This is a genomic window from Lentzea sp. NPDC054927 (assembly GCF_053610285.1).
In genome coordinates, this window is record NZ_JBSGXZ010000005.1 from 1 (window position 1) to 111,521 (window position 111,521).

The window sequence follows — 111,521 nt, forward strand, 5'->3', positions numbered from 1 at the left end:
GGGAAACACCCGGTCCCATTCCGAACCCGGTAGTTAAGCCCTTCTGCGCCGATGGTACTGCACTGGTTACGGTGTGGGAGAGTAGGTCGCCGCCGGACAATCTTTCAGAAGACCCCTGAGGGTCGAGCACTTCGGTGCTCCCCTCAGGGGTCTTTTGCATGCCCAGATTTTCCGCTTGCCAGCCCTGATCTGATAGGACCCATGGACGCGGTCGTGCACACCAGCTTGGAGTCGTTCGACGCCACCACCCACGATCGGCTCGCGGCCGATCCGGTGCGGAACACCATCGCACTGACGTCACTCGACCGCATACGCCGCCTGCCGGCCACCGACCACCCGCCAACCCTGATCACCTTCCACCAGAACGGCGAAGTGATCGGCTCGCTGATCCGCACCCCGCCCTGGCCCTTCCAAGCGGCCGATCTCCCCCTCGACGCGGTGGACCTGGCAGTGCGCACGATCAACAAGGTCGACCCGGACTCCCCAGGCGTGACCGGCCCGCGGGAAAGGTCTGAGGCCTTCGCCACAGCGACAGGCCAGACCTTCACCGAATCCCTGGCCACCAGGCTGTACCGCCTAGGCACCCTGGCCCCGCCAACCGTAAATGGTTCCGGCCGCATGGCCACCGAAGACGACGCGGATCTCCTAGGCACCTGGCGCAAGGAGTTCCTACAGGAAGCCGTGCCCGAAGCCCCAAACGAGGGAGCGCCCGACGCCATGCGCAGCTCCCTGCGCCTAGGCAACGGCCACGCACTCTGGGAGGTCAACAACACCCCCGTCGCCTGGGCCGTGGCAAGCCTCCCGCAGGCCGGCATGACCCGAATCGGCCCGGTCTACACCCCGCCCGAACACCGCAAGCACGGCTACGGCGCCGCCATCAGCGCGATGGTCAGCCAGTGGGCACTGGACCAGGGCGCCACCGACGTCCTGCTCTTCGCGGACCTGACCAACCCGACCTCGAACTCCATCTACCAACGCATCGGCTACCAACCGCTCGACGACTGGGCGGAGTTCTGGTGGAAGCGCTGAACCACAACAACATCCAGGACTTCCAGGCCACAGCCAGCGCCTTCCCGCAACCGATCCGGCCAACCACAGTGCGCAACTAACCGCGGCGACCGCGGCCTGCGCGGCGCACGCGTCCCCGCGCGGCGAACGCCAGGCCATCACGCTGATCTCGTGGCACGACAACGGAACCATTCTGGCCCAGTGACCTAAATGGAGGGGCCGTCCACACCCCACCCGATCACCGCCGTCCCGGTCGCATCCCCCGCGCTTCCGTATATGCGGGAGAAACAAAACGTCGTTTCAGGACACTCGCCACCCGATCAGGTTGTGGACAACGTGCCGGCCAGCGCCAGCCCTACTGAACGAGACGAACCAGGGCCAGAATCCGGACAACCATCACCCGATCTGATGACGTGACACGTGAGGTCAGTCGAACAGCTCGGGCGACAGCGGGCGGTTGCGGACGTGTGAGGAGAACACGAGCGAGGTCGTGGTGTCGCCGTATCGTTGCATGACCTCGACGAGTTCCTCGAGTTCGATCATCGACCGGCAGACCACGCGCAGCAGCCAGCAGTCGTCGCCGGTCACGTGGTCCGCGTCCAGGATCTGCGGCAGCACCAGGACGTGCGACCGGAATCGCGGCGTGTCCAGCGATCGCACCCGCACGCGCACGATCGACTCGATCGGCAGGCCCAGCCGGGCGGGGGAGACCACCGCGACGAAGCCGGTGAGCACGCCCATCGACTCCAGGCGTCGCACCCGTTCGGTCACCGCCGGCGCGGACAGCGACACCTCGCGGCCCAGCGCGGTGAACGACATCCGCCCGTCCTGCTGCAGCAGGGTGAGGATCTTCCAGTCCACGGCGTCGAGTTCCACCTGGAAATCATAAGGAGAACATCCCGAACGCCTGGACTTCCGCATGTCGAAACCGGAGAGGTCCCAGCAGGATCAAGGCATGACGAACGCACTGCGCTTCCCCGCCGCCGCCCCGCACGCCGCCGCCGAGTTCTTCGCCGCCGAGCTCGCGTTCGAGGCCGATCCCGACGACGTCCACCGCGACATGGAGGCCGGCGACACCACGGGTTACGTCCTCGTGGAGACGCGCGCACCGGAGGCGTTCGCCCAGGCCCGCATTCCCGGCGCGATCAACCTGCCCTACCGCGACCTGCTCGACCGCGACCTGCCTGACCGCGACCTGTCCGACCGCGACCTGTCCGACCAGCTCGATCTCGATCCCGGCCTGGTCTACATCTGCTACTGCGAGAGCTTCCAGTGCAACGCCGCCACCAAGGGCGCTCTCGCACTGGCACAGAGGGGCTTCCGGGTGAAGCGCCTGTCCGGCGGCATCACGGCGTGGCGGGAGGCGGGCTATCCGGTCGAGTCGGATGAGCTCGTTGGCGCAGGTGTATCCAAGGTCGCGTGTCATTGCTGAGTGAGGCCGACATAGGCTCGTGTGCGTGACCGCACCGCGTTTGCTCGTCCTTCAGCCTTCGCAGTCCGACCCGCTGGCCAAGCTGGGCGAGTGGTTGGAGGCCGAGGGTGTCGAGCTGCACCTCGTGCCGTTGAAGGACGAGCCCGCGCCCGCGAGCCTCGACGGCTACCAGGGTGTGATCTGCCTTGGCGGCGAGATGGGGGCGCTCGACGACCTGGAGCACCCGTGGCTCGCCGATGCCCGGCGCCTGCTCTCGAACGCGGTGTCGCAGAGCCTCCCGACCCTGGCGATCTGCCTCGGTGCGCAGCTGCTCGCGGCCGCGACCGGCGGACAGGTGCGCCGCGGGCCCCAGGGGCCCGAGGTCGGTGTGCTGCTGGTGGCGAAGCGCGACGCTGCCGGGATGGACCCGTTGTTCGCGGATCTGCCGTTCACGCCCGACGTGCTGCAGTTCCACAGTGACGAGGTGCACGTGCTGCCGCCGAGCGCGGAACACCTCGCGGCCTCGCCGAAATACCCGAATCAGGCGTTTCGGGTCGGAACGAGTGCTTACGGTCTGCAGTTCCACATCGAGACGACCCCGGAAATCGTCTTGAACTGGGCCGCGAAAGATCCTGAATCGGCGGCCTGCGCGCGGCCCACCCACTTCGACCAGGACTTCCTCGCGGAGGCTCATCGCGACTTCGAAGAGGTGTGGCAGCCGTTCGTGGCCAGATTCGCGAAGCTGGTACGGGGAGAACTGTCGCCCGCGGGGTGTTTGGGCACACAACTTCCGTTGGTGTGACGTTACTTTCGTAGGTTATAGGGCACCCTGAGTTCCCGGTACCGTCATCTCTCGGACACCTTGTTCGATCCAGCCGGAGGATCAGTGTGGATCCCGCACTTGTAGTGATCATCGTCGTTGTCACTGCTCTCATCTTCGATTTCACCAACGGGTTCCACGACACGGCCAACGCCATGGCCACCTCCATCGCCACCGGTGCCCTGAAGCCCCGCACGGCGGTCGCGTTGTCGGCGGTCCTCAACCTCGTCGGCGCATTCCTGTCCGTCGAGGTGGCCAAAACCATCTCCGGCGGGATCGTGGACGACGCCAAGATCACTCCCGCGATCATCTTCGGCGGGCTGGTCGGCGCGATCATGTGGAACCTCGTCACGTGGTACGCCGGACTGCCCTCGAGCTCGTCGCACGCGCTGTTCGGCGGCCTGATCGGTGCCGCCTGGGTCGCGTCCGGAGTGGACGCCATCCACTTCGCCAAGGTCGTCGACAAGGTGCTGGTGCCCGCGGTCGTCGCGCCGCTGGTGGCCGGCCTGGTCGCGGCGATCGCGACGATCATCGTCTACCGCCTCAAGAAGGCCGCGGACCCGCGCGTCTCGCACACCGGGTTCAAGATCGGCCAGGTCGCGTCCGCCTCGCTGGTCTCGCTCGCGCACGGCACGAACGACGCGCAGAAGACCATGGGCATCATCACGCTCGCGCTGATCACGTCCGGCTCGCTCGCGCCCGGCTCGGCGCCGCCCACCTGGGTGATCGTCAGCGCCGGTCTCGCGATCGCGCTCGGCACCTACCTCGGCGGCTGGCGCATCACGCACACCCTCGGCCGCGGCCTGACGACCATCGAGCCCGCCCAGGGCTTCGCGGCGCAGACCTCGACCGCCACGGCGATCCTCGCGTCGTCGCACCTCGGCTTCGCGCTGTCGACCACGCACGTCGCGTCCGGCGGCATCATGGGCTCCGGTCTCGGCCGTGATCGTCACGGCGTCAAGTGGGGCACCATGGGCAAGATGGCCGCCGGGTGGCTGCTCACCCTGCCCGCCGCCGGCTTCGTCGGTGCGATCGCGGGCAAGTGGGCGTCCAGCGGCACCACCGGGGTCATCGGCGTCGCCGTGATCGGTGCGATCGTCGCCGGCGTCATCTGGATCCTGTCGCGGCGCGAGCCGGTGCGGCCCGAACACATCGTCGACGAGGTGGCCGCGCAGGCCGAGCTGCACAAGGTGGCGGCATGACGATCAAGTGGGAAGCGCTGCTCCAGGTCTTCAGTGCCACGCTGCTGGTGACGCTGGTCCTGGTCACCCTGTTCGTGCTGGGCATCCGGGCGTTGTCGAACGACAAGAAGGTTCCCGCCGTGGCGAGCTTCGCCGGGTGCGTCGCCGTCGTGCTTTATGGACTCTCTCTGATCGTCTTCTAGCCGTGTGAGGGCATTAGGGTTGGCTCTTGATGAGCGAACCAGTCCGTCATTCGTCACCGGCAAGATTCGGGCTCACCGAGCCGCGCAGCGAGTCAGTGCTGCGCGGCCTCGGCCTGTGGGCTGACCGCCGCCCGGCCGACGGCGCCGAGCCGATCCTCTCCGCGCTCTCCCGCTGCCCCGATCCCGACCTCGCGCTGCGCGGGCTTGAACGCCTGCAGCCGGCCGCCGACTGGGACGCGCTGTCGGCCGCGTTGCGCGAGGACGTCGTCGTGCGCGGCCGGCTGCTCGCCGTGCTCGGGTCGTCGACCGCGTTGTCCGACTTCCTCGTCGTGAACCCCGACCGGTGGCGATCGCTCACCGGCGAGGTCGACGTGTCGCTGGAGCTGCCGGACGATGGTGTGCTGCGCACGGAGTACCGGGCGAAGCTGCTGCTCGTTGCGGCCAATGACCTGGCGCATGTCGTCGAGTCCTCACTGCCGTTCGTCCCGTACGACACCGTGGCCGCACAGCTGTCCGATCTCGCCGTGTCGGCGCTACGGGCGTCGCTGAAGCTCGCGTCGGAACGCGTCAAAGGCGCGGACCGCTGCCAGCTCGCGGTGATCGCCATGGGCAAGTGCGGCGCGAACGAGCTGAACTACGTGAGCGACGTCGACGTCGTGTTCGTCGCCGAGGGCGATCTGAGCGTGGCGACCCGGCTGGCCAGCACGATGATGCAGATCGCGGGCCAGTCGTGCTTCGAGGTGGACGCGGCGCTGCGGCCGGAGGGCAAGGCCGGGGCGCTGGTTCGCACTTTGGACGGGCACGCGTCCTACTACAAGAAGTGGGCGCGGACCTGGGAGTTCCAGGCGTTGCTGAAGGCGCGGCCGGTCGCGGGTGATGCCGAGCTGGGGCAGGCGTACCTCGAGGTCGTGCGGCCGTACGTGTGGACGGCGGCCGAGCGCGAGAATTTCGTCGAGGACGTGCAGGCGATGCGTCGGCGCGTTGAGGACCATGTGCCTTCCGGCCTCGCCGACCGTGAGTTGAAGCTCGGCCGCGGTGGTCTGCGTGACGTCGAGTTCGCGGTGCAGCTGCTGCAGCTCGTGCACGGCCGTTCCGACGAGGACCTGCGCATTCAGGCGACGACCGCCGCGTTGGCCGTGCTGGGCACGGGTGGATATGTCGGGCGTGAGGACGCGGCGGACTTCGGGCGCTCGTACCGGTTCCTGCGCACGTTGGAGCACAGGCTGCAGCTGCAGCGTTTACTGCGCACGCACCTCTTCCCCGCAGACGACGACGCCGTGGCGTTGCGCTGGCTGGCGCGCTCTGTCGGGGTGGCGGCGGACGGGCAGAAGTCGGAGGGGCAGGTGCTGCTCGCGGAGTTCCGCAAGCACGCCAACCAGGTCCGGCGGCTGCACGAGAAGCTGTTCTACCGGCCGCTGCTGCAGTCCGTGGCGGGCGTGCCGACCGAGGCGTTGCGGCTCACCACCAAGGAGGCCGTGGCCCGGCTCGCGGCGTTGGGTTACACCTCGCCCGACGGCGCGTTGCGGCACATCCAGGCGTTGACGCACGGCATGTCCCGGCGTGCTCGCATCCAGGGTGCGTTGCTGCCGGTGCTGCTGGACCTGTTCGCCGGCACGCCTGACCCGGACGGCGGGCTCCTGGCGTACCGCAAGGTGTCCGAGGCACTCGCGGAAACCCCTTGGTACCTGCGGCTTTTGCGGGACGAGGGCGCTGTCGTCGAACGGCTCGCGGTGCTGCTCGGCACCTCCAAGTTCGTTCCCGATCTGCTCGTGCGGGCGCCCGAGGTGTTGCGGCTGCTCGCGGACACCGACGCGTTGGTCGGCCGCGACCCGCACTCCATCGGAAACCCGTTGCGCAGTGCGGTTTCCCGGTACGACGACCTGGCGCGCGCGGTCGCGGCCGCGCGGTCGATGCGGCGCCACGAGATGTTGCGGATCGCCGCCGCGGACCTGCTGGGGTTCATGCCGATCGAGACGGTGTGCATCTCGCTGTCCGAGGTGTGGGGAGCGGTGCTGCAGAGCGCGCTGGACGCGGCGGTGCGCGCGGCCGGCGAACCCGTTGCGGTGCTGGCCGTGATCGGCATGGGGCGGCTCGGCGGGCATGAACTCGGGTACAGCTCGGACGCGGACGTGCTGTTCGTGTGCCGGCCACTTGAGGGCGTGTCCGACTCCGAGGCGGCGAAGTGGGCGAGCGGTGTCGTGGAGAACATCCGGCGGCTGCTCGGCGCGCCGTCGCAGGACCCGCCGCTGCAGGTCGACGCGGACCTGCGGCCGGAGGGACGGCAGGGGCCGTTGGTGCGGACGCTCGACTCGTACCGCGCGTACTACCGGCAGTGGGCGGAGATCTGGGAGAAGCAGGCGCTGCTGCGGGCCCGGTTCATCGCGGGCGACGCGACGCTCGGCGCCGACTTCGAGGCGTTGATCGAGCCGCTGCGGTATCCGGCGGAAGGCTTGGACGCGGCGTCGGTGCGGGAGGTCCGGCGGATCAAGGCGCGGGTCGAAACGGAACGGCTGCCGCGCGGTGCCGACCCGAGCACGCACACCAAGCTCGGGCGGGGCGGGCTCGCGGACGTCGAGTGGACCGTGCAGTTGTTGCAGCTCCAGCACTCCGGCGCTGTTCCCAGCCTGCGCACACCGTCCACAATGGCCGCGATGGCGGCCGCTGTCGAAGCGGGCCTGCTGGCCGAGGACGACGCCGCCGCGCTGACGGCCGCGTGGAATCTCGCCACGCACGCGCGCAACGCCGTGACGTTGGTGCGCGGCAAGGCGTCCGATCAGCTGCCGACGTCCGGCCGCGACCTCGTCGCCGTCGCGTCCGTGATGGGGTACCAGCCCAACGGCGATCCGGGGGTGTTCCTGGAGGAATATCGCCGGACTACTCGCCGTGCACGTGCGGTCGCGGAGCGAGTCTTCTACGGTGAGGGACTGTGAAAGCGATCGCGTTTACCCAGTTCGGCGACGCCGACGTCATGTCGTGGCAGGAGCTGCCCGATCCGCTGCTCGGGCCTGACCAGGTCCTGGTGGAGGTCAAGGCGGCCGGGGTGAACCCGGTGGACTTCAAGATCAGAGCCGGTTACCTGCAGGGCCTGCTGCCGCACCACCTGCCGTTGATCCCGGGCTGGGACGTGTCCGGCGTCGTGCGGGCGGTCGGCATCGGCGTGCAGGACTGGAAGCCGGGCGACGAGGTGCTCGCCTACGCGCGCAAGGACCACGTCCAGTTCGGCACCTATGCCGAGCTGGTCGCGCTACCGGACCGGATGATCGCGCGCAAACCATCCAACGTGGACTTCGTGACGGCCGCCGCACTGCCGCTGGCAGGGCTGACGGCGTTGCAGGCCCTGAAAGCCGTCGGCACCGGGTCTGGCGACGTCGTGCTGGTGCACGCGGCCGCGGGCGGTGTCGGGCATCTTCAGGTGCAGATCGCGCGTGAGCTCGGTGCCGCGCGGGTCCTCGGCACGGCCTCGCCGCGCAACCACGAGTTCGTGCGGTCGCTCGGAGCCGAACCGGTCGCCTACGGTGACGCGCTGGTCGACGCGGTGGCGGAGCTGATCGGCGGTGACGGCCTGGTCGACGTGGTGGTCGACAACGTCGGCGGGCTCGCGTTCGACCAGTCGTTGCAGCTGGTGCGCGACCGGGCGCGGATGACGTCCATTGTGGACGGGCCGCGGGCGATGGAGCACGGCGTGATCAACACCTGGGCGCGCCCGAACGCGGAACAGACGCAGTGGCTGGTGGATCTGGTCGCGGCGGGTTCGCTGCGCGTCGAGGTGCAGCAGACGTTTCCGTTGACCGAGGCCGTGAAGGCGCACAAGTTGCTCGAAGGCGGGCACGTGCGCGGGAAAGTCGTACTAACGGCCTGAAAGCTTCAGGTTTGTTTTCAGGTTTGGGGGCACTCCTGGTGGGGTGCCCCCATTTCTGGACTGCTCAGTCCTCGTCCTGATCAGGGTCGACAGCAGGCGCGCTGGTGTAAACCTCGATCACCCACTCCTCCTCCAACGACTCTGCGTCGTCGGCGTCGGGAACGAGACGGTTGTAGACGCGGACGCCGAGGTCGAGCACGTCAGCGGCCTGAACCGCTTCGAGCGCATCGACTACCGACTCGACGATGTGGGTGGTGAGCAGCTGCGGAGCCGTGAATTCGGCGACTTCTTGAGACACGCGCGGACCCTAGCGCATTGACGTTTCACTCAATCGAGATGAGACTAGGCGCGCCCAGCGGGGGAGCTGTGGGCAAAGCACGGGGGTCGAACAGAGGAAGACATGCAGCATCGTCGGGTCACGCGCGGAGCAAAGACTGCGATCACCATCGCGGGCGTGGCTGCTGGGGTGCTCGCACTACTCGGTGTGATTCAGTTTGCACTGAGCGGTAGCAACTCCACCGCCCAGCCCAACGCCACAGCGACGACGACTACGTCGAACGGCGTCGAAACCCCTGATGGGGCACTGGAAACCACGGAGCCTTCCGCGGACGTGAAGGTGCAGACGGGTTCCTTCAAGCAACAACGCGGCATGCTGACGATAGAAGTCACGCGCGTAGAAGCCGCGAACGGCCGTGTGAAGCTCTTCGTGACGGCCACAAACGCCTCCCAGGCCAGAATGACCCTCCCCGTGGACGGCATCGCGGTCCTGGACGATCTGAAGCGCACTTACACGGCGTCCAGCAGCAAGTGGGACAGCCTCGTGACCCAGGGCACCACGACCTCGGGCACCGTCGTGCTCGACGAGAAGCTCGGCACGGGTGTGAACTCGCTCACTCTGACGTTCTCGTCGATCTCCGGCCAGTTCGCCCCGACCGGCGCCGCGATCACCGTGACGGGCATCCCGATCCCGAAGTGATTAGGTCGTGCAGAGTGGGTACGCCTCCCGTGAGTTCAACACTTGGGAGGCACCTGTGGCACAGCGCGGAAGTGATCAGCACGGACCCGCCCGCGACGACGAGCTGAAGCGCGAACTCGCGAACGAGCTGCGCGCGGGCGGCCCGACGAGGTCCCAGACCTGGCGCGAACCGGAGATGCCGGAACCTGACGAAAACCCGTCGGACGATCGCTCGTAGACGACCTACTGTGGTCGTGTGAAGTTCCTGTTCTTCTGGGGGCACCAGCCCGAACACGACGGCAGCATCGGCAAGGGCTGCCTGTCGCAGTGGTGGCCGTGCTCCTTTGTCGTTGAGGGACAACAGTTCGCGTCAGCCGAGCACTACATGATGTGGCGCAAGGCGTTGCTGTTCAACGACCTCTCCTCGGCCTCGCGCGTGCTGGCCGCCCGCACGCCGGCCGAAGCCAAGGCGCTGGGCCGCACGGTCTCCGGTTTTTCCTCGCCTGCCTGGGAGTCCCAGCGCCTGCCGATCGTGGTCGAAGGGAACCTGGCGAAGTTCGGCCAGGACCCCGCACTGCGTTCCTACCTGCTGGACACGGGTTCCCGGGTGCTGGTGGAAGCCAGCCCCGAGGACCGCGTGTGGGGCATCGGCCTGGTCGCCTCAGATCCACGCGCCTCGGACCCGTCAGCGTGGCTGGGCCTCAACCTGCTCGGCGAGGCCCTGATGGAGGTCCGCTCTAGGCTGTCCGCAGCGTGAGATAGGTGGTGAGCGCCGCCAACGTGATGCCGCACGGGATCTGTCCTTTTCGGATCAGCGCGGGAATCTCGTTGAGCGGCACCCACTCGACCCGCGCGGCCTCAGCCGGATCGTGCTCACCGGTCTTGACCGCGCCGGTACCCACGAAGACGTGCGTGACGTGCGAGCTGATGCCGTTCAACGGATTCATCGTGATCAACGGCTCGACGCTCACCCTGTAACCAGTCTCTTCCTCGGTCTCGCGAACAGCCGCGGTCTCGGCGGTCTCGCCTTCTTCCAGCCGGCCGGCCGGGATCTCCCAGCCCCAGACGCCCGTGGTGAAGCGGTGACGCCACATGAGGAGAACGTTTTCATCCTCGACGACGACCACACCGGTCGACGGGTACGGCAACCGCAGCACGTGGTGCTCGAACCGCTCGCCCTGCGGGATCTCCACGTCGTCGAGGTCGACGCTCATCCACTCCGACTCGTAGATCCTGCGGGTGCCGTGCACCGTCCACTCAGTCACGTGCAACCAGTACCACGTGAACCTCGCGCCCGCGCCACGCGTGTGTCATGGCGTAGGGGAAGCAGGGAGGCGAGATGTTCAGCTACTCAGGACCAGCATGGCTCATCTACCTGGATGGCAGAACGGTCGCGCTGGACCGTGCGGATCTGATCGAGACGGTGAACGGCGGCCAGTGGCAGTGGTCTGGCGCGGGTACGTCCTCGGAACCCCTCATCGACGGTGACGCCCTGATGAGACTGCCGACCGGCACTGAGGCCGACGTCGTGGTGTCCAACGTCCGGGTCGTCACGGGTGGGCGAGGCGTGTCCTGCAGCGCGACGTTGCTCGGCGTCCAAATGAACTGAGGGCCGGGCGACTTGTCAGTCGCCCGGCCCTCAGCAGCTGGAGAGTGTCGATCACACGTCGTAGTAGAGCGCGAACTCGTAGGGGTTCGGGCGCAGACGCAGCGGGTCGATCTCCTGCTCACGCTTGAACGAGATCCAGGTGTCGATCACGTCCGGGGTGAACACGCCGCCCTCGAGCAGGAACTCGTGGTCGGCCTCCAGGTTGTCCAGCACCGCGTCGAGCGTGGCCGGGACCTGCTTGACGTCGCGGGCCTCCTCGGGCGGGAGCTCGTAGAGGTCCTTGTCGATCGGGGCCGGAGGCTCGATCTTGTTCTTCACGCCGTCGAGGCCGGCCATGACCATCGCCGAGAAGGCGAGGTACGGGTTGCCGGACGAGTCGGGGCAGCGGAACTCGATGCGCTTGGCCTTCGGGTTGTTGCCCGTGATCGGGATGCGGACGCACGCCGAGCGGTTGCGCTGGGAGTAGACCAGCGAGACCGGGGCCTCGTAGCCGGGGACCAGGCGGTGGTAGCTGTTCACCGTCGGGTTGGTGAAGGCCAGCAGCGACGGCGCGTGGTGCAGGATGCCGCCGATGTAGTGGCGGGCGGTGTCGGACAGGCCCGCGTAGCCGCTCTCGTCGTGGAACAGCGGCGCGCCGTCCTTCCACAGCGACTGGTGCGTGTGCATGCCCGAGCCGTTGTCGCCGAAGAGGGGCTTCGGCATGAAGGTGACGGTCTTGCCGGCCTGCCACGCCGTGTTCTTGATGATGTACTTGAACAGCATCAAGTCGTCCGCGGCGTGCAGCAGCGTGTTGAACTTGTAGTTGATCTCCGCCTGGCCCGCGGTGCCGACCTCGTGGTGGGCGCGCTCGACGGTGAAGCCCTGGGCCTGCATGTTGAGGACCATCTGGTCGCGGAGGTCCGCGTAGTGGTCCGTCGGCGTGACGGGGAAGTAGCCGCCCTTGTACTTCACCTTGTAGCCGAGGTTGCCGCCCTCTTCCTCGCGGCCGGTGTTCCACCAGCCGGATTCGGAGTCGATCTTGTGGAAGGACCCGTTCGCGGTGGTGTCGAACTGGATCGAGTCGAAGATGTAGAACTCCGCCTCGGCACCGAAGTAGGCGGTGTCGGCGATGCCCGAGTCGGTGATGTACTGCTCGGCCTTGCGCGCGATGTTGCGCGGGTCGCGGCTGTACGCCTCACGCGTGAACGGGTCGTGCACGAAGAAGTTGACGATCAGCGTCTTCTCGATCCGGAACGGGTCGAGGCGCGCGGTGTACAGGTCGGGCAGCAGCAGCATGTCCGACTCGTGGATCGACTGGAAACCGCGCACGGAGGAGCCGTCGAAGGCCAAACCCTCTTCGATCGCGTCGGCGTCGAACGCCTGGGCCGGCAGCGTGAAGTGCTGCATCACGCCGGGCAGGTCGCTGAACCGCACGTCGACGAACTTGACGCCCTCGTCGGTGATGAACTTCAGCACCTCGTCGGAATTCTTGAACACCCTCGTCGACTCCTTGACTATGGACAACGGCTGGTCATCGCGAGTGACCGTATGTCGGCGGTGTTGCCCGTCCGTCACTCCGATGTTTCGCCAGTGTTAACGGGGCGGTCCGAAGGGGCAAGGCGACCTGCTGGTCCTCACCCGTTGAGCACGGCTTTACTCTGGTGGGGTGAGCAAGTGGACCGGTTCGTGGCTGTCGGGACCCAACTCCGTGCTGGAGCCGGGCGAGGGGTCGAACGACGGCACCCAGCAGCGCTGGCGTGGTGAGCGCCACGGCTTCCCCGAGAAGGGGCCGGGCTCCATCGCCTCGATCGGACGGCGCACGGCCGCCATCTTCACCGACTTCCTGCTGTCGGCGGGCGTCGCGGCGGTGTTCACCCGGCCTGACCTGCCGCGCAACTGGAGCCTGCTGGCCTGGTTCGTCATCACCGTGATCGCGGTCGCGTACTTCGGGTTCACGCCGGGGCACGCGGTGTTCGGGCTGCGGGTGGCGCGGATCGACGGCAAGGCCTACGTGCACCTGCCCCGCGCGCTGCTGCGCACGATTCTGATCTTCCCGCTGATCCCGGCGCTGGTCTGGGACTCGGACGGCCGGTGCCTGCACGACAAGGCCGCGGGGACGGTCGTCATCAAGGTCCGCTAACGCTCCAGGACGTGAAAGGCCCGCCACACGAGCTGTGCGGCGGGCCTTTGTGCTGGTGGGAGCTGGATCAGCGGCGATCTGAGGTCAGCGACGGCGCTGAATCAGCGACGGCGCAGTGAGCGCTGGACGTTGCGCATCTTCGCGCCCGCCGGCATCGGGCCCTTGGGCAGCGCCGCACCGCGGCTGGCCAGCGCGGCGAGGCGGGTCTCGAGCGTGTCGACCTGGGCGGCCGTGATGTTGCGCGGCAGCTTCATCAGCGTCGACTGCAGCTTCTTGAGCGGCACCTGGCCCTCTTCGGAGCCGATGATGAAGTCGTAGATCGGCGTCTCGCCGATGACGCGCGAGATGCGCTTCTTCTCCTGGGCGAGGAGCGGCTTCACCCGGTGAGCCGCACCCTCGGCGACCAGGACGACGCCCGGCCGGCCGATGACGCGGTGCACGGCGTCGAAGTGCGTGGTGCCCGCGACGGCGGGGGTGACCCGCCAGCGGCCGCGCAGGTTCTCCAGCGCCCACGCGCCGGCGCCCGCCTGGCCGTCGGCCTTGCGGAAGACGTTGCTCTGCACGCGGCGGCCGAAGATGATCACGGCCAGCAGCGCGCCGATCGCGACGCCCAGCGGCACGGTCATCCAGACCGCGTTCAAGACCAGGCCCAGGACCACGGCGATCGCCGTGGCACCGAGGACGGCCCCCAGCATCAGCGGAATCAGCGCCTTGTCCTCGCGGCGTTGCATCTTGAACGCCTCGAAGATCTGCTTGCGCCGCTCGCGTGATGCCGCGCGGCGAACCTTCGCCGCTTCCTTGGCAGCCGCCTTGTCCTGCTTACCAGCCATGCTCACAGGATACGGCGCGCTGGTCTCGGAGTTGCATCGGCCATCTGCGAGACTGCCGGGCATGGACGCGTTGCTGGAGGGTCTTGATCCGGAACAGCGCGCAGCGGTCGAGGCTCCGCGCGGCCCGGTGTGCGTGCTCGCGGGGGCCGGTACCGGCAAAACGCGCACCATCACCCACCGCATCGCCTACCTGTGCCAACGCGGTCACGTCGCTCCGTCGCAGGTCCTCGCCGTCACGTTCACCAAGCGCGCCGCGGGGGAGATGCGCACCCGTTTGCGGTCTCTCGACGTGCACGGCGCACAGGCCGTGACGTTCCACGCCGCCGCCTCACGTCAGTTGCGCTACTTCTGGCCGCGCGTCATCGGCGGTCCGCGCTGGGAGCTGGTCGACCAGAAGATCCGAGTCGTCGCCCGCGCCGCGTCCCGGCTGGGGCTGCCGACCGAGCCCGACGCGCTGCGGGACCTGACGAGCGAGATCGAGTGGGCGAAGGCGTCGCTGCTGACGCCGGAGGACTACCCGGTCGCCGCCGCGCGCGCCGCACGGGACATCCCTGCGCCCGCCGAGCAGATCATGAAGCTCTACACGACCTACGAGCAGCTCAAGAACGAGGCGCAGCTGCTCGACTTCGACGACCTGCTGCTCTACACGGCCGGTGCGCTGGAGGACAGCGCCGAGGTCGCGCAGGAGTTCCGCGACCGCTACCGCTGCTTCGTGGTCGACGAGTACCAGGACGTGACGCCGCTGCAGCAGCGCGTGCTCGACTCGTGGCTCGGCGGCCGTGACGACCTGACCGTGGTCGGCGACGCGAACCAGACCATTTACTCGTTCGCCGGCGCTTCGCCGCAGCCGCTGCTCAACTTCGCGCGGCGGTTCCCCGAGGCGGTCGTCGTGCGGCTGGAGCGCGACTACCGGTCGACGCCGCAGGTCGTGGCACTGGCCAACGACGTGATCAAGTGGGCGCGCGGTCGTCCCGCCGGTTCGCGGCTGCAGCTGATCGGGCAGCGGCCTGAAGGGCCCGCGCCGCGGTTCCACGAGTTCGACGACGAACCGGCTGAGGCGGACGCGGTCGCCCTGCGCATCAAGGCGTTGCTCGACGAGGGCGTCGCGGCTTCCGAGATCGCCATCCTCTACCGCGTCAACGCGCAGTCAGAGGTGTACGAGCAGGCGCTCGCGTCGCTCGGCATTCCTTACCTGGTGCGCGGCGGCGAGCGGTTCTTCGAACGTGCCGAAGTGCGCCAGGCGATGATCGCGTTGCGCTCGGCCGGTGAGGTCCCCGGCAGCCTGCCCGAGGTGGTGCGCTCGGTGCTGGGCCGCGTCGGCCTGACCGACGAACCGCCGACCGGTGGCTCCGCACGTGAGCGGTGGGAGTCGTTGCTCGCGTTGGTCGAGCTCGCCGAGGAGTTCGTCATCTCAACGCCAGAGGCCGACCTGCCGCGCTTCTGCGTCGAGCTGGACATGCGCGCCGAGGCGCAGCACCCGCCGACCGTCGAAGGCGTGACACTGGCGTCGCTGCACGCGTCGAAGGGCCTGGAGTGGGACGCCGTGTTCCTCGTCGGGCTGGTCGAGGGCACGATGCCGATCCAGTACGCCGACGGCGATGAGGCGAAGGTCGAAGAAGAACGCCGCCTTCTATATGTAGGCGTGACGCGCGCGCGTGAGCACCTCTGGCTGTCGTGGGCGTTGTCGCGTGCGGCCGGTGGACGCAAATACCGCCGCCGATCGCGCTTCCTCTACAGCCTCGTGCCCGAGAACCACCCGGCCGCACGGGTATCTGGCGGCGCGCAGCGGCCTCCTCTGATGAAGAAGGAGAAACCGTCTTGCCGGGTCTGCACGTCGACGCTGGTCGACGCGCAAGCCGTCAAGCTCGGTCGATGCAGGTCCTGCCCGTCCGATGTGGACGAAGAGCTGCTCGAGTCGCTGCGCCGGTGGCGTGCGGGGCGGGCGCGGGAGCTCAAGGTGCCCGCGTACGTCGTCTTCACGGACGCGACGTTGATGGCGATCGCGGAGCAGCGACCCACGGATTCGGCCGGACTTGTGGCGATCTCGGGCATCGGCGCCTCCAAGCTTGATAAGTTCGGCGACGATGTGTTGGGCCTGGTCCGAGCCGGTGTCGGGTACTCCGCCACCTGATCGGGACAAGTTTCGTTAAATAGGTTGCGAGCCCCCGGGACGGGGTCATAACCTGCTCATGCCGGGTCCGGAGGACCCGTCTGGGGAAGAAGAACTACTACTAGCTCTCGATGCAGAGCTCTCTCGTTCGGAGGAGGTGGCCCGTTGTGAAGATCTTCAGCATCTCCCGCGCGCTCGGCCTCCCGTTGACCGAGGGCATCTGCACGTCCGCATCCGCTCAGGCCATGTGGCACACCTCTGCCCACAAGCCAGTGGCACTGCTGGGCCGTGAGCGGGGCACCGCTCTGCGCGGCACCGCTCTGACTGTCGCCGAACTGGGCAGCGAGCAGCCGATCGCGCTGCCGGTCATCGATGACGTCGACAACTACACGAATGCGCTGTCCGCGCATCAAGTGAGAAGGCTCCTGCCGACCCCATAGAGGGGGTCGAAGGACCACCAGGCTCACGAAAGCCGCGGACTCGCACAGAGTCCGCGGCTTTCGTGTTTTTGCAGTACCCCACACAAGGAGAAAACCCTGATGTTGACCGCGACTGTCCCGCTCACCGGCGAGACACTTCCGGACCTCGCGGAGGGGCTTGACCTGCCCTGCCGCACCCACAACCCCGACCTCTGGTTCGGTGACGTTCCGGCGGACCTCGAGAAGGCCAAGGCCTTCTGCGGGACCTGCCCGGTTCTGGCGGAGTGCCTCGCCGGCGCGCTCGCCCGTCACGAGCCGTGGGGTGTCTGGGGTGGAGAGATCTTCGAGCGCGGTGTCGTCATCGCGCGGAAGCGGCCTCGTGGCCGTCCGCGCAAGGACGCCGCAGCAGTTGTCACCGCTGACAAGACGGAGGCAGCCGCGTGAACACCGTGACCAGCAACAGCGCGATCCCCACCTACCTGAACGAGGGCCTGACTCCCATGTCTCTGAATGAAGAACTCGTGCGAATACGAATACAAGAAGCCCAGAGGTACGCAGAAGAGCAACGCCTGGCGAACCGCCTCGCGGCAGCGCAACGTTGGCGCAGGTTGTCGCGATGGGCGGGACGCAGAGCGGCTCGCTTCGACCTCTGACAGTCTCGAGCTGAGGCCGTCATCCACGAGAAGGTGGATGGCGGCCTCGGCCGTTCCTCCGTACCGTTCCGTTTGTGCCGCACCACACCCACGACGGAATCGACTGGTCCGCTCGCCTCCACGCGATGAGGCGATATGGCTCGCTGCAGTCCGAAGCGCTGTCCGCGGTAGCCCGCAGACTCGTTTCCCTGCTGCCCGACTCGCCAGTCGTGATGGACGTCGGCTGCGGCGCGGGCTCCATGAGCGTGCAACTGGCCTCGGCGCTGCGCGAACACGGCGGCGGCGTCCTCGTGCTGGTAGACGCCACACCCGAACTCCTCGACGCAGCCTGCACCGCGGCGCGCACCGAGGCGGACGGCGCCGTGTCGATCAAGCCGGTCCTGGCAGACCTGGCCTCGGAAGACCCGCTGTCCTTCGCCGGCCCGGTCGAGCTCATCTGGGGCTCGCGGGTGATCCACCACCTCCCTGATCAGTTGCGCGGGGTAAAACGCCTGGTAGAAGCACTGGCCCCAGGCGGCTGGCTGGCCCTGGCCGAAGGCGGCCTCGAAACCCGCTTCCTGCCGTGGGACCTCGGCGTCGGCGAACCCGGCCTGCAGGACCGCATGGCCGCCGCCCGTGCCGACTGGTTCGTGTCGATGCGCGAGAAGATGACCGGCTCCGCACGCCTGCCGGTCGGCTGGAACGTAGCCCTGGCCGACGCGGGCCTCGGCGAGATCAGTGCCTTCAGCTTCCTCGTCGACCACCCGGCCCCGGCCAAGCACCTCGTCCGCGAATGGGCGGTCGACCGCCTCACCTGGCTGTCCGAGATCACCGGGTCCTACCTGCACCCGGCAGACCGCGACGCACTGCGCCGGCTGCTGAACCCCTCCGACTCGGAGTACGTCGGGGCCAGGGAGGACGTGTTCCTGCTCGAAACCGACACCGTCCACCTGGGACGACGCCGATGACGGCTGGTGCGGCGTCGATGACGGCGTGCCACAGATGCGGGCGGCTGCGTGCCTCCGTTTCCGACCTGGAGTTCCTGGCCTGGTCGTCTGAGCGGACCGGTGGGTCGATCCGGTGGTTGTGTCAGGTGTGCTCGAAGACCCACGTGCGGGACATCGAGGGCAAGCTGCCGGACGAGTACTGGCGTTGATGCCGCTGGTTGGGGCGACGAGGTCGCGCTGAACCTTGGGGCGTGGTGCGGTGGCCGGTGTGCGGGTCCTTGTGTCGCGGGGTCGGGCGCGCCGAGGTTGGCGTTGGTCAGGTTGGTGTCGGGTCAGGTCGGTGAGGTCGCGCTGAACTCCGGGCGTGGTGTGGCGGCCGGTGTGCGGTCCTTTTGCGCGGGGGTCGGTCGCGTCGGGATTGGCGTTGGTCAGGTTGGTGTCAGGTCACGTTGGTGAGGCCGCGCTGGGGTGCGGGCTTGGCGCGGATCGGCAGCCGACGACCGGTCAGGTCGGATAGAGGTGGCGTAAGGCCTGTCTGACCAGCGCCGTTCCCCGTCGGCTACTTCGCTCCAACTCCGCGCGCAGATCACCCGCCGAGCACAACCCCGCCTCCACCACAGCGTCGAGGATCTCCACGACCGCGCGTGGATTCGCCTCCCGCCGAGCCATGTCCACCGTGGCCCGCGCCGGCGAAGCGAGCCTCAGCCCGTCACGCTCAACCACGCCTGGCGGCCGGTTCGTGCGTTCGAAGAGAATCGACGGGTGTGCTCGTCGCGTGTTCATTCCCGCGAGCACGTGAATGTGCCGGGGGAGCGCCAACACGGCGCCTTGCCGTGTCAACGCATCTGCTCCCGTGATCACCGATTCAGGCCCGGCAAAGGAGAGAACCGCGCGAAGCCGATCCAGTCGAGTAGGCGGCGAGGGCTTCTGCAGAACAACGCCGGGAAGCACCCGTTGCCAGGGCCCGACAGGCGTGCAGTGACGCTGGATCTCCCGAGCGGAGAGGCCGGATTTGCGCAGGTCAGCGGTGGTCGCGATGTGTGCCATGTGTTCATCGTGGCGCACGGGCCGACTGTCAAAGGGGGTCGAAGACCAACCTGTGGATAACTCCGGCAACGTTCACCCGGACGAGTTAGTCGTCGAATCCCGGCTGCCACCGCGCGACGATTTCGCGAGCGGTGACGTGCGCGTCGAGCTGGCAGAGAATGCCTGTCGCGCCCATTGTCACGCGATGAATCAGCAGGTACTGCGGGGGCAGGTTCAATGAGCGGCCCGTTTGTGAGTCCGGGCTGCGCAGGTCGCCCACGCGTTCCGCCTGCGATTGCAGCCAGCGGCGGGTGAAGTGGAACGACTCGGTGCGCAGGGGCTCGACGAACGGGGCCAGGTAGCCGAGCACGTCCTCGCCGTGCAGGGACATGCCCTCGCGGATGAAGTTCTCGGTGCGCAGGAGCTCGACCAGGTCCGCGGATCGGCCGTCCAGGGCCAGCCTGGTCATCAGGCCGAGCGTCTTGGGCAGGCCGTCGGGCAGGCGGGCCACGGCGCCGAAGTCGAGCACGCGCAGGCGGCCGTCGTCGCCCAGCATGAAGTTGCCGGGGTGCGGGTCGGCGTGCAGCAGGCCCGAGCGCGAGGGAGCGGAGAAGTGGAACTCGGCCAGGAGCTGGCCTGCCAGGTCGCGATCGGCGACAGAGCCCTCGCGGATGATGTGGGACAGCCCGACGCCGGACGTCCACTCGGTGACCATGACCTTGGGGGAGGACGCGATGACGCGGGGAACCACCACGTGCGGGTCGTTCTCGAAGGCCTTGGCGAACGTGCGCTGGTTCGCGGCCTCGTCGCGGTAGTCGAGCTCCTCCAGGTACCTGTCGCGCAGCTCCTCCAGCAGCGGGCGCACGTCGGTGCCGGGCATGATCGCCTGCAGCAGCCGGGAGAACCTCAGCAGCTGCTTCAGGTCGGCGCGCAGGGCCTCGTCGGCACCGGGGTACTGGACCTTCACCGCCACGTCGCGGCCGTCGTGCCACACGGCGCGGTGCACCTGGCCGATGGACGCCGACGCTGCCGGGTCGTCGTCGAACGTCTTGAAGCGCTTCGTCCAGGACGCGCCCAGCTGTTCAGCGAGGACGCGGTGCGTGGTGCGGGCGGGCATCGGCGGGGCCGCGGTCTGCAGCTTGGTCAGCGCCTCGCGGTACGGGGCCGCGAGCTCGTCGGGCACGGCCGCCTCGAACACGCTCAGCGCCTGGCCGAACTTCATCGCGCCGCCCTTGAGCTGGCCGAGCACCGCGAAGACCTGTTCCGCCGTCTTGGCCGTCACCTCGGCGTTGACCTCGTCGGCCGCGCGTCCGGTCAGTCGCTTCCCCCAGCCACCGACAACCCGGCCGGCCACCCCGAGCGGGAGGCTCGCCAGCTTGGCGGTGCGCTGCACGGCCTTGCGCGGAATCTCGGTCACTCGGCCATGTTATGTGCGGAGCACTGACAGTCCGGGTGCGGATACCAGCTACGCCTCTCAGCAACGCCCGCCATCAGGTCCAGCTCGACAGTGGCGTTCAGCACGGCGGGTGGTGGCAGGTCGCGGCCGCGGATGTAGATCAACGACTCCAGGATCTGCGCCACGGCCAGCGCCGCCGTTCCCGACGCGAACAGCACGTCGGTGGACGCCGGTTTGCCCACGAGCTGGGCCGCGATGACGGGCCACGCCGGATCTTGGTCGGTCCGGTGCAGGTCCATGCAGTTCAGGCACGAGGAGCGGCCGGGCAGGACGAGCGGCCCGACGATGCCCACGCCCTCACGCACGCGCACGGCCAGATGGGGCGTCCGGAACGCCATCAGCGTGCCCACGAGGTTCGGATCGGGGACGAGCGTCGCCGCCAGCACGGTCAGATCCGCGTTGTGCGCCAGCTGAACGCTTGATTCAGCTAGAAGCGAAGTAATTGAGAGAGCAAGGTGTCCGGCGCCGTGGACGGCGGCCGTGCCACCCGCCCCGAGCGGGCCGCTGTCGAGCAGGCCGGCTTCCTCGAGCGATTCGAGAACATCACTCAACTGGGTGGGGTCCTCGCCACGGCTTTTCAGCCTTTCACCCAGTTCAGCGACGGTGTGGCGGCCGTCGAGGGTGATCAGTTCATCGACCAGCGCCTCGGGCAGCGAGTCGATCACCACGGCGTGTTTCGGGTCGGTGCCGACCTGGACGACGCCGGGGGCTCTGCGTACCACGGCGAGTCCTGCTCGCACGCGAGGTCTTGTGTCCACACGGCAAGACTGGCAGGGGGCGAGGCCCCCTGCCAGCGGAAACGTCAGACCTTGGCCTTGCCGAGGATCCGCGTCATCTTGGTGCCGCAGACAGGGCAGGTGCCCTTCGCCATGCGCCGGCCGTTGGTTTCCTCGACCTTGCCGTCGAAGTCGCGCTTCTCCCGACACTTGACGCAGTAGCCGTTGTAGGTCTCGGCCACAGCCCCTCCCTTGCAGTTGTGAGTGCGGACACACTCGGGGACCTTGGCGCGACCGTACCTCCGCGAGGCGAGGAATCGGCGCATGTCGATTCCGCGCGTGTCCAGCCGCCGTTCGGTGGAACTTCACCCGCCGGGTGCGCCGCTGCCGCCGGTTGGGGGCGGAAAATTGTCGGTGCCGCCGTTTACGGTGACTCCATGGCCGAACCGCGGGTGGAGGTGCGGCGGAGCCCCCGGCGCCGCCGCATGGTCAGCGCGTACCGGGAGGGCGACACCGTCGTCGTCCTTCTGCCGGCACGGATGACCAAGGGGGAAGAGAAGCACTGGGTGGCGGAGATGTTGAGCCGCCTCCAGCGCAGTGAGACGCGCAGGAAGTCCCCTGCGCGAACGTCGGACGAGGCGCTGATGGCGCGCTGCGCCGAGCTGTCGGCGCGGTACCTGGATTCACTCGCCGAGCCGATCAGCGTGCGTTGGGTCCCACCCATGCGCACGCGCTGGGCGTCGTGCACGCCGTCGGAGGGCACCATCAGGGTGTCGGAGCGACTGCGTGACGTGCCGCCGTGGGTGCTCGACTACGTGCTGGTGCACGAGCTCGCGCATCTGCTGGTGCCAGGCCACGGCAAGGACTTCTGGGAGTGGGTTCACCGCTACCAGAAGACCGAGCGGGCCATGGGCTACCTGGAAGGTCTCTCGGCCGCCGCAGGCCTGGGGATCACTGAGGACTGACGAACTACGCGAAGCGCCCGGCGAGGGTGTGCTCGCCGGGCGCTTCGCAATCGTTGGAGGTGGTGGTCTCAGCTCTCGTCGGGCTTCTTGCCCTCGTCGGGCTTGTCGCCGTCCTCGCGCATGGTGCGCTCCAGCTCGGCCATCGGGTCGTCGAGGGCCTTGCGGGTGCTGGTCAGGCGTTCGGCGAACTCCAGCGGGTCGTCCAGGTCCTCCGCGGTCGGGACGAGCTCGGCGTGCTCCCACACGCTGTCGCGCACCTCGACGCCGTGCTGGTCGCCGATGAGCTTCCACAGGGCGGAGGCCGCCCGCAGCTTGCGCGGCCGGAGCTCCAGGCCGACGAGCGTGGCGAAGGTCTGCTCGGCCGGGCCGCCGGAGGCGCGGCGGCGGCGCAGCGTCTCGCGCAGGGCGGGAGCACCGGGCAGGCGTTCGGAGACGGCGGCGTCGACCACGACGTCCACCCAGCCCTCGACCAGCGCCAGCAGCGTCTCGAGGCGGTTCAGCGCCGCCTTCTGCTCCGGCGTGGTCTGCGGTTCGAGCAGTCCGGAGCCCATGGCCTCCTCGATGGAGGCCGGGTTCGACGGGTCGATCTGACCGGCGAGCTGCTCCAGGGCCGACGTGTCGACCTTGATGCCCTTGGCGAACTCCTCGACGGTGTCGAGCAGGCGCTGCCGCAGCCACGGCACGTGCGTGAAAAGTCGCTGGTGGGCGGCCTCGCGCGCGGCGAGGAAGACCATCACCTCGGAGGCGGGGCGCTCCAGGCCCTCGGTGAACTTCTCGATGTTCGCGGGCAGCAGAGCCGCGGTGCCCTCGGGGCCGAGCGGCAGGCCGACGTCGGTCGAGGTGAGCACCTCGGAGCCGAGTTGCGCCAGGGCGTTGCCCAGCTGCGAGCCGAACGCCATGCCGCCCATCTGGCCGAGCATCGCGAGCAGCGGGCCGGCCGCCTGCTTCGCCTCGGCGGGCATCGCCTCGACCCACGCGCCGGACATGCGCTGTGCGACCGGGTCGCACAGGCGCTGCCAGGTGGGGATCGTGCGCTCGATCCAGTCGCGCGCCGTCCACGCCTGCGTCGTGCGGGTGCCGGCGGGCAGCGACGTGACCGGGTCCAGCCACATCTCGGCCAGATGCACGGCGTCGGTGACCGCGCTCGACTGGTCGGCGGCGAACCCGATGGTCGTCGCGGTCGAGGACAGCTGTTGGAACGCGATCTGCTTGGCGAGGTCGTAGTTCACCGGCCCGCTCGACGACCCCGCGTTGCTCAGCATGGAGCCCAGCTGACTGAGCATGTTGCCCAGCTGGCTGAAGTCGAACGGGTTGTCTCCCGGCTTCCCGCTCTTGTCGTCGGGGTCGTGCGGGCTGAACCCGAACGGCACGTCACTCATGCCTCTACCGTACGCGGATCCACATGGTCGTACGCTGTTCAGCCGTGAGTGAAACCGTCACGACCGCACCCCCACCCGCGCCCCCGCCGAGGGAGCGCGGACTGACCCGCCGGACGTGGACGCTGATCATCAGCTTCCTAGTGGTGGCGGCACTCGGACTGCTCGGCGGTTTCGCCAGAGTCCCGTACGTCGCGCTGGGCCCCGGCCCGACCTACGACGTGCTCAGCAAGGTCAAGGACACCGACGTCGTATCGGTGGAGGGCCAGGACACCTTCCCCACCAAGGGGTCCCTGCGCATGACGACGGTCTCGCTCACCGACGACGTGTCGCTGTTCGGCGCGCTCGGCCTGTGGCTGTCCGGCCGCTACGCGCTGGCGCCGCGCGAGGAGTTCTTCAAGCCCGGTGAGTCGGAGGAGGAGGTGCAGAAGAACAACGAGCTGGCGTTCAGCGAGTCGCAGACCGCCGCCGAGGTCGCCGCACTGCACTACCTCCAGTATCCGGGCATGGTGATCGCGAACCAGGTCACCAAGGGCAGCCCCGCGGACAACGTCATCCCGCTCGGCGCCCGCATCATCTCGGTCAACGGCAAGCAGGTGCAGAGCGCCGCCGACGTGAGCGGCGCGCTGGAGAACACCAAGCCCGGCGACCGCATCGAGGTGGCCTTCGAGAAGGACGGCACCTCGAAGTCGACCCAGCTCACCCTCGGCACCCGCGACGACGGCCGCCCCGCCGGCTTCATCGGCATCTCGCCGGTGGACCGCGCCGACGTGCCGTTCAAAATCAAGATCAGCCTGTCCGACGTCGGCGGCCCCTCGGCCGGCCTGATCTTCGCGCTGGCGATCGTCGACAAGCTGACGCCGGGCGAGCTCAACGGCGGCAAGGCCATCGCGGGCACCGGCGAGATCACCGGCGACGGCACGGTGAAGCCCATCGGCGGCATCGCCTTCAAGATGGTCGCCGCGAAGGAGGCCGGCGCGACGGCGTTCCTCGTGCCCTCCGCCAACTGCCAGGACGCGAAGCAGCAGGCGCCGGACGGCCTCAAGCTGATCAAGGTCGAGAACCTCAAGGACGCGGTGTCGTCGCTGGAGGCGCTGAACGCGAACAAGGACACGCCGAGCTGCTGACGGCTCTCACGCGGGGAGCTTTCACGCCTGTTCTGGGCGTGGGAGCTCCCCGCTTGCGTTTGCGGCCCGGCGAGCGGACGCCGCATGGTTAGGCAACGCCGTACGGTCCACGAACGCTGCTCGGTCAGCCACGCCGCACGGTCGTGTTCGGTCAGTCCGTGCTGTGCGGGTCTGGCGGCCACCCCTCCAGATGAGTGAACTGGCGCATGTATCGCGCGCACCGCTGGCCGAAGTCCTGTCCGCGGTCCGGCAGCTTCGACCGCTCGATCGCCCGCTCCGGTTCGTCCTCCGGCGGCAGCAGCATCCAGATGTTGATGTCGATGAACTCGCCGTCGCCCCGTTCGGCCGCGGCCAGCGCCAGCGCGGTCGCGAGCACGACCCCGGCGCAGGTCCTGGCCGGGGTGAAAGTGGCGTCGACCCTCTTCTGCGGCCCGTCGTAGCCCTCTTTGCCGCAGTGGTCGAACACCATCAACACGACATTTCCGTCGGCGTAGTGCCGGTCGACGTAGACCGAGATGCCAGGCGGATCGTCGATCCCCAGGAGCCGCCCCAACGTCTCGCGACCCGCCGCGACGAGTTCCTGCAGCGAGATCGAGACCTGCATGGTCCCGACGAGGTCGACGGTCATGGCGAGGACCGTAGGCAACCGCCTCGCGCCGTCGCCACCGAGATTCGCTGTCCGCTCAGCGCGAACGCACGACATCACAACCCCGGCGCGATCAAGCGCCGGGGTTGTGTCAGCCTGGGGGTGTGACGACTAGGGCCGCAGCGTGGCGAGCAGGGCGTCGGTGAGGTTGGGCGCCAGCTCGGGGTGCTCGACGACCTCCTCTGGCACCTCGACCGTTCCTCGCAGCCGCAGCACGCAGCAGACGGAGCCGTCGCGCAGGACCGCTGCCACCAGGCGCGCCTCGCGGCGGGCCGGGTGTTCGGCGGCGAACTTGCGGGCTGCCTCGTCGTCCAGGTCGCCGTGGCTCAGTTCGGTCTCCGCCTCCGGGGGCAGCACCACGATCTCCTGGGCCAGGGCACAGCCGGTGACGGCGGGGGGCCACTCGATGCCCGCCAGCGCGTCGCCCAGGTCGCCCGAGAGCTCGTCCTGGGCGATCGGGGTCAGCGGGGAGGCTTCGGGATCCAGCTGGTCCCGCAGTTCCGGTTGCTGGTCGATCAGATCTGAGGTGGCCACTAGGGCGAAGAGTTGCGGGGGCTGCTCCCAGCCTGCTGCCCCGACGAACTCCTCTACCTCGCGGGCGACCGTCGGGAGGATGACCGCTGGCGTTTCACTCGCTGACACGCGTGTCATCGTAAGACTGCGGGCTTCACGGGAACCCAGGGCGTCGTCCGTAGAGTTGGACTAAACGTACGTAACGAATTACCGCGATCCAGGAGCGTGCCTCGTGGCCACACGGCCTCCGGTCGGACTGCCGAAACTGTCCCGGCGCAGCCGAATACTGCTCATCGTGGGTGTAGTGCTCCTGTTCGGTCTCATCACGGGATCGCGGCTGCTCGACACCTACGTGAACTGGCTGTGGTTCGGCGAGGTGAAATTCCGCGACGTCTACAGCACGGTGCTGCTCACCCGGCTGGGGCTGTTCGTGGCCGCCGGGGTCGTCGTCGGCGGCATCGTCGCGCTCAACCTCTACCTGGCCTACCGGGCGCGTCCGGTGTTCGTGCCGGTCTCCGGGCCGGACGACCCGGTGGCGCGCTACCGCACGGTCGTGATGCGGCGGATGCGGTTGTTCGCGATCGGCATCCCCGTTTTCGTCGGGTTGATCGCGGGTGCGTCGGCGCAGCAGGACTGGCAGCAGATCCAGCTGTTCCTCAACGCCCAGCCGTTCGGGGTCACCGATCCGCAGTTCGGGCACGACATCGGCTTCTACGCGTTCAAGCTGCCGTTCTACGAGTGGCTGCTGTCGTGGCTGTTCATCACGGTCGCGGTGTCGTTCATCGGCGCGGTGATCGCGCACTACCTGTTCGGCGGCATCCGGCTGGCCGGTCGCGGTGGCCAGCTGTCCGGGCCCGCGCGTCTGCACCTGGCGCTGGTCGCCGGCTCGTTCGTGCTGCTCAAGGCCGTCGCGTACTTCTTCGACCGGTACGAGCTGCTGCTGCACGAGAACGAGAAGTTCGTCGGCGCGAGCTACACCGACCTCAACGCGGTGCTGCCGGCCAAGCTGATCCTGCTGTGCATCGCGGTGTTCTGCGCGGTCGCGTTCTTCGCGGGCGCGTTCATGCGCAACGTGCAGCTGCCCGCCATCGCGACCGTCCTGCTGGTGCTGTCGAGCGTGCTCGTCGGCGCGGCGTGGCCCGCGGTGCTGGAGCAGTTCTCGGTCAAGCCGAACGCCATCCAGAAGGAAGCCGAGTCGATCACCCGCAACATCGCGGCGACGCGACAATCGTTCGGGCTGACAGAGGACAAGGTCGAAACAAAGCCCTACGAGGGCAAGCAGAACATCACGAACGACCAGATCAAGACCAACGACGCGGCGACGCTGGGCAACATCCGCCTGCTCGACCCCGCCGTGCTGGCGCGGACGTTCACGCAGTTCCAGCAGCTGCGGCCGTTCTACGGGTTCCCGAACAAGCTCGACGTCGACCGGTACACAGTGGACGGGAAGCTGCGCGACTACATCGTGGCGGTCCGCGAGCTCAAGCTCGACAGCCTGCCGCAGGGTCAGCGCGACTGGATCAACCAGCACCTCATCTACACGCACGGCAACGGCTTCGTCTACGCCGAGGCGAACAAGGTCAACGCCGTCGCCGACCAGACGAACGGCGGGTATCCGGAGTTCAAGGCCGGTGAGGTCCAGCCGGACGGCACGATCCGCAACGCCGAGAACGGCATCAAGGTCGAGCAGCCCCGCACGTACTACGGCGAGCTCTTCGGCCAGGCGGACTACTCGATCGTCGGTGGCCGGCCGCAGGGTTCGGCGGCCGAGTACGACACGGACGCCAAGTCCTACACCTACACCGGTGCGGGCGGCGTGCCGATCGGCAGCCTGTTCAACAAGCTGGCGTTCGCGGCCTACTACGGCGAGCGGAACATCCTCTTCAACCAGTCCATCGCGGACGACTCGAAGATCCTGTTCAAGCGCGCGCCGCGGGACCGCGTGCAGGCCGTCGCGCCGTGGCTCACCGTCGACAGCGACCCGTACCCGGCCGTCGTGAACGGCCGCATCACGTGGATCGTCGACGGCTACACCACGCTCGACAACTACCCGTACGCGCAGCGCACGCCGCTGGGTGACGCGACGAACGACTCGCTGACCGCGGACGGCGTGGTGATCTCGCAGGCCAACAAGTCCGTCAACTACATCCGCAACTCGGTCAAGGCCACTGTGGACGCCTACGACGGCACGGTGAGCCTGTACGCGATGGACGAGAAGGACCCGGTCCTCAAGGCGTGGATGGGCGTCTTCCCGAACACGGTGAAGCCGAACAGCGAGATCTCCAACGAGCTGCGCCAGCACTTCCGCTACCCCGAGGACCTGTTCAAGGTGCAGCGGCAGATGCTGTCGAAGTACCACGTCTCGTCGCCGTCGGACTTCTACTCCGGTGTCGCCTACTGGGCGCCGGCGCAGGACCCGACGATCGACAACGTGACCTCGGCCGACGCCCAGCGCGACGCGGCGGCCAAACGCAGGGACGCCCAGCCGCCGTTCTACGTGCTGGCCGGTGACCCGGCCGACGCCAGCAAGGTCCGGTTCCAGCTGACCAGCCCGCTGGTGCGTGAGAACCGGGAATTCATGGCGGCTTATGTCTCCGTGGGGTCCGACCCGGACAACTACGGGAAGATAAGCGTGCTGCAGCTGACCCAGGACGCGAAGGGCCCGCAGCAGATCCAGACGCAGTTCCTCACGTCGGACAACGTCAGCCGTGAGCTCAACCTGCTGGCACAGCAGAAGACGACTGTCGTGTACGGCAACCTGCTCACACTTCCCGTGGGTGGTGCGCTGCTGTACGTCGAACCCGTCTACATCGAGCGCGCGGCCAACAACACGTCGTATCCGCAGCTGTCGAAGGTCCTCGTCTGGTACGGCGACCGGGTCGGGTACGCGTCGACGTTGAGCGAGGCGCTGGAACAGGTGTTGAGCGGTACCGGTGCGGTTGTGCCGCCGCCGAGCAACAACCCACCCAACAACGGCCAGAACTCGACGTCACCGTCGACGCCACCGCCGTCCAACAGCACGTTGAGTCCTGATCTGCAGAAGGCGATCAACGACATCGACGCGGCGCTGGCGGAGATCAAGCGGGCTCAGCAGAGCGGTGACTTCGCCGCGCTCGGCCAGGCGTACCAGCGCCTGGAGGACGCGTCGAACCGCTTCAAGCAGTTCAACACCGCTGCTTCACCGCCGACGGGCCAGTCGTCGGTTGTGCCGAGCCCCACACCATCAGGCTGACCTCTCGATTTGCTTTTCCCGCTCCGCCCCGCGTAAGGTTCTATTCATACCGACGCGGGGTGGAGCAGCTCGGTAGCTCGCTGGGCTCATAACCCAGAGGTCGCAGGTTCAAATCCTGTCCCCGCTACAAAGCCGGGAGAGCCCTGTTCGCGGAGATCGCGAACAGGGCTTTTTCGCATTTACATTGGGGGCGGAGCCCCCAAACCCCACCCTGGGGGCAAGCCCCCAGACCCCCGTAGGTCGACCAGTAGGCGTGGTCAGGCGCTAGCACGGCGGTGACCTGCGGAAATCGCGTTAGTGGGGGGTGGTAAAAGTAGGTTTCCAGAGGGTGTATAGTTCTCCTCGGAACGACAACAGAACAGCAAGACAGCGGCGCGGGGTGGAGCAGCTCGGTAGCTCGCTGGGCTCATAACCCAGAGGTCGCAGGTTCAAATCCTGTCCCCGCTACTAGACAGAAGGCCGGAACCAATTGGTTCCGGCCTTCTGCTTGTTCTCCATCAGGGTCTTTCAGGTCATGTTCTCCGCCCAGTACTGAGCGCACAGCATGCTGGAGCAGATGCGGCCCTGGCCGTTGACGGTGCGGTGCTTGCGGATCTGTTTGCCGCAGACCATGCACTCGTCCTTGCCGGCCTGCTCCGGGATCCCGCCGGTCATCCATGCCACCGTGTGCGCGGCCACCTTCTTGTGGTCCAGCCACTTGATGTTCTTCAACGTCCCCGACCTCCGTGTCTCGCTCCGCCACCTGGCAATGATCATTTTCCCGGTTGCGGGGGCGGATGAAAGGGTCCTGCGCGGACATCACCAGGTCGTGCGACGAACCGCCCCGTCCGTCCATTCGGGTGGCTTCGGCCGGTGAGAGTCGTACCGCCGATCGAGTGAGATCGGGTGGCTTTCGTTTCTGCGAAAGGGTTTTTCCATCCGGGATGGACACAGACGGTCAAGCGGCCAAACGCGTGAGGCTGGCAAACTGCCGCTTACTCAGCGAGACTTTTCGTTGCTCCGCATGGCCCATCAGACTAGCCCGGTGATCAGCCACTGTGGACAGAACGGCTGACCATTGTGGACAGCTTCCCCCAGACGTGGGAACGTTGTCGTTGTGTCAGACCTGAATGCGACCGCAGCCGCCCTGCTCGGGCTGCTGCACGACGGACCCAAGACCGGTGGCCAGTTGGTGGCGGAGGCAGGAGACCGCTTCGGCGCGTTCTTCAGCGTGACCCGCAGCCAGGTGTACCGCGAGCTGCCCGCGCTGGCTGACCAAGGCCTGCTGCGCCTCGGCAAGCAAGGACCGCGGTCGAGCCAGCAGTACGTGCTCACCGCGGCGGGCAAGAAGGCCTTCAAGAACTGGCTGCTGTCCGAGCCCGGCCCGGACCACCTGCGCAGCCCGCTCATCCTGCGCCTGGTGCACGCCGGCTCGCTGACCGCGAAGCAGCGCGAATCCCTGATCACGACCGCGCGTTCGACGTACGGTCAGGAACAGGAGAGCGCGAAGAGCGCGGCCAAGACGGCGGAGGACCCCTACGCCAAGGCGGTGGCCGAGTTCGGTCTCGCTCACGCGAAGGCCGTTCTCAAGCTGCTCGACGCCATCCCCACCGCTTAAAGGGGACGCCAGCGAAGCACCGGTCGCGACTGACGACCGGTGCTGGCGTAATCTTTTGCCGTGAACCCGGACGTCGAAGCAGACATCAAGGACCTCTCCGCCACTCTTTCGAGCATCGAGGCGGTGCTGGACCTCGATGCGTTGCGCGCCGCTGTCGCGGACCTGGAGGCGCAGGCGACCCGCCCCGACCTCTGGGACGACCAGGAGAAGGCGCAGAAGGTCACCAGCGCGCTCTCCCACAAGCAGGGCGAGCTGCGTCGTGTCACCAACCTGCGTGAGCGCCTCGACGACCTCCCCCTGCTCTACGAACTCGCCGAAGAGGCAGAGGACGCGGACGCGGCGGCCGACGCGGACAACGACCGCGCCAAGCTGCGCGAGGAGATCGCGAGCCTCGAGGTGCGCACGCTGCTGTCCGGCGAGTACGACGAGCGCAACGCGCTGATCACCATCCGCGCCGAGGCCGGTGGCGTCGACGCCGCGGACTTCGCCGAGATGCTGCTGCGCATGTACTCGCGCTGGGCCGAGCGCCACAACTACGGCGTCGACGTGTTCGACACCTCCTACGCGGAAGAAGCGGGCATCAAGTCCGCCACCTTCCGCGTCACCGCTCCCTACGCCTACGGCACGCTGAGCGTCGAGCAGGGCACCCACCGCCTCGTGCGCATTTCGCCGTTCGACAACCAGGGCCGCCGCCAGACGTCGTTCGCCGGCGTCGAGGTCGTGCCCGTCGTCGAGCAGACCGACCACGTCGAGATCGACGAGAAGGACCTGCGCGTCGACGTCTACCGCTCGTCCGGCCCCGGTGGCCAGGGCGTCAACACGACGGACTCGGCGGTGCGCCTCACGCACATCCCGACCGGCATCGTGGTGTCCTGCCAGAACGAGCGCTCGCAGCTGCAGAACAAGGCCACGGCCATGAACGTCCTGCAGGCCAAGCTGCTCGAGCGCCGCCGGCAGGAGGAGCAGGCGAAGATGGACGCGCTGAAGGACTCCGGTTCCAGCTGGGGCAACCAGATGCGCTCCTACGTGCTGCACCCGTACCAGATGGTCAAGGACCTGCGGAACAACCACGAGGTCGGCAACCCGTCGGCGGTGCTGGACGGGGAGATCGACGACTTCCTCGAGGCCGGTATCCGGTGGCGCAAGCAGTCCCAGCAGGGGTAAGCGAGTTCAAAGGCCTGGCCCACGACGCCGCCCGCCGTACCGGTGGGCGGCTGTCGGCGTTCACGGCCGCCGACGGCGTGACCCCGAACTTCCACCAGGCCCTCATCACCTACCGCGACCGCACGGTGGCGGTGCTGTGCTCACGTGACGACGGCTCGGTCGTGGTGACCCAGCCCTTCGACGTGCGCTTCGACGGATCGCTGGTCTTCCTCGACGAACCGGAACTCCTGGCCGTGGCCAGGGAGTTCGAGGGCTTCAGCGTGCTGTCCAAGGACGACGCGGAGCGACCGTTCAGTCACTCGGATCACCCTCACGTGTGGGAGAGCGATCTGAGCCACTGGAAGCCGGAAAACACCGGTCAGGCGCTCTTCAACTGGTGGGACTGACCGGCCGTTCCGGTGCGGAAGTTAACCGGAACGGGGGCTTTACCCCGGCCATGAGTAGACTCGCGCCTCGTGATTCGTCTCGAACACGTTTCCAAGGTCTACAAGACCTCCACGCGTCCTGCGCTCGACGACGTGTCCGTCGAGATGGAGAAGGGCGAGTTCGTCTTCCTGATCGGGCCTTCCGGGTCCGGCAAGTCGACCTTCTTGCGCCTGCTGCTGCGCGAAGAGGTGCCGACCAGGGGGCGCGTCTACGTCTCCAACTTCGACGTCGCCAAGATGTCGCGGCGCAGGGTCCCCCGCCTGCGTCAGTCCATCGGCTGCGTGTTCCAGGACTTCCGCCTGCTGCCGACCAAGACTGTCGCCGAGAACGTCGCCTTCGCGCTGGAGGTGATCGGCAAGCCCCGCAACACCATCGTCAAGGTGGTGCCGGAGGTGCTGCAGCTGGTCGGCCTCGACGGCAAGGAGGACCGGTTCCCGACCGAGCTGTCCGGTGGTGAGCAGCAGCGCGTCGCGATCGCCCGTGCGTTCGTGAACAGGCCGCTGGTGCTGATCGCCGACGAGCCGACCGGAAACCTGGACCCCGACACGAGCCAGGACATCATGTTGCTGCTGGAGCGGATCAACCGCACCGGCACGACCGTCATCATGGCCACCCACGACCACGGCATCGTCGACTCGATGCGCCGCCGTGTGGTGGAACTCGCGTACGGCAAAGTCGTCCGTGATGACGCACGCGGTGTCTACGGCGTAGGCCGTTAAGACACCCCAAAGCCCCCGACCCCCAAGGAACCCCGCCCCCGATGCGTACCAGCTTCGTGTTCAGCGAGGTCGTCACCGGACTTCGCCGGAACGTCACGATGACGATCGCGATGATCCTCACGACCGCCATCTCGCTCGGGCTGCTCGGCGGTGGCCTGCTCGTCGTCCGCATGGTCGACAAGATGCAGGCCAACTACGCGGGCAAGCTCGAGGTCTCCGTGCTGCTGACGAACGACGTCAGCGCCAACGACAAGGACTGCACCCAGCAGCCGTGCGCGGGTCTGCGTTCTGCTCTGGAGCAGACCTCCGGCGTCGAGACCGTGGTGTTCCAGAACCGCGACGAGGGCTTCGAGCGCTTCAAGCGCATCTTCGAGGCCCAGCCGGAGCTGCTCAAGCTCGCTCGCCCGGAGGCGATCCCGGCGACGTTCCGCGTCAAGCTGGAGGACCCGGAGCGCACCGACGTCATCAAGCAGGCCTTCGAGGGCAAGCCGGGTGTCAAGGGCGTCGACGACCAGGGCAAGTTCCTCGAGCGGTTCTTCGACGGCCTCAACGGCCTGCGTGACGTCGCCCTGATCCTCGCGCTCATCCAGGCGTTCGCCGCGTTGCTGCTGATCTCGAACACCATCCAGGTGTCGGCGTTCACCCGCCGCGTCGAGGTCGGCATCATGCGACTGGTCGGCGCGACCCGGTGGTACACGCAGCTGCCGTTCCTCATCGAGGCGGTCGTCGCGGGCATCATCGGCTCGGTCACCGCGGTCGCCGGCCTGGTGTTGTTCAAGGCGTTCTTCCTCGACCGGATCACCAGGAACCTGACCGAGTCGGGCATCATCCCGCCGATCGGCTATCTGGACATCCTGATCGTGTCGCCCTGGCTGTTCCTCGTCGCGATAGTCATCTCGGCGACCACCGGCTACGTGACACTCCGTCTCTACGTGCGGCTTTAACGATTGGCGTGACCACGTAAAGTTGTCGCCATGGTCAAGGAACGCGGGCAGAAGGTCATCGCGTCGAACCGCAAGGCTCGGCACGACTGGGCCATTCTGGACACCTACGAGGCGGGCATTCAGCTCGTCGGCACCGAGGTGAAGAGCCTGCGCATGGGACGGGCGTCCCTCGTGGACGCCTTCGCCCAGGTCGACGACGGCGAGATCTGGTTGCACGCGCTGCACATCCCGGAGTACGTCGCGGGGACCTGGACGAACCACGAGGTCCGGCGCAAGCGCAAGCTGCTGCTGCACAAGGCGGAGATCGAACGGCTGATCGGCAAGACCAAGGAGTCCGGTCTGTCGCTGGTCCCGCTGCAGATGTACTTCAAGGACGGTTACGTCAAGGTCGAGATCGCCCTCGCGAAGGGCAAGAAGGCCTACGACAAGCGTCAGGACATCGCGAAGCGCGACGCCAACCGCGAGATCGCCAAGGCGCACGGACGAGCCCTGAAGGGCCGTTACTGATGGCACTGGTGGACATCCACGTCCACTCGCTCGGGGACACGTGTGTCCGCGGAAAGCGCGGACCACGCCTCGCTCAGTAACTTGCGGGGACACCCCGCACCCCGGGATGCCGCAGAACGTCCTGGACAAGGTCTGGGCGTACTTCGACCGCGTGCGCGAATCCGGTGTCGACTGGTACATCCACTACCGGACAGACGAGGACGCCCGGCTCACCGCACTGCGGGAGCTGGACGTTGTCGCGTTCGCACCGCTGGTCTACCCGCACAAGCCGGGCATGGCGCAGTGGCTGAACGAATGGGTGGCCGACTTCGCCGCACGGGTGCCCGAGGCGGTCCCGACGGGCACGTTCTACGCGGAACCGGGTGCGGACGCGTACGTGCGCAAGGCTCTCGAAGCCGGTGCACGGTGTTTCAAGTCGCACGTCCAGGTCGGTGGCTACGACCCGCGGGACGAACTGCTGGACGGTGTCTGGGGCCTGCTCGCCGAGGCCGGTGTGCCGGTGGTCGTGCACGGTGGCGACGGGCCGTATCCCGGCGAGTTCACCGGGCTCGGGATCTTCGCGGAGGTGCTGCGCCGGCATCCGTCGCTGACCGCGGTGATCGCACACGCCGGGATGCCTGACTACTCGGATGCGCTGGACCTGGTCGAGCGGTACCGGAACGTCCACGTGGACACCACGATGGTCGGAGTTCCGTTCAGCGAGCAGATGGTGCCGTTGCCTGCCGGATGGGGCCAGCGGATCGCCGGTCTGGCGGACCGGGTCGTGCTGGGCAGTGACTTCCCGAACATCCCGTACCCCTACGAGGTGCAGCTCGACGCCATTCGCTCGTGGGGACTGGACGCCGCGGCCGAGCAGGCGATCCTGCACGACAACGGCGCCCGGCTGCTTCAGCTGTCCAGGTAGGCCAGGACAGCGCGCACGCGGCGGTGTTCCGAGTTCGACGGTTCGAGGCCGAGCTTGGCGAAGATGTTGCCTACGTGCTTCTCCACCGCGCCGTCGGACACCACGAGCGTGCCGGCGATGGCCGTGTTGGACAGTCCTTGTGCCATCAGCCCGAGCACCTCGCGTTCGCGGGGCGTCAACGAGTCGACGGGGCTCTTCTTGCTGCGCACCATGAGCTGCGTGATCACCTCGTGGTCGATGCTCGTGCCGCCGTCGGCGACCCTCCGCACCGCGTCGACGAACTCCTTCACGTCCGCGACCCTCTCCTTGAGCAGATAGCCGACGCCGCTCGCACCGCCCGCGAGCAGTTCCACGGCGTAGCGCTCCTCGACGTACTGCGACAGCACCAGCACCGGCAGCCCGGGGTAGCGGCGGCGGCACTCGATGGCGGCCCGCAGTCCCTCGTCGGTGAACGTCGGCGGCATCCGCACGTCCACCACGCACAGATCGGGCTTGTGCTCGGTCACGGCGTCGAGCAGTGCGTCGCCGTTCTCCACAGCCGCAACGGTTTCGATGCCCTCGTCGGCGAGTAACCGCTGCACGCCTTCCCTGAGCAGCACCGAATCCTCGGCGATCACCACGCGCACGGCAACTCCGCTCGAATAACGGTCGGCCCACCAACGGGGCTGACTACGACAACCACACCGTCGATCGTGGCAGCCCGGTCGGCCAGACCGGCGAGTCCGCCGCCCGGCTTCAGCTCGGCGCCGCCCTGACCGTTGTCGGTGACCTCGACCAGCACCCCGGTGTCGACCCGGTTGACCCGCACGGTCGCCCTGGTGCCGTTGGAGTGCTTGGTGATGTTCGTGAGTGCTTCGCCGACGGTGAAGTACGCGGCGCTCTCCACCGACGTCGGCGGGCGCGGCTCGACGTTGACCTCGAGGTCGACCTGGATCGGGACACGCGCGGCGAGCGAGCTGAGTGCCGCGTCGAGACCGCGGTCGCCCAGCACGGACGGGTAGATGCCCCGGGCCAGGTCCCGCAGCTCCCTGATGGCTTCCTTGGCATCCGCGTGCGCCTCGGCGATGAGCACGGCGGCACCCTCCGGATCCGAGTCCATTTTGGACTTCGCCCGGCCCAGACCCATCGCCACCGCCACGAGTCGCTGCTGAGCGCCGTCGTGCAGGTCACGTTCGATGCGCCGGCGTTCTGCCTCGGCCGCCTCGACCCCGCGGGCCCGGCTGGACTGCAGCCGCTCCGCCTCGATCGCCAGCGCGTCGGCCCGCGTCGGTCCGAGCATGCCGCGGGCGAACTTGCCGTGCAGCAGGCCGAGCCACCGGGTGCCGATGACCGCGAACGGGATCAACGCCAGGCCGATCACCGCCACCGGCATCGCCGACACGAAAGAGTCGATGGTCCAGAACTCGCCCACGACCACCGCGAACGGCGCTTCGCCGATCCAGAACGGCACCGCGGCGAACGCCGCCACAACCGACCACATCGCGATGACGGAGGCGAACTCGAGGATGCCCACCGGCAGGAGCAGCAGCAGGTACCCGAAGTCGCGCCAGGTCGCCGGATCGGTGAACTGGGCCTTCCACCGCTGCCACAGCGTGCCTGTCGGCTTGTCGCGGTAAGGCCTGGGGATGTCCGTGCGCAACGCCGCCCTGACCCACGTCCGCTCCAGCGTCGCGCCGCCGCGCACGACGTTCATCGCGAGCCAGAGGATCGGCAGGCCGACCCAGAGGACCGATGTCGCCAGCCCGACCACGGTCAGAACGACGGAGAGGGTGAACCAGAAGATGCCGGTCACCAGGTTGGTCAGCAGGTAGAACCCGGCTGCGAGCGCGTTCGGTTTCCTCATGTCGTCCATCGTGTCGTTCCCGCTGGTCAGGGACCATGTGGCTAGCTAGGAGGTCCGGGGTGGGGACAGCCCTACCTGCCTCGGGAAGAAGTCGTTGGCCCCGGTCGTTATGCTAGGCGTAATACCCAACAAGGGGGTGAACGGTTTCGACTGTGGACGTTGATTCAGGGGAAGCGTGCTGGTGCAGGCGAGAGACCACCACAAGCGTCATCGCAAACCAATAAGCGCCGAGTCTAACGACAAGCGCGCGTTCGCTCTCGCCGCCTGAGGCGAGTAGCAACGCTGTCGGCCTAGGAGCGCCTTCGGCCTAGTTCCCGGCATCAGCTAGAGGGCTTACCTGCAGTCTCGGTCGCGGAGACTGTTCGGGAAACTCACAGCGACTGGGCCCGTCACACCTGCTCGTTCGCGTGACAGGTGGGGTCAAGCAGAGGCACAGCGGACTGCGCACGGAGAAGCCCTGATGAGCCGGCACAGGACCCGGGTTCGATTCCCGGCACCTCCACGAGACCGGACGGCGAGTGCTCGCAACGAGCACTCGCCGTTTTCGTGTAAAGCTGTGGCGGTGAGTGGCCGGACGATCGTCTTCCTCCTGTTCGACGGGATGAAGATGCTGGACGTCACGGGCCCCGCCGAGGTGTTCGCCGAGGCCAACATCGTCGGCGCCGACTACACGATCAGTTACGTCTCGGCGTCCGGTGAAGCGGTCATGACCTCCATCGGGATCCGCCTGCCGGTCGACGGCACCCCTGACGACGTGCGCGACGCCGACACGGTCGTGGTTTCCGGTGGGGACGTGCTCGTCCAGCGAGGCGTGCCGACTGACCTGGTCGCCGCGATCCAGAGCTTGCAGGGTGGGGCGAGGCGGCTCGTCTCCATCTGCACCGGGTCGTTCGCGTTGGCGGCGGCGGGCGTGCTGAGCGGGCGGCGGGCCACCACGCACTGGCGGGTCGCGGACCGGCTCGCGCGGGCTTATCCGGACGTCCAGGTCGAGGCCGACGCGTTGTTCGTCGAGGACCGTGGTGTGTTCACGTCCGCTGGAGTGTCCGCCGGGATGGATCTCGCGTTGGCGCTGGTCGAGCAGGACTATGGGGCTGACCTGGCGCGGGAGGTGGCGCGCCGGCTGGTGATGTTCATGCAACGGCCTGGTGGGCAGTCGCAGTTCTCGGCGCCGCTGGAGATCAGGCCGCCGCGCACGCCGGTGTTGCGCGAGGTGGTGGACCTGGTGTCGGCGCAGCCCGCGTTGGACCACAGCGCGCGGACGTTGGCGGCGCGGGTCGGGGTGAGTTCGCGGCATTTGGCGCGGTTGTTCGCGACTGAACTGGACACGACGCCTGCCAGGTATGTGGAGCAGGTCAGGCTGGATCACGCCAAGGTCCTGCTGGACGCGGGGCACGGGGTGGCGCAGGCGGCTCGTGAGGCCGGGTTCGGGAGTTCCGAGACGATGCGGCGGGTGTTCGTGGCGCGGCTCGGGGCGTCGCCGAGTGAGTACCGGGCGCGGATGTCCACATCTGTGGGCAGGCGGTCCTGATTGACGGTGGGCGTTCGCTGCCGCCGCGCCGACCATGAAGTCATGGCAGAGGTCATTGCGGGTGTGGAGATCCCCGACACGGAACTGGTTCGGGCGGCGACTGAGTTGGTCCGGAAGGTCACGGACGACACGTTGTTCCACCATTCACGGCGGGTGTTCCTGTGGGGGTCGTTGAAGGCGGCCGCGCGGGGGCTCGAGGTCGATCCGGAGCTGGCCTACGTGGGTGGGCTGTTCCACGACCTGGGGCTGACCAGGTTCTACGCGTCGAAGGAGCTGCGGTTCGAGATCGACGGGGCGGAGGCCGCGCGGGCGTTCCTGCTGGAGCACGGGCGGTCTGAGGAAGAGGCGCGCAACGTGTGGCTGGCGATCGCGCTGCACACGACCCCGGAAGTGACGTTGCGGCTGTCCGGGGAGGTGGCGGTGGTGGCGCTGGGCGTCAAGACCGACGTGCTCGGGATCGGGCTGGACGAGCTCACCGAGCAGCAGCGGGCGGAGGTGGTCGCCGCACATCCCCGGCCGGACTTCAAGAACCGGATCCTGAAGGCGTTCTACGACGGCATGGCGCACCGGCCGGACACCACCTACGGGACGATGAACGACGACGTGCTCGCGCACTTCGACCCGGACTTCAAGCGGACCGACTTCGTGGAGCTGATCAAGGGCAGCGCCTGGCCGGAATGACGTCCGACAGTGCGTCCAGGAAGTCGGCGGCGTCGAACATCGCGCCCGCGGAGGCCACGCCGGTGACGTTGAAACGGCCGGTGAGCAGACGTTCCACCGCCTCCACCGCCAGAGGTGCGGTCACGGCGTAGATGTCGCGACCGGTGACGGTCAGGCGGCGTTCCTCGTCACCACGCCGGACGACGACGTCCACCTCGAACGTCTCCGCGTCCTGCCGTTCCGCGCCGCTGTGCAGGCCGTCGGCCGCGCTCGTGGACATGTAGGTGGTGACCGACGGGATCGCGAGATGGCTCGGCACCGTCACGACGTCGGCCATCGTGAACTCGGCGATGACCTCGCGCTGGCCGGACGGGAAAGGCCAGGTCACGGTGGACGAGGCAGCTGAGTGGTACTCCAGCGCGCCGTCACGAAAACGGACGCTGCGGCCACCTCGGCGGTCGCGGGAGACCTGGCCGGCGGTGAGCGTGCCGGGGCTGGGCTGCCAGCCGCTCAGGCCGTAGGCGACGTGGGCGGAGGTGGCGTCGGTCCACTCGGCCATCGCGGCGGTGACCAGCAGGTCGCCGAGGCCGCCGAAGAACGCCATCGCGGGCACCACCGGGATCGAGGCGCCGCGGGCGAACGTGTCCACGTTCGCCTCGATCTCGGCGGCCACGTCCACGTACGGGATGCCGGCGCGTTCGGCCGCGGCGATCAGCGGGAGGGCCGTCACCGCGAACGGACCGGCTGTGTTGATCACCGCGTCGGCGCCGGTGAGGGCGCGGTCGAGGGCGGCCGGGTCGTCGGCCGTGGCCTGGGCGCGGCCGAACGGAAGTGCCGAGAGGCCGCGCTTTTCCAGTTCTGCCAGCACGAAGCGGCCCGTGAGTCCGGAAGCGCCGTACACCGCGATCTTGTGTCCCATGTGGACCATCAAAGCCGTGGAGCGGAAAACCGGCTAGTGTCTGGAACGACACGATGCGTACAGTTTCGGACATGCTCGCGTTCGCTGTGACCGACGGGATGCTCCACTTCGAGCTGACCGCGACGTACGAGATCTTCACCGCCCCGCAGCTGGACTACCGCGTCCAGATCTGCGCCAACGGGCCGGTGCGGGTCGGCAGGTTCACGCTGGAGCCGGACCTGCCCCTGGACCAGCTCGGACGTGCCGGCACCGTGATCGTGCCCGCCATCGCGGAGGTGGACGAGCCGCTGGACTTGGAGCTCGTCCAAGCGGTCAAAGCGGCGCACGACAAGGGCGCGCGGATCGTCTCGTTGTGCACAGGTGCGTTCGTGCTCGCGGAAGCCGGGCTGCTCGACGGGCTCAAGGCGACCACGCACTGGGGGCACACCGACGAACTGGCCAGGCGGTATCCGCTGGTTCAGGTCGACCCGGACGTGCTGTACGTCGACAACGGTCAGGTGATGACGAGCGCGGGCAAGGCGGCGGCGATCGACCTGAGCCTGCACGTGATCCGCAGCGACCACGGCACCGCCACGGCCAACACGGCGGCACGGCGCTTGGTCGTGCCACCGCATCGGGACGGCGGGCAGGCGCAGTTCGTGCTGGCGCCGGTGCCGTCCGGCGAAGGCCATCCGCTGACGGAGTTGTTCGACTGGGTCTCGGCGCGGTTCGACCAGATGATCACCGTGGAGGACCTGGCGCGGCAGGCCAACATGAGCTCGCGTCACCTCGCCCGGCTGTTCAAGTCGGTCACCGGCACCACGCCGTTGCAGTGGCTGCACACCCAGCGGATCAGAAGAGCGCAGGAGTTGCTGGAGATGACGGACGACAGCGTCGACCAGATCGCCGAGGCGTCCGGCATGGGCACGGCCACGACGTTGCGCCGGCACTTCCACCGAACCGTTGGTGTGCCACCGGACACATACCGCCGCACGTTCCGCCCTGTTGGTGGCCGATAGGCGCACACCAGGCAGTTATGTTGTCCTGATGAGGAACGTTCAGCGCATCGGGGCGCGGGTGTTGCGGCGCAAGCCGATCGACCAGCTGACTCACCCAGGCAGCGAACTCAAGCGCACCATGGGTGTCGGCCACCTCACGATGATCAGCATCGGTGCCACGCTTGGCACCGGCATCTTCGTCGTGCTGGGGCAGGCGGTGCCGAAGGCCGGTCCCGCCATCGTGGTGTCGTTCGTGCTGGCAGGCATCACCGCGTTGTTTTCCGCGCTGTCGTACGCCGAGCTCGCCGGCCTCATCCCGGCGTCCGGTTCCTCGTACTCCTACACCTACGCCACGCTCGGCGAGATCGTCGCGTGGGTCTGCGGTTGGTGTCTTGTGCTCGAGTACGGGGTCTCGGTCGCCGCGGTCGCGGTCGGGTGGGGCCAGTACATCAACGAGTTGCTGCATCTGGTGACAGGACTGCGGATTCCGGACGTGCTGAGTCAGCCGCCTAGTGCGGGTGGGATCGTCAACATTCCCGCCGTGCTGGTCGTGGTCCTCTCGATGCTGGTGCTGCTGGGCGGATCCAAGGGCAGCGCGCGCACGAACACGATCCTGGTGTGGGTCAAGGTCGGCGCACTGCTGATGTTCTGCGCGGTCGCGTTCACCGCGTTCCAGGCGGGCAACCTGCAGCCGCTGTTCCCGCTGGGGCTCGCGGGCGTGAGCGCCGGTGCGGCCACGTTGTTCTTCTCCTACATCGGGTTCGACGCCGCGTCGACCGCCGGTGAGGAGGCCGAGAACCCGCAGCGCGACCTGCCGCGCGCGATCATCCTGTCGCTGGTCGTGATCACCGCGCTGTACTGCGCGGTCGCGCTGGCCGCGGTCGGGGCGATGCCGTGGCAGTCGTTCGAGGGCACGGAAGCCGCGTTGAGCCGGGTGCTCACCGACAACGTCAGCGGTGCGATCTGGCCGATCCTGCTGTCGATCGGCGCGGTGGTGGCAACGGCCTCCGTGGTGCTCACCGTCCTCTACGGACAGACGCGCATCCTGTACGCGATGTCCCGCGACGGGCTGGTGCCGTCGATCTTCGCGAAGCTCAGCCCGAGGACCGGTGTGCCGTTCGCGAACACGGTGATCGTCGGATCGTTCATCGGTGTGCTCGCCGCGTTCGTGTCGTTGGGATCGCTGGCCGACGTGACCAGCATCGGCACGCTGTTCGCGTTCGGTCTGGTCAACATCGCGGTGATCATCCTGCGCCGCACGGAACCGGACCGCCAGCGGAGCTTCCGGGTGCCGTTCTCGCCGGTCACGCCGTTGCTGGGGCTGGCGTTCTGCGTCTACATGATGTTCAGCCTCGGGCTCGCCTCGTGGATCGCGTTCGTCGTCTGGATGGTCCTCGGCTTCGTCATCTACTTCGGTTACAGCGTCAGGAAGGCACGCCTTGCGGTTCCAAGTGATCAGTGACGTTCCTGGCATCGCCCGCGTCGCCCGGTACTACGCCGAGGTCTGGGAGACGACCGAGGACGTGCTGTCCACGGAGACGTTGCACTGCATCCGGCACGCGGGCGGCGCGACCATCGGGGCTTTCGACGGCGACGAGCTGGCCGGCGCCACGACCGGCCTGTTCTGCCCGGACGGTTCGGTGTACTCGATGATCGCGGCCGCGCGGTCCGGCGTGGGGCATCCGCTGAAGCTCGCGCAGAAGGACTGGGCGGTCGAGCTGGGCGCCAAGTCGATGCGGTGGACCTACGACCCGCTGGTGTCGCGCAACGCCCGGTTCAACCTGGTCAAGCTCGGCGCGGTCGTCACCGAGTACACAGTGGACTTCTACGGGCCGATGCGGGACGGCGTGAACGACGGCGACGAGAGCGATCGCCTGACCGTGCAGTGGGATCTCACCGGTTCGCGCGAGGCGCACGAGTCCGTGCCTTCAGGCGAGGTCATGTCGGTGGCGCCGGACGGGGAACCGTTGGCGCGCACGGACGGCGAACGGATCTGGTGCCGGGTGCCGCGCGACGTCGTGCAGGTGCGCAAGGAGTCCGCCGAGCTGGCGAAGCGGTGGCGGGAGGCGGTGCGCGGCGTGTTCGTCGACGCCTTCGAGCAGGGCTATGTCGCGACGTCGATGTCCCGTGAGGGCTGGTACGAGTTGGAGCGCCGGTGAAGATCGAACGGGTCGAGCTGCTGCACGTCGCGATTCCGCTGGTGTCGCCGTTCCGCACGTCGTTCGGGACGATGATGACCAAGGACACGTTCCTGCTGCGGGTCGTGACGGATGCCGCCGAGGGCTGGTCGGAGTTCGCGGCCGACCCGGAGCCGTTGTACTGCTCGGAGTTCGTCGGTGCCGCGGAACTGGTGCTGCACCAGCACCTCGTGCCACGGGTGACGCCCGAGGTCACGGCAGCCGAAGTGCAGCCGAGAACGCACGCGATCAAGGGCCACAAGCTCGCCAAGGCCGCGCTGGAGACCGCGATCCTGGACGCCGAGCTGAGGTCGTACGGGATGTCGATCGGCACGTTCCTCGGTGCCACGGCCGAGAAGGTGCCCGCCGGTGTGTCGGTGGGGATCAAGAACTCGATCCCCGAGCTGATCAGCGACGTCGACGGCTACCTCGCCGAGGGGTACGCCCGGATCAAGCTGAAGATCGAACCGGGCTGGGACGTCGAACCCGTGCGGGCTGTGCGTGAACGGTTCGGCGACGTCCTGCTGCAGGTCGACGCGAACACCGCGTACACGCTGGCCGACGCCGAACACCTGCGTCGGCTCGACGAGTTCGACCTGCTGCTGATCGAACAACCGCTGGAAGAGGACGACATCCGCGGGCATGCGCTGCTCGCCCAGCGGATCCGCACGCCGATCTGCCTCGACGAGTCGATCACCTCGGCCAAGGACGCGGCGACGGCCATCGCGCTGGACGCGTGCCGGGTGATCAACGTCAAACCGGCGCGGGTCGGTGGGTACCTGGAGGCGCGGCGGATCCACGACGTCGCGGTGGCGCACGGGATTCCGGTGTGGTGCGGCGGAATGCTGGAGACCGGCATCGGGCGCGGGCCGAACCTGGCGCTCGCTGCGTTGCCCGGATTCGTGTTGCCGGGCGACGTCTCGGCGTCACGCCGGTACTTCGCCGAGGACCTCACCGAGCCGTTCGAGCTCGAGGACGGGTTCATGCACGTCCCGACCGGTCCGGGCATCGGCATCGAACCGATCCCGGAGACGTTGCGGCGCTTCAACACCGCTACGAAGGTGCTCTACGCCAACGACTGAAGCTCGCGCTTGAGGTTGATCCGCGCGGCGGCGTCCCACAGCTGCCGCGCGGGCTCGGTCACGAACAGGTCCTCGCGGTCGAGCAGGGTCTTCAGCACGCGCGTGCGGCCGGTGCGCCACGCGGCGTCGTCGTGCTGCGAGTACTCCCGCCGCACGGCCCGGCTGTAGCGCTCGTAGTGCGCCGGTTCCGAGCCGAGGATGGCCAGGTCGGCGTCGAGCAGCACGTGTGCGAGCGGATCGTCGGACGAGTGCGTGATCGTGGCCAGCACCAACGACTCCACCCGTGCGACGTGCTCTTCTTCCACGCCGGCCATGTGTTCCCGTGCCCACGCCGCCGACGCGCGTTCGTCGTCGCCCGGTTTGCCGTTGTAGATCACGTCGTGTGCGCAGGCGGCCAACGTGAGGATCGCGCGTTCTTCTCCCGTGAACGCGTACGCGTCGGCCAGCGCCCACGAGTCGCGGACGACCGACGCCACGTGGAAAGTGTTGTGGTACGAGCGATGCGGCTCGGCGTAGCGCTCCATCAGGTCGCCCGCGTCCGGTGCGCCGCCGAGTGTGCGGACAGCGTCGTCCCAGATCCGTCTCACCGCGCCAGTTCCTCCTCGACCACGTCCGCGGCGAACGTGCTGCCGCCTGTCTGGTGAATCATCCGCCGCATGTCCTTCACCCGCGCGGAAATGGCGGAATCCGACGCCAGCTGACTCACCAACGAGCGCACGCCCTCCACGGTCACGGTGTCGAGCAGCACGCCGAGGCCGAGTTCCTCGACGCGCTGGCCGTTGAGGCGCTGATCGGCCATGTGCGGCACGACGATCATGGGAACGCCGTGGTGCAGCGCCTCCGTCACGCCGCCCAGGCCGCCGCGGGTGACGAACACGCTCGCGTGCTCCAGCACGGCGAGTTGCGGCACCTCGTCGTGCACCTCGACGTTCGGCGCCGGGTTCTTGATCCTGCCCTTCGTGACAAGGTGCCACGGCATGCCTCGGGCCGCGTCGGCGCAGATCTGGGTGCCTGTCGTCGCGAGCACCACCGGTGCGTCGCCCGGCGGTTTCCACCTTCCCTGGAACGCGCGCTCGGTCAGACATGGGCCGGTGAAGGTGAACCGCTCGTCGAACGTGTCGCCCTCCGGCTGGAACTCCCTGGGGAACAAGGCGATCCGGCGCCGCGAGCCCGCCACGAACTCCGGCAGCGAGCAGCCGACGAAGCTCTGGACCCTGGTGAAGAACCGGATCGCGTCCCTGTCGAACCTTCTGGCGGGCATCACCGCCGACCCGAGCGACCAGTGGGAGTTGCTGGTCAGCAGGCTGTCCAGCAGTACGTGCGGGACGCCCAGCCTGCGGGCGATCACGCCGCCGGCCCAGGCCGCGATGTCCCACAGCACGAGGTCGGGAGGGTCGTCGCGGAACGCCGGTTCCAGCTCGATCAGCGCCGTCTCGGCCTCGGTCAGCGCGAGCTGCGCGGCGTCGTAGAGCGATTCCGGCAGCTCGGGCGGAAGCGTTGTGGTGCAGGGGATGGCGGTCGCGCCGCACTCGGTGACGGCAGTGGTGAACGCGGGCGGGACCGGGCAGCTCACGCGGTGGCCGCGGCGTACGAGCTCGGCGATCATCCCGAGCGCGGGGAGGACGTGTCCGCGCTCGGGCATGAGGAAGATCGCGATGTGCGCCATAGCTGAGATTAACGTTGTTCGATTCCTAATGGTTCAAATCGGTGGCGGTGATTCGACTCAAGTTCCGTTCCGCGAGTGCTGTGATCGTGACGAACGGGTTCGCGCCGATCGAACCGGGGATCAGCGAACCGTCCGTGACGTAGAGGTTCTCGTGGCCCCTGACCCGGCCATATGCGTCGGTGGCGCGGCCGAGCAGGCAGCCGCCCAGCGGGTGATAGGTGAAGTCGTCCGAGAACACTTTCCCGATTCCGAACAGGTCCGCGCGATATGTACTGAGGTTTGTTCGGTTTATCTCGTCGAACACGCCCCGCACCGCGCGGATCGACGGTTCCATCTGCTCGCGCCGCCAGTCGAGGGTGATCCCGTCGGCCTCGCGGTCGTAGTGGAACGTGCCGCGCTCGGGGTTCTTCGTGATCGCCAGGTACAGCGAGGCGAGGGTCTCGACGCCCGCCGGGACCGGTGCGATCTCGGCGAACACGTTCCGGTCCTGCCACGCGTCGATGGCCAGCACCGGCATGCCGGACTGCTGGAAGCCGCCGATCATCGTGCGAGCGGTCATCACGTTGCCGTTGGGACCCCAGCCGCGGCCGATCTCGTCGCTGAGCCCCGGCAGGTCGCCGTTCTCACGGGCGCGCAGCAGCAGTTCGGTGGTGCCGAGGCTGCCGGCGCCGAGGAACAGGTGACGGCAGCCGATCTCCTTGGTGCTCAGGAGTTTTCCGAACGGGTCGCGGTGCTCGACGGTGAGGACGTAGGTGCCGTCCGGCTGCCGGCGGATGCGCTTGACGTGGTGCAACGTCTTGATGGTGACGTTGCCGGTGTTGAGGGCGTCAGCGAGATACGTCTTGTCCAGGCTCATCTTGCCGTGGTTGTTGCCGTAGATCACCTCGCCCGCGAGCGCGGACTTCGGTTTGGTGCCACGGGCTTCGCCCTCCATGTGGGCGAAGTCGTAGACGTTCGGGATGACCTGGGTGCCGTAGCCGGCGCGCGCGGCCTGGCGGCGTGCGGTGCGGGCGTACTGGTACCAGCTGGTGGACTCCAGGAACGCGCTGCGGATGGTGTTGACCCTGAGAGTTTTGTTGGCCAGCGGGAAGAACCTGTCGTACATCTCGCCGGAGTCGACCTCCGGCAGGACCTCCTCGAAGTACTCGCGCTTCGGGGTGACGGCCATGCCGCCGTTGACCAGCGAACCGCCACCGACGCCGCGGCCGAGGTAGACCGACATCTCGCTGAAGTGCACCTTGTCCAGGACGCCGGCGTAGCGCTGGATCGGCCGGTTCACGATCGGCAGGCCGAGCAGGGTTTCGAGCGGTGCCTCGGTGCGGTCCTTGAACCACATCGCGCGGCGGTCCGGGTTCAGCATCGGGCAGAAGACCTTGCCGTCGGGTCCCGGCTGGTTCCAGAGCTGGCCCATCTCCAGCATGGTCGTCTTGACGCCGCGTTCGCCCAGGCGCAGGGCGGCGACGGCGGCTCCGTAGCCGGTGCCGATCACGACGGCTTCGGCGAAGCCGGTTTCCGCCCTGGCCGTGCCGATCGTGGTCATGCCCGCGGCGAGTGCCGTCATCCCCAGGAAACGGCGCCGCGATACCTGAAAACCCCTCATGTGCCCTTACTGTAGGGCCGTTCGGGCCAGTGGTGCTTGGGGTATCTGCCCTTCAACTCACTGCGCACCCGCAGGTAGCCGTTGCGCCAGAAGGTCCTGAGATCGCTGGTCACAGCGGTGGGGCGGCCTGCGGGGGAGAGCAGGTGCACCACCACCGGAACTCCCGCGATGAGCGGCGTGTCGGCCCACTTCATGGCGTCCTGGATGCGGACGTGGAGGGCGGGCTGGTCCTGCGTGTAGTCGACCTTGCCCTGGCCGATGCGTTCGGGAGCGAGCTTGTCGAACTCCGCTGCCTCCGGCCACGGCAGCAGGCTCCGCAACAGGTTCACCGTGTCGATCTTGGCCAGGTCGGAGCGCTTCCTGGCCTTGCCCAGGTCGATCGCGCGGATCAGGTTCTCGTCGTCGACGCTCGGCCAGTCGCGGGTCCGGTGCAGGAACGCCATGCGTTCGCGCAAGCGTTTGGCGGCGTCGGTCCACTTGAGCAGGCCCAGGCCCTCGGCTTCGAGGCCGAGGCGGAGTGCCTGCTGGGACTTGGCGAGGTCGTTGAGCGGGCGTTCGTCGAGGGTGATCGCACCCAGCTTGCGGACCTCGTTCGCGATGACGTCGCCGTTCCACCGGATGTCGTCGACCGTGTGCACGAGGGCTTGGGCGGCGGTGACGGCGAGTTCCTCGTCCGCAGGGGCAGCGAGGCGGATGCGGCCGTGCTTGCTGCCCGGTTCGCGGTCGGCGATCGCGACCGCGAGCCACTTGGCGTGCGAGTCGGTGTGCTCGACGGCCGTGCCGTTGGCCATCAGGTAGACGTTGCTGTTCTTGGACCGGCGTTTCGCCAGCCGTTCCGGGTAGGCGAGTGCGACGACGAGCGCGGGGTCGCCGTTGCCCTCCGGATGACTGCCTGCCGGGTTGGTGCCGAGCTTTTCGAGCTTCTTGACTTCCTGGCGCCACTTGCCGGGGGACTTCAGGGCGGTCGCGAGGTCGTTCGTGCTGGGGTGGGTGCTGTCGTCGAGCAGTGCCACGACCTCGGCAGCGGTCCGGTTGCCGGCGAGCGCGCTGCCGTCGATGAGCGCGCGGCCGAGACGGGGGTGCAGGCCGACGCTCGCGATGCGGTCGCGGCGGCCGGGTTCGAGTGCGCCGATGGCGTCGAGGGTTTCCTGGGCTGCCTTGAGCGCGCCCTCGGGTGGGGCGTCCCACCAGCTCAGGCCGCTGCCGTCCGGGGTGCCCCACACCGCGAGTTCGAGAGCGAGCCTGGTCAGGTCGGCCGTGCGGATCTCGGGCTCGGGATAGCGGGGGAGCGTCGAGTGCTCGTGCTCGGGCCAGCAGCGGTAGACGCGGCCAGGGGCTTCACGTCCGGCTCGTCCGGCGCGTTGCTCGGCCACGGCCTGGGAGACGCGGATCGTGGCGAGGCCGGCCAGTCCTCGTCGATGGTCGACTCGCGGGACGCGGGCCAGGCCGGCGTCGACGACCGCGCGGACGCCCGGGACGGTGAGGCTGGACTCGGCGATGCTGGTGGCGAGCACAACGCGTTGGTGCTCGCCACGTTTCAGCGCGGCGTCCTGGGTCTGGGCGTTGAGCTGGCCGTGCAGGATCACGGTTTCCGCGTTGATCAGCTTGGCCGTGCGGTTGATCTCCCTGACGCCCGGCAGGAACGCGAGCACGTCGCCGTCCACTTCGGACAGTGCCTTGGTGATGGCTCGCGCCACCGTCGTCTCGATGTGCTCGTTGCGCGCGGGTGGGACATAGGTGATCACCGTCGGGTACATGCGCGACTCGGTGTGCAGGACCGGTGCGTTGAGCAGGTCGGAGAGGCGTTGTGCGGCAACGGTTGCGGACGTCGCCAGGAGTTTCAGGTCCGGGCGCAGGCCTGCCCTGGCGTCCAGCAGGAGCGTGAGGAGCAGGTCGGCGTCGAGATGCCGTTCGTGGCACTCGTCGAGCAGGACGGTGCCGACGCCCTTGAGCTCCTGGTCGTGCTGGAGCCTGCGGACGAGGAGACCGCTGGTCACGACCTCGATGCGGGTGTGCTTGCTGGTCTTGCGGTCGCCTCTGACCGAATAGCCGACGGTGTGGCCCACGGGCTCGCCCAGCAGGCTCGCCATGCGCGCGGCGGCGGCTCTGGCGGCGATCCTCCGTGGTTCGGCGACGACGACCCTGCCGGGGAGCGCGAGCGGGACGAGCGTGGTCTTGCCGGTGCCCGGTGGCGCGACCAGCACGGCCGACCCGTGTTCCTCCATGGTTTTGAGGAGCTCGGGGAGAACGGACTTCACCGGGAGATCGGGCAGGTGCACGTCGTTGAGTGTGTCAGGGTGGATGTATGGGGATTCTGGGTGTGGTGTCTGGGGTGCTGTCCACACTGCGATCTGCGCGCACCGTTGCGCAGTGGAAGCACGTTTCTGAGGTGTCTTCTTCTTCGAAGACCGCGTCTGTGCTGGCTGTCGTGCCGGCGCGCAATGAGGAAGCGACGTTGCCGTCATTGCTGTTGGGGCTGGTGGGGCAGCCCGGTGTGCGTGTCGTGGTGGTGGACGACGCTTCTGGGGATGCGACGGCTGCTGTTGCTCGTTCCCGCGGGGCCGAGGTGATCTCGTCGTCCGGTCCGGCTGACGGCTGGGCCGGCAAGACGCACGCGATGCATCTCGGTGTTCAGGCAGCTCAGGACGAGGAGTGGCTGCTGTTCGTGGACGCGGACGTGACCTGCACGCCTGATCTGGTGGGGCGGCTGGTGGCGTCGGCGGGTGAGCTGGGTGCGGACCTGGTGTCGTCGTCGGGGCGCGGTGAGGGAGTGGCGTGGTGGTTCCTGCTGCCCGCGTTCAACACGCTCGTGTTCGAGGGATCGCCGCCGGACGGTCGCGGTGCGACGGCGCTCGCGGTGGGGCATTGCATCCTGGTGCGCCGGTCGGTCTTTGAAGGGGCCGGTGGGTGGCCCGCGCTGGCGGAGACGCACGCCGACGACGTCGGGCTGGCCACGTTGATCAGGGACGCCGGCGGGGTCGTGCGGTTCGTCGACGCGATGGGGCTGCTGACGACGTCGGGGATCGACACGTTCGGGGACTGCTGGCGGTCGTTGCGCAAGAGCATCCAGCCGTCGATGCGGGAGATGTTCGGGCCGTGGGGCCGTGTGTTGTTGGTCATCGCGGGGCTGTTGCACCTGGCGTACGGGCTGATCCCGGTGCTGAAGTGGCGGTCGCCGTGGTCGTGGCTGGCGTGGTTCGCACAGGCCGTGTCGCATCGTGAGTTCGTGCGGCGTGTTGGTGCGCCTCAGGTGTCGGCCGTGCTGGCGCCTCTGTCGTGGGCGACGATCGGGGTGTTCCTGCTGGACTGTGCACTCAGGCCTGGTGCGAAGTGGAAGGACCGCCGAGTTGGTTGACCCGTTGCGCGACCCGGACGACCCGGAGCTGCTGGACCCGTACCAGTCGCGGTCGCTCGCGATCCTGGTGGAGGGCGCGCGGCTCGCGTCCGGTGCGGTCCGGTACGGCAAGGTCGGCCGGGTCGGCAGCGCGGCGGTGGTGATCAACCGCGAGAACCCGCTGCCCACCGGGAACTTCGGCTGCGCGCTGGACGGGTCGTCGGTCGAGGTCGCGTCGACGCTGTTGCAGCTGGAGCAGACGTTCGCCGACGTGGGACGGGCCGAGGCCGTGGTCTACGCGTCGCCGACGACCGTGGACGAGATCGAGGGGATCGCCGACGACTCCGGCTGGTACGCGGTCGAGGAGCTCTTGACCGTGGTTCATCGCGGGCCTGCTTCGGTGGCCTCGGAGGTCCGGCCGGCTCGTGACGCAGACCTTCTGGGGATCGTCGAGCTGCTGTCCGACGAGCTGGTCGGCAACCGGGAGCGGTTGGGCCGGTGGCTCGGGCATCGAATGGACGATCCGCGTTGTTCGTTGTTGGTGGTGGACGACGGCGAACGGATCGGTGGGTTCGTGTCGGGGTTCGCTGAACGCGGCGTGGGTTTGGTCGAGCAGTGCGTGGTGCGTCCGGCGCGTCGTCGTCGTGGTGTCGGACGGTCGTTGGTGGTGTCTGCTGCTGCGACCTTGCGTTCGTCCGGGGCGATGCTGATCGCTTCGCAGGTGGACGAGGGTCCGGGGGAGCGGTTCGCCGAGGCGTGCGGGTTCGTGGCGGCCTATCCGGTGACGGCATACGTACGCAGAGTGGATGAGCTGCTCGACTGAATTAGTTAGTTGCCGCGTGACATATCCTTAGCAGGGCTAAGGGAGGCTTTGTGCGCGAGCGGTTGCCGGTCGAGGTGTGGGTTCTGGTCGCGGCGAGCTTCATCATCGCCGTGGGGTTCGGGATCGTGGCGCCCGTGTTGCCGGTGTTCGCGGCGGAGTTCGGTGTCGGGCACACCGCCGTGGCGGCGCTGATCAGCGTGTTCGCCCTGGTCAGGCTGGCGTTCGCGCCGGTCAGCGGCCTGCTGGTGAACAAGTTCGGAGAGCCGCACGTCTACATCGCCGGCATCCTCATCGTGGCGTTCGGCACGGCGATGGCCGGGTTCTCCGGCAGCTACCTCGAGATGATCCTGTGGCGGGCGCTGGCCGGTGTCGGGTCGACGATGTTCACCGTCGCCGCGCTCGGGCTGCTGATCCGGATCACCCCGGCGCCGATGCGCGGCCGGGCGTCCGGGCTGTGGGCGGCGGGTTTCCTCATCGGCAACATCGCGGGCCCCATCGTCGGAGCCGTGCTCGTGCCGCTCGGCCTGTGGGTGCCGTTCGTGTCGTACGCCGCGTTGCTGTGCCTCGCCGCGTTCGTGGTCTGGATCTTCTTGCGCGGCTCTGAGCTCGCCGCGCTGGACAAGTCCAACGGCGAAGGCCACATGCCGCTCGCCGAGGCGATTCGGCACAAGGCCTACCACGCCGCGCTGGCGTCCGGGTTCGCCAACGGGTGGGCCGTGTTCGGCGTGCGCATCTCGCTGGTGCCGGTGTTCGTGGTGGAGGCGTTGAAGCAGAGCCCCACCCTGGCGGGCATCTCGATGTCGGTGTTCGCGGCAGGAAACGCCGCGATGCTGTTCGTGTCCGGCAAGGTCGCGGACACGTGGGGCCGCAAGCCGGTCGCCATCGCCGGTCTGGTGATCAGCGGTCTCGCCACGATCTGGATGGGCTTCACCGGTGGCATGTGGGACTTCATGGCCGCCTCGCTCGTTGCCGGCATGGGCGCGGGCCTGCTGAACCCGCCGCAGAATGCCGTCGTGGCCGACGTGATCGGTGCCCGCGGCAAGGGCGGTCCGGTCCTCGCCGGGTTCCAGATGGTGACCGACCTGGGCGCCATCATCGGCCCGCTCTCCGCCGGCCTGCTCGCCGACTGGTTCAGCTTCGAAGCGTCGTTCGCCGTCACCGGTGCCGCGCTGCTGCTGGCCGTGGGCTTCTGGTTCGTGGCCCCCGAGACCCTGCCCACACACGAGGAGGAGCACACGGCCTCCTCGGTCGCACCGGAGAGCGGCTGCCTCGGTGAAAGCGCCGAGGTCCCGACCGGCGAACGCGTGGGCGGCAAGCCACGCCACCCAGAAGCGTGATTGCGTACTCAGCTTTCTTTTAGTTTGTGTCGCTACCCTCGTCGCCGTGGGTGGAGCAGAGCGCAGTGCGCGGAAGAAGAAGCAGGCCGCGCGTGCGGTGACCCAGGCTCGTGCCTCGGGCGGTTCGGACCGCACCAAGGTGATCGCCGGCGTCGCCGTCGTGGCCGTGCTGGCCATCGCGGTGATCGGCTACGTCGTGTTCCAGCAGATGAAGCCGTCCACGTCCGCCACGGACGCGATCCCGCTGACCTCTCCCGACCACATCATCTCGGCGCCGGCCGTCCGCGACGGCAGCACCGTGCTGGTCGGCAAGGACACGGCCACCGCGACGGTCGACGTGTACGAGGACTTCCTGTGCCCGATCTGCGGCACGTTCGAGAAGACCTACGGTTCGGACATCAAGAAGGCCGTCGAGGACGGCAAGATCAAGGTCCGCTACCACATGCTGCCGATGCTGGACAGCCGCTCGGATCCGCCGGGCTACTCGTCCGACTCGGCCAACGCGGGCCTGTGCGTGGCCGACGACGGCAAGTTCAACGCCTTCCACGCGGCGCTGTTCTACGCGCAGCCGGAGGAAGGCGATGCCGGCTACACCAAGGACCAGCTCATCAAGCTGGGCAAGGAAGTCGGTGTGACGTCCGCCGGCTTCGAATCCTGCGTGCGGAACCAGACCTACAAGTCGCAGCTGGACGAGCTGATGTCGAAGACCAGCAACGACCCGGCTCTGAAGGACGCCGAGACGGGCCGCTTCCGCGGCACGCCCAGCGTCGCCTCCGGTGGCAAGCTCGTCGACCTCGACAACAAGAACTGGCTCTCCGACCTGACTAAGTGAGTCCGTCGATCGGCGCCTGGCCCTGAGTCCATCGGGCCAGGCGCTGTGCTTTTCCTTGCTCCGTGCGCGGCAGCTTGCCCGGCTCGAGAACGTGGACCTGGCACGTGATGCCGAGGCGTTCCTTGAGGTCCTGGCTCAGCTTGCTCTTGATGTCCTGTGTGGACTCAACGGCCACGTGCAGTTGTGCAGTGGTCGTCCGGCGGTCCTCGACGATCAGGTAGTGCGGGCTCGCGAGGCTGAGAATCACCGCCTCGATCTCCGTCGGGAACACGTTGACGCCGCGGATGATGAGCATGTCGTCCTTGCGGCCCTTGAGCTTGCTCATGCGCCTCAGCGTCCGCTGGCCCGCCGGCTCGTGCAGCGTCGCGACGTCACCCGTGCGGTACCGGAGCAGCGGCATGCCGGTCTTGGTGAGCGTGGTGAAGATGAGCTCGCCGTCCTCGGTCTCGGGGTAGAAGTGGTCCTCCGCGATGTTGAGAAGCCCTTCGGAGTCAAGGGATTCGCACGCCACACCCGGACCGATCACTTCGGACAGCCCGTAGATGTCGAGCGCCCTGATGTTCAGCCGCTGCTGGATCTCCTGGCGCATCTCCTCGGTCCACGGCTCGGCGCCGAAGACACCGACCTCGATGCTGGTCTCGCCGAGATCGTCCGCAAGCCTCAGCGCGTACGACGGCGTGCAGCACAGGACGTCCGGCTTCAGGTCCTCGATGAGCCTGACCTGCCGCTCCGTCATGCCGCCCGACATCGGAACGACCGTGGCTCCGAGCTTGAGGCCACCGTGATGCACCCCGAGCCCGCCGGTGAAAAGCCCGTAGCCGTAAGCGTTGTGGATGGTCGAGGACCTGGTCGCTCCCGCACCCTTCAACGCCCTGGCCATCACCTCGGACCAGATCTCGACGTCGTTGGCGGTGTAGGGAATGAGCGTCGGCCGCCCACCCGTCCCCGACGACCCGTGCACGCACACGATGTCTTCCTGCGGCGCGATCCGCAGCCCGAACGGGTAGTGGTCCCACAAGTCCTGCTTGGTGATCGCAGGCAGCAGATGGATCTCGTCGAGACGCACATCTGTGCCGCGCGTCACTCCATGATCCCTGAGCCGCGCGCCCTGGAAGTTGTCGGTGCCGAGCAGCCTGTCGACAAGGCCTTGCAAGCGCTGTTCCTGCAGCTCGCGACGGGCCTCGGGGTCCATGCACTCGATCTTCGGGTCGAACGGCGCTCCGGCGGTCATCACCCGGTCCTACCAGGCCGAATGGGGTTTGGATACCCCCGATTTTTATCTCGTGGACCTCTTGATGTACGGTATTGCCACACGAGAACGGCAGGGAAACCTACCAGGAACGTGGACCTTCAAGGGGCTGTGGCGCAGCTGGTAGCGCATCACACTGGCAGTGTGAGGGTCAGGGGTTCGAGTCCCCTCAGCTCCACGCATTGGATGGCGAGTGCTCGCAAAGAGCGCTCGCCATTTTGCGTTTCGCTGGTGTCTTCTGGGGGCCGAGCCCCCAGACCCCACGCCGGGGGCAAGCCCCCGGACCCCCGTAGGTTGCTCATCGGGTCGGGGTTCTCGTGTTGTGGCGTCAGATCTGGCGATCATCGCTGGTCAGGCGGGTTTCTTGCTGTTCGGGGTGATGTCGGGCCTCTCCCGCTGACGACGCTGCAGATCGTTGGAGTCGTCCAGGACGTCGTTAGGTGTGCAGAAGCTGTGGACCTACATGGGAACTCGCTTGGGTATTCTCGGGCCGCCTGACGGAAGGACACGGGTGGACGACTCGTCGAAGGTCGGTAGGCATGCTCGCGGGGTGCTGGCTGCCGCGAAGGAGTTCCGCGCCGAGGCGGCGGGGGTGCGGGCGGAACCGGATCGGTTGCTCGCGCTTGCCGCTGCGAAGTACCAGGCGGTGCGGGATTCGCTGGTGGCCGACCAGCTTCGTGCCATGCCGGTGGACAAGCTGCGGGACACGAAGGCGAACCTGCGGCTGAGCAAGCTGAAGGCCGCCGGGTACCGGACTGTCGCGGACGTGGCTGGGGCGCGGCCGGAACAGCTCGACGGCGTGCCCGGAGTTGGCAGGCAGTCCGCTGAGCAGATCGTGCGGGTCGCTCGCGCCGTTGTCGACGGTGTTGCGCGTGACATGACTGTGCGGCTGAACCCCGATCGGGCTGACCGCGCGCAGACCGAGTTGCTGCAGCTGATGTCCAAGCTGCGCAGGGCGAACCAGCTCGTCGGGCCGTTGCGTGAGCCGCTCGGGGATGTGCTGGGCAGGGTCGATGCCGACGTGCGTGCCGCGTCCCGTGCCTGGAGCCGGGTGCGGATGTTCTTCTCGTTGCGGAAGAACCGGCAGGCGGCCATTGATTCGCTCGGCCGGCTCGAGGTTCTGCTGGCCAGTCGTGACGTTGCGGCGTTGCGTGCGGTGGGCAAGCAGCTGCGGGTGCCGGACCTGGATCATCGCGCGTTGTGGCGTGATTACGAGCTTGACGCGGCTGCTTACAACACGTTGCTCGCGGACCTCGCTGGTGCGGAGGCGGTGCCGGATCGTAGTGCTGCCAAGGGTTTCGTGCCGGCTGACATCGAGCACGAGGTCGACGCGACCGCGCTGGACACCAGTCTGCTGAAGGTGTCGCTGCGCGGTTATCAGGTGTTCGGGGCCAAGTTCGCGCTGGCTCGCAAGCGGGTCATCATCGGCGACGAGATGGGGCTGGGCAAGACGATCGAGGCCATCGCGGTGATGGCGAGCCTCGCGGCTGGTGGGCGGCGTGGGTTCTTGGTGGTGTGCCCGGCGAGCGTCGTTGTCAACTGGGTCAACGAGATCGCCAGGCACAGCGACCTGGTGCCGCATCGGATGCACGGTGCGGGGCGTGACGGTGCGCTCGGCGAGTGGCTGGCGCAGGGCGGTGTCGGTGTGACGACGTTCGGCACGTTGCCGAAGCTGGTGCTGCCGAAGAGGTTCCGTCCGGCGCTGGTCGTGGTGGACGAGGCGCATTATGTGAAGAACCCGGACACGCAGCGCTCGCAGGCGGTCAACACGGTCGTGCAGCGGGCGGAGCGGGTGGTGCTGCTCACCGGTACGCCGATGGAGAACCGGGTCGAGGAGTTCCGCAACCTGGTCGCCTATCTCCAGCCGGGTGTCGCGGCCCGCACGGGTGCTACCGACGCGGTGGTGGGAGCTAAGGCTTTCCGCCGTGTTGTCGCGCCGGTGTACTTGCGGCGCAACCAGGAGGACGTGCTGGGGGAGTTGCCGGAGCTGCTGGAGATGGAGGACTGGGTCGAGTTCGGCAAGCAGGACAAGCTTGCGTACCTCGACGCGGTGCGCGAGGGGAACCTGATGGCGATGCGCCGCGCCGCGTATGCGCCGGGCACGCCTCGGGGTTCGGCGAAGCTGGAGCGGTTGCTGGAGATCATCGAGGAGTCGAGGGACAACGGCTGGAAGGTCGTGGTGTTCTCGTACTTCCACGACGTGCTGGACGCGGTCGCGGACCACGTCGAGGTCTTCGGTCCGCTGACCGGCGCGACGTCGGCGCAGGGCCGTCAGCAACTGGTGGATGAGTTCACGGCGTGCGAGGACCACGCGGTACTGGTGGCGCAGATCGAGGCGGGCGGTGTGGGGCTCAACATCCAGGCCGCGTCCGTGGTGATCATCGCGGAGCCGCAGTGGAAGCCGAGCACGGAGGATCAGGCGATCGCCCGTTGTCACCGGATGGGGCAGGTCCGCAAGGTCCACGTGCATCGGTTGCTGGTCAAGGACAGCGTGGACGCGCGGGTGCAGGAGATCCGTGACCACAAGACTCTGCTGTTCGACCACTACGCGCGCGAGAGCGACACGAAGCACTCGCACGTGAGCGCACTGGACTCGGCGGTGTCGGTGGAGCAGCGAGTGGTGCAGGCCGAACAGCAGCGCCTCGGTCTTTAGGATTCACCCCAGCGGCATCCGGTCCGCGCGGCGGAGAACCTTGCTGGACAACGGTTGCGGTTCACCGGCCGGGATGCAGGCCCAGCCAGCCGGGAGACGGTGCGCCCTGGACCTCGCCGACGGGCAGGGTCAGCTGCTGGCGGAAGCTCTCGACGAGACGGCGGTCGTTCATGAACCGCTCGAAGCCGTCGAAGTTGGCGTTGCGGTACTCCCAGATCGGGCGATAACCCTTGGGCGGCGCGACATCCGTGCGCACGGACCACATGTAGAAGTCGGTCTGGGTGGGCTTCGACAGCCACCAGTTCAGGTACAGCTTCGCGGCCGCGGGGTGCCGGGCGCCGGCCAAGATGGCGGCACGCTGGGCCCAGGCCATGAACGGATCGTGCGCCGGCACGACGAATCGGGTCTTCGTGTCAGCGCCCGGAACTAGTGCACCGTCGGTACCCAGTGCGACCGCCGCGGTGCCCGCCTCGACCCGGTCGGCGGGTTCCTGCGTGCCGCGGACCCAGGCCACGTCCTGTGCCACGAACCTGGTCAGCCAGTCCCAGCCGTACCTGTCGACGATGAGCTTGTACAGGTACAGCACCGCGTCGTCGTCGTTGGGGAAGGTCGAGACGATCCGGCCCTTCCACCGGCGATCGAGCAGGCTTTCGGCGGTCAAGGGCGGGTTCGAGCCCGCCTCGACGGCGTTGTAGATGGTCGAGAAGGCGTCGACGAAGATCCCGGTCCAGGCACCGTCGGTGTCCCTGAAGGCGGGGTGGATCCGGGAGAACCCGGCCGGTTTGTAGGGCAGCAACGCGCCTGCGGCCTTCCACCGGGGAAAGTCCTGGAGCGTCTGCAACTGGACGACATCGGGCACGAGAGTGCCGGTGGCCAGCTGGATGTCGACGCGCGCGTCGTGGAACTTGCTGTAGTCCACGACCATCTTCACCGTGATGCCAGGAAACGCCTTCTCGAACGCAGCCTTGTTGCCGTCCTGCTGGGTCGCGGTGTCGCCGCCCGCGTAGACGGTCAGGGTGCCGCCTTCTGACTTCGCCTCCCGGTAGAGCTGCTCCAGACTCTTGGTCTCCTCGCGGACTGCGGCACCGGGCCGTGGCGCCGCCTGCCCGGTCGCACTTCCTGTCAGCACTCCCGCGGCCGCGAGTGCGCCGCCCGCCAGTACCCGACGTCGGCCGATCGTCATGACCATTCCCTCTCGCAAGGTTCGTTTCCGGCATCAAACTAGCTGACTGCGCAGCTATCTGTAGCTGTCAGTTGGCTGTCAAGAGGCGCTTGTAGTGCGTTTATCGTGCTCAGCGCGGAGGAAGGGTTGCTGTACAGTAAGGGTTATGGCGGACGACAGGGCCGGCTCTGCGGAGCACCTCGAGAACGAGGCGGTCGTGCTGTACGGCGACATCCTGCGGCTGACCGACTCGGTGGGCGGACGGGCCGAGCAGCTCATCCGGGAGGCCTCGGGGCTCGGCGGGTCCGAGTTCGACGTCCTGCTGCGACTGGCCCGCCATCCGAACGGCCGGACCACCAGCGCCCGTCTCGCCGAGGACCTGGTCTTCACCTCCGGCGGCCTGACCCGCCTGATCGCCCGCATGGAGGAGGCCGGTCTGCTCGTCAGGCACCCGCACCCCGACGACCGCCGGGCCGTGCTGCTGGAACCGACCGCGCAGGGCCACGAACTGCTGCGGCGAGCGCTCGAGGCACACGTGCCCCAGATCACCGCGGCCCTGTTCGATCCGCTCACCACGGTCGAGCGCCTGATCCTGCGGGAGTTGGTGACGAAGCTGCTGGCCCACTCTCCCCGCGGCCTGGTGCGGGACAAGGCACATCCCGCAAACGAAGAACAGCAGTGAAGGTCCTGCTGATCGGCCCCACCGGCACGTGCAGGTCGGCACCCCTCGCACCATTACCTTTGACGTCCGAAGTGGCCGGTGGGGACTTCGGGGCACCGGCTTCGCGCTCATAGCGTCGGTGACGTGACGGATGACAAGATCTTCTTGCCGAGGTTCGGTGCGGTGTGCGGGGTCGTGCTCGCCTTGTCGATCGGGGTGCCCGGGGCTGTCGAGGCGTTCACCGGGGAGACGGCGGCTACCAGCTTGGCGATCGGGTTGGGGACGGCGTTCGGTGCGCCCGCGGTGGTGGCGTTCCACGGGCACCAGGCGCACGCGTCCGGGAGGTTCGGGGCGTTCGCCTTCGCGGCGAACATGATCGGGCTGGGGTTGTTCACCGGGGTGGCGTTCGCGTTGAACCTGGTGATCTTCTTCCAGCAGCCGGAGCAGGTGGCCACGCTGACGAAGGTGGTGCTGAAGGCGGGCTCGCTGGTGTTCGTGCTCGGCACCGTGTTGTTCGGGGTGTCGATGGTGCGGGCCAAGGTGTTTCCCGCGGTTCCGGCGTGGGGGTACGGGGTCAGTTTCACGTTGCTGGCGGTGTTCGCGGCGCTGCCGGACACGCCTTGGTCCGCGCTGCTGCACGTTGTGTGCGCGGCGGTGTTGGTGTGGCTTTCCGCGGCGGTGTGGCCTGCGCGTTCGGCATTAGCCTGAGCGGCATGCACACCTCGCGACCGGCGCCCTGGGTCTCGCCCGTGCTGTGCGCCGCGGTGTTGATCGCGGGGGTTTATGCCGCGGTTTCCGGGCTTGGCACCACCAGGTTGCCGTTGCTGGTCGGTGGGCTGGTGGTGCTCGTGGCCGTGGATCTGGCGGAGGTCCGGCGTTATCCGGTGCGCACGCCGAAGCCGGTGGCGGCGGCGTTGTTGGTGTTGCGGGCGGTTCTGTACGTGGGTGTGGCGTACGTGGACGGGTCTGGGCTGGCGCGGGTGTTGTTGCTGCTCTTGCCGTTCGCGGCGTACTTCGCGTTCGGGCAGCGGGTGGCGGTCGGGCTGGCCGCGGTGTGCTTGGCGGTGGCGGTGGTCAGCACTCCCGACTGGTACGCGCATGTGGAGCAGGTGTCGGATCTGGTGATGTTCACCGTCGGGCTGGTGCTCACCATTGCGATGGCCGCGGTGGCGGTGCGCGAGCGCGATGGGCGGATTCGGCTGCTGGAGTCGCATCGCACGGTGGCGGAGCTGTCGGCCGCGGCGGAACGGGCCAGGGTGGCCAGGGACCTGCACGACGATCTCGGTCACCACCTGACGGCGATCGTGGTGTTGCTGGAGAAGGCCGCCGCGTTCCACGACCGTGAACCGGACACCGCGAAGGCCGCCGTGCTCGACGCCGAACGGTCGGCGCGGCGTGCGCTGGGCGAGGTGCGCGAGTCGGTGCGGTCGCTGCGAACGTTTCACCTGCTCGCCGCTCTCGACGAACTGGTCGCGGGCCAGGACGATGTGACCCTGACGGTCAGCGGTTCCCCCGAAGGCCACGACACCGGTGCCCTGCACGCGCTGTACCGCGCCGCGCAGGAGGGCATCACCAACTCGCGCAGGCACGCCGCTGCCAGGTGCATCGCCGTCGCGGTCGACCTCGACGCCGAACGGGCCCGGCTGACCGTGGCCGACGACGGGCGGGGCATGGGCGCGGCGGCAGAGGGGTTCGGGTTGCTCGGGATGCGGGAACGGGTCGCGCTGGCAGGTGGGCGGGTCGACCTCGCCAGCACGTCGGCCGGCACGAGGCTGACCGTGACGATCCCCGCGGCGAGGCCAGCGTGACGCGCGTGCTGGTCGTCGACGACCAGCGGCTGATCCGCGAGGGCATCGCCTCCCTGCTGGGCCTGCAGTCCGGCATCGAGGTCGTCGGCACCGCCGCGGACGGGCTCGAGGCCGTGGAACAGGCGGTGACGCTGGCCCCGGACGTGGTGCTGATGGACGTGCGGATGCCCGGAATGGACGGGGTCGAGGCGGTGGCGTTGCTGCGCAGGCGTGCCCCTGCGTGCCGGGTGGTCATGCTGACCACGTTCGACGACGAGGACTACGTGGTGCGCTCACTGCGCGCGGGTGCGACCGGCTATCTGCTCAAGGACCTGCCGTCGCAGGAACTGGCGGCGGCGGTCAAGCTCGCCGCGGCGGGGGTGGCCCAGTTCGACCCTGCCGCCGCGGCCCGATTGGCGGCGGTGCTGGACCGGGCCGACGGCCGTCGCGAGCCGCTGACCGTGCGGGAGGTCGAGGTGCTGCGGCTGGTCGCGGCAGGGGCCACCAACCGGGAGATCGCCGAGCGCCTCTACCTGTCCGAGGGCACGGTGAAGAACCACATCTCGCGCATCCTCGGCAGGCTCGGGCTGCGCGACCGCACCCAGGCCGCCCTCTACGCCCAGGCGCACGGTCTGGTGTGATCGGGGCCGCGGCGTGTGGTGGAGCGCAGCCACAGGTCGAGGTTGAGGGCGAAGTCGATGCCGGAGCGAGTGGCGTGGTCGGTGCCGGGGCGATCGAGCCGGGTGCGCAGCCGGTCGGGGTCCAGCAGCGTCCACACCGGGGCTGACGGGGTGGCCAGCAGGTCGCGGGCCTGCGCGGTGATCATGCGGTGGTAGGCCGGGTCGTGGGTGACGGGGTAGGGCGCCTTGGTGCGGTTGGTCACGCTGGCGGGGAGCAGCGGCGCCGCGGCTGCGCGGAGCAAGGACTTTTCGCGGTTGTCGAAGTTGTGGTGTGTCCACGGGGTGTTGAACGCGTACTCGACCAGCCGGTGGTCGCAGAACGGCACTCGCACTTCGAGTCCCACGGCCATGCTCAGCCGGTCCTTGCGGTCCAGCAGGTGTGGCAGCCAGCGGGTCAGGTGCAGGTACATCATCTTTCGCATTCGGCTGCCGGGCTCTCCGGTCAACCGGGGTACTTCGGCCAGGGCTTGGTCGTAGTGCGCTTCGCGGTGTGCGGCGATGTCGAGCTCGGTCGTGACGTCGTTGCGCAGCAACGCCTGGTAGGTGCCGCTGTGGCCGGTGAAGTAGCGCCACGGGTAGTCGTGTGAGTCGACGCGGTCGGTGTCGTGGAACCACGGGTAGCCGCCGAAGACCTCGTCCGCGCTTTCCCCGGAGAGCACCACGGTGGTGTGCTCGCGAACCGCGCGGAACAGCAGGTACAGCGAGGTGTCCATGTCTCCGAGCGCTGGTGCGTCCTTGGCGGTCACCACGGCTTGCCGGTGCCGGGGATCGGTCAGCTCGACGGCGTCCAGCACGATGTCGGTGTGGTCGACACCGCAGTGGGTTGCGACGTCCCGCACGAACGGAGCGTCCGGAGTGGACCGCAGGCCGGTGCCGGTGAAGTGGTCGGCATTGCCCGCGAAGTCGACGGAGAACGTGCGCAGCGGCGACATGCCTGCGCGTTGTGCGCCGCGTTGGCCGAGTGCCACCAGGGCGCTGGAGTCCAGGCCGCCGGAGAGCAGGGCACCGAGCGGGACGTCGGCCTGGATGTGGCGCGCGGTGATGTCTTCCAGGAGATCGGCGACGTGGGTGATCGTGGTGTCGACGGTCTCGTGGTGCGGGCGTGCTTCCAGTTGCCAGTAACGCTGTTCGTGCACGCCGTTCGCGTCGAGGATCACGACGGTGCCCGGCCGGACCTCGTGCACGCCTTGGAAGAGGCTCTGTCCGGGGGTGTGCACGGACGCGAGCAGGTCACGTAATCCGTTGGTGCTCACGGACGGGCTCACCAGGCCGTTCGCGAACAGGCTTTTGGGTTCGGAGGCGAACAGCAGACCGGCGCCGTGCCGCGTGTAGTGCAGGGGTTTGACGCCGAGCCGGTCGCGGACCAGGACGAGCCGGCCGCGCAACTGGTCCCAGATCGCGAACGCGTACATGCCGTTGAGGTGTGAGACCGCGTCGACGCCCCATTCGAGGTAGGCGTGCAGCACGACCTCGGTGTCGGTGCCGGTGCGGAACTTGTGGCCGCGCCGCTCCAGTTCGTCGCGCAGTTCGCGGTGGTTGTAGACCTCACCGCTGTAGGTCAGCGCGACGACCGGTTCGTCGCTGTCGTCGGTGAAGACCATGGGCTGCTGGCCGTGTGCCGGGTCCAGCACGGCCAGGCGGCGGTGGCCGAACACGGCGTGCCGGCCGGCCCAGATGCCGTCCCCGTCAGGTCCGCGGAACGCCATGGCGTCGTTCATCCGCTGGACGCGGTCGCGCATCCCGGTCGAGGGACGGGTGAGGTCGGCCCAGCCTGCGATGCCGCACATCGGCTCACGGTTCTTTCGATCGAATGATCAGGAGTGGCCAATGAGAACAGGTCGGTCACCCAAAGTCCCAATTGCGTCACCCAAAGTGATGACGATCATGTGTCGAGCATCGGCCGACTACTACGGTCGTGCCGTTCCCGCGTCAGAAGAGGTCTTGATGAACACCAGTGAGCCGATCGCGATCGTCGGCATGGGGTGCCGGTTCCCCGGCGCCGCCAGTCCTCAGCAGTTGTGGGAGCTGGTGTGCGGCGAGGTCGACGCGGTGACCGGGGAGGCGCCCGCGGACCGGTTCGACGCTCGCGCGCTGCACGACCCGACACCGCGCCTGGCCGGTCGGCTGGTCAGCCTCGACGGCGGCTTCGTCGACGACACCGAGGAGTTCCTGCCGGACGCCTACTTCGTCACCGAACGGGAGAACGCGACTCTCGATCCGCAGCACCGGGTCCTGCTGGCGTGTGCCCGTGACGCGTTGTCCGATGCCGGACTGCCGGACGAGACGATCGCCGGGCAGGACATCGGCGTGTTCATGGGGCAGAGCACCGGTGAGCACTGGGATCGCCTGCACGGCACCACCACTGTCGACATGTACGCCATCGCGGCCGCCGCGGCACGCAGCTGCGCGTCCGGCCGCATCAGCTACGCGTGGGACCTGCGCGGCCCGTGCGCCACCGTCGACGCGGCCTGCTCCTCCGGCACCCTGGCCGTGCACCTCGCCTGCCAGAGCCTCCGCACCGGTGAGTGCGACGTGGCGCTGGCCGGTGGCGTCAGTCTCGTGCTGGGCACCGACCACACCGCCGGTTACTCCGCTGCCGGAATGCTGTCCGCCTCCGGGCGCTGCCGGTTCGCTCATGAGGACGCCGACGGCTTCATCCGCAGCGACGGTGCCGGAGTGCTCGCCCTCAAACGACTTTCGAGTGCGCAGGCGGACGGCGACACGATCCACGCGCTCATCCTCGGCAGCGCACAGGCCAGCAAGGGCCGAACGGCCAAGGCGGTCATCGCGCCGTCGGTGGAGGGCTACCAGCAGGTGATCACGCGGGCCGTGGCCACCGCGGGCATCACGCCGGATGCCATCGGCTACGTGGAGGCCCACGGCAACGCCGCACCGTCCGGCGATCGGCTGGAACTGCAGGCCATCGGCGCCACCATCGGAGCCGGCCGGCCGGCGCACAGCCCCTGCCTCGTGGGCTCCGTCAAGACGAACATCGGCCACCCCGAAGCCGCGGGCGGCATCGCCGGGCTGATCAAGGCGGCGTTCGCGGTGCGGGAACGGACCGTTCCCGGCAGCCTCCACAGCGACCGGCCCACGTCCCAGGTGGACTGGAAGGGGCTCAACATCGCCCCGGTGCCACAGGCGATGCCGTGGCCGGGCGACGGCCCGGCGATCGCCGGGGTCAGCAGCTACGGCCTGTCCGGCACGTTCGTGCACGTTCTTGTAGGCGAACCACCGCGCTGATCAGACGTCGCAGGCGTTCGAGATCGGTCCGCTGTGGACGGTGATGCTCCGAACAGGACAGAGCCCGGCCGGACGAATCCGGCCGGGCTCTGGTGTTGTCCGTGACTGCCGCCGGTGTGTCGGCGGCTGACGTGAGGACTAGGCGGGGACGATGTTCTCCGCCTGCGGGCCCTTCTGGCCCTGCGTGATGTCGAAGGAGACCTTCTGGCCTTCCTGCAGCTCACGGTAGCCCTGGGCAGCGATGTTCGAGTAGTGGGCGAAGACGTCGGCGCCGCCACCGTCCTGCTCGATGAAGCCGAAGCCCTTTTCAGCGTTGAACCACTTGACGGTTCCGGTGGCCATGGTGCACTCCAAGCATTTGAATGGCCCCGCAGATGCGGGACCGGTTGTAATCCGCCATGGCCGCGGTGACGCTGAAACAGCAAAACGCCCGTGACACTTGATCACGGGCGACCTGTACTTCGGAACCATGACTGACTGATAGGAACCACCTTACACGGGCGCGCGCGCTCGCGCGATCTCTGATGTGTCGTTGCTGGTCGTGTGGCCGGTCGGCGGGTTCTAGAAGATCGCGTTTGCGCAGCCCATCGGCTTGTGTGGTGCGGTTTCACCCCGTGTGATCTCCAGGTGTGTCTCACCCCACACCCGGACTCCCTCGACCACTGGCAGCACGGTGGTCCCGTATGGAGTGAGGCGGTAGATGACGGGCGCGGGGACCGGTCCGGTCTCCACGCGTTCGATCAAGCCGTCGGCTTCCAGCTCGCGCAGCTGTTCGGTCAGCACCTTGGGGGTGATGGGGGCGGCGCGGCGGCGGAGGGCGGCGAAGTGGGATTCGCCGTGGGCCAGCCAGTAGAGCAGGGTCAGCTTCCACTTGCCGCCTATCGCGGCGAAGGCGGCGGCCATCGGGCAGCCCGGCAGCGGGTTGGGGCGCGAGGGGTTACCTGCAGGTGCCTTCTTGTTCACGGCCGCACTCCGCTCGGATAGTCGGGCCATGACGGTGCCATACAGACGATTCCTCGTGGCCGGCCTTTCGGCCTTCTTGCTGATCGGGAGCGCGGTGTCGGGTGATGCGTCGACGCCTCCCGCCTCGTCGACCGTTGCTGACGGTCAGCGCGACTTCGACTGGGAGATCGGGAGTTGGCGAACCTCGGTGCGGGTGCTGGCCGAGCCGCTTTCGGGGTCCGCCGACGAGTGGCTGCAGTTCTCCGGAACCAGCGTCGTGCGGCCGCTGATGGACCGGCGGGCGAACGTCGTCGAGCTCAAGGTCTCGGGGCCGAGCGGGCGCATCGACGGGATGAACCTGCGGCTGTACGAGCCTCAGGCGACGCGGTGGAGTCTGACGTTCGTCAGCATGCGCAACGGGCTGCTCACGCCGGCCGTGTTCGGCGGGTTCCGCGACGGGGTGGGTGCGTTCTACGGGGACGACCAGCTGGACGGCCGGCCGATCAAGGTGCGGTTCCTCGTGTTCCGGCAGGGGGTGGACACGGCGCGGTTCGAGCAGGCGTTCTCGGGCGACGGCGGGACCACGTGGGAGACGAACTGGATCGCGGTGGATCGCCGCACGTCCTGAGGCCGGCTGACACGCGGCCACCGGTGGTGACCGCGTGTCGGCTGTTCGGGGGTCACCCGATGGCGGTCCCCTCAAGTTCGACCATCAGGTCCGGGAGCGCCAACCGGCTCACGCCCAGCATCGTGGAGGCCGGAGCCACCCCGGCGGCACCCAGGCGTGCGGCCAGCACGCCGTAGTGCTGGAACAGCAGGTCCACGTCGGTGGCGTAGACGTTGAGCCGGACGAGATTGCCCAGGGACATGCCGGCCTCGCTGAGGACCGCTTCCAGGTTGTCGAGGGTCAGTGCGAGCTGGGCGGCCATGTCGCCGGCGTGCTGGGGTTTGCCGTCGGCGCTCATCGAGGCCTGGCCTGCGCAGTACAGGGTCCGCGTGTGTCCGGAGACGACCTCGCCCTGGTTGTAGCCCAGCTCCGCGGACCACGGCCACGGGTTGATCGCTGATCGTTGCACTGCCACTTCGGCTCCGTTCGAGATCTTGATGTTGTGGTGATCAGCTTCCAGGGAAAACACGACATCCTTTGTCGTGTTTTCTGGCAGAGTTTTCGCATGCGTGCTGACCGCTTGGTCTCGCTGGTGTTGTTGTTGCGCCAGCGAGGGCAGCTGACCGCGGATGCGCTGGCCCGTGAGTTGGAGGTCTCCACTCGCACGGTGCTGCGCGACATCGAGGCGCTGTCGGCGGCCGGGGTGCCGGTTTATGCCGAACGGGGGCGGCGTGGCGGGTTCGCGTTGCTGCCGGGGTTCAGGACAGAGCTCACCGGGCTGAGCCACGATGAGGCCGTTGCCTTGCTGGCGGCCGGATCCGCGCGTGGCGAGCGGGCGTTCGGGCTCGGCTCCGCACTTGCTTCGGCCATGCGCAAGGTGGTCGACGCGATACCGGAAGGGCAGCGTGACGTGGCCCAGCGGTTCCTGGTCGAACCGGAGACCGATCTGCTCTCGCGCCGGGCGGTGACCGAGGAGGTGCCCGGCGCCGTGATGGCCGAGGTGCGGCGGGCGGTGCTGGCCGGGCGCCGGCTGCGGATCCACTACGCGGCGACGGGACAGGCGCCGCGGTGGCGCACCGTGGACCCGATCGGGCTGGTCACCGTGCGCGATCGGGGTTATCTGCTGGCCACGCGATCCGGCGCGGACCGCACCTATCGGCTGGCGCGGGTGCTGGCGGCGGAGGAGCTGCCGGAACCCGCCGAGCGTCCGAACCGGGTGGATCTGGACCGGATGTGGCGGGAGCGGAGCGCGCGGTTCCTGGCTGACGACCACATCACCGTGCTGGTGCGGGTGAAGCCGGTGCGGCGGGAGGATCTGCTGGGGACCGCGCTGGCCGTGCGCGCGGAGGAACCTGACGCCGACGGCTGGTTGCGGCTCGAGGTGACCTATCAGGACGCCTGGCACGCCGAGTGGGCACTGTGGCAGCTCGGCATGAACGCGGAAGCCCTTGCCCCGCAGTCGTTGCGCGATTCTCTGCACGAGCGCGCGGCGGCGATCGCCGCCCGTTATGGAACCTGACGTTCAGCGGTGTGCACGGCTCCAGAGGGCGGGCCAGCCGCCCTTGCCCAGCAGGGCCGCCGGAACGAGCAGGCCGCGCGAGGCGATGTGTTCCCAGAACAGTTCCACGGGTGCGCCGAGTTCGGCCGCCGCGGGCAGCGCGTTCTGCCACGGGCCGTGCGGATCGTTCAGCTCGCTTGCCGGGAAACCGGGGACCGAGACCTTCCTGGCCGCGGCGACCTGCACTGTGTTGTCCGTTGTGGACGAACAGGTGGTGGCGATCGCCAGCGCGCACACCAGTTCTGTCGAGGGGCGGTGAGCCACCGCGCGGGCCAGCACGTCGTCGGCGATCAGGTCGCCCATGGCGGTGCGGACGGACCGTGCCACCACGTCCAGGGCGAACGCCGGGGCGATTTCCGGACGGCGGACGAGCGCGCGCAGGGTCCGGGGGAGCGGGGCGCCGTCGGTGAGCGTGCTGAGGCGGTCGTACTCGCGCAGTTCTGGATCGAGCTTCGCCACCGCTGCGGTGAGCGGCCGGACGCGCGTCGCCTGCCACAGCGTCGATGCGCTGAGCCCGGCGTCGAGGGCGGTGCGGAGAAGGTCGACGTGGTCGGCAGAGCCCACGCGTTTCAATGCGACGACTGCCGCTGCCGGCTCGAAGTCGGCGGGCTGGCCGGGGCGTCCGAGGCCGCGTGCCAGCGTGACGTAGGTGCGTTGCGCGGAGGTGACTGAGGCCAGCTCGTGCTCCACTGCCGCGGTCAGCGCGCGGATGAGCTCGGCCGGCAGGCGCCCGGCGGCGGAACGGCGGGCGGAACCACCTCGTGTTCGCACCGGCGGGACGGGCAACAGCGGTTCGGGGGCGATCGGCACCGGAGCCGGGATCTCGTCGACCCAGTGCTTGACCTGCTTCTGCAGGGCAGGGGTGACGTTGTCGTTGAACCGTGCGCGCAGCTCGTGGATGTGCCAGCCGCCGGTGTGGCGGCGGATGTCCAGGTTGGCGACGATGCGGCCGGAGGAGGGCTCGCGCAACGCCATCAGCACGCACAGACCCCGGCGCGCTTCGTCGGCGTACCACGGGTAGCCGATGCAGTTGCCCATGTAGCTGGACCACTCGGCCAGCTGTCTCGGGTCACGGCCCAGTTCCACGGTGAGATCGGCGACCACCTGTTTGTCCACAACGGACACTTCGGGCGGGATCGGGAAGATGCCGACGCTCGCCTCGGCGATCACCGCGTCCGCGCCGACCCCGGTGGCGAGCTCCGCCCAGCTGCCGCAGCGGGGTGGTGGGGTCGCTCCGAACATCACCAGCTGGGCGACCCCGGCGGCGGCGAGCGGGACGGAGTCGGCTCGTGGTGTGCCGAGAACAGTGGATGGTGCCGGCGGCTGGTAGTCCAGCAATGGCACGGGCTTCTCGTGCCGCACGGTGGCGTGCTCGCTGCCGTAGAACGGCGCCAGTGCGTCGGCCAGATCGGCGAGCCAGAGCAGGTCGTGCGGTGATTCCTGCGCGGCCGGGTCCGCCGCGAGTCGTTGCGCCAGCGTCTGGGCAGGGCCGTCGGCGTGCGCGTCGGTCAGCGGTGGCTGCTCCCAGCTGCCGGGCGCGCGGGAGAAACCTGACAGGGCACGCCATTCGTGCAGCTCGGGCGCCTGCCACGGCTTGCAGGTGTCCCAGCAGTTGTGCAGCGGCTGGTCGTCCAGATCGGCGAGCAGTTCGGTCACGGTGTCGAAGACGACCACGCCGTAGTTGCGGGCCATGGCGGCACGGGTCTTGACATGGGCCTCGGCCTTCGCCGTGAGCCTCCTGTCCGGACTCAGCACCTCGACCAGTTGGTGGACGTAGCTTCCCGGCCGCGCGGGGTGGCTGTAACCGCCCTCGACCCGGCGCGCGGCCCTGGACCGTTCGTCCTTGGTCAGGCAGGCGTTGGCGGCGACCAGCTCGTCGCGGTGCTTCTGCGCGGCGACCGCTAGGCCTTCGTCGGACAGGGTCCTGGCGAACCTCAGCAGTGCGGTGGCCGCGATGGCGTCGTGCATCAACCGGCGCAGCTCCGCCGCGGCCCACCAGTTCGGTGGCCGCCAGCGGGCAGCGGCGGCGAGCGTCGGCTCGCCGTCGGCCGCCCAGCCCAGCTGCTGCAGGATCGCCTGGTCGAAGTAGGTGCGGTGGCGTTCACGGAGCTTGTCGATCCGCTCGAGCCGGGTCTGCGACGCGGCTCGGCGTTCCTTGAGCTGGAGCTCGACCAGGTGCGCGCACACGTGCTCCCAGAGGCTGATGATCAACGCCAGCCGGCGCGGTCGCTGATATCCCGCCAGCGCGCGGGAGAGGTGTTCGGCCAGCGTGGACGCCGCGCCGCGGGGGAACGGGTCGATCCCGTCCGGGGCGCGCAGCTCGAGCACGCGCTCCAGCTGCTCGGGGCCGAGGAGGTCCGACGCGGCCGAGGCCAGGTGCAACGCGGCCCAGCGCTCCTCGCCGAGCGCCGTGTGCGCGGCCGCCCCGACGCGCTTGGTCGCCGCAGGACCGAACATCGCCACCAGGCCGGCGGTCCTGTCACCCAGCCGGTGCGCGCGGTCGACGCCGAGGACCTTCAGCGCCGCGAGCACCGCGTCACGCCGGTCACCGTGGGCGCCGGCCAGCCGCGCGGAGGTGAAGCCGCCGCCGAGGTCGACGCCCGCCGCGGCCGCCACGGGCCCGCCTTCGACCAGCAGGGTGAGCTGCCTGGTCGCTTCCCGCACGGCCTCGGGGGCCGCGTCGGACGGGCCGACGGCGACGGGCGCGCCCGGCGGGTTCGCACCGGTTTTGGACACGGCTCTGCCGCCGGACGTGGGGAGCCAGCAGCTCAACCCAGGTCCGGCGGTGACTCCGAAAGCCAGCTGGATGGACATCGACAACATCATCGCGCACCCCCGCCACCTGTTTTGGCTGCTCGGTGACGTGGTGACGCAGGCTGACCGATTGGTGACTCCGAGTGTCAGCGAAGTGTCAGCGCACTTCGCAATCCTTCAGTCGGCGGAAAACGAAGCTTCCTCTGCACGAGTGAGGTTCCGGCGAATTCGATGGGGGCCGGATCCCGCGGAATTATCAGAAGGGCTCATAGTGCTCAAGAAATTCACCCTTGTGGCGATGATGGGCGCGCTGATCAGCGTGTCCTTCGGTGCGGCCACCGCTTCCGCGGCGACGGCCCGCAACGGGTCTTGTGAGGCAGGCGAGTTCTGCCTGTACTTCAACAGCAACCAGGAAGGCTCGGTTTCGGACTTCAACACGTCCGTTCCGGACTACGGCGACGACCAGCCGAGCTGCTACGACTTCAAGAGCGCGGGCAATGGTCAGGGCCTGTGCGTGAAGAACAACGCCGCCGCTGTCTGGAACCGCACGAGCGGCCCGGTCACGGTGTACTTCAACAGCGGTTACGCCGGTCCCCGGCAGACGATCGCGGCCGGTGCCAAGGCCAACCTGAACTCGGACCTCAAGAACGAGAACGCGGCCCACAAGCTGGGTGACGGTGGCGGCACGCCTCCGCCGGACGGCTCCTACGGCGTCCCGGTCACCAACCCGCACCCGTCGGCGACCGCCCGTGCGCCTCAGGCCACGAAGCGCACGCAGCACGTGGACGACCAGATCAGGGCCAAGACCGGCGAGAAGGACTGCTGGGTGGGCGACTACCGCAGCGGCGAGTCGTCGACGAGCAACCACAACACCGGTAACGCTCTCGACTGCACGATCTCCAACGGAATCGGGTCCTACCCGTCCGCCGCGCAGAAGGAACAGGGCTGGAAGCTGGCCCGCTGGCTGCAGAAGTACGCCTCGCAGCTCGACGTCCGCTACGTGATCTGGCAGGGCAAGATCTGGAGCGTGGCGCGTGCCTCCGAGGGCTGGCGCAACTACACCGCGGGCAGCGGTGTGACCGGTGGTCACTACGACCACGTCCACGTCTCGATCCAGAACCCTCACGGCGACTGATCGCAGCGAAATTTCGGTTCTGAAAAAGAGGCGAGTGCTCACCCGAGCACTCGCCTCTTTTGTTTCCTCTACGCCAGACTCACCAGCGCCGCCGCATCTGTATTCCCCTGCAACGAGGAGCACGAATGCGTCTGGCACAACGAGTCGCGGTGATCGCCGGTACAGCCCTCCTGACGGTGGCCGCGATCCAGCCACCAGCTTCAGCGGGTCCGGTGGGCAGCGGGTGGAGTGAGTACAACCCCGCCTGGAACCTGCAGATCCAGAGCAGCGGCAAGATCACGAGCTACCCGAGCAGCACGAACAGCGCGTCCGGGCCCGGCGGGTCCTACCTGCGGTCCGGCGGGGTGCAGACGTTCAAGCTCTTCAACAACGGCTCCAACCGCGTCGAGGCACGAATCCAGGACAACTACCGGACCGGGCAGCGGCAGTTCGAGGGTGAGCTCAAGGTGACCGCGGGCACGGACGACGAGAGCGCCATGCAGATCTTCGGCAACGACGGTGACGGCGCCACCACGTTGATGATCAGGTCCTACGCGAAGAGCGGCGGCACGCTGCGGGGTGGCGGCAAAGACCTGATCAGTGGCATCAACGGCAAGTGGGTGCGCGTCAACGTCACGCACAACGCCACTGCGAGCGGTGGCAGCTATTCCATCTACATCAACGGCAAGCTCGTGCACACGAACAACGGGCCCAAGGGCGATCACTACTTCAAGTACGGCGTGTACGGCACGTTGCACACGGACAACGCGGAGCACCAGTGGCGCAACGTGCACTTCTACCGCAAGTGATCAGTACAGCAAGTGATCAGGGGCGCAGGTCGTGGACGATCAGTGACGCGGCGAGCAGCCTGATGTCCGCCGGGTCGGCCGGGTTGTAGCCGGTCAGTTCGGTGACGCGGCGCAGGCGGTAGTTCAGCGTGTTGCGGTGCAGGTGCAGGCTGTCGGCCGTGCGGTGGCGGTTGTGGTCGCTGTTGATGAACACCCTCAGCGTGTGCAGCAGGTCCGGGTGTTCGGCCAGGCGGTCCATCACGCGGGCCAGGCGTTTGCGGCCGGGGCCCGGGCGGCAGAGCTGGTACTCGAGCAACACGTCGTCCAGCACGTACGCGCCCGGCGGGCGGCCCAGTTTCTGGACCAGTTCGGCGATGTCCGCGGCTTGGCGGGCCGCGGTGGGGATGTCCTCGCGACTCTCCGCCGCGGCGATGCCGCCCATCAGGCCGATGCCCGCGGCCGTGTGCAGCTTGGTGACCAGGTCGGTGGCGTCGGCGAGTTCCTGGTCGAGCGTGTCCGCCGAGGTGGGCAGCAGCACGGTGCCGCCGTCGTGGTCCAGGGCGGAGAGGGCGTGTTGGGGCATTTCGGCTCGTAGGCGTCGCGCCAACCCGTGGGCTGCGAGCCTTGTGTCGTTGCCGTCGGCGCCCTCTGGCCGTGTCGTCGCTTCTACGCGTACGGCCAGGACTACGTAGTGGCTGGAGAGCTCCAGGCCGATTCGTTCGGCCAGCGGTTCGGCTTCGCGGCCGGTCAGCAGGGCGGCGACCAGGGCTCGGCCTGCCTCGCGGCGTTCGGCGTGGAGGGCCTGCTGTTCGGTGAGGTAGGAGGCGGCGACGGCGGGCACGGCGCCGCTCAGGAACTGCAGCAGGGCGGGCACGGTCGCCAGCAGGTCGCCCACCTCGTGCTCTTCGGTCACGCTGGCCATCGACATCCACCCCACGTGCGCGGCGACGTGGTAGGTGCTCAGCACGACGTCGAGGGGGACGCCTTGCTGTGCTCTGCGCACGGCCGTGGCGATCTGGTCGGCCATCTCCTCGGGCGCGGGTGGTCGTTGTTCGCGCAGGGCACGCAGGAAGACCTGCAGGTTCCGGCTCACCGCCTCGGTGATCTCGCGGTCGACGAGCTGGTGCGGCAGCTGCCGGTAGGCCGCAGATCTGGCGAAGAACGCCTCCAGCACCTTCTCGGCGATGCTCGGGATCTGCGTCGCGGCGCGCTCGTACAGCGGGGCGTTCGGGTCCGGTGCGGGGATGTCGACCACCGGCAGAGGCTTGCGCATGCCGCGGCCCCTGGCCATCGCCCGAAACGGTCGACTTTGGTGGGCGGTGTGCACGAACGGGGGTAGCCGGCGTTGTGCATTTGACCCAAACGTTTGACCTGTTCGAGTGATGGACGGTGGGCGCGGCTTCTGGTCCGGGCGAGAATCGGCAGTTCGTACCGGCAGGGGCAGGGTGACTTGGCACATCACGCGAGAAGCGTCCAAGAATGCATGAAACTGTTGCTGCGGCGTGGATTTCAGCGGACTGTCGTGCACGACCGCATGACGCGCGTCAACGCCGTGATGTTCCGGCGAGTCTGGCGGGGCACGAACGAGACCGTGCTCGCGTACTCCGACTCGGAGGCGCTGGCTTACCGGGTGCCGGAGGGCGACGTCGACCCGGCGGACCCGTTCGTCGTCGATCCTGATCTAGCGCTGTGGCAGTGCGGCGGCGAGTTCCTCGACGTGGCCGGTCAGCTGCTCGAACTGCCACCGGTGGCGGGGCAGTCCGCGTTCGGGGCGCGCTGACGTCAGCCGTCAGGCGTTCTGCTGCCGGCGCACCATCTCATTGATCCAGATGGGCGCGAACGGCGACGTGCAGTTCGGTGGCGTCGGGTAGTCCTTGAGCACTTCCAGGCGTTCGCCGATGCCGATCGCACGGGCGCGCAGTGCCGGGTGCTCGATCCCGATCTGGGCCAGGCAATGGTTCATCGCCCACTGCAGGCGGTCGTCAGCGCCCTTCATCTCCGCTTCGACGGTGTCGAGCAGACCGTCGAGGTTCAGGCCGGCCGGTGACTTGGCGACGCGGTCGGTGGTCAGGGCCCAGCCCGCGCTCGCGACCACCGGGTCCGGGTCGGCGAACCACGTCTCGCGCAGGTCCTCGGCGTGCGGGCTCTTCTTCACCACGTAGTTCACGAGCCAGTCGTGGACCTTCGGGCGGCGGGCCTCGCGCAGCATGGTGTCGAGCTGGTCGCGGGAGAACGCCTTGGGGCGGCAGATCAGCAGGGCCAGCAGCCGGGCCGCGGTGTCACCCGTGGCCCACAGCTCCAGCGCCAGTTCCTGCTGGGTCTTCAGGCGTTTGGCGACCGCGCGGAGCTTGCTGAGGTTCACGCCGTGGTCGTCACCGTGCTTCTCGTTGATCGCACGTGCCTTCGGGTCCTCCAGTGCGGCCAGCTCGGCCATCACCTCGGCCACCGTCGTTTCCGCCACCGTCCGACCTCCCGTTCGCCACCGGTGCCGGACAGCCTACGAGCCGGAACGCCGAAAGGCGGGTTGTGCCCCGGCACAGGGCACAACCCGCGGGAAAGGAGTGATCAGCCGATGACGAACTCCTGGGCGCGGTGGTTGATGCAGAGGTTCTGGTGCAGCTTCGACTTGTTGTTGAAGTTGCGGCCGGAGATCTCCAGGCACAGGCCGCTGTGACGCGCCCTGAACTTCAGGGTGCCGGAAGCGGTGTACTCCACCAGGAACTGCTGGTTGTACTTGGTGGCGTTGCAGGTGTACTGCGTGGCGTCGGCGGTCGGGTCCTGGCTCGAGTCCCAGATGTCGACGCACTTGGCGCTGTGCGCTGCCTTGATCCGGACGGCGCCGCTGCCGTCGCCGACCTCCTCCAGCGTCCACTGCTGGTGGGTCTTGGAGGCGTCGCAGGTGTACTGCGCGATGGCGGCCTTGTTGTCGCGGCTGCCGTCGGCCACGTCGAGGCACTTGGCGCTGTGGGAGTTGCGGAGCAGGTCGTAGGTGACAGCGGCGGACGCGGTCCCTGCGCTCGCACCCGCGAACGCCACCGCGGCGGCCGTCAGTGCGATCGCGGCGCTGATGCGGCGAAGAAACGTCCTGGACATGTGCCCTCCGAAGGTCTGCTGACGACCGGTTCCCTGCGACCGGTCTGTCGCAAATGAGAGTGGACGTCCGGTGTTCGGCAGGGATTCGGGAACTGTGTGATCGGCTGCTCAGCGGCCTTTTCGGTGCTCCTGAAGGGGAGTGTGGCTGGTGGAGTTCGGACTGCTCGGCACTGTCGAGGTCCGCGTAGGTGATCGGGTCGTCGACGTCGGTCACTCCCGGCAGAGGTGTGTGCTGGCGGTGTTGCTGGTGGAGGCGAACCGGCTGGTGCCGGTCGACGTGCTGGTGGACCGGGTGTGGGGCGAGCAGGTTCCGCACCGTGCGCGCAACGCGGTCGCCGGGTACGTGTCGCGGTTGCGGCAGGCCCTTCCGGACGAGGTGCGCATCGTCGGGCGGCAGGGCGGTTACGTGCTGACCGTCGACCCGATGTCGGTGGACCTGCACCGGTTCGACCACCTCGTGGCACGGGCGCGGGTGGAACCGGACGAAGCCGTTGTGCTGCTTGCCGATGCGCTCGAGCTGTGGCGGGGAGAGGCTTTCTCCACTTTGGACACTCCATGGCTCGCGAGCGTGCGATCCGCCCTGGAGGCACGCCGGCTCGCGGCCCTGCTGGACCGCAACGATCTGGCGCTGGAGCAGGGACGGCACACCGAGTTGCTGGCGGAGCTGGACGCGACGGCCGCGGCGTTCCCGTTGGACGAGCGGCTGGCCGGGCAGCTGATGCTGGCGCTGTACCGCTGCGGGCGGCAGGCGGACGCGTTGCTGCGGTACGAGCAGGTCCGGCTGCGGCTGGCGGACGAGCTCGGTGCCGATCCCGGACCTGAACTGCGCCTGCTGCACAAGAAGATCCTCACTGCGGACCTGGCGTTGCCGGTGGGTCAGCCGGCTGTGGTGCCGAGGCAGCTGCCCGCGCCGCCGCGGTCGTTCGCCGGACGGGCTCGCGAACTCACGGCGCTCGACGCGGTTCTTTCCGGCAGGCATCCGGTCGTGGCCGCGGTGTCCGGCATGCCAGGGGTGGGCAAGACGGCGTTGGCCCTGCACTGGGCGCATCGGGTCGCGGCACGGTTCCCGGACGGGCAGCTGTACGTCAACCTGCGCGGGTTCGACCCGAGCGGAGCGGTGATGACGCCGGATGAGGCTGTGCGGGTGATGCTCGGCGCGCTCGGCCTGGACCCGTTGGCGGGCCTGGACGCGCAGGTCAGCCAGTACCGCAGTGCGTTGGCGGACAAGCGAATGCTGATCCTGCTCGACAACGCCCGTGACGCGGACCAGGTCCGGTCGCTGCTGCCCGGCAGCCCGGGGTGTCTGGTGCTGGTGACCAGCCGCATCCGGCTGACCGGCCTGGTCGCGGCGGACGGCGCGCACCCCGTCGCGGTGGACCTGCTGTCCGAGCAGGAGTCACGTGACCTGCTCGCCGATCGCCTGGGCGCTCACCGGATCGCCGATTCCGCCGCCACGGCCGAGATCATCACGCGGTGCGCCGGCCTGCCGCTCGCGCTGACCGTCGTGGCCGCTCGCGCCGCCTGCACCGGGTTCCCGCTGCGAGCGATCGCCGCCGAGCTGAGCGAAGGCCTCGACCCGTTCGACGGTGGCGACCCGGCCACGGACGTCCGCACGGTGTTCTCCTGGTCCTACCGGGCGGTGGGACCGCAGGCCGCCCGGCTGTTCCGCCTGCTCGGTCTGCATCCCGGCCCGGACGTCTCGGTGGAGGACGCCGCCGCGCTCTTCGGGGCGCCGCAGGTCCGGCCGCTGCTGGCCGAACTGACCCGCGCGCACCTGCTCGCCGAACGCAGACCCGGCCGCTATGTCCTGCACGACCTCCTGCGCGCCTACGCCGTAGAACTGGCCCAGATCCACGACACCGGCGTCGACGACTTCACGCAGGCCCTGGCGTGGTTCACCGCCGAGCACCACGCCCTGCGCGCTCAGTCGCTCAGCGCCGCGACTACCGGGCACTGCTCCTGAACACCGTTGGCCGCGACGTCGAGCAACGCCAGGCGCACCCGGCCCAGGTCGCGCATCCGGTCCTCGATCTCGGCGACCTTGCCGGTGATCACGCCGTCCAGGTCGGCGAGTTCCGGTGAGCTCGACACGGCCAGGATCTGCTCCACCTCGGTGAGGGTGAAGCCGAGTCGTGCCGCGCGGCGGATGAACTTCAGCCGCTTCAGGGCTTCCTGGTCGTAGTGGCGGTAGCCGCCGTGGGTGCGGGTGGTGGGGTTGACCAGGCCACGGCGCTCGTAGAACCGCACGGTGCTGATGCCCACGCCGGCGGCGCGGGCCAGTTCGGAGATGCGCACCACCGGAAACTACCTCCGGACCAGGGCCCGCAGCTGGACGACGCCCCAGAACAGTTCCAGCACCAGGAACACGGCCAGGACCGGCGTCTGCCCGTTCCACAACGCCCACCCGAACCACAGGCTGAACAGCGCCCGACCGACGGTGTCGATGGTGATGAGCAACGGCTCGGGGCGCCGCCACCGCGCGATGGACCACATCACCACCACCGTGCCGAACAGCGTGGCGAACAACAGCGTCATCGTGTTGTAGGCGGTGCCGAACAGATCCAGCATCAGGGCGGCGGTCCAGGGCGTGACGAACGCGATGCTCGCCACGAGGTCGTACAGCGCGCCGGCCCTGCCCCAGCGGGCCACGGAGGTTTCCATGGCGATCACGATGAACTCTGCACCGTGGTGCCGAGTCAAGCCGGCGACGAACGCCTCAGTCGTGGTTGCGGTACCACCAGAGGTAGAAGCTCCCGAACACGACCGCGAGCAGACCCAAGCCACCCGCCGTGTAGTACATCCAGATCATGTCGCCGTGCTTCGCCTCTGGCGAGTACACCTGGTTCGGATCGCCGACCTCGAACGCGCGAACGCTGTCGCCTTTGGCGAAGCCCTTCGGCAGTTGGCCCGCCAGTCCAACGTCGGTGCGGGTCACCCTGCCGTCGTCGCTGGTGAACTTCCCGTCCCAACTGCTGCACGGCGTGGCCCTGCTGCGACCGCCGCACAACGGCTCCTCGACGAACAGGTAGACGCCGGGCGTGCCGAGGTCGAAGGTGACCTTGGTCGCCACCACCACGGCTTCGGCCTGAAAGAGCATCACCAGGATGCCGGCAGCGATCACGATGCCGGCGATCCCGCGTCGTGGTTCCCTCAATGCCCACCCCCTGCCACCACTAACGTTGCCGGGTGAGGAGCTGTTGAGTCGAGGGGGACGCGTGTCCGGCCAGATCATGCGTCACGCCGCTCAGATCGAGGCCGTGCGCGTGCGGTTCGTGGCCGTGCACCAGGCCAGCGCGGTCGTCGTCGGCGACGAGATCGTGTACGGGCGGCTGTGCCGGTGGGTCGTCGAGACCGTTCTGGAGAAGCACGCCAGGCAGGACGAGCTGGTCGAGTACGTGGAGGAGAACCTGCGCCTCATCGTGGCCGGGTTGTGCGACCTCTACGGCGTCGAGCGGCTGGAACCGGATCCCGTGCGCGAGGCCGCGTTGCCGTCGTTGGTGGCACCGGTCGAGGAGACCGCCGGGACGGCGATGGAGCGGATCGGGCCGCTCAGGGACGTCCTGGACGAGCTCACCGGACGGCCGGACGTGATCACCGCGCATGCTCTGACCTGGTACAACATCGCGGTCGAGCAGCGTGACATGGCGAACGACCTCGCGGCCTTCCTCGACCACGACGTGCCGGGATGGGACGGCGCCGAGGAACATCTGCGGCTGATGGGCCACAACGTCGAGGCGATCCGGGGGCTCAGCTCGGTGTCGGCGGCGTTCGCGGAGATCACCGAGAGCGTCGGCGTGCTGGTCGCGCAGACCCGGCGGCTCGTGCGCGAGCTGGTGGTCAGCCTGGCCGTGGCGCCGACAGACGTGACGCTCTGGCGGCTGGCCTGCCGGATCGCGGTGTACGGGGTGGCGCTCAACGCCACCCTCACGCACCTGGAGAACCGGCTGGAGGGCTAGGTTTCTACGCCGTGGCTGCACGGCGGGCGCGGCGCTTGGCGATCGACGGCAGGAACCACATGTAGACGCCGGTGCCCATGAGGACGAACAGCGGCAGCAGCGGCACGTACGACACCCAGATCACCGAGTTGTCCACGGTCAGCGCGACCGCGGTGAACACGACGGTGGCCATGAAGAACATGCTCACCAGGCGGTGGAACTTGCGGATCCCCTTGCTGCTGCTCATTTTCTCGCCCTTCCAGGTCGTCTGTTGTCGTGCACGACGTTAGGGGCGGACGGCTCGCGGTGCTTCTCGATTCCTGACCGGACGATCGCGCGGGCTTCCTCCGGCGTGAGGTTGCCCGTGAGGGTCAGGCTCGCGAGGCCGAGGGCGAGGGCCAGCAGCTCCCGCGCGGCCGAGCCGGTCAGCGCGGTCAGCAGGGCGATGAGGTCGTCGTAGCCCTGCCGGAGCTGCTCGGCCAGTTCGGGCCGGGTGAGGGTGTGCGTCTCGAACGCCTGCGCCACGCGGAACAGCCGGCGGTCCTCGTCGGTCGCGGGGATCAGCTCGGTCAGGAGGGCCTCGACCGGCTCCGCGCTGCCCGCGACCCTGGCCTGGACGCGGGCGGTGCCGCGGTCGTTGATCGCGGTGAACGCGGCCGTCAGCAGGTCGTCCTTGCTGGGGAAGTAGTGCTGGACCCTGCCCACGGACACGCCTGCCTGCTCGGCGACGCGGCGGATGCTCACCTGGTGGGTGCCTTCGGTGTCGACGATCGCGAACACCGCTTCCAGGATCGCGCCGCGCCGTTCGTCGTGGGCGGCACCCCGGCCTCGCACAGGCTTCACGCGCATCCCCTTTTCAAGACGTTCGCATTGATTTGACCACGAGCTGCGGGCGGGCTACCGTTCGGGTATCAAATCGATACGATCGTATTGATCAGGGGGCGTCGTGGAGCTGATCGCGCTGGTGTTGCTGGTGCAAGGGGGCGGCGGGTTGATCAACAACCTGTCCGGTGGGTCGAGGAGCTGGTTCGCGCTGAACTACCTGGAGATGCCGGACGCGCTGCGCATCACGGCGTACGCGGTGATGGTCGTGCTGGGATTGGTGCTGGTCGTCCGACGGTTCGGGTGGGCCTGGTTCAGGGACTAGTACTGTCGCGTGCCATGCAGTTCCAGTCCCCGGTGCTGGTGGGTCGGAGCGAGGAGGCCTCGGCACTGCGGGCCGCGGTGGCACGGGCCGAGCAGCGTCGCGGTGGCGCGATGTTCCTGGTGGGAGAACCGGGAATCGGCAAGTCACGGCTGGCGTCCGAGCTCGTCGGGCACGCCTCGCAACGCGGATTTCGCGTGCTCAGGGGACGGGCGAGCCGCGCGGTGCCGTTGCGGGCGCTGTGCGAGGCGGTTCTGTCGGCGTTTCGCAAGGTTGACGCACCGGACGAGAAGCAGCTCGGCGCCTATCTGCCCGTGCTGCGGCGAATGACTCCGGACGCGCCCGCTGGTGTGCCGGATCCGGCCGTGGTCAGGGCCGAGGCGGTGCTGAGGTTGCTGACCGCCGAGAAAACCGTTGTGCTGCTTGAAGATCTGCACGAGGCGGACGGCGAGACGCTGGCCGTGGTCGACTACCTGCTCGACAACCTCGCGGACGAACCGGTGCTGCTGCTCGCCACGCTGCGACCGCATTCCGATGGCGCGCAACAACTCGCGGACTCGGCTGCGGCACGCCGGGTCGCGGGTGTGTTGCGGCTCAACGGTTTGACAGACGACGAGGTGGCCGAACTCGCCGGACACCGCCTCGGCGGACCCGTGCCCGCCGACGTGCTGGCCACGCTCACCAGGATCGCCGACGGGGTGCCGTTCGTCGTCGAGGAGCTGCTCAACAGCGATCTGCGGGCCGGTGTGCCGCCCACGGTCGCGGCGGCGACGTTGCAACGGGTGGACGCGCTCGGCCCCGAGTGCATCGCGCTGCTCGAAGCCGCCGCGATCTTCGGGCGGACGTTCCCGCTCGACGTCGTCGCGGCCGTCGCGAAGTGCGCGGACGCGACGCGGTTGTTGCAGGACGCCGAACGCGCGCAGCTCGTCCACGGCCACAAGTTCCGGCACGTGCTGACCGCCGAAGCGATCCAGGGCCGGATGACGCCGACGGCCCGCGCGGCGCTCGCCCGTCAAGCAGCCGAGACCACGGAAGCGCTGCGCCCCAACGAACTGGAGCTCATCGCCGAGCTGTGGGAAGCGGGTGGCGACACGAGCAAGGCCATCGGCTGCCTCGTCCAGGCCGGACGGCACGCCGCCGCACTCGGCCGGTTCGGCACGGCGGTCGAGCTGCTCGAACGCGGACAGGCCCTCCTCAACGACGACCCGGACCTCGCGGCCGACCTGCTCGACGCGCTCGCCGTGGTGCTCCCGCTCGCCGCGGTCGTCGTCCCGGCCGACAACGGCGCGCGGGCATTCGCGCTGGGGGAACGACTTCAGCAGGCGCTCACCGCGGCGCACGCCGAGCCGGAACGAAGAGCCGCCGTCCGGCTCGCCCAGGCGCGGGTCGCGGCCGTCGCGGGCCAGTGGGAACGCGGTCTCGACCTGCTCGCGACGGAGAAGGAGACCTGCGCGACGATCGACGTCGTCAAGGCGACGCTGCTGCTCGGGCTCAACCAGCTGGACCTGCTGCCCAAGGCCCGCGCACTGGCCGAACGCGCTGCCGCCACGGGCACCCCGGAGATCGTCTGCGAAGCCCTCGAGGTGCTCACCCGGTGCACGCGGGGGCAGGATCTCGCCGAGGCGCGGCAGCACGTCCAACGCTGGCAGCAGGTCGCCGAACAGCACGGGCTCGCGGCGTGGCGGCTGCGGGCGTTGCTGGAGCTCGGCATCACCGACAAGTACCTGACCATCGGCGTCGACACGCTGCTCGCGGCCCGCCGGGCAGCGCTCGACACGGGCGCGATCGTCATCCTCATCGCGACCGACCTGCACCTGGGCGCCACCTACCTCGTGCGCGGCGAGTACGAGGAGTCCGCGAAGTACGGCGCCAGCGCGGGTGAGGCCGCCGAGAAGCTGGGCCTGCACGCGTTGAAGGCACTGGCCGTCGCCATCGAGGCGGGCATCGCGGCCATGCACGGCGACCGCAAGGCGACCGACCGGGCGCTGACCCAGCTGCGTGATCACGGCGGTTCGGAGGAGATCTGGTCGTACAGCTCGGCGATCTGCGCGTTGATGGAGGAGCGGTACGACCGCGCGCTGGCCGAGTTCGACGAGGTGGAGAAGGCCGTCACGGAACCGCGGATCCTGCGCGGCACCTTCTACCAGGGCCCGCGGCTGCTGGTGCGGGTCGCGCACGGGCTCGCGGGCTGGCCGGAGTACGAACGGCTGGCCGAGTCGCACCTCGCCCAGGTCCAGCTGCACCGGATCTACTTCGCCTGGAGCCGCGCGATCCTGCTCGGCCGCGACGGCCGTAAGACCCAGGCCGACCAGGCGGCGGCGGAAGCGCTGGCACTCAGCACCGGACTCGGCCTGCCGCGCCATCTCGGACTGCGGCTGGCCGGTCCGCGGGCGCTGGCCGACGGCTGGGGCGAGCCGCTGGAGTGGTTGAGAGAGGCCGAGGAGCACTTCCACCGGCACGACGTCGCCGCGGTGGCCGCCGCCTGCCGGGCGGTGCTGCGCGAGGCAGGCGCACCCCAGCAACGACGGCGGCGCGACCACGGCACCGTGCCCGCCGAGCTGCGCAAAGCCGGCGTGACGGTCCGGGAGTTCGAGGTGCTGCGCCTGGTCGTGGAACGGTTCGGCAACGCCGAGATCGCCGAGCGGCTGTTCCTGTCGCCGCGCACCGTCGAACGCCATGTCGCGAGCCTCAAGGCCCGCACCGGTCAGCCGACCAGGGCCGCGCTCATCACCTATGCACGTCCGGTAATTGGGGGCTCTTCCCGCATGTGAGCCCGCCCGGCGCCCGCAAGACTCCTGGACGACCGGCGGCGCTGGACTCGGAGGGGTGTTCAGCGCCGCCGTGACGCATGACGGAAACTTTCCTGGCGCGCGATGTCGATCCTGGCGTCGCCTGTTCGACGCACTCATGACAGCAAGTGCGACCACCAAGGAGAAACCCGATGCGCACCCTCATCGCCACCGCGTTCGTCTCGCTCGACGGCGTCGTCGAAGCCCCCGGCGGCGAGCCCGGTCACCGCAGCTCCGGCTGGACCTTCAAGGACATCGAGTTCGACGAGGCCGCCTACGAGATCAAGGGCCGTGAGCAGGAAGAAGCCGCGGCGATGATGATGGGCCGGGTCAGCTACGAGGCCTTCTCCCCGGTGTGGCCGACGCTCGACTACTTCCCGCAGTACAACGTCATGCCGAAGTACGTCGTGTCCAGCACGCTGAAGGAAGACCAGCTGGTCGACAACTGGGGCGACATCACGATCCTGCGGTCGCTGGACGACGTGGCCGCGCTGAAGGAGACCGAGGGCGGCCCGATCTCCATCCACGGCAGCGCGACGCTCAACCGCAACCTGTCCGACGCGGGCCTGATCGACCGCTACCACCTGCTGGTGTTCCCGGTGCTGCTCGGCGCGGGCAAGCGGCTGTTCAGCGAGACCGACAAGGACAAGCAGCTGCTGAAGGTCGTCGAGAGCGAGTCGTACGGGAACGGCATCCAGAAGCTGGTCTACGACGTCGTGCGCTGACGCACCAGTTCGTCGAGCCGGATCCACGCCGGCGAGTAGTCCTGCACGTGTGCGCCGAGCAGTGACTGCTCGTCGGCGGAGACCACCTCGTGGATCGTCTGCGCCGACTCCTGCCGCAGCCTTGCCGCCATCACGTCGGCCAGCTCGTGGAGCCGCGGATCGGCCGGATCCCAGTCGTGGGCCTGGTCGTAGGTGACGTAGAACTCGCGGAAGTCCGGGTCCGCCAGCTGCTCCCGCTTCTGGGCGATCCAGCCCAGCGCCTGGTCCGGGTAGCTCGCGGCGAGCAGGATCCACCCGTCGCGTTCGAAGCGCACGCCGCGTTCGCTGACGCCCAGCGCGCGCAGCTGGTCGAGGTAGTCGGTGATCTCGGCGGGCAGGAACATCCGGTCGCCCGCCTGGAGCGCGGCGACGCCGAGTTTGCGTTGCTGGAGCTCCTCGATCTGCCGCGTGAGGCCGTGATCGATCTCCTCGATCGCCGTGGCGAACTGCTCCGGCGTCGCCCTGATCAGTTCGTGGACGCGGGTCAGCGGGACGCCGGCCTCGGTGAGGGTGCGGATGCGGATCAGGTCGACGACGGCCTGGGCGGGGTAGCGCCGGTAGCCGGAGTGGTCGCGTTCCGGTTCGGGGAGCAGGCCGGTCTGGTGGTAGTGGCGCACCGCCCGCACCGTGACGCCGACGTACTCGGCGAGTCGCTTGATCGTCAGCACGCCTTTCATTCTGGGGCTTGACCTTGACGGTGCGTCAGCCTTTGAGCATTGCCGTCATGTTCACGAACTGGCATCGCCCACTCCTGGTCACCACCCTGCTGCTGTTCGGACTCGCCCTCGTTTCCGCGGCCGGGATCCTCATCGACGACCGCACGCTGCTGGGGGAACCGCTCTGGCTGAAGCCGCTCAAGTTCGGACTCGCCTTCGGGGTGTACTCCGGCACGCTCTCGTGGGTGCTGAGCACGCTCACCAGGGCCCGGAAATTCGGGTGGTGGATGGGCACGGTGTTCGCGGTGGCGGCGGTCGTCGAGGTCGGGGCGATCACTTTCCAGGCGGCGCGGGGCACGTTCAGCCACTTCAACACCTCGACCGACTCGCTCACCCTCCTCGCCACGCAGATCTTCACCAACGGCGTGGCTGTGTTGTTCCTCGTCCAACTGGCCATCGTGACGTTGGTGCTGTTCCAACGCGATGGTGACCTGGGGTTGAAGCGGGCCGTGCGCGCGGGGCTCGCGTTGGCGACGGTCGGCATGCTCGTGCCGGTGTACTGGCTCGCCACTGAGGTCAACCAGCGCACGGTCGTCGACGCCAACGGCCAGGAAATCGTGATGTACCAAGGACATGACGTCGGTGATGGCGGCGACTTCCGGGTGCCGCACTTCATCGGGCTGCACGGGATCCAGGTGCTGTTGCTGGTCGTGTTCGCACTGCGGCGAGTCGACGAACGTTTGCGAGCGCGGCTCGTCTTGGTGGCCGCGATCGGCTACACCGGATTGCTGGCTTTGGCGATCTGGCAGACGTCCCGCGGCCAGTCGCTGGTTCAGCTCGTTTTCGGCTGACGCTTGCCCCCACTGTCCACAGTGGTGTTGGGTAGACGCCAACTTCGAGGGCGGGGCCACGAGGATGAATTTGCTGCAGTACGTCGCCGATCGCTGGGATCGGCTGTCTTTGCAGGCCTTCTTGCACGTCAGTGCGGTTGTGCAGTGCACAGTTCTGGCGACCCTTCTCGGTGTGGTGATCGGGGTCGCCGTCTATCGCAGTCCGGTGGGATCCGCGCTGGCCACAGCCTTGGCGAGCACGATTCTGACCATTCCGTCGTTCGCGCTGCTGGCGTTGCTGATTCCGGTGTTCGGGCTCGGTGCGGACACCACGGTCGTCGCTTTGGTGCTTTACGCGCTGCTGCCGATCGTGCGCAACACCATCGTGGGACTGGCCGGTGTGGACCCGGCTGTGAGCGATGCGGCAAAAGGGATTGGGATGAGCAGATTCGGGGTACTGACACGGGTCGAATTGCGGCTGGCGTGGCCCGCGATTCTGGCCGGAATGCGGGTCGCGACGCAGATGCTGATGGGCATCGCGGTCATCGCGGCGTACGCGAAAGGGCCGGGCCTCGGTTCCGAGGTGTTCTCCGGGCTCGCGAACGCGGGCAGCGCGAACTCGTTGAACCAGGCCCTCACCGGCACGATCGGCGTGGTGATCCTCGCGCTGCTGCTCGACGGCATTTACGTGCTGGTCAACCGTTTCACCGTCTCGAGGGGTGTCCGTGGCTGAAAAGGGCATTGAGATCAGGCTCGACCACGTGACCAAGCGGTATCCCGGGCAGAAGGCGGCGGCGGTCGACGACTTCTCGATGGTCGTGCCCGCCGGGCAGATCGTGGTGTTCGTCGGGCCGTCCGGGTGCGGCAAGACGACGACCATGCGGATGATCAACCGGTTGATCGAGCCGACGTCGGGCACGATCACGATCGGCGGCGAGGACGCGCTGAAGATCGACCCGGACGACCTGCGCCGCCGCGTCGGGTACGCGATCCAGCAGGCAGGGCTGTTCCCGCACTTCACGGTGGCGCAGAGCATCGGCATCGTGCCGGGGCTGCTGGGCTGGGACAAGAAGAGGATCGCGGCTCGGGTCGAGGAGATGATGGAGCTCGTCGGGCTCGATCCCGGCGAGTTCGCCGACCGGTTCCCGCGCCAGCTCTCCGGCGGTCAGCAGCAACGGGTCGGCGTCGCGCGTGCGCTGGCCGCCGACCCGCCGGTGCTGCTGATGGACGAGCCGTTCGGCGCGGTCGACCCGATCACGCGCGGGCATCTCCAGGACGAGCTGTTGCGGCTGCAGAACGAGCTGCACAAGACGATCGTGTTCGTCACGCACGACTTCGACGAGGCGGTGAAGCTCGGCGACAAGATCGCCGTGCTCGGCAACAGGTCCACGATCCTGCAGTACGACACGCCGGACGCGATCCTGGCCAACCCGGCGGACGACACGGTGGCCGGGTTCGTCGGCGCCGGTGCGTCGTTGAAGGCGTTGACGCTGTTGAGGGTGCGCGACGTCGAGATGGGTCAGGCGGTGACCGCGAGGTTCGACGCCGCACCGTCCACTGTGGAACTGGGCGAGGAGAAGTTCGTGCTGGTGCTCGACCAGCGCGACCGGCCGTTGCGGTGGGTGCACGTGAAGGAGCTGACGCGCGCCCAGTCGCTGGACGGTCTCGGACGACCGGTGCAGGACTCGGTGACGTTGCAGTCGACGTTGCGCGACGCCCTGGAGGCGATGGTCAACGAGGGCGGGCGCGCGGTCGTCACCGGCAACCGCGGCGAGTACGTCGGCACGCTCGACCTCACGACCGTGACCGAGGTCGTGCAACGGTTGCGGGCGAGCGCATGACGGGCGAGCGGATCAGGTTCTGGGCGCAACCGCTCGCGGTGCTGCTGATCGTCGGCGGGGTGCTGGCGTGGGTGTTCTCCAGCGAGCTGACGGCGACCGAGAAGAGCACGCTGAACGCGTCGTCGCTGCTCCAGGCGCTGGCCGACCACCTGCTGATGACGATCGTGGTGACCGCGATCGTGGTGCTGGTCGCGGTGCCGGCCGGTGTCGTCGCGACCCGGCCGTGGGCGCGCTGGCTGGCGCCGGTGTTCCTGGCGGTCGCGAACGTCGGTCAGGCAGCGCCCGCACTGGGTGTGCTGGTGCTGTGGTTCCTGCTCACCGGCGCCTCCGGCGGGCTGTGGGTGGCCGCGCTGCCGCTCGCGTTCTACTCGCTGCTTCCGGTGCTGCGCAACACGATCGTCGGCATTCAACAGGTCGATCCGTCCCTTGTGGACGCCGGTCGTGGCATCGGCATGTCGGGGTCCGGCGTGCTGTGGCGGGTCGAGTTCCCGCTGGCCACCCCGCTGATCCTGGCCGGCCTGCGCACCTCGCTGGTGCTGGCGGTGGGCACGGCGACGTTCGGGCTGTTCGTCAACGCGGGCGGGTTCGGGTTGCTGATCGACACCGGCTACAAGCTCAACCTGATGAAGGTCCTGGTGACCGGCTCCGCGCTGGCGGCGGGACTCGCGCTGCTCGTCGACTGGGTGGGTGCGGTCATGGAGCAGTGGTTCGGGCCGAAGGGGGTGCGATGAAAAGGCTCTTGCTCGTTCTGGTGCTGTTCCTGGGTGGTTGTGGCCTCGACATCAACACCGCGTTGCCCTACCAGGTGTTGCCGGGGACCATCCAGCCCGATCAGTCGTTGCGCGGCGTCGAGATCACCGTGGGGTCCAAGGACTTCACCGAGAACATCCTGCTCGGCTACCTGGCCGAGATGGCCCTCTCGGCCGCAGGCGCGGACGTCGTCGACCTGACCGACCTCAAGGGCTCGCAGACCGCACGGCAGGCCCTGCTCAACAGCGAGGTCGACGTCACGTGGGAGTACACCGGCACCGGCTGGATCAACTACCAGGGCAACGAACTCCCGGTGCCCGGCGGTGAACAGGCGCAGTACGACGCCACGAAGAAGGCCGACCTCGAACGGTTCGGCGTCGAGTGGCTCGCTTATTCGCCGCTCAACGACCAATACGCGTTCGCCGTCACCGAGGCCTACGGCGCGCAGCACGGTCTGAAGACGACCTCGGACCTCGCGGCGTTCCTCGCCCAGAACCCGGACGAGGCGGTGTTCTGCCTGGAGACGGAGTTCACCAGCCGCCAGGACGGTTTCCCCGCGGCCAAACGGGCCTACGGCTTCCCGGTCGGCGAGGTGAAGAACTTCGGCATCGGCACGATCTACTCGGCCGTCGCCGGTGGCACCTGCCCGATCGGCGAGGTGTTCACGACCGACGGCCGCATCGCCGCGCAGAAGCTGCGGGTGCTGGAGGACGACAAGCAGGCCTTCCCGCAGTACAACGTGGCGCCGACCGTGCGCGCCGAGTTCCTGGCCCGCTATCCGCAGGTCCGCGGCCCGCTGGAGACGGTGAGCCGCGCGCTGACCAACGACCAGATGATCGAGCTGTGCCGTCAGGTCGACGTGGACGGCAGGGACGCGGGCGAGGTGGCGCGCGACTGGATGGTGTCGAAGGGATTCATCCGGACGGACTGATGATCCGGTCGCTCGACTGACGGCCGGTTGATGCTTCCGTTGGCCCGCTTGGCGAACAGAAGACTCGTGGTCATGGCGACGGGTGCGCTGACGGCGACATGATGCCCGCATGCCTGACTACGACGTGGTGATCATCGGTAGTGGAGCATCGGGACTGGTGGCCGCGCTCACGGCGGCCGCGCGTGGGCTGAGACCGCTGGTGCTGGAGAAGTCCGATCTCGTCGGCGGGTCGACGGCGTTGTCCGGTGGCGGGTTGTGGGTTCCGGCGAACCCGTTGCTGCGCGGCACGGACAACGCCGACGACGCGTTGCGGTACCTGGCCGCTACCGCTGGCACCGACAGTTCGGCGGTCCGGCAGGAGGCGTTCGTGCGGCACGGACCGGGCATGGTGTCGTTCCTGGTCGAGGAAGGTCTGAAGCTGCGGTGGTCCAAGGGTTATCCCGACTACCACCCGACTCTGCCCGGTGCCAGCACGACCGGCAGGTGCGTCGAGGCGAGCGTCGTCGACGGCGCGTCGCTCGGCGAGTGGATGAGCAAGCTGCGGCTGCGGGCCAGTGCTCTCGCCACTCCTATGTACACCACCGAAATTCCGCTGCTGGGCCTGGCGAAGCGAACGATCAGGGGCTGGTTCACCGAATTGTGGGTCACCAGGATCCGCAAGATCGGCCGCAACCCCGCGCTGACCGGCGGAGCGTCGCTGGTCGGCCAGCTCGTCAAGCTGGCGGCCGGGCGCGGTGCCGAGATCTGGCTCAACAGTGCGGCGAAGGAGCTCATCACCGAGAACGGCGTGGTCACCGGTGTAGTCGTCAGCAAGGACGGCGAGGAACACCGGATCACCGGCAAGGTCTTCCTGGCAGCGGGCGGATTCGCGCACAACGACGCGATGAGGCAACAACATCTCCCGCACCCGACCGGCACGAGGTGGACGAACGCCTCGCCCACCGACACCGGTGAGGTGCTCTCGCTGGGCATCGCGCTCGGTGCCGCCACGGCGTTGATGGACGAGGCCTGGTGGACGCCCGCGGTCGGCTTCCCCGGCGGAATCGCGGTGGCCTCGTTGCGCGAGCGCGCGTTCCCCGGCTCGATCATCGTCGACGACGAGGGCAACCGGTTCATGGACGAGGCCATGTCCTACAACGAGTGCGGTCACCAGATCTACCGGCGCGGCAGCGTGCCCGCGTGGATGATCATCGACGACCAGCACCGGTCGTGGTACCCGTTCGTCACGCTCAAACCCGGTGAGACGCCGGAGAACAACGGCATCCTGACCCGGGCGGACACGCTGGAACAGCTGGCGAACAAGATCGGCGTGCCACTCGAGAACCTGCAGCGGACGGTCGAGCGGTTCAACGGCTTCGCGACGTCCGGCAAGGACGAGGACTTCGGGCGCGGCAACGACGCCTATGACCGCTATTACAGCGACCCGCGCGTGAGCCCGAACCCGAACCTGAGCGCGCTCGACACCCCGCCGTTCTACGCGGCCAAGGTCTTCCCCGGCGATCTCGGCACGAAAGGCGGCCTCGTCACCGACGAGCACGCACGGGTGTTGAGAGCGGACGGCTCGGTCATCGAGGGCCTCTACGCGGCAGGGAACACGACGGCCACGGTGATGGGCAGGTCATACCCCGGGCCGGGCTGCACGATCGGTGCCGCGATGGTGTTCGCGTACCTGGGCGCACAGCACCTGTGACCACTTGACCTATGACTGCTTGCGATCGGTGTGGCCCAGCGACCGTTCCGGCGCCACCCGGTCGCGCACCAGCTGCTTGAGCACCGCGAGGTCCGGGAAGCCCTCCTGCTCCTTGCGCGACCACACGGTCTCGCCGTCGAGCCGGACGTCGAACACCCCGCCGGTGCCGGGGATCAGCGCGACCTCACCCAGCTCGGTCGTGAACGTCGTCAGCAGCTCCTGCGCGGTCCACCCGGCGCGCAGCAACCACCGGCACTGGGTGCAGTACTCGATCTCCAGACGCGGCGTCCTCATGCCTGAGTTCTAACAGACGCCCCGTCGCGGGCCGCGTCCTTGCCCCAGCTGGCCAGCAGCTGCAACGCCTCGGCGGAGGCGGTGCCGGGTTCCGCGTGGTAGGTGCTCAGGAACAGGTTGGGCTCGCTGGGCATCCGGAGCGTCTCGTACGACAGCGTCATCTCGCCCACGAGCGGGTGCTTCAGCACCTTCGTGCCGAAGCTCTTCTCCTTCACCTCGTACGCGGCCCAGAGCTGCCGGAACAGCTCGCTCTTGAGCGAGAGCTCCCCGATCAGCGCGGCCAGCTCGGGGTCGTCGGAGCAGCAGCCCGCGTCCAGCCGCAGGAACCCGACGATGTCGGCGGCCTTGGACTGCCAGTTGACGAAGAGTTCCTGGTAGGAGGGCCGCAGGAAGATCATGCGGGCCCAGTTGCGGTCGCGCGGCTCCAGCTCGCCCCAGTCGCCGAACAACGCCGCGGCCATCGGGTTCCAGGCGAGGACGTCGGTGCGCCGGCCACCGATGTACGCGGGCACGCCGATGCCGTCGAGCAGGTGCTGCAACGCGGGGCGCACCTGCGACCGCGGAGCCTTCTTCTTGTTGCTGCTCGACTTGCTGCGGGTCAGGTTCTGCAGATGCGCGCGTTCGGCGTCGTTGAGCCGCAACGCGCGGGCGATCGAGTCCAGCACCTCGGTCGAGACGTTGCGGCCGTTGCCCTGCTCGAGGCGCGTGTAGTACGCGACCGACACGCCTGCGAGCTGCGCCAGCTCCTCGCGGCGCAGGCCGGGCACGCGGCGGGTCCTGCCGTACTGCGGCAGCCCGACGTCGTCCGGCGACAGCCGCGCCCGGCGGCTGCGCAGGAACTCGCTCAGCTCGGTGCGCGGATCCACTGTCGTCATGTAACCGAGTATTCCCGTCGTCACACAGTCGTGCCTGCTACTGCTGGTGGTAGGCACGCCAGACGTACGAAAAGCAGGTGTCTGGGTAGCGCCTCGCGATGGCGGCAGTGTTCACGGTGACACACCGAAGCGAGGAGAAAACCTGATGAGCACCGTCGCTGCCTACGCCGCTCCCGCACCGAAGGCACCGCTGGAGCGCACGACGATCGAGCGCCGTGAGGTCGGCCCACACGACGTCCTGATCGACATCAAGTTCGCCGGCATCTGCCACTCGGACATCCACCAGGTCAACGAGGGCTGGGGCCAGGGCATCTTCCCGATGGTCCCCGGCCACGAGATCGCCGGTGTGGTCACCGAGGTCGGTTCCGAGGTGACGCGGCACGCCGTCGGCGACCGGGTCGGCGTCGGGTGCATGGTCGACTCGTGCCGGGAGTGCGACAACTGCCTGCGCGGCTTCGAGCAGTACTGCACGGGCGGCAACACGATGACCTACAACGGCATCGACCGCCGTGGTGACGTCACCTACGGCGGCTACTCGAAGCAGATCGTGGTGGACGAGAACTTCGTCGTGCGGATCCCCGAGGGACTCCCGCTGGACGTGGCCGCGCCGCTGCTGTGCGCCGGCATCACCGTCTACTCGCCGCTCAAGCACTGGGGCGTCGCACCGGGCAAGAAGGTCGCCGTCGTCGGCCTCGGCGGGCTCGGGCACATGGGCGTCAAGATCGCCGCCGCGCTCGGTGCCGAGGTGACCGTGCTGTCGCAGTCGTTGCGCAAGAAGGACGACGGCCTCAAGCTCGGTGCCCAGGACTACCGCGCCACCAGCGACCCCGCCACGTTCACCGAGCTGGCAGGCAAGTTCGACGTCATCCTGTCCACCGTGTCCGCGCCGCTGGACTTCGGCGCCTACCTCGGCCTGCTGCGGACCGACGGCGCGATCGTGAACGTCGGCGCGCCGGAGGAGCCGATCTCGCTGAACCTGTTCGGGCTGCTCGGCGGACGCAAGACGCTCGCCGGGTCCATGATCGGCGGTATCGCGGAGACCCAGGAGATGCTGGACTTCTGCGCCGAGCACGGCCTGGGCTCCGAGATCGAGCTGATCGACGCCGACCAGGTCAACGTGGCGTACGAGCGGGTGCAGGCCAGCGACGTGCGGTACCGGTTCGTGATCGACACCGCGACGATCTGATCGCGCATTCCCACGTGCCCGGTGGCCGCGTTGATGACGCGGCCACCGGGCATAAGCTCGCGCGGTGGTGTCCAGGAAGGACGTAGCGCTCGCGGCGGGGTTCCTGCTGCTGTCGTTCGTGCCGGGGATGTCGGCGGTGGCCGCGGGGATCGGGGATCTGCCCCCACGACCGAACGACGTGCTCGCGATCGTGCTGGTGGTGCTGCACTGCGTGCCGTTGGCCGTGCGGACCAGCCGGCCGGCGTTGTGCCTTGCGGTCGTAGGGGTTTCGTTCGGTGTGTACCAGGCGTTCGCCTACCCGCCGACGTTCGCGAGCCTCGCGCTCTACCTGGCGCTGTACTCGGCGGGCGCCCACGGCAGGAGGCCGTGGGGAGCGGCGGCCGGCTATGTGGTGCTGGCGTTCGTGTTGCACTGGCTGGGTTCGCCGAACCTGCTCCAGGACTTCGTGCTGTTCGGCCTGGCGCTGGGCGTGCTGTGGCTCGTGGGCGACCGGGTGCGGCGCTGGCGGCAGGACGAGCTCGCGAAACAGGACCAGGTCAAGGTCGCGGAACGAGCGCGCATCGCCCGCGAGCTGCACGACGTCGTCACCCACCACGTGACCGCGATGGTGGTGCAGGCGGACGCGGCGCAGTTCGTGCCGGAGAAGGACAACGCCGGGCTGGCCGCCATCAGCGGCACCGGGCGGCGGGCGTTGACCGAGCTGCGACACCTGCTCGGCGTGCTGGAAGCGACCGGTGAGTCCGCCGACCGCACGCCGGCGATGGGCCGGGTCAGTGACCTGGTGGAACAGGCGAAGCTTTCCGGTCAACCGGTCGAGCTCACCGAGGAGGGCTCGCCTCGGCCACGCGAGATCGACGCGGAACTGGCCGCCTACCGGGTGGTCCAGGAGGCGCTGACCAACGCGCTCAAGCACGCCGCCGGTCGGCCGACGAAGGTCTCGGTGCGGCACGCGGACCAGGTCGAGATCGAGGTGATCACCTTCGGTGTCGAGGAATCCGGCACGCCGTCCGGCGGGCGAGGGCTGGCCGGCCTGGGGGAACGCGTGCGGATGGTCGGCGGCGAGTTCGAAGCCGGGGCCCATGAGGGAGGATTCCGGGTGTGGGCGCTGATTCCGTGATCCGGGTGCTGATCTGCGAGGACCAGGCGCTGGTTCGCACCGGGTACGTGACGATCTTCTCCGCGCAGCCCGACATGGAGGTCGTCGGTGAGGCGGACAACGGCCGTGAAGCCGTTGAGCGGGCCGGGGAACTGCGGCCCGACGTGATCGTGATGGACATCCGCATGCCGGTGCTGGACGGCATCGAGGCCACCCGGCAGCTCGCCGGGCCAGGCGTCGAGCACCGGGCGAAGATCCTCGTGGTCACCACGTTCAACGTCGACGAGTACGTCTACGAGGCGTTGAAGGCGGGCGCCAGCGGGTTCCTGCTCAAGGACTCGCCACCGGCAGAGCTCGTCAACGGCGTGCGCACGATCGCGCGCGGGGAGGCATTGCTCGCCCCGGCGGTGACCCGCACGCTGATCGGCGCGTTCGCCGGCCGGGTGCGGCCCGAGGCACCGAAACGGGACGAGATCTTCCGGACGCTGGCTCCGCGCGAACTGGAGGTCCTCCACCAGATCGCCGCGGGCCTCTCCAACGCCGAGATCGCCGAGGCGTTGTTCATCACCACGGAGACCGTGAAGACTTACGTCTCAAGGATTCTGACGAAGCTGGACCTGCGCGACCGGGTGCAGGCGGTGGTGCTGGCCTACCGCGCGGGACTGGTGTCCACAACGGACTAGGCCGGTGGACAAGGAATTCCGGACGCGTGGGACGCGTGGGCGCCGGCGATCACCGAGTCGAGCTTCCGGAGCGTCTCCTGCAGCTCCTCGATCTGCTTCACCACCGACGAACGGTGCCCGCGCAGCTTGGCCAGAACGTGCGGTGACGCCACGCCGGTGACGACGCACGGCAGCATCTCCAGGATCGCCGCGCTGGAGATCCCGGCGGCGTAGAGCTGCTGGATCAGCTGCACGCGGTCGACCGCGTTCTCGCCGTACTGCCGTTGCCCGCTCTCGCTGCGTTCGGACGCGAGAAGGCCCTGCTCCTCGTAGTAGCGCAACGCGCGCACGCTCACGCCGGTCTTCGTCGCCAGCTCGCCGATCCGCATGAGACCTCCGCCACAAAAGCTACCTCTGACGTCAATGTCAGGTTTCTAGCGTAGCTCTCATGCTTCTCACCAGCTACCGACTCGGAAACCTGACCCTGCCGAACCGCCTCGTCATGGCGCCGATGACCCGCGCACGAGCCGTGGACGGCAAACCGACCGCGACAACCGCCACCTACTACGCCCAACGTGCCACCGCCGGGCTCATCGTCACCGAGGGCGTGCACCCGAACGCGCCCGGCCAGGCAGGCCCGTTCATGCCCGGCATCCACACCGACGAGCAGGTCGCGGCCTGGCGCGTCGTCACGGACGCCGTGCACGCCAACGGCGGCCGGATCTTCGCCCAGCTCATGCACGGTGGCCGCATCGGTCACCCCGAGGTCGCCGGGCACCACCCGCTCGCTCCGTCGGCGATCGCCGCCCGCACCGAGGTGTTCACGTCCGAGGGCGTGCAGCCCGCTCCGGTGCCGCTCGCGTTGACGGTTTCCGGTGTGCAGGACCAGGTTCGGGCGTTCGGTGACGCGGCGCGCAAGGCGGTCGACGCCGGGTTCGACGGGGTCGAGCTGCACGGCGCGAACGGCTACCTGATCCAGCAGTTCCTGTCCTCCAACGCGAACCAGCGCACGGACGGCTACGGCGGCTCGATCAGCGGCCGCATCCGGTTCGCCGTCGAAGCCGTCGAGGCGGCGGTGGACGCCATCGGTGCGGACCGCGTCGGCATCCGGCTCTCACCCGGCGGGCAGGTCCAGGACATCGTCGAGGACGACATGCCCGCGCTGTACTCGGCGCTGCTGCAGGCATTGCCGGACATCGCTTACATCCACGTGCTCGCGACCGCCGACGACGAGGTGCTGATGGGGCTGCGCAAGGCGTGGCCGACGGCGTTCATCCTCAACCCCGGCGGCCAGATCGGCCCGCACGAGAGCACCCTCGAGCAGGGTGAACGCTGGCTCGCCAACGGCGCCGACCTGATCAGCTACGGCCGCGCCTACCTCGGCAACCCCGACCTCGTCGAACGGTTCCGGCTCGGTCTGCCGCTGGTCAGCACCGACCGCGAGACGTGGTTCCAGACCGAGGCCGGGTACGTCGACCATCCCAGCTATCAGCACTGAAGCGCGCGCATCAGGTGGTCGACGAGCCGTTCGAGGTAGTCGGGCTCGACCTCGGCGCGGCGCACCGACAGCCGCCAGTAGACGGGTGCGGCGATCAGGTCGAGGGCGATCTCGACGTCGAAATACGGTGGTAGCTCACGACGTTCGACCGCACGCCGCAACGCGATCGCACCGAGCTCGCGGCGCGGTTCGCCGATGGTCGCGCTGATCGCCTGGGCCAGCGCGGGATTGCGGACCGCCTCGGCGGTGAGATCCGGCAGGATCGTGGCGAACCGCGGGTGGGTGAGCCAGTCGTGCACCGCGGTGACGCTCGCCAGCAGATCGCCGCGCAACGACCCGGTGTCCGCGACTTCGGCCAGTGGCACGGAGAACTCCGACAGCGCCGCGACCACCATGTCCTGTTTGGACGGCCAGCGCCGGTACAGCGCGCTCTTGCCGACCTCCGCGCGTTTGGCGACCGCCTCCATCGACAGCCGGGCGTAACCGTGCAGGGCGAGCTCGTCGAGCACGGCCTCGGTGATCGCGGAGGTGACCTGAGGCTGCAGCACGGCGGCTCCGGTCGGGGTGCGCTTGCTCATGACGCACATCATAGGACTGGACGAGACGGTCCCGTCCCGCCTAAGTTTGGACGGGACGGGACCGTCTCGTCCATTTCGTTCGGAGGAACACCCGTGGACCTCATCCCGAAGGCACTGCAGCTCCTGCTGGACAAGGACATGATCGGGTTCGCCGGCCTGTGGGCCGAGGACGGCGTGATGGAGTTCCCGTTCGCCCCGCCCGGCTACCCGTCGCGTCTGGAGGGGCGGGCGGCGATCGAGGACTACCTGCGCGACTACCCGAAGATGCTGGACATCCGGGGTTTCCCGAAGCAGGTCGTGCACCAGAGCGTTGATCCGGATGTCGCCGTGGCCGAGTTCGACGCCGAGGGTGTCGTGGTGGCGACCGGCAAGCCGTACCGGTTCTCCTACATCGCGGTGATCACCGTCAGGGACGGCGAGATCGTCTCGTACCGCGACTACTGGAACCCGCTCTACGTGCAGGAGCTCGCGGGATGAACGTGCTGGTCATCGGCGGTACCGGCATGACCGGCAGCCGGCTCGCCGCACTGTTGCCGAACGCCCGCATCGGCACGCGGAAGCCGGTGCGGGACGACCACGTCCGGTTCGACTGGGACGACCCGGCGACGTTTGAAGATTCACTTCGCGGGATAGACGGGGTGTACCTGATCCCTCCGGTCGGGATCGTCGATCCGGTTCCGGTGGTCGAGTCGTTTCTCGCTCGAGCGCGGCTCGTGCGGCGGGTGGTACTGCTGAGCTCGTCCGCGGTGCGGGAGAGCGCCACGGGGATGGGCGCTCTCCCCGCACTGGTGCGGACCATGCCGGAGTGGACGGTGCTGCGGCCGTCGTGGTTCATGCAGAACTTCACCGGCGACCACGCGGTGGCGGCGGGCGTTCGTGCCGGTGAGATCGTCACGGCGACCGGTGACGGCAGGGTCGGGTTCGTCGACGCCGCGGACATCGCCGCCGTCGCCGCCCGCGCGTTGCTGGACCCGTTGCCGCACAACACGGATCACCTGATCACCGGTCCGGAGGCGCTCAGCTACGCCGACGCCGCCGCGATCATCACCGAGGTCACCGGCCGCGCTGTTCGGCACCGCTCGGTCAGCACCGGGGAACTGGCCGAACGGCTCGCCGCGTGGCTGCCTCCGGAGTTCGCCGCGGTCCTCGCCGGTCTCGACGAGGACATCCGCGGTGGCGCGGAAGACCGGGTCAGCACAACCGTTTCCGACGTGACGGGCCGGCCCGCCCGGTCGTTCCGGGACTTCCTCAGCCGAACGTCCACCGGGTAGCGCCGGACGGCTCCGCGGTGGCCACGGCGTGGGCCGCGGTCAGCGAGATCCGGTAGACGTACCAGGGTGGCGGGCCGCCGCTCGGTGCGGTGTAGGGCGCGGTGAAGGCGGCACCCTCCCGTTCGGCCGCCCAGCCACCCGCCCGGTACCGCGCGGCGACACGGTCCAAAGTGGACTCATCGGTGATCCGATGAGCAGTGCCCTCCAGCACGAGGTCCAGTCCGGTCAGCCGCACCGACACCGTGCAGGCCGGGTTCTCCGCGAGGTTGCGCGACTTGCGGGTGCCCGGCCCGCTCACGAACCACAGGGTGTCCTCGAACCAGATCGCGCCTATGCCCACCGAGTGCGGCCTGCCGTCCGGGCGCACGGTGTTCAGGAAGAACGGCACGTCCTTCGCCGCGGATTCGGTGGCGAGAGCGTCCTGCGCACGGGCCCACTCGATGGCGGGGCAGCCGTACTGGTCGAGGTTGCGGGTCTCAGTCGTCGTGTTCGTCATGCACCTGCGTCGAACGGGGACCCGCGTTTTCGACAGCTACTTCACGGCGCTGCACGGAACGACGAAGAACCAGTCCTTCGGCTCGTGCTCCAGCCGCGCTTCCGGCGCCCCCGCCGAGCACTCCGCACGGGCCTTGGCGACGCTCTCGTCCCACGGCACGCCCTTCAGCACCGGCCCCTTTTCCTGCAGGTACCAGAAGAAGCTGACGATCACGATGATGCCGATCAGGTACCGGCTGCCGCCCACCACCGCGCGTCCCCAGGTCACCGAGGGCGTCGCGTCGAGCCCCACGAAGATCGCGGTGAACAGGAACAGGCACGGCGCGATGCTGTAGCGCTGCGCGGCCATCACGACCTCGGGCGCCTGCACCTGCAGGACGTGGGTCCAGTTCAGCACCAGGCACGCGACGATGACGATCACGCTGTACGCCACGGCGACCACCGCGAGCGTCCGTGCCGCCCGGTCGCCGAACCACAGGCCCGCCACGATCGGCACGGCCGCGATCAGCATCGTCACCAGGATCAGCGCGTTGCCCTGGGCGGGGTAGAAGTCGGCGACCCGCTCGGATCCGGTGAACGCGACCACCGGCACCCGCAGCAGGCTCGCCAGCAGCACCTGCACCGGGTCGACCTCGTCGTGCGAGTACGGCGTCCTGGTCGCGAAGATCATCGCGATCGCCTGCACCACCAGCCCGGCGAGGAACGCGATCGGCACTTCCTTGCGCGCCAGGAAAAGCCGCACCACGGCGATCGGCGCCAGGACGAAGACCAGCGGGCTCGTCACGGCGGCCAGGAACACGAACAACGCGACCGGCCAGCGCGGGGCGTCGCGCCACAACAACGCCCAGAAAGCGCCGAACAGCAGGAACCAGTGCAGGTTCGACATGTTGTTCAACGTCTCGGAGTTGCCCGCGGGCAGCACGATGACCAGCGCCGCCAGTGCGAACCGCATCGGCGTCGACTTCAGGTAGGCCTTGGAGCCCGCGAACGTGATCAGCGCGACCAGCGCCCGCAGCATCGCGGCGGTGACCGCGAACCCGGCGGCCGTCCACTCGATCGGCAGCAACGCGACCACTTCGGCGACCAGGCGCGGCACCGTGTGCAGGTAGCCGCCGTACGGCTCGATCAGGTTCTGCAGCGTGGGGAACCGGACCGCGTCGACCATGAACCGGGCGCCGTCCTCGGCCCACAGGTGGTCGAGCCGGGCCCAGCCGGCGGGGATGAGCAGCAGGAACAACATCGAACCGAGGAACGCGAACGTCATGCCCAGCCACGCTCGTTCGTGCGGAGGCTCGGCGGGCAGAGGGAGCACGCTCTCCGCGAGTGCCTTCGGTCGTTCCAGCGTCGCCGTCACTGCGTTTCCCCCATGTCCCGGTTCACCGGGCACGGTACCGGGGTCAGGTCAGGAGGCGTTCGTAGCGGTCCCACTGCTCCTGGGTCACCACGGTGACCTCGGAGGAGTTCGACACTGCCACCTCGAGCGAGTTGATCACCATCAGCTTGTTGTTCACGAGCAACCCGACCAGGCCGTTCGGGCCGAGCACCGCGGGAACGGCCGCCGGGACGCGGACCGCGACCTGGAACGAGTCGACGATCTTCGGCCGCCAGCCCAGCACACCGCGGGCGTACTTCGCCGCCGCCGAGCCGCGTTCGAACCGGACGACCTTGTGGTCGATCACGACGTCGGCGGTGCGTTCGGGGGAGGGCACCGAGAAGCCGTCGAGCACACCCGCCTCCTCCGGCGTCGCGCAGCCGTTGAGCCCGAGCGCGTCGATGCCGAAGTGGCTGATGTTCGTCGGAGCGCCGGTCGCCCCGCTCGTGGTGGCGCGCAGCACGTCCAGCGCCACCTTGTCGCACGGTCCGCCGGGATGGATCGGCGCGTGCCCCTCTGGCGTCCGCACCAGGCCGGGGCCTTCCTTCCAGGAACCGGAGATCACCACCGGGTCGAACGGGTGGCGGGTGAACTCCTTGTTCCAGAACGTGATGGTGGTGCCCTCGTCGGTCGAGTGGGCGATCGCGAACGCCGACGCGGCGTCGATCCACATCCAGTCCGCGCTGAACGCCTCGACCACGGACCGCGTACGGGCCTCGTTGGTCTTCTGCACCGGCTTGAAGCCCTGCGGGCCCAGCGTTTCGACACCCTTGGTGAACAGCGGGTCCTTCGAGCGCAGGACGTACTGGCCGGCCCCGTTCGTGGCCCCGGCGAACCCGGTGGTGTCGGTGAAGAGCAGGTAGACCCAGCCGTCGAGGTAGATGGCGGACTGCTGACCGGCGCCGTAGGTGTTCTCGCGGATGATGTCGTTCGACGTGCCGACGATCGCCTGGCCGCCGTTGGCCCGCGTCCAGCTCACGCCGTCCTTGCTGGTGGCGACGCCGACGGAGCTGCCGTTCGCGTGGTTGTCCCTGCTCGCGCCGGTGTAGTACAGGTAGTACGTGTCGCCGATCTTGACCAGCGACGGGTCGCACGTGTGCATCGCGTCGAAGTTGCCGCCGCTGCCGGAGAGCACCGGGTGAGCCGTGGTGAACGGACCGTCCGGGCTCGGGCCCTCGCTGTAGAGGATGTCGTCGCCGTTCGGCTGCGCGACGCCCATCTGGCTGCACCACCACGTACGCACCTTGCCGCCGTCGAGCATCACGGCGGGCGCGTAGTTGTAGACCGCGTCCCCGATGCCCGCGACGACCGTGCCGGGGCTCTGCCTGCCGTTCTCGACGGTGAGCTTGAGCTTGTCCCGCGGCGGCGGTGCCTTGGACTCCGACGTGACCGGCTGGGTGGCGGGTTTGCCCACCGGGTCGCCGGCCGCCTGGCTGGTGCACGCCGTGACCGCACTGAGGAGTGCGAGCGCAGCGAGCAACGCAAGAGGTCGACGTCTCAGGGGCACCCGACCATCATAGTGATCAACTCATCCGTACGGGTGAAGTCCGTTGTCCGAGTTCTCATTCATGCCTGGTCAATAGGTCTTTCCGGCTGCTCTGGGGAGTGCGATTCCGCGGGTCAGCGCGACCGGTGGTGGGGCTTTCACGCTTGTGACGGTGAGCACGCCGGCGCCGCTGATGACGAGTTCGACGTCGGTGACGATCGCGCCGTTCGTGCCAGTGATTCTGTTGCCGCTGGGAGAGCGTGCCGTTCTGGGTGATCTCGGCACTAGTGCTCTCCTGGCCGGCCGGCCGGTGTTCGCGCGCTGTGCCGGTCTAGCGGGACATCGCGGTGTCAGCTGCCCAGGTAGCGGACGACGGCCATCACGCGGCGGCTCAGACCCGACGAGCCGGCGAGGCCGAGCTTGTCGAAGATCGCGTTGATGTGCTTCTCCGCGGAGCTCTGCGAGATGTGCAGCTGCTCGGAGATGCGTGCGTTCGTGAGGCCCTGCGCCATGAGTTCGAGGACGTCCTTCTCCCTTCTGGTCAGCGTTTCGAGCGGGTCGACGTGGGTCGTCCTGGTCAGCAGCCGCCGCACGACCTCCGGGTCGAATGCCGCGCCGCCAGCCGCGACCCGGTCCAGCGCTTCCAGGAACTCGTCCACCTGCGCCACGCGGTCCTTGAGCAGGTAGCCGACCTTGGTGCCGCCGGTGATCAGTTCGGTGGCGTAGCGGTTCTCCACGTACTGCGAGAGCACGAGCACGGCGATGTCCGGCCACGTCTCGCGGATCTTGAGGGCGGCGCGCATGCCGTCGTCCTTGTGGTCCGGGGGCATCCGGACGTCGGTGACCACGATGTCCGGCCGGTGTTCCTCGGTGGCCTTGAGCAACTCGGGTGCCGTGCCGACGGCGGCGACCACGTCGTGGCCTTCCTCGGCGAGCAACCGGATCAGGCCCTCGCGCAGCAGCGTCGAGTCCTCGGCCAGGATCACCCGCACGGCAACCTCGCACTGATCGTGGTGGGGCCACCGGCCGGGCTGGTCACCACGAAGTCGCCGTCCACGGCCTTGACCCTCCTGGCGAGCCCGGAGAGCCCGGTGCCGCCGGGGTCCGCACCGCCGACGCCGTCGTCCCGCACCATGATCGTGATGTCTTTCCTGCCCTGCCACACCGAGATCTCGACGACCGACGGGGCGGCGTGCTTGGCCGCGTTGGTGACGGCCTCGGACACCACGAAGTAGATCACCGTCTCCAGCGCGGTGCCGGGCGACTTCTCCAGTTCGTTGCTGATCTCGACGCGCACACTGGACCGTTCGGCCAGCACCTCCAGCGCTCCGTCCAGGCCGGAGTCGTCGAGCACGGCGGGGTAGACCCTGGTCGCGACCTCGCGCAGTTCGTCGATGGTCTCGCCCGCGGTGTCGTGCGCCTGGCGCAGCAGCTGCTGGAGCTGCTCGTCGTCCTTGGTTCGTCTCGCTCTGCCGATCAACATCCCGAGCGCGACGAGCCGCTGCTGAACACCGTCGTGCAGGTCGCGTTCGATGCGTCTGCGCTCGTCGTCGATCGCCTCGATCACCTCGGCCCGCGTGCTGGTCAACTCGGCGACCCGTTGGCGCAGCAGCGTTTGCTGACTGGTGCCGAGCATCGTGGTGGCGAGCCACTGATCCAGCTTCGCCACCCCGGTGATGCCCGCCAGCGTGACGAAGATGAGCAACGCGCCCGGCACCGTCGCCACCGCGATCAGCTTCGTGTCGACCACGTCGCCGTCCTTGACGAGCCCCCACGTGCCGTCGAAGAGCCACGCCGTGATCATCGACAGCGCCGTGGTGAGGTAGAGCAACAACATCAGGACGACCCCGGCGCCCATGCCACCCACGAGCCACCGCACCCCGAGATAACGCTGGCACCGGCGCGGCGTGAGCGGATCGGCGTGCGCCCCGTCCCCGTACCGCGAGATCCGCCGCAGTTCGAGCTCGGTCATCTTGACCACGCCAACACCCAGCACCGCCGCCAGCAGGTCCGGCAGGGTGGTCCACGCCCCCACCAGCACCCCGTAGAACGTCCGGAACCATCCGCGCACCAGCGATCCGGCGCTGAGCTTCTCATCCTGATGCACATTCGCCACCGTACTGGCCGCCGTCAGCCCTGGCATTGCGGTTTCCCGCAATATCGCCCTGCGGTTTCCCACCAAATTCTCGGCGGTCAACCTCGTGGTGCCCCCGCCCTCCCATTCCTAACGTTGACCCCGACCAAACCGTTCTACGAGGGGGAAATCAATGCTGGCTGAATGGGCCGTGGGCGTCATGGAATCGTTGGGCGGCATAGGCGCAGCCGTGGTCGTGGGCCTCGACAACCTGTTCCCGCCGATCCCGAGCGAACTGGTGCTGCCCCTGGCCGGCTTCTCCGCGAGCAAGGGCGTGTTCAGCCTGCCAGCGGCCCTGTTCTGGACCACCCTGGGCTCCGTCGCGGGCGCCATCATCGTCTACCTGGCGGGCATGCTCCTGGGCCGCGACCGCACCCGGCGCCTGGTAGCCCGCATTCCTCTGGTCAGCGTGACCGACTTCGACAAAACCGAAGCCTGGTTCACCCGCCACGGCACCAAAGCCGTGTTCTACGGCCGAATGGTGCCGCTGTTCCGCAGCTTCATCTCGCTGCCGGCAGGCGTGGAACGCATGAACTTCCCGCTGTTCCTCGCACTCACAACGCTGGGCAGCCTGATCTGGAACACCATCTTCGTCGGCGCCGGCTACTTACTGGGCGAGAACTGGCACCAAGTAGAGGCCTACGCCGGCATCTTCCAGAAGCTGGTGATCGCCGCCGTGGCCGTCGCACTAGTCCTGTTCGTGGTGACCCGCCTGCGCCAGCGCTCGAAGGGCGACCCGGAGGCCACCGCCGTGCTGCCACGCCTCAAGCGATGACCTTGCCGCGCAACACAATCCAGCGGTTCGCTCAGTGAGTGACGTTGCGCGCAACACAATGCGGCCAGTTCGCCTCGGCACGACAGGTACTCGGTCGGGTCGGTGCAGTGGACAACAACGTCCGCGAACCCGCCGCCCACCGGCCCAGACGGCCTGGACCGCATCCGCGCGGTCCGGCGGCGCGCTAAGCGAATGACCCTGCCGCGCAACACCGCCCGGCTGGGTGGTGTGAGCGCGATGGGAGCCGGGCGGGGTTGGTGTGGTGGGCGGCGATGTCGGCGTGCCTGTCGGTCACCGGCTACGACGGCCCAGGCCAGGTTCGTGTGGTCTGGCGGCTCGTTCAGTGGACCACGTTGCCGCGCGACACGATCTGGCTGGGTGGTGTGAGCGCGATGGGAGCCGGGCGGGTTTGGTGTGGTGGGCGGCGATGTCGGCGTGCCTGTCGGTCACCGGCTACGACGGCCCAGGCCAGGTTCGTGTGGTCTGGCGGCTCGTTCAGTGGACCACGTTGCCGCGCGACACGATCTGGCTGGGTGGTGTGAGCGCGATGGGAGCCGGGCGGGTTTGGTGTGCTGGGCGACGATGTCGGCGAGCCCGTCTGTCACCGGCTGCGACAGCCCGGGCCAGGTCCGTGTGGTCTGGCGGCGCGCTCAGCGGACCACGTTGCCGCGCAACACGATCCGGCAGAGTGGTGACAGCATGATGGGAACTTGACCGGGTCGGTGTGGTGGGCAACGACGTCGGCGGCCCCGTCAGCCACCAGCCTTGGCGGTCCAATCAGGTCCGGCGGTCTGGTGACCCGCTCAGTGAATGACGTTGCCGCGCAGCACAATGCGGCAGGGCCGTGTGAGCACGGACGGATCCTCGGTCGGGTCGGCGTCGTAAGCGACAACGTCAGCGAGCCCGCCGTCCACCAGCCCGGGCAGCCCGAGCCACTCCCGCGCGGTCCACGACCCGGCTCCCACGGCCGCCTCGACCGGCATCCCTGCCTTGATCAGCCACGAGATCTCGCCGGCCACGTCACCGCAGGGCTTGTTGTCCGTCCCCGCCAACACCGTCACCCCGGCCTCGTGGGCGGCACGGACGGTGGGGAACGCGTGTTCCCACCCGGCCACGATCCACTCCCGCAACCGCGCATCCCCCGACGACGTCAGGTTGGAGATCGTCTTGGCGAACGCGGAGAACGTGGGCACGAACGCGGTCCCCTGGGCCGCCATCCGCGGAAGGAGCGAATGATCCAGATGCATCCCGTGTTCAAGGCTGTCCGCGCCGGCCAGCACGGCGTTGCGACAACCCTCGGCGGTCTGGCAGTGCACGGCGACGCGTGCACCAACGGCGTGCACGGCGTCGACTGTCGCCGTCAGGACGTCCAGCGGCACTGGCGGATCGTCCGGCATCCAGTCGCCGATCACCTTGCACCACCCCGCCGCGGCCTCCGAGACGGCGGCCGCGGGGAGTTCCTCCTCGGACACGCGCCTGCCGTAGCCGGGGAAGAAGCGGCCCGGCGTGGCCAGCCATCGGCCGCTGCGCACCAGGCGGGGCAGATCGGGATCGTCCGGTCGGTCCAGCACGGGATCCGGCGAACCAGGGGAGCGCACGGTCAGCACGCCGGCGGAGCGGTGGGCGAGCATGTGCTGCCGGAAGACGTCGTGCGAGTAGGCATCGCCCGGCGCTTCCATGCCGGGGTGCGAGTGCACGTCGACCAGGCCCGGCAGCAGCCACAGAGAGTCCGAAGTGGACGAAGAAGTAGTGCGCAACCGTTGCCCGTCCACGACGAACGAGACCGGCGCGCGGGTGGGCAGCGCGATGCCCGAGATGACCCCCATGAAACGACGGTACCCCAGGCCGGGGGAGTGGCCTGGGGTACCGGGGAGGGGCTGGATCAGACGTCGTGGCGATCAGACGTCGTAGCGGTCCGCGTTCATGACCTTGTTCCACGCCTGGACGAAGTCCGAGACGAACTTCGAGGAGGCGTCGTCACTCGCGTAGACCTCGGCGACGGCGCGCAGCTCGGAGTTCGAGCCGAACACCAGGTCGTTGCGGGTGGCGGTCCACCGGACGGCGCCGGTGGAGCGGTCGCGGCCCTCGAAGTTCTCCTGGTCCTCGGTGACCGACTTCCACTCCGTCTCCATGTCGAGCAGGTTGACGAAGAAGTCGTTGGTCAGCGTCTCGGGCTTCGAGGTCAGCACGCCCGCCGACGAACCGTTGTGGTTGGCGCCCAGCACGCGCAGGCCGCCCACCAGCACGGTCATCTCCGGTGCGGAGAGGCCGAGCAGGTTCGCCCTGTCGATGAGCAGGTACTCCGACGGCAGCGGGGTGGCCTTGCCGCCGTAGTTGCGGAAGCCGTCGACGGTGGGCTCGAGCACGGCGAACGACTCGGCGTCGGTCTGCTCCTGCGTCGCGTCGGCGCGGCCCGCGAGGAACGGCACCTCGACGTCGTGGCCCGCTGCCTTGGCGGCCTGCTCGATCGCCGCGGCGCCGCCGAGGACGATCAGGTCGGCCAGCGAGACCTTCTTGCCGCCGGTCTGCGCGCTGTTGAAGGCTTCCTGCACGCCTTCGAGGGTGCGCAGCACCTGGGCGAGCTGGTCGGGCTCGTTGACCTCCCAGCCGCGCTGCGGCTCGAGGCGGATGCGGGCACCGTTCGCGCCGCCGCGCTTGTCGCTCTGGCGGAACGACGAGGCCGAGGCCCACGCGGTCTTGACCAGCTGCGAGACCGAGAGGCCGGTCTCGAGGATCTTGGCCTTCAGCGAGGCCACGTCGTCGGCCGAGATCAGCTCGTGGTCGACGACCGGCAGGCGGTCCTGCCAGATCAGCTCCTCCTGCGGCACCTGCGCACCGAGGTAGCGCTGGATCGGGCCCATGTCGCGGTGGGTCAGCTTGAACCACGCGCGGGAGAAGGCTTCGGCGAACGCCTCGTGGCTCTCGGCGAACTTGCGCGAGATCGGCTCGTAGATCGGGTCCACGCGCAGCGCGAGGTCCGTGGTGAGCATCATCGGCGTGCGGTTGAGGGTGCCGTCCTCGGGGTCCGGCACCGTGTTGGCGCCAGCGCCGTCCTTCGGCTTCCACTGGTGCGCGCCGGCCGGGGACTTGGTGAGCTCCCACTCGAACGCGAAGAGGTTCTGGAAGAACAGGTTGGTCCACTGGGTCGGCTTCTGGGTCCAGGTGACCTCGAGGCCGGAGGTGATGGTGTCACGGCCCTTGCCGGTGCCGTGCGTGCTGATCCAGCCGAAGCCCTGCGAGTCCATCAGCGCGCCCTCGGGCTCGGCGCCGACCAGCTCGGGGTCGCCCGCGCCGTGCGCCTTGCCGAAGGTGTGGCCACCGGCGATGAGCGCGACGGTCTCCTCGTCGTTCATGCCCATGCGGCCGAACGTCTCGCGGATGTCGCGGGCGGCGGACAGCGGGTCCGGGTTGCCGTTGGGGCCCTCCGGGTTGACGTAGATCAGGCCCATCTGCACCGCGGCCAGCGGGGACTCGAGGTCGCGCTCGCCGCTGTAGCGCGAGTCGCCGCCGAGCCACGTGGTCTCCGGGCCCCAGTAGACGTCCTCGTCCGGCTCCCACACGTCAGCGCGGCCACCGGCGAAGCCGAAGGTCTCGAAGCCCATGGTCTCCAGCGCGCGGTTGCCCGTGAAGATCATGAGGTCGGCCCAGGAGACCTTCTTGCCCCACTTCTTCTTCACCGGCCACAGCAGACGGCGGGCCTTGTCCAGGTTGCCGTTGTCCGGCCAGCTGTTCAGGGGGGCGAAGCGCTGCATGCCCGCGCCGGCGCCACCGCGGCCGTCGTGGGTGCGGTAGGTGCCCGCGCTGTGCCACGCCATGCGGATCATGAACGGGCCGTAGTGGCCGAAGTCCGCGGGCCACCAGTCCTTCGACTCGGTCAGGACGGCGTCGACGTCGCGGGCCAGCTCGTCGAGGTCCACGGTGAGGAACTCACTCGCGTAGTCGAACTCGCCGCCCATCGGGTTCGCCTGGACAGGGTGCTTGCGGAGGATCCGCAGGTTGAGCTGCTTCGGCCACCAGTCACGGTTGCCGCCGCCCTCGGTGGGGTGGCTGAGTCGCCCGTGCGCGACCGGGCAACCGCCCGCCTCCTCCACGTTCAGCTCGCTCAGCTTGGCGTCAGTGCTGTCGGACACGGGAATCCTTCCGGGATGTTCAGGAACTTTTCGCGGCGGTCGTGCACTCGGGGCAGGTGCCCCAGTAGATGACCTCGGCCTCGTCGATGACGAACCCGTGGTCGTCGGACGCGTCCAGACAGGGCGCGGCACCGACGGCGCAGTCAACGTCGGCGATGGCACCGCAGGATCTGCACACGACGTGGTGGTGGTTGTCCCCGACGCGAGCCTCATAACGCGCGACCGAGCCCTGGGGCTCGATGCGTCGCAACAGGCCGGCTCCGGTCAGCGCGCGGAGCACGTCGTAAACGGCCTGGTGGGAGACCGCGCCGAGGTTCTGGCGCACGACACCGATGATCGAGTCCGTGTCGGCGTGGGGATGGCCGTGCACCGCGGACAGCACAGCTATCCGCGGAGCGGTCACCCGAAGTGACGCTCCACGCAACATGCGCTCGAAGTCGGAAGCCGTGGGCACGGGCCTCACCCTGCCGTCTTTTCTTGAGTGAGTCAAGTTAATGAACCATGCAATTCACCCGACCCGGTCATCGCCGCACGCCGGACACGGCGGCCACGGCGTCGGCCAGCCGCCGCACGCCCTCGGCGAGCACGTGCTCAGGTGCGCCGCCGTAGGTCAAACGGAGAAAACTGCCCGGCGGTTCAGCGGCGAACCACGGGCGTCCCGGAAACACCACGACGTCCCTCGCTGCCGCCGCCGTCGTCAGCTCCAGGTCGTCGACACCGTCCGGCAGCGTCGCCCACAGGTGCAGGCCGCCGGATGACCGCGCGATCTCGAACTCCGGCAGGTGCTCGTGCAGCGTGCGGGCCAGAGAGTCGCGCCTGGTCCTCAAGGACTGCTGGAGCGTGCGCAGGTGCCGGCGCCAGACCGGGGACGTCACGAAGTCGATCGCCGCCTCCTGCAACGGCCCCGCCACGTATAGGTCCTGCCGCGACCTGGTGTTCTTCAGGCGGGTACCGGCCGGCCCGCGCGCCCCGATCACGGCGACGCGCAGCCCCGGCGCGGCGACCTTCGTCAGCGAGCGGACGTAGACGACGTGTCCGTCGCTGTCCTGCGAGGCCAGCGTCGGCGGCGCGGTGCCGTCGATCGTGAAGCCGCGCGCCCAGTCGTCCTCGACGAGGAACGCGCCCATGCCGCGGACGATCCGCATGACCTCGGGCCGTCGCTCGTCGGACAACACGGCGCCGTGCGGGTTCGCGTGCAACGGCTGGCAGTAGAAGACCTTCGCGCCGGTCCGTTCGAACGCGGCCTGGAGCAGGTCCGGCCGCACACCGTCCTGATCCGCCGGCACCGGAACGACCTTGAGCCCCGCGTCGCGTGCCGCCGCGATCGCGCCGAGGTAGGTGGGCGACTCGACGAGCACGGCGTCGCCGCGGTCACCGAGCCCGCGGAACACCGTCGCGAGCGCTTCCTGCGCGCCCGCGCACACCGTCATGTCGCCTGCCCTGAGCTCGCCGCCCGCCTCCTTCGCGAACCACGCGCGCAGCTCTTCCTTGCCCTCGACCGGAACGCGCCCCCACGACGCGGGCCGCCGCGCCGCCCGGCTCAGCGCCGCGCCGAGTGCGTCCGTGGGCTGCAGATCGGGGTCGAGATAGCCGCTGGACAGTGGGATGGCCTCGGGTTTCGGCACCGCGACGAGGTTCGCCACGAGCTCCTCACCCGGCCTGCCCTCGCCGAGCGCGACGGCCTGCCACGACAGGTCCTGGCTGGTGGCGGGCGTGTGCGGGGCGACGAAGCTGCCGCGCCCCGGCCGCACCTCGACGAGCCCTTCGGCCGCCACGCGCTGGATCGCCTGCTGCACCGTCGCGGGCGAGGCCCTGTGCCGCGCCATCAGGTCGCGCACCGAGGGCATGC

115 protein-coding genes, 3 tRNA genes, 1 rRNA gene and 1 other RNA gene (1 of these 120 running past the window's edge) are annotated in these 111,521 nt (G+C 68.5%); 71 read left to right on the forward strand and 49 right to left on the reverse strand.

All coding sequences use genetic code 11. The annotated features are described in order from the left end of the window. Positions 1–98 (forward strand): 5S ribosomal RNA (gene rrf / locus ACWGE0_RS09930); the annotation flags it as partial. Between the two features lie 103 nt (positions 99–201). Further along, positions 202–1,029, forward strand: a complete 828-nt coding sequence (locus ACWGE0_RS09935; RefSeq protein WP_452260530.1) for a GNAT family N-acetyltransferase — start codon at positions 202–204, stop codon at positions 1,027–1,029. 405 nt (positions 1,030–1,434) lie between these two features. Here ACWGE0_RS09935 and ACWGE0_RS09940 read toward each other — a convergent pair whose 3' ends face one another. Further along, a complete protein-coding gene (locus ACWGE0_RS09940) occupies positions 1,435–1,884 on the reverse strand; it encodes an Lrp/AsnC family transcriptional regulator (protein WP_452260531.1) in 450 nt (149 codons plus the stop codon). Positions 1,885–1,963: 79 nt separating this feature from the next. Between ACWGE0_RS09940 and ACWGE0_RS09945 the strand changes: the two genes are divergently transcribed. The 6 genes from ACWGE0_RS09945 (at position 1,964) to ACWGE0_RS09970 (ending at position 8,482) form a co-directional block, all read left to right on the forward strand. Then, complete coding sequence (locus ACWGE0_RS09945) at positions 1,964–2,440, forward strand: rhodanese-like domain-containing protein (RefSeq protein WP_452260532.1); 477 nt, start codon at positions 1,964–1,966, stop codon at positions 2,438–2,440. A 25-nt stretch (positions 2,441–2,465) separates the two neighbouring features. Then, entirely contained in the window at positions 2,466–3,221 is a 756-nt protein-coding gene (locus tag ACWGE0_RS09950; protein ID WP_452260533.1) for a type 1 glutamine amidotransferase, read from the forward strand. 86 nt (positions 3,222–3,307) lie between these two features. Then, positions 3,308–4,441, forward strand: coding sequence for an anion permease (locus ACWGE0_RS09955; RefSeq protein WP_452260534.1), 1,134 nt, complete (start codon positions 3,308–3,310; stop codon positions 4,439–4,441). Then, a complete protein-coding gene (locus tag ACWGE0_RS09960) occupies positions 4,438–4,623 on the forward strand; it encodes a hypothetical protein (RefSeq protein ID WP_452260535.1) in 186 nt (61 codons plus the stop codon). The genes ACWGE0_RS09955 and ACWGE0_RS09960 overlap by 4 nt, the downstream gene beginning before the upstream one ends. 29 nt (positions 4,624–4,652) lie before the next feature. Beyond that, positions 4,653–7,553, forward strand: coding sequence for a bifunctional [glutamine synthetase] adenylyltransferase/[glutamine synthetase]-adenylyl-L-tyrosine phosphorylase (locus ACWGE0_RS09965; RefSeq protein ID WP_452260536.1), 2,901 nt, complete (start codon positions 4,653–4,655; stop codon positions 7,551–7,553). Beyond that, positions 7,550–8,482 (forward strand): NADP-dependent oxidoreductase, encoded by a 933-nt coding sequence (locus ACWGE0_RS09970; RefSeq protein WP_452260537.1) that lies wholly within the window; start codon positions 7,550–7,552, stop codon positions 8,480–8,482. Before ACWGE0_RS09965 ends, ACWGE0_RS09970 begins: the two co-directional genes overlap by 4 nt. A 64-nt stretch (positions 8,483–8,546) precedes the next feature. Here the strand turns inward: ACWGE0_RS09970 and ACWGE0_RS09975 are convergent, their stop codons facing one another. Next, positions 8,547–8,780: a hypothetical protein gene (locus tag ACWGE0_RS09975; protein ID WP_452260538.1), complete on the reverse strand. Its 234-nt coding sequence runs from the start codon at positions 8,778–8,780 to the stop codon at positions 8,547–8,549. A gap of 186 nt (positions 8,781–8,966) precedes the next feature. Between ACWGE0_RS09975 and ACWGE0_RS09980 the strand changes: the two genes are divergently transcribed. Genes ACWGE0_RS09980 through ACWGE0_RS09990 form a run of 3 tightly spaced genes read left to right on the forward strand, consistent with a single transcriptional unit; the run spans position 8,967 to position 10,194 of the window. Beyond that, the gene (locus ACWGE0_RS09980; protein ID WP_452260539.1) at positions 8,967–9,458 is read left to right on the forward strand and encodes a hypothetical protein; all 492 of its coding nucleotides are present in this window, start codon (positions 8,967–8,969) and stop codon (positions 9,456–9,458) included. Between the two features lie 55 nt (positions 9,459–9,513). Continuing rightward, on the forward strand, positions 9,514–9,675 hold the full coding sequence (locus ACWGE0_RS09985) for a hypothetical protein (protein ID WP_452260540.1): 162 nt from the start codon (positions 9,514–9,516) through the stop codon (positions 9,673–9,675). A gap of 18 nt (positions 9,676–9,693) precedes the next feature. After that, the gene (locus tag ACWGE0_RS09990; protein ID WP_452260541.1) at positions 9,694–10,194 is read left to right on the forward strand and encodes an NADAR family protein; all 501 of its coding nucleotides are present in this window, start codon (positions 9,694–9,696) and stop codon (positions 10,192–10,194) included. On the opposite strand, the gene ACWGE0_RS09995 is transcribed toward ACWGE0_RS09990, so the two are convergent. After that, on the reverse strand, positions 10,175–10,702 hold the full coding sequence (locus ACWGE0_RS09995) for an NUDIX hydrolase (protein ID WP_452260542.1): 528 nt from the start codon (positions 10,700–10,702) through the stop codon (positions 10,175–10,177). The genes ACWGE0_RS09990 and ACWGE0_RS09995 overlap by 20 nt on opposite strands. A 74-nt stretch (positions 10,703–10,776) precedes the next feature. Between ACWGE0_RS09995 and ACWGE0_RS10000 the strand changes: the two genes are divergently transcribed. Further along, positions 10,777–11,046 carry a hypothetical protein gene (locus tag ACWGE0_RS10000; protein ID WP_452260543.1) on the forward strand — a complete coding sequence of 90 codons (270 nt, stop codon included), beginning with the start codon at positions 10,777–10,779 and terminating at the stop codon, positions 11,044–11,046. A 51-nt stretch (positions 11,047–11,097) separates the two neighbouring features. Here the strand turns inward: ACWGE0_RS10000 and glnA are convergent, their stop codons facing one another. Further along, entirely contained in the window at positions 11,098–12,522 is a 1,425-nt protein-coding gene (gene glnA, locus ACWGE0_RS10005; RefSeq protein ID WP_452260544.1) for a type I glutamate--ammonia ligase, read from the reverse strand. Between the two features lie 169 nt (positions 12,523–12,691). Here glnA and ACWGE0_RS10010 point away from each other — a divergent pair, with 169 nt between their 5' ends. Then, positions 12,692–13,165: an RDD family protein gene (locus ACWGE0_RS10010; protein WP_452260545.1), complete on the forward strand. Its 474-nt coding sequence runs from the start codon at positions 12,692–12,694 to the stop codon at positions 13,163–13,165. A gap of 101 nt (positions 13,166–13,266) precedes the next feature. Here ACWGE0_RS10010 and ACWGE0_RS10015 read toward each other — a convergent pair whose 3' ends face one another. Next, complete coding sequence (locus ACWGE0_RS10015; protein ID WP_452260546.1) at positions 13,267–13,995, reverse strand: DUF4191 domain-containing protein; 729 nt, start codon at positions 13,993–13,995, stop codon at positions 13,267–13,269. A gap of 61 nt (positions 13,996–14,056) precedes the next feature. Between ACWGE0_RS10015 and ACWGE0_RS10020 the strand changes: the two genes are divergently transcribed. The 5 genes from ACWGE0_RS10020 (at position 14,057) to ACWGE0_RS10040 (ending at position 18,312) form a co-directional block, all read left to right on the forward strand. Beyond that, complete coding sequence (locus tag ACWGE0_RS10020; protein WP_452260547.1) at positions 14,057–16,126, forward strand: ATP-dependent DNA helicase UvrD2; 2,070 nt, start codon at positions 14,057–14,059, stop codon at positions 16,124–16,126. 146 nt (positions 16,127–16,272) lie between these two features. Then, on the forward strand, positions 16,273–16,545 hold the full coding sequence (locus ACWGE0_RS10025; protein ID WP_093598190.1) for a hypothetical protein: 273 nt from the start codon (positions 16,273–16,275) through the stop codon (positions 16,543–16,545). A 99-nt stretch (positions 16,546–16,644) separates the two neighbouring features. After that, positions 16,645–16,968 carry a WhiB family transcriptional regulator gene (locus ACWGE0_RS10030; RefSeq protein ID WP_319970980.1) on the forward strand — a complete coding sequence of 108 codons (324 nt, stop codon included), beginning with the start codon at positions 16,645–16,647 and terminating at the stop codon, positions 16,966–16,968. A 334-nt stretch (positions 16,969–17,302) separates the two neighbouring features. Next, the gene (locus ACWGE0_RS10035; RefSeq protein ID WP_452260548.1) at positions 17,303–18,124 is read left to right on the forward strand and encodes a class I SAM-dependent methyltransferase; all 822 of its coding nucleotides are present in this window, start codon (positions 17,303–17,305) and stop codon (positions 18,122–18,124) included. Next, positions 18,121–18,312, forward strand: a complete 192-nt coding sequence (locus tag ACWGE0_RS10040) for a hypothetical protein (RefSeq protein WP_452260549.1) — start codon at positions 18,121–18,123, stop codon at positions 18,310–18,312. The genes ACWGE0_RS10035 and ACWGE0_RS10040 overlap by 4 nt, the downstream gene beginning before the upstream one ends. A gap of 295 nt (positions 18,313–18,607) precedes the next feature. Here ACWGE0_RS10040 and ACWGE0_RS10045 read toward each other — a convergent pair whose 3' ends face one another. The 4 genes from ACWGE0_RS10045 to ACWGE0_RS10060 form a co-directional block, all read right to left on the reverse strand. Beyond that, positions 18,608–19,150 carry a hypothetical protein gene (locus ACWGE0_RS10045; RefSeq protein WP_452260550.1) on the reverse strand — a complete coding sequence of 181 codons (543 nt, stop codon included), beginning with the start codon at positions 19,148–19,150 and terminating at the stop codon, positions 18,608–18,610. An 85-nt stretch (positions 19,151–19,235) separates the two neighbouring features. After that, on the reverse strand, positions 19,236–20,546 hold the full coding sequence (locus tag ACWGE0_RS10050) for an ABC1 kinase family protein (RefSeq protein WP_452260551.1): 1,311 nt from the start codon (positions 20,544–20,546) through the stop codon (positions 19,236–19,238). Beyond that, positions 20,543–21,250 carry a hypothetical protein gene (locus tag ACWGE0_RS10055; RefSeq protein WP_452260552.1) on the reverse strand — a complete coding sequence of 236 codons (708 nt, stop codon included), beginning with the start codon at positions 21,248–21,250 and terminating at the stop codon, positions 20,543–20,545. The genes ACWGE0_RS10050 and ACWGE0_RS10055 overlap by 4 nt, the downstream gene beginning before the upstream one ends. 137 nt (positions 21,251–21,387) lie before the next feature. Then, positions 21,388–21,543: a DUF5679 domain-containing protein gene (locus ACWGE0_RS10060; RefSeq protein WP_166056119.1), complete on the reverse strand. Its 156-nt coding sequence runs from the start codon at positions 21,541–21,543 to the stop codon at positions 21,388–21,390. 195 nt (positions 21,544–21,738) lie between these two features. Between ACWGE0_RS10060 and ACWGE0_RS10065 the strand changes: the two genes are divergently transcribed. After that, positions 21,739–22,266, forward strand: coding sequence for a M48 metallopeptidase family protein (locus ACWGE0_RS10065; RefSeq protein WP_452260553.1), 528 nt, complete (start codon positions 21,739–21,741; stop codon positions 22,264–22,266). Between the two features lie 68 nt (positions 22,267–22,334). Here ACWGE0_RS10065 and ACWGE0_RS10070 read toward each other — a convergent pair whose 3' ends face one another. Beyond that, positions 22,335–23,645 (reverse strand): zinc-dependent metalloprotease, encoded by a 1,311-nt coding sequence (locus ACWGE0_RS10070; protein WP_452260554.1) that lies wholly within the window; start codon positions 23,643–23,645, stop codon positions 22,335–22,337. Positions 23,646–23,689: 44 nt separating this feature from the next. On the opposite strand from ACWGE0_RS10070, the gene ACWGE0_RS10075 reads away from it, so the two are divergent. Then, positions 23,690–24,769 (forward strand): YlbL family protein, encoded by a 1,080-nt coding sequence (locus ACWGE0_RS10075; protein ID WP_452260555.1) that lies wholly within the window; start codon positions 23,690–23,692, stop codon positions 24,767–24,769. A 151-nt stretch (positions 24,770–24,920) separates the two neighbouring features. Here ACWGE0_RS10075 and ACWGE0_RS10080 read toward each other — a convergent pair whose 3' ends face one another. Then, the gene (locus tag ACWGE0_RS10080) at positions 24,921–25,397 is read right to left on the reverse strand and encodes a hypothetical protein (protein ID WP_452260556.1); all 477 of its coding nucleotides are present in this window, start codon (positions 25,395–25,397) and stop codon (positions 24,921–24,923) included. 129 nt (positions 25,398–25,526) lie between these two features. Continuing rightward, a complete protein-coding gene (locus ACWGE0_RS10085) occupies positions 25,527–26,066 on the reverse strand; it encodes a PPA1309 family protein (protein ID WP_452260557.1) in 540 nt (179 codons plus the stop codon). A 94-nt stretch (positions 26,067–26,160) separates the two neighbouring features. Here ACWGE0_RS10085 and ACWGE0_RS10090 point away from each other — a divergent pair, with 94 nt between their 5' ends. The 3 genes from ACWGE0_RS10090 (at position 26,161) to ACWGE0_RS10100 (ending at position 29,607) form a co-directional block, all read left to right on the forward strand. Further along, the gene (locus ACWGE0_RS10090; protein WP_452260558.1) at positions 26,161–29,160 is read left to right on the forward strand and encodes a UPF0182 family protein; all 3,000 of its coding nucleotides are present in this window, start codon (positions 26,161–26,163) and stop codon (positions 29,158–29,160) included. 53 nt (positions 29,161–29,213) lie between these two features. Beyond that, a tRNA-Met gene (locus tag ACWGE0_RS10095) sits at positions 29,214–29,287 on the forward strand. A gap of 246 nt (positions 29,288–29,533) precedes the next feature. Then, a tRNA-Met gene (locus ACWGE0_RS10100) sits at positions 29,534–29,607 on the forward strand. A gap of 60 nt (positions 29,608–29,667) precedes the next feature. Here ACWGE0_RS10100 and ACWGE0_RS10105 read toward each other — a convergent pair. Continuing rightward, positions 29,668–29,871, reverse strand: a complete 204-nt coding sequence (locus ACWGE0_RS10105) for a hypothetical protein (protein ID WP_319970990.1) — start codon at positions 29,869–29,871, stop codon at positions 29,668–29,670. 385 nt (positions 29,872–30,256) lie between these two features. Between ACWGE0_RS10105 and ACWGE0_RS10110 the strand changes: the two genes are divergently transcribed. The 7 genes from ACWGE0_RS10110 to ACWGE0_RS10140 all read left to right on the forward strand — a co-directional run bounded on the left by ACWGE0_RS10110 (position 30,257) and on the right by ACWGE0_RS10140 (position 35,421). Then, a complete protein-coding gene (locus ACWGE0_RS10110; RefSeq protein WP_030470382.1) occupies positions 30,257–30,757 on the forward strand; it encodes a PadR family transcriptional regulator in 501 nt (166 codons plus the stop codon). A 60-nt stretch (positions 30,758–30,817) separates the two neighbouring features. Beyond that, complete coding sequence (gene prfB / locus ACWGE0_RS10115) at positions 30,818–31,921, forward strand: peptide chain release factor 2 (protein WP_452260559.1); 1,104 nt, start codon at positions 30,818–30,820, stop codon at positions 31,919–31,921. Then, positions 31,894–32,307, forward strand: a complete 414-nt coding sequence (locus tag ACWGE0_RS10120) for a hypothetical protein (RefSeq protein ID WP_452260560.1) — start codon at positions 31,894–31,896, stop codon at positions 32,305–32,307. Before prfB ends, ACWGE0_RS10120 begins: the two co-directional genes overlap by 28 nt. A 69-nt stretch (positions 32,308–32,376) precedes the next feature. Then, on the forward strand, positions 32,377–33,066 hold the full coding sequence (ftsE, locus tag ACWGE0_RS10125) for a cell division ATP-binding protein FtsE (protein ID WP_086666930.1): 690 nt from the start codon (positions 32,377–32,379) through the stop codon (positions 33,064–33,066). Between the two features lie 41 nt (positions 33,067–33,107). Beyond that, positions 33,108–34,010 carry a permease-like cell division protein FtsX gene (gene ftsX, locus ACWGE0_RS10130; RefSeq protein WP_319970992.1) on the forward strand — a complete coding sequence of 301 codons (903 nt, stop codon included), beginning with the start codon at positions 33,108–33,110 and terminating at the stop codon, positions 34,008–34,010. A 30-nt stretch (positions 34,011–34,040) separates the two neighbouring features. Next, positions 34,041–34,517, forward strand: a complete 477-nt coding sequence (smpB, locus tag ACWGE0_RS10135) for an SsrA-binding protein SmpB (protein WP_045311206.1) — start codon at positions 34,041–34,043, stop codon at positions 34,515–34,517. Between the two features lie 106 nt (positions 34,518–34,623). Next, a complete protein-coding gene (locus ACWGE0_RS10140) occupies positions 34,624–35,421 on the forward strand; it encodes an amidohydrolase family protein (protein ID WP_452260561.1) in 798 nt (265 codons plus the stop codon). Here ACWGE0_RS10140 and ACWGE0_RS10145 read toward each other — a convergent pair. Together ACWGE0_RS10145 and ACWGE0_RS10150 are read right to left on the reverse strand one after the other, a co-directional pair. Continuing rightward, entirely contained in the window at positions 35,406–36,047 is a 642-nt protein-coding gene (locus ACWGE0_RS10145; RefSeq protein ID WP_452260562.1) for a response regulator transcription factor, read from the reverse strand. The genes ACWGE0_RS10140 and ACWGE0_RS10145 overlap by 16 nt on opposite strands. Then, complete coding sequence (locus tag ACWGE0_RS10150; RefSeq protein WP_452260563.1) at positions 36,035–37,273, reverse strand: sensor histidine kinase; 1,239 nt, start codon at positions 37,271–37,273, stop codon at positions 36,035–36,037. Before ACWGE0_RS10150 ends, ACWGE0_RS10145 begins: the two co-directional genes overlap by 13 nt. 123 nt (positions 37,274–37,396) lie before the next feature. On the opposite strand from ACWGE0_RS10150, the gene ssrA reads away from it, so the two are divergent. The 3 genes from ssrA to ACWGE0_RS10165 all read left to right on the forward strand — a co-directional run bounded on the left by ssrA (position 37,397) and on the right by ACWGE0_RS10165 (position 39,473). Beyond that, positions 37,397–37,769, forward strand: a transfer-messenger RNA (tmRNA) gene (gene ssrA, locus ACWGE0_RS10155). Between the two features lie 57 nt (positions 37,770–37,826). Further along, entirely contained in the window at positions 37,827–38,792 is a 966-nt protein-coding gene (locus ACWGE0_RS10160; RefSeq protein WP_452260564.1) for a GlxA family transcriptional regulator, read from the forward strand. A 42-nt stretch (positions 38,793–38,834) separates the two neighbouring features. Continuing rightward, the gene (locus ACWGE0_RS10165; RefSeq protein ID WP_452260565.1) at positions 38,835–39,473 is read left to right on the forward strand and encodes an HD domain-containing protein; all 639 of its coding nucleotides are present in this window, start codon (positions 38,835–38,837) and stop codon (positions 39,471–39,473) included. Here the strand turns inward: ACWGE0_RS10165 and ACWGE0_RS10170 are convergent. After that, entirely contained in the window at positions 39,448–40,371 is a 924-nt protein-coding gene (locus ACWGE0_RS10170; protein ID WP_452260566.1) for a saccharopine dehydrogenase NADP-binding domain-containing protein, read from the reverse strand. The two genes, ACWGE0_RS10165 and ACWGE0_RS10170, sit on opposite strands and share 26 nt — an antisense overlap. A gap of 71 nt (positions 40,372–40,442) precedes the next feature. On the opposite strand from ACWGE0_RS10170, the gene ACWGE0_RS10175 reads away from it, so the two are divergent. Genes ACWGE0_RS10175 through menC form a run of 4 tightly spaced genes read left to right on the forward strand, consistent with a single transcriptional unit; the run spans position 40,443 to position 44,607 of the window. Beyond that, on the forward strand, positions 40,443–41,369 hold the full coding sequence (locus ACWGE0_RS10175; RefSeq protein WP_452260567.1) for a helix-turn-helix domain-containing protein: 927 nt from the start codon (positions 40,443–40,445) through the stop codon (positions 41,367–41,369). A gap of 28 nt (positions 41,370–41,397) precedes the next feature. After that, the gene (locus ACWGE0_RS10180) at positions 41,398–42,810 is read left to right on the forward strand and encodes an amino acid permease (protein ID WP_452260568.1); all 1,413 of its coding nucleotides are present in this window, start codon (positions 41,398–41,400) and stop codon (positions 42,808–42,810) included. Then, positions 42,788–43,507 carry a hypothetical protein gene (locus tag ACWGE0_RS10185; protein WP_452260569.1) on the forward strand — a complete coding sequence of 240 codons (720 nt, stop codon included), beginning with the start codon at positions 42,788–42,790 and terminating at the stop codon, positions 43,505–43,507. The genes ACWGE0_RS10180 and ACWGE0_RS10185 overlap by 23 nt, the downstream gene beginning before the upstream one ends. Continuing rightward, the gene (menC, locus tag ACWGE0_RS10190; RefSeq protein ID WP_452260570.1) at positions 43,504–44,607 is read left to right on the forward strand and encodes an o-succinylbenzoate synthase; all 1,104 of its coding nucleotides are present in this window, start codon (positions 43,504–43,506) and stop codon (positions 44,605–44,607) included. Before ACWGE0_RS10185 ends, menC begins: the two co-directional genes overlap by 4 nt. On the opposite strand, the gene ACWGE0_RS10195 is transcribed toward menC, so the two are convergent. The 4 genes from ACWGE0_RS10195 to hrpB are packed head-to-tail and all read right to left on the reverse strand — an operon-like array spanning position 44,592 to position 50,152. Then, entirely contained in the window at positions 44,592–45,194 is a 603-nt protein-coding gene (locus ACWGE0_RS10195; RefSeq protein ID WP_452260571.1) for an HD domain-containing protein, read from the reverse strand. The genes menC and ACWGE0_RS10195 overlap by 16 nt on opposite strands. Beyond that, positions 45,191–46,273 carry a macrolide family glycosyltransferase gene (locus tag ACWGE0_RS10200; protein ID WP_452260572.1) on the reverse strand — a complete coding sequence of 361 codons (1,083 nt, stop codon included), beginning with the start codon at positions 46,271–46,273 and terminating at the stop codon, positions 45,191–45,193. Before ACWGE0_RS10200 ends, ACWGE0_RS10195 begins: the two co-directional genes overlap by 4 nt. A gap of 25 nt (positions 46,274–46,298) precedes the next feature. Then, a complete protein-coding gene (locus tag ACWGE0_RS10205) occupies positions 46,299–47,873 on the reverse strand; it encodes a GMC oxidoreductase (protein WP_452260573.1) in 1,575 nt (524 codons plus the stop codon). Next, on the reverse strand, positions 47,870–50,152 hold the full coding sequence (hrpB, locus tag ACWGE0_RS10210) for an ATP-dependent helicase HrpB (protein ID WP_452260574.1): 2,283 nt from the start codon (positions 50,150–50,152) through the stop codon (positions 47,870–47,872). Before hrpB ends, ACWGE0_RS10205 begins: the two co-directional genes overlap by 4 nt. Before the next feature lie 26 nt (positions 50,153–50,178). Between hrpB and ACWGE0_RS10215 the strand changes: the two genes are divergently transcribed. From ACWGE0_RS10215 to ACWGE0_RS10230, 4 genes are read left to right on the forward strand one after another with little or no spacing between them, the layout of a single operon-like run. After that, on the forward strand, positions 50,179–51,228 hold the full coding sequence (locus ACWGE0_RS10215) for a glycosyltransferase (RefSeq protein WP_452260575.1): 1,050 nt from the start codon (positions 50,179–50,181) through the stop codon (positions 51,226–51,228). After that, positions 51,221–52,030, forward strand: a complete 810-nt coding sequence (locus ACWGE0_RS10220) for an N-acetyltransferase family protein (protein ID WP_452260576.1) — start codon at positions 51,221–51,223, stop codon at positions 52,028–52,030. Before ACWGE0_RS10215 ends, ACWGE0_RS10220 begins: the two co-directional genes overlap by 8 nt. Before the next feature lie 50 nt (positions 52,031–52,080). Next, positions 52,081–53,367 (forward strand): MFS transporter, encoded by a 1,287-nt coding sequence (locus ACWGE0_RS10225; RefSeq protein WP_452260577.1) that lies wholly within the window; start codon positions 52,081–52,083, stop codon positions 53,365–53,367. Between the two features lie 46 nt (positions 53,368–53,413). Then, positions 53,414–54,199: a DsbA family protein gene (locus tag ACWGE0_RS10230; protein ID WP_452260578.1), complete on the forward strand. Its 786-nt coding sequence runs from the start codon at positions 53,414–53,416 to the stop codon at positions 54,197–54,199. Here ACWGE0_RS10230 and ACWGE0_RS10235 read toward each other — a convergent pair. Then, positions 54,192–55,430, reverse strand: a complete 1,239-nt coding sequence (locus ACWGE0_RS10235; protein WP_452260579.1) for a phenylacetate--CoA ligase family protein — start codon at positions 55,428–55,430, stop codon at positions 54,192–54,194. The two genes, ACWGE0_RS10230 and ACWGE0_RS10235, sit on opposite strands and share 8 nt — an antisense overlap. Positions 55,431–55,553: 123 nt before the next feature. On the opposite strand from ACWGE0_RS10235, the gene ACWGE0_RS10240 reads away from it, so the two are divergent. Then, a tRNA-Ala gene (locus tag ACWGE0_RS10240) sits at positions 55,554–55,626 on the forward strand. 372 nt (positions 55,627–55,998) lie between these two features. Then, entirely contained in the window at positions 55,999–58,101 is a 2,103-nt protein-coding gene (locus ACWGE0_RS10245) for a DEAD/DEAH box helicase (RefSeq protein WP_452260580.1), read from the forward strand. A gap of 61 nt (positions 58,102–58,162) precedes the next feature. On the opposite strand, the gene ACWGE0_RS10250 is transcribed toward ACWGE0_RS10245, so the two are convergent. Further along, positions 58,163–59,284 carry an ABC transporter substrate-binding protein gene (locus tag ACWGE0_RS10250; protein ID WP_452260581.1) on the reverse strand — a complete coding sequence of 374 codons (1,122 nt, stop codon included), beginning with the start codon at positions 59,282–59,284 and terminating at the stop codon, positions 58,163–58,165. A gap of 145 nt (positions 59,285–59,429) precedes the next feature. Between ACWGE0_RS10250 and ACWGE0_RS10255 the strand changes: the two genes are divergently transcribed. The 4 genes from ACWGE0_RS10255 to ACWGE0_RS10270 all read left to right on the forward strand — a co-directional run bounded on the left by ACWGE0_RS10255 (position 59,430) and on the right by ACWGE0_RS10270 (position 62,352). After that, a complete protein-coding gene (locus ACWGE0_RS10255) occupies positions 59,430–59,945 on the forward strand; it encodes a MarR family winged helix-turn-helix transcriptional regulator (protein ID WP_452260582.1) in 516 nt (171 codons plus the stop codon). A 123-nt stretch (positions 59,946–60,068) separates the two neighbouring features. Beyond that, on the forward strand, positions 60,069–60,632 hold the full coding sequence (locus ACWGE0_RS10260; protein ID WP_452260583.1) for a hypothetical protein: 564 nt from the start codon (positions 60,069–60,071) through the stop codon (positions 60,630–60,632). 5 nt (positions 60,633–60,637) lie between these two features. Beyond that, positions 60,638–61,732, forward strand: coding sequence for a sensor histidine kinase (locus tag ACWGE0_RS10265; protein WP_452260584.1), 1,095 nt, complete (start codon positions 60,638–60,640; stop codon positions 61,730–61,732). Beyond that, a complete protein-coding gene (locus tag ACWGE0_RS10270) occupies positions 61,729–62,352 on the forward strand; it encodes a response regulator (RefSeq protein ID WP_452260585.1) in 624 nt (207 codons plus the stop codon). Before ACWGE0_RS10265 ends, ACWGE0_RS10270 begins: the two co-directional genes overlap by 4 nt. Here the strand turns inward: ACWGE0_RS10270 and asnB are convergent. Further along, the gene (asnB, locus tag ACWGE0_RS10275; protein WP_452260586.1) at positions 62,325–64,178 is read right to left on the reverse strand and encodes an asparagine synthase (glutamine-hydrolyzing); all 1,854 of its coding nucleotides are present in this window, start codon (positions 64,176–64,178) and stop codon (positions 62,325–62,327) included. The two genes, ACWGE0_RS10270 and asnB, sit on opposite strands and share 28 nt — an antisense overlap. 157 nt (positions 64,179–64,335) lie before the next feature. Between asnB and ACWGE0_RS10280 the strand changes: the two genes are divergently transcribed. Beyond that, positions 64,336–65,634, forward strand: coding sequence for a beta-ketoacyl [acyl carrier protein] synthase domain-containing protein (locus tag ACWGE0_RS10280; protein WP_452260587.1), 1,299 nt, complete (start codon positions 64,336–64,338; stop codon positions 65,632–65,634). A gap of 138 nt (positions 65,635–65,772) precedes the next feature. Here the strand turns inward: ACWGE0_RS10280 and ACWGE0_RS10285 are convergent, their stop codons facing one another. Further along, positions 65,773–65,976, reverse strand: a complete 204-nt coding sequence (locus ACWGE0_RS10285) for a cold-shock protein (RefSeq protein WP_319971049.1) — start codon at positions 65,974–65,976, stop codon at positions 65,773–65,775. A gap of 219 nt (positions 65,977–66,195) precedes the next feature. Continuing rightward, positions 66,196–66,597: a winged helix-turn-helix transcriptional regulator gene (locus ACWGE0_RS10290; RefSeq protein ID WP_452260588.1), complete on the reverse strand. Its 402-nt coding sequence runs from the start codon at positions 66,595–66,597 to the stop codon at positions 66,196–66,198. A 28-nt stretch (positions 66,598–66,625) separates the two neighbouring features. Here ACWGE0_RS10290 and ACWGE0_RS10295 point away from each other — a divergent pair, with 28 nt between their 5' ends. Then, the gene (locus ACWGE0_RS10295; RefSeq protein ID WP_452260589.1) at positions 66,626–67,204 is read left to right on the forward strand and encodes a hypothetical protein; all 579 of its coding nucleotides are present in this window, start codon (positions 66,626–66,628) and stop codon (positions 67,202–67,204) included. A 52-nt stretch (positions 67,205–67,256) separates the two neighbouring features. Here the strand turns inward: ACWGE0_RS10295 and ACWGE0_RS10300 are convergent, their stop codons facing one another. Then, complete coding sequence (locus ACWGE0_RS10300) at positions 67,257–67,652, reverse strand: RidA family protein (RefSeq protein WP_452260839.1); 396 nt, start codon at positions 67,650–67,652, stop codon at positions 67,257–67,259. A 96-nt stretch (positions 67,653–67,748) separates the two neighbouring features. Here ACWGE0_RS10300 and ACWGE0_RS10305 point away from each other — a divergent pair, with 96 nt between their 5' ends. Beyond that, entirely contained in the window at positions 67,749–68,702 is a 954-nt protein-coding gene (locus tag ACWGE0_RS10305) for a helix-turn-helix transcriptional regulator (protein ID WP_452260590.1), read from the forward strand. Positions 68,703–68,705: 3 nt separating this feature from the next. Here ACWGE0_RS10305 and ACWGE0_RS10310 read toward each other — a convergent pair whose 3' ends face one another. Then, positions 68,706–71,555, reverse strand: coding sequence for a hypothetical protein (locus ACWGE0_RS10310; RefSeq protein WP_452260591.1), 2,850 nt, complete (start codon positions 71,553–71,555; stop codon positions 68,706–68,708). A 211-nt stretch (positions 71,556–71,766) separates the two neighbouring features. On the opposite strand from ACWGE0_RS10310, the gene ACWGE0_RS10315 reads away from it, so the two are divergent. Beyond that, complete coding sequence (locus ACWGE0_RS10315) at positions 71,767–72,630, forward strand: peptidase inhibitor family I36 protein (RefSeq protein WP_452260592.1); 864 nt, start codon at positions 71,767–71,769, stop codon at positions 72,628–72,630. Positions 72,631–72,755: 125 nt separating this feature from the next. Further along, positions 72,756–73,418 carry a hypothetical protein gene (locus ACWGE0_RS10320; protein WP_452260593.1) on the forward strand — a complete coding sequence of 221 codons (663 nt, stop codon included), beginning with the start codon at positions 72,756–72,758 and terminating at the stop codon, positions 73,416–73,418. Positions 73,419–73,434: 16 nt separating this feature from the next. On the opposite strand, the gene ACWGE0_RS10325 is transcribed toward ACWGE0_RS10320, so the two are convergent. Next, positions 73,435–74,670: a PucR family transcriptional regulator gene (locus ACWGE0_RS10325; protein WP_452260594.1), complete on the reverse strand. Its 1,236-nt coding sequence runs from the start codon at positions 74,668–74,670 to the stop codon at positions 73,435–73,437. Between the two features lie 210 nt (positions 74,671–74,880). On the opposite strand from ACWGE0_RS10325, the gene ACWGE0_RS10330 reads away from it, so the two are divergent. After that, a complete protein-coding gene (locus ACWGE0_RS10330; protein WP_452260595.1) occupies positions 74,881–75,177 on the forward strand; it encodes a hypothetical protein in 297 nt (98 codons plus the stop codon). 9 nt (positions 75,178–75,186) lie between these two features. On the opposite strand, the gene ACWGE0_RS10335 is transcribed toward ACWGE0_RS10330, so the two are convergent. Further along, positions 75,187–75,858: a DNA alkylation repair protein gene (locus ACWGE0_RS10335; protein ID WP_452260596.1), complete on the reverse strand. Its 672-nt coding sequence runs from the start codon at positions 75,856–75,858 to the stop codon at positions 75,187–75,189. Between the two features lie 104 nt (positions 75,859–75,962). Then, positions 75,963–76,490: an RICIN domain-containing protein gene (locus tag ACWGE0_RS10340; RefSeq protein ID WP_452260597.1), complete on the reverse strand. Its 528-nt coding sequence runs from the start codon at positions 76,488–76,490 to the stop codon at positions 75,963–75,965. A 148-nt stretch (positions 76,491–76,638) separates the two neighbouring features. Between ACWGE0_RS10340 and ACWGE0_RS10345 the strand changes: the two genes are divergently transcribed. Next, positions 76,639–78,453 (forward strand): BTAD domain-containing putative transcriptional regulator, encoded by a 1,815-nt coding sequence (locus tag ACWGE0_RS10345; protein ID WP_452260598.1) that lies wholly within the window; start codon positions 76,639–76,641, stop codon positions 78,451–78,453. Here ACWGE0_RS10345 and ACWGE0_RS10350 read toward each other — a convergent pair. The 3 genes from ACWGE0_RS10350 to ACWGE0_RS10360 are packed head-to-tail and all read right to left on the reverse strand — an operon-like array spanning position 78,414 to position 79,644. Further along, a complete protein-coding gene (locus tag ACWGE0_RS10350; RefSeq protein ID WP_452260599.1) occupies positions 78,414–78,785 on the reverse strand; it encodes a MerR family transcriptional regulator in 372 nt (123 codons plus the stop codon). The genes ACWGE0_RS10345 and ACWGE0_RS10350 overlap by 40 nt on opposite strands. A gap of 9 nt (positions 78,786–78,794) precedes the next feature. Then, on the reverse strand, positions 78,795–79,151 hold the full coding sequence (locus ACWGE0_RS10355; RefSeq protein ID WP_452260600.1) for a hypothetical protein: 357 nt from the start codon (positions 79,149–79,151) through the stop codon (positions 78,795–78,797). Between the two features lie 55 nt (positions 79,152–79,206). Then, the gene (locus ACWGE0_RS10360; protein WP_452260601.1) at positions 79,207–79,644 is read right to left on the reverse strand and encodes a hypothetical protein; all 438 of its coding nucleotides are present in this window, start codon (positions 79,642–79,644) and stop codon (positions 79,207–79,209) included. Positions 79,645–79,705: 61 nt separating this feature from the next. Here ACWGE0_RS10360 and ACWGE0_RS10365 point away from each other — a divergent pair, with 61 nt between their 5' ends. Beyond that, entirely contained in the window at positions 79,706–80,446 is a 741-nt protein-coding gene (locus ACWGE0_RS10365; protein ID WP_452260602.1) for a hypothetical protein, read from the forward strand. A gap of 4 nt (positions 80,447–80,450) precedes the next feature. On the opposite strand, the gene ACWGE0_RS10370 is transcribed toward ACWGE0_RS10365, so the two are convergent. Together ACWGE0_RS10370 and ACWGE0_RS10375 are read right to left on the reverse strand one after the other, a co-directional pair. Next, positions 80,451–80,672, reverse strand: coding sequence for a hypothetical protein (locus ACWGE0_RS10370; RefSeq protein WP_452260603.1), 222 nt, complete (start codon positions 80,670–80,672; stop codon positions 80,451–80,453). Further along, the gene (locus ACWGE0_RS10375; RefSeq protein WP_452260604.1) at positions 80,669–81,268 is read right to left on the reverse strand and encodes a TetR/AcrR family transcriptional regulator; all 600 of its coding nucleotides are present in this window, start codon (positions 81,266–81,268) and stop codon (positions 80,669–80,671) included. Before ACWGE0_RS10375 ends, ACWGE0_RS10370 begins: the two co-directional genes overlap by 4 nt. Positions 81,269–81,371: 103 nt before the next feature. Between ACWGE0_RS10375 and ACWGE0_RS10380 the strand changes: the two genes are divergently transcribed. The 3 genes from ACWGE0_RS10380 (at position 81,372) to ACWGE0_RS10390 (ending at position 85,083) form a co-directional block, all read left to right on the forward strand. Continuing rightward, on the forward strand, positions 81,372–81,572 hold the full coding sequence (locus tag ACWGE0_RS10380; protein ID WP_452260605.1) for a hypothetical protein: 201 nt from the start codon (positions 81,372–81,374) through the stop codon (positions 81,570–81,572). 14 nt (positions 81,573–81,586) lie between these two features. After that, positions 81,587–84,340: an ATP-binding protein gene (locus tag ACWGE0_RS10385; protein WP_452260606.1), complete on the forward strand. Its 2,754-nt coding sequence runs from the start codon at positions 81,587–81,589 to the stop codon at positions 84,338–84,340. 170 nt (positions 84,341–84,510) lie between these two features. Beyond that, positions 84,511–85,083 carry a dihydrofolate reductase family protein gene (locus ACWGE0_RS10390; protein ID WP_452260607.1) on the forward strand — a complete coding sequence of 191 codons (573 nt, stop codon included), beginning with the start codon at positions 84,511–84,513 and terminating at the stop codon, positions 85,081–85,083. Here the strand turns inward: ACWGE0_RS10390 and ACWGE0_RS10395 are convergent. Further along, positions 85,065–85,790 (reverse strand): MerR family transcriptional regulator, encoded by a 726-nt coding sequence (locus tag ACWGE0_RS10395; RefSeq protein ID WP_452260608.1) that lies wholly within the window; start codon positions 85,788–85,790, stop codon positions 85,065–85,067. The two genes, ACWGE0_RS10390 and ACWGE0_RS10395, sit on opposite strands and share 19 nt — an antisense overlap. Positions 85,791–85,846: 56 nt before the next feature. Between ACWGE0_RS10395 and ACWGE0_RS10400 the strand changes: the two genes are divergently transcribed. The 6 genes from ACWGE0_RS10400 (at position 85,847) to ACWGE0_RS10425 (ending at position 91,820) form a co-directional block, all read left to right on the forward strand. After that, the gene (locus ACWGE0_RS10400; RefSeq protein WP_452260609.1) at positions 85,847–86,629 is read left to right on the forward strand and encodes a hypothetical protein; all 783 of its coding nucleotides are present in this window, start codon (positions 85,847–85,849) and stop codon (positions 86,627–86,629) included. Positions 86,630–86,693: 64 nt separating this feature from the next. After that, entirely contained in the window at positions 86,694–87,341 is a 648-nt protein-coding gene (locus tag ACWGE0_RS10405; protein ID WP_319967949.1) for an ABC transporter permease, read from the forward strand. Further along, entirely contained in the window at positions 87,328–88,449 is a 1,122-nt protein-coding gene (locus ACWGE0_RS10410; RefSeq protein WP_452260610.1) for an ABC transporter ATP-binding protein, read from the forward strand. Before ACWGE0_RS10405 ends, ACWGE0_RS10410 begins: the two co-directional genes overlap by 14 nt. Beyond that, entirely contained in the window at positions 88,446–89,180 is a 735-nt protein-coding gene (locus ACWGE0_RS10415; RefSeq protein WP_452260611.1) for an ABC transporter permease, read from the forward strand. Before ACWGE0_RS10410 ends, ACWGE0_RS10415 begins: the two co-directional genes overlap by 4 nt. Then, positions 89,177–90,130, forward strand: coding sequence for a glycine betaine ABC transporter substrate-binding protein (locus ACWGE0_RS10420; protein WP_452260612.1), 954 nt, complete (start codon positions 89,177–89,179; stop codon positions 90,128–90,130). Before ACWGE0_RS10415 ends, ACWGE0_RS10420 begins: the two co-directional genes overlap by 4 nt. A gap of 109 nt (positions 90,131–90,239) precedes the next feature. Further along, positions 90,240–91,820, forward strand: coding sequence for an FAD-dependent oxidoreductase (locus ACWGE0_RS10425; protein ID WP_452260613.1), 1,581 nt, complete (start codon positions 90,240–90,242; stop codon positions 91,818–91,820). 9 nt (positions 91,821–91,829) lie between these two features. Here ACWGE0_RS10425 and ACWGE0_RS10430 read toward each other — a convergent pair whose 3' ends face one another. Both ACWGE0_RS10430 and ACWGE0_RS10435 read right to left on the reverse strand, forming a co-directional pair. Then, complete coding sequence (locus ACWGE0_RS10430; RefSeq protein WP_359848509.1) at positions 91,830–92,114, reverse strand: SelT/SelW/SelH family protein; 285 nt, start codon at positions 92,112–92,114, stop codon at positions 91,830–91,832. After that, positions 92,111–92,989: a helix-turn-helix transcriptional regulator gene (locus tag ACWGE0_RS10435; RefSeq protein ID WP_452260614.1), complete on the reverse strand. Its 879-nt coding sequence runs from the start codon at positions 92,987–92,989 to the stop codon at positions 92,111–92,113. Before ACWGE0_RS10435 ends, ACWGE0_RS10430 begins: the two co-directional genes overlap by 4 nt. A 145-nt stretch (positions 92,990–93,134) precedes the next feature. Here ACWGE0_RS10435 and ACWGE0_RS10440 point away from each other — a divergent pair, with 145 nt between their 5' ends. From ACWGE0_RS10440 to ACWGE0_RS10450, 3 genes are all read left to right on the forward strand, one after another. Beyond that, positions 93,135–94,175: an NAD(P)-dependent alcohol dehydrogenase gene (locus tag ACWGE0_RS10440; RefSeq protein WP_452260615.1), complete on the forward strand. Its 1,041-nt coding sequence runs from the start codon at positions 93,135–93,137 to the stop codon at positions 94,173–94,175. A gap of 64 nt (positions 94,176–94,239) precedes the next feature. Further along, positions 94,240–95,292 carry a histidine kinase gene (locus tag ACWGE0_RS10445; RefSeq protein WP_452260616.1) on the forward strand — a complete coding sequence of 351 codons (1,053 nt, stop codon included), beginning with the start codon at positions 94,240–94,242 and terminating at the stop codon, positions 95,290–95,292. Beyond that, positions 95,274–95,954 (forward strand): response regulator, encoded by a 681-nt coding sequence (locus tag ACWGE0_RS10450; RefSeq protein ID WP_452260617.1) that lies wholly within the window; start codon positions 95,274–95,276, stop codon positions 95,952–95,954. Before ACWGE0_RS10445 ends, ACWGE0_RS10450 begins: the two co-directional genes overlap by 19 nt. Here ACWGE0_RS10450 and ACWGE0_RS10455 read toward each other — a convergent pair. After that, positions 95,951–96,322 carry a MerR family transcriptional regulator gene (locus ACWGE0_RS10455; RefSeq protein ID WP_452260618.1) on the reverse strand — a complete coding sequence of 124 codons (372 nt, stop codon included), beginning with the start codon at positions 96,320–96,322 and terminating at the stop codon, positions 95,951–95,953. The two genes, ACWGE0_RS10450 and ACWGE0_RS10455, sit on opposite strands and share 4 nt — an antisense overlap. Positions 96,323–96,381: 59 nt before the next feature. Between ACWGE0_RS10455 and ACWGE0_RS10460 the strand changes: the two genes are divergently transcribed. Then, positions 96,382–97,431: an alkene reductase gene (locus ACWGE0_RS10460; RefSeq protein WP_452260619.1), complete on the forward strand. Its 1,050-nt coding sequence runs from the start codon at positions 96,382–96,384 to the stop codon at positions 97,429–97,431. Here the strand turns inward: ACWGE0_RS10460 and ACWGE0_RS10465 are convergent. After that, positions 97,422–98,009: a TetR/AcrR family transcriptional regulator gene (locus tag ACWGE0_RS10465; protein WP_452260620.1), complete on the reverse strand. Its 588-nt coding sequence runs from the start codon at positions 98,007–98,009 to the stop codon at positions 97,422–97,424. The genes ACWGE0_RS10460 and ACWGE0_RS10465 overlap by 10 nt on opposite strands. Before the next feature lie 93 nt (positions 98,010–98,102). On the opposite strand from ACWGE0_RS10465, the gene ACWGE0_RS10470 reads away from it, so the two are divergent. Further along, the gene (locus ACWGE0_RS10470) at positions 98,103–98,486 is read left to right on the forward strand and encodes a nuclear transport factor 2 family protein (RefSeq protein ID WP_452260621.1); all 384 of its coding nucleotides are present in this window, start codon (positions 98,103–98,105) and stop codon (positions 98,484–98,486) included. After that, positions 98,483–99,280, forward strand: coding sequence for an ergot alkaloid biosynthesis protein (locus tag ACWGE0_RS10475; RefSeq protein WP_452260622.1), 798 nt, complete (start codon positions 98,483–98,485; stop codon positions 99,278–99,280). The genes ACWGE0_RS10470 and ACWGE0_RS10475 overlap by 4 nt, the downstream gene beginning before the upstream one ends. On the opposite strand, the gene ACWGE0_RS10480 is transcribed toward ACWGE0_RS10475, so the two are convergent. The 5 genes from ACWGE0_RS10480 to ACWGE0_RS10500 all read right to left on the reverse strand — a co-directional run bounded on the left by ACWGE0_RS10480 (position 99,258) and on the right by ACWGE0_RS10500 (position 104,740). Beyond that, positions 99,258–99,776 carry a pyridoxamine 5'-phosphate oxidase family protein gene (locus ACWGE0_RS10480; protein ID WP_452260623.1) on the reverse strand — a complete coding sequence of 173 codons (519 nt, stop codon included), beginning with the start codon at positions 99,774–99,776 and terminating at the stop codon, positions 99,258–99,260. The genes ACWGE0_RS10475 and ACWGE0_RS10480 overlap by 23 nt on opposite strands. A 36-nt stretch (positions 99,777–99,812) precedes the next feature. Then, entirely contained in the window at positions 99,813–101,129 is a 1,317-nt protein-coding gene (locus tag ACWGE0_RS10485) for a hypothetical protein (protein WP_452260624.1), read from the reverse strand. Positions 101,130–101,172: 43 nt separating this feature from the next. Beyond that, positions 101,173–102,654, reverse strand: a complete 1,482-nt coding sequence (locus tag ACWGE0_RS10490) for a beta-xylosidase (protein WP_452260625.1) — start codon at positions 102,652–102,654, stop codon at positions 101,173–101,175. Between the two features lie 329 nt (positions 102,655–102,983). Further along, positions 102,984–103,625, reverse strand: a complete 642-nt coding sequence (locus ACWGE0_RS10495; RefSeq protein WP_319967935.1) for a response regulator transcription factor — start codon at positions 103,623–103,625, stop codon at positions 102,984–102,986. Then, positions 103,616–104,740, reverse strand: coding sequence for a sensor histidine kinase (locus tag ACWGE0_RS10500; protein WP_452260626.1), 1,125 nt, complete (start codon positions 104,738–104,740; stop codon positions 103,616–103,618). Before ACWGE0_RS10500 ends, ACWGE0_RS10495 begins: the two co-directional genes overlap by 10 nt. A 160-nt stretch (positions 104,741–104,900) precedes the next feature. Here ACWGE0_RS10500 and ACWGE0_RS10505 point away from each other — a divergent pair, with 160 nt between their 5' ends. After that, complete coding sequence (locus ACWGE0_RS10505; protein WP_452260627.1) at positions 104,901–105,542, forward strand: DedA family protein; 642 nt, start codon at positions 104,901–104,903, stop codon at positions 105,540–105,542. Between the two features lie 803 nt (positions 105,543–106,345). Here ACWGE0_RS10505 and ACWGE0_RS10510 read toward each other — a convergent pair. The 4 genes from ACWGE0_RS10510 to ACWGE0_RS10525 form a co-directional block, all read right to left on the reverse strand. Next, the gene (locus ACWGE0_RS10510; protein ID WP_452260628.1) at positions 106,346–107,368 is read right to left on the reverse strand and encodes an amidohydrolase family protein; all 1,023 of its coding nucleotides are present in this window, start codon (positions 107,366–107,368) and stop codon (positions 106,346–106,348) included. Positions 107,369–107,440: 72 nt separating this feature from the next. After that, on the reverse strand, positions 107,441–109,672 hold the full coding sequence (gene katG / locus ACWGE0_RS10515; protein ID WP_452260629.1) for a catalase/peroxidase HPI: 2,232 nt from the start codon (positions 109,670–109,672) through the stop codon (positions 107,441–107,443). 19 nt (positions 109,673–109,691) lie between these two features. After that, positions 109,692–110,126: a Fur family transcriptional regulator gene (locus ACWGE0_RS10520; protein ID WP_319967931.1), complete on the reverse strand. Its 435-nt coding sequence runs from the start codon at positions 110,124–110,126 to the stop codon at positions 109,692–109,694. Positions 110,127–110,193: 67 nt separating this feature from the next. Further along, positions 110,194–111,521: the 3' portion of an aminotransferase-like domain-containing protein gene (locus ACWGE0_RS10525; RefSeq protein WP_452260630.1), read on the reverse strand. Its footprint extends 76 nt past the window's final position; 1,328 of the gene's 1,404 nt are visible here — the last part of the coding sequence; the start codon falls outside the window, past its right edge — the gene reads right to left on this strand; it ends in the stop codon at positions 110,194–110,196.

Excerpts from the sequence above, each read along its gene's own strand:
- ACWGE0_RS09935 (WP_452260530.1), top strand. The coding sequence starts at position 202 with ATGGACGCGGTCGTGCACACCAGCTTGGAGTCGTTCGACGCCACCACC.
- ACWGE0_RS09945 (WP_452260532.1), top strand. The coding sequence starts at position 1,964 with ATGACGAACGCACTGCGCTTCCCCGCCGCCGCCCCGCACGCCGCCGCC.
- ACWGE0_RS09960 (WP_452260535.1), top strand. The coding sequence starts at position 4,438 with ATGACGATCAAGTGGGAAGCGCTGCTCCAGGTCTTCAGTGCCACGCTG.
- ACWGE0_RS09965 (WP_452260536.1), top strand. The coding sequence starts at position 4,653 with ATGAGCGAACCAGTCCGTCATTCGTCACCGGCAAGATTCGGGCTCACC.
- ACWGE0_RS10000 (WP_452260543.1), top strand. The coding sequence starts at position 10,777 with ATGTTCAGCTACTCAGGACCAGCATGGCTCATCTACCTGGATGGCAGA.
- ACWGE0_RS10015 (WP_452260546.1), bottom strand. The coding sequence starts at position 13,995 with ATGGCTGGTAAGCAGGACAAGGCGGCTGCCAAGGAAGCGGCGAAGGTT.
- ACWGE0_RS10020 (WP_452260547.1), top strand. The coding sequence starts at position 14,057 with ATGGACGCGTTGCTGGAGGGTCTTGATCCGGAACAGCGCGCAGCGGTC.
- ACWGE0_RS10030 (WP_319970980.1), top strand. The coding sequence starts at position 16,645 with ATGTTGACCGCGACTGTCCCGCTCACCGGCGAGACACTTCCGGACCTC.
- ACWGE0_RS10035 (WP_452260548.1), top strand. The coding sequence starts at position 17,303 with ATGAGGCGATATGGCTCGCTGCAGTCCGAAGCGCTGTCCGCGGTAGCC.
- ACWGE0_RS10040 (WP_452260549.1), top strand. The coding sequence starts at position 18,121 with ATGACGGCTGGTGCGGCGTCGATGACGGCGTGCCACAGATGCGGGCGG.
- ACWGE0_RS10045 (WP_452260550.1), bottom strand. The coding sequence starts at position 19,150 with ATGGCACACATCGCGACCACCGCTGACCTGCGCAAATCCGGCCTCTCC.
- ACWGE0_RS10065 (WP_452260553.1), top strand. The coding sequence starts at position 21,739 with ATGGCCGAACCGCGGGTGGAGGTGCGGCGGAGCCCCCGGCGCCGCCGC.
- ACWGE0_RS10070 (WP_452260554.1), bottom strand. The coding sequence starts at position 23,645 with ATGAGTGACGTGCCGTTCGGGTTCAGCCCGCACGACCCCGACGACAAG.
- ACWGE0_RS10080 (WP_452260556.1), bottom strand. The coding sequence starts at position 25,397 with ATGACCGTCGACCTCGTCGGGACCATGCAGGTCTCGATCTCGCTGCAG.
- ACWGE0_RS10085 (WP_452260557.1), bottom strand. The coding sequence starts at position 26,066 with ATGACACGCGTGTCAGCGAGTGAAACGCCAGCGGTCATCCTCCCGACG.
- ftsX (WP_319970992.1), top strand. The coding sequence starts at position 33,108 with ATGCGTACCAGCTTCGTGTTCAGCGAGGTCGTCACCGGACTTCGCCGG.
- smpB (WP_045311206.1), top strand. The coding sequence starts at position 34,041 with ATGGTCAAGGAACGCGGGCAGAAGGTCATCGCGTCGAACCGCAAGGCT.
- ACWGE0_RS10140 (WP_452260561.1), top strand. The coding sequence starts at position 34,624 with ATGCCGCAGAACGTCCTGGACAAGGTCTGGGCGTACTTCGACCGCGTG.
- ACWGE0_RS10150 (WP_452260563.1), bottom strand. The coding sequence starts at position 37,273 with ATGGACGACATGAGGAAACCGAACGCGCTCGCAGCCGGGTTCTACCTG.
- ACWGE0_RS10165 (WP_452260565.1), top strand. The coding sequence starts at position 38,835 with ATGGCAGAGGTCATTGCGGGTGTGGAGATCCCCGACACGGAACTGGTT.
- ACWGE0_RS10170 (WP_452260566.1), bottom strand. The coding sequence starts at position 40,371 with ATGGGACACAAGATCGCGGTGTACGGCGCTTCCGGACTCACGGGCCGC.
- ACWGE0_RS10175 (WP_452260567.1), top strand. The coding sequence starts at position 40,443 with ATGCTCGCGTTCGCTGTGACCGACGGGATGCTCCACTTCGAGCTGACC.
- ACWGE0_RS10180 (WP_452260568.1), top strand. The coding sequence starts at position 41,398 with ATGAGGAACGTTCAGCGCATCGGGGCGCGGGTGTTGCGGCGCAAGCCG.
- ACWGE0_RS10200 (WP_452260572.1), bottom strand. The coding sequence starts at position 46,273 with ATGGCGCACATCGCGATCTTCCTCATGCCCGAGCGCGGACACGTCCTC.
- ACWGE0_RS10205 (WP_452260573.1), bottom strand. The coding sequence starts at position 47,873 with ATGAGGGGTTTTCAGGTATCGCGGCGCCGTTTCCTGGGGATGACGGCA.
- ACWGE0_RS10215 (WP_452260575.1), top strand. The coding sequence starts at position 50,179 with ATGGGGATTCTGGGTGTGGTGTCTGGGGTGCTGTCCACACTGCGATCT.
- ACWGE0_RS10235 (WP_452260579.1), bottom strand. The coding sequence starts at position 55,430 with ATGACCGCCGGAGCGCCGTTCGACCCGAAGATCGAGTGCATGGACCCC.
- ACWGE0_RS10250 (WP_452260581.1), bottom strand. The coding sequence starts at position 59,284 with ATGACGATCGGCCGACGTCGGGTACTGGCGGGCGGCGCACTCGCGGCC.
- ACWGE0_RS10255 (WP_452260582.1), top strand. The coding sequence starts at position 59,430 with ATGGCGGACGACAGGGCCGGCTCTGCGGAGCACCTCGAGAACGAGGCG.
- ACWGE0_RS10265 (WP_452260584.1), top strand. The coding sequence starts at position 60,638 with ATGCACACCTCGCGACCGGCGCCCTGGGTCTCGCCCGTGCTGTGCGCC.
- asnB (WP_452260586.1), bottom strand. The coding sequence starts at position 64,178 with ATGTGCGGCATCGCAGGCTGGGCCGACCTCACCCGTCCCTCGACCGGG.
- ACWGE0_RS10280 (WP_452260587.1), top strand. The coding sequence starts at position 64,336 with ATGAACACCAGTGAGCCGATCGCGATCGTCGGCATGGGGTGCCGGTTC.
- ACWGE0_RS10285 (WP_319971049.1), bottom strand. The coding sequence starts at position 65,976 with ATGGCCACCGGAACCGTCAAGTGGTTCAACGCTGAAAAGGGCTTCGGC.
- ACWGE0_RS10295 (WP_452260589.1), top strand. The coding sequence starts at position 66,626 with ATGACGGTGCCATACAGACGATTCCTCGTGGCCGGCCTTTCGGCCTTC.
- ACWGE0_RS10305 (WP_452260590.1), top strand. The coding sequence starts at position 67,749 with ATGCGTGCTGACCGCTTGGTCTCGCTGGTGTTGTTGTTGCGCCAGCGA.
- ACWGE0_RS10310 (WP_452260591.1), bottom strand. The coding sequence starts at position 71,555 with ATGTCCATCCAGCTGGCTTTCGGAGTCACCGCCGGACCTGGGTTGAGC.
- ACWGE0_RS10320 (WP_452260593.1), top strand. The coding sequence starts at position 72,756 with ATGCGTCTGGCACAACGAGTCGCGGTGATCGCCGGTACAGCCCTCCTG.
- ACWGE0_RS10325 (WP_452260594.1), bottom strand. The coding sequence starts at position 74,670 with ATGCGCAAGCCTCTGCCGGTGGTCGACATCCCCGCACCGGACCCGAAC.
- ACWGE0_RS10330 (WP_452260595.1), top strand. The coding sequence starts at position 74,881 with ATGAAACTGTTGCTGCGGCGTGGATTTCAGCGGACTGTCGTGCACGAC.
- ACWGE0_RS10340 (WP_452260597.1), bottom strand. The coding sequence starts at position 76,490 with ATGTCCAGGACGTTTCTTCGCCGCATCAGCGCCGCGATCGCACTGACG.
- ACWGE0_RS10355 (WP_452260600.1), bottom strand. The coding sequence starts at position 79,151 with ATGGAAACCTCCGTGGCCCGCTGGGGCAGGGCCGGCGCGCTGTACGAC.
- ACWGE0_RS10370 (WP_452260603.1), bottom strand. The coding sequence starts at position 80,672 with ATGAGCAGCAGCAAGGGGATCCGCAAGTTCCACCGCCTGGTGAGCATG.
- ACWGE0_RS10385 (WP_452260606.1), top strand. The coding sequence starts at position 81,587 with ATGCAGTTCCAGTCCCCGGTGCTGGTGGGTCGGAGCGAGGAGGCCTCG.
- ACWGE0_RS10390 (WP_452260607.1), top strand. The coding sequence starts at position 84,511 with ATGCGCACCCTCATCGCCACCGCGTTCGTCTCGCTCGACGGCGTCGTC.
- ACWGE0_RS10400 (WP_452260609.1), top strand. The coding sequence starts at position 85,847 with ATGTTCACGAACTGGCATCGCCCACTCCTGGTCACCACCCTGCTGCTG.
- ACWGE0_RS10405 (WP_319967949.1), top strand. The coding sequence starts at position 86,694 with ATGAATTTGCTGCAGTACGTCGCCGATCGCTGGGATCGGCTGTCTTTG.
- ACWGE0_RS10415 (WP_452260611.1), top strand. The coding sequence starts at position 88,446 with ATGACGGGCGAGCGGATCAGGTTCTGGGCGCAACCGCTCGCGGTGCTG.
- ACWGE0_RS10420 (WP_452260612.1), top strand. The coding sequence starts at position 89,177 with ATGAAAAGGCTCTTGCTCGTTCTGGTGCTGTTCCTGGGTGGTTGTGGC.
- ACWGE0_RS10425 (WP_452260613.1), top strand. The coding sequence starts at position 90,240 with ATGCCTGACTACGACGTGGTGATCATCGGTAGTGGAGCATCGGGACTG.
- ACWGE0_RS10430 (WP_359848509.1), bottom strand. The coding sequence starts at position 92,114 with ATGAGGACGCCGCGTCTGGAGATCGAGTACTGCACCCAGTGCCGGTGG.
- ACWGE0_RS10435 (WP_452260614.1), bottom strand. The coding sequence starts at position 92,989 with ATGACGACAGTGGATCCGCGCACCGAGCTGAGCGAGTTCCTGCGCAGC.
- ACWGE0_RS10440 (WP_452260615.1), top strand. The coding sequence starts at position 93,135 with ATGAGCACCGTCGCTGCCTACGCCGCTCCCGCACCGAAGGCACCGCTG.
- ACWGE0_RS10455 (WP_452260618.1), bottom strand. The coding sequence starts at position 96,322 with ATGCGGATCGGCGAGCTGGCGACGAAGACCGGCGTGAGCGTGCGCGCG.
- ACWGE0_RS10460 (WP_452260619.1), top strand. The coding sequence starts at position 96,382 with ATGCTTCTCACCAGCTACCGACTCGGAAACCTGACCCTGCCGAACCGC.
- ACWGE0_RS10465 (WP_452260620.1), bottom strand. The coding sequence starts at position 98,009 with ATGAGCAAGCGCACCCCGACCGGAGCCGCCGTGCTGCAGCCTCAGGTC.
- ACWGE0_RS10475 (WP_452260622.1), top strand. The coding sequence starts at position 98,483 with ATGAACGTGCTGGTCATCGGCGGTACCGGCATGACCGGCAGCCGGCTC.
- ACWGE0_RS10480 (WP_452260623.1), bottom strand. The coding sequence starts at position 99,776 with ATGACGAACACGACGACTGAGACCCGCAACCTCGACCAGTACGGCTGC.
- ACWGE0_RS10505 (WP_452260627.1), top strand. The coding sequence starts at position 104,901 with ATGCTGGCTGAATGGGCCGTGGGCGTCATGGAATCGTTGGGCGGCATA.
- ACWGE0_RS10510 (WP_452260628.1), bottom strand. The coding sequence starts at position 107,368 with ATGGGGGTCATCTCGGGCATCGCGCTGCCCACCCGCGCGCCGGTCTCG.